Annotated in this window: 107 protein-coding genes, 1 tRNA gene, 1 other RNA gene, 1 pseudogene and 1 riboswitch (1 of these 111 cut by a window edge); of the genes and pseudogenes, 9 read left to right on the forward strand and 101 right to left on the reverse strand. The window is 46.6% G+C overall.

The annotated features are described in order from the left end of the window. Nucleotides 1-246: 246 nt before the first annotated feature. The 7 genes from IEX81_RS08760 to IEX81_RS08790 form a co-directional block, all read right to left on the reverse strand. Nucleotides 247-543: a PLP-dependent transferase gene (locus IEX81_RS08760; RefSeq protein ID WP_229727535.1), complete on the reverse strand. Its 297-nt coding sequence runs from the start codon at nt 541-543 to the stop codon at nt 247-249. Between the two features lie 798 nt (nt 544-1,341). Continuing rightward, complete coding sequence (locus IEX81_RS08765; protein ID WP_188802698.1) at nt 1,342-1,725, reverse strand: DUF956 family protein; 384 nt, start codon at nt 1,723-1,725, stop codon at nt 1,342-1,344. Between the two features lie 298 nt (nt 1,726-2,023). After that, complete coding sequence (locus IEX81_RS08770) at nt 2,024-2,935, reverse strand: PTS system mannose/fructose/sorbose family transporter subunit IID (protein WP_188802699.1); 912 nt, start codon at nt 2,933-2,935, stop codon at nt 2,024-2,026. A 19-nt stretch (nt 2,936-2,954) separates the two neighbouring features. Further along, nucleotides 2,955-3,761, reverse strand: coding sequence for a PTS mannose/fructose/sorbose transporter subunit IIC (locus IEX81_RS08775; protein WP_188802700.1), 807 nt, complete (start codon nt 3,759-3,761; stop codon nt 2,955-2,957). 29 nt (nt 3,762-3,790) lie between these two features. Continuing rightward, a complete protein-coding gene (locus IEX81_RS08780) occupies nt 3,791-4,768 on the reverse strand; it encodes a mannose/fructose/sorbose PTS transporter subunit IIA (RefSeq protein ID WP_188802701.1) in 978 nt (325 codons plus the stop codon). Nucleotides 4,769-4,959: 191 nt separating this feature from the next. After that, nucleotides 4,960-5,457 (reverse strand): PTS sugar transporter subunit IIB, encoded by a 498-nt coding sequence (locus tag IEX81_RS08785; RefSeq protein ID WP_229727536.1) that lies wholly within the window; start codon nt 5,455-5,457, stop codon nt 4,960-4,962. Nucleotides 5,458-5,736: 279 nt separating this feature from the next. Then, nucleotides 5,737-8,592: a sigma-54-dependent transcriptional regulator gene (locus tag IEX81_RS08790; RefSeq protein ID WP_188802702.1), complete on the reverse strand. Its 2,856-nt coding sequence runs from the start codon at nt 8,590-8,592 to the stop codon at nt 5,737-5,739. 356 nt (nt 8,593-8,948) lie between these two features. Here IEX81_RS08790 and IEX81_RS16970 point away from each other — a divergent pair. Then, nucleotides 8,949-9,008, forward strand: a pseudogene (locus tag IEX81_RS16970) (hypothetical protein); the annotation flags it as partial. A 334-nt stretch (nt 9,009-9,342) separates the two neighbouring features. Here IEX81_RS16970 and IEX81_RS08795 read toward each other — a convergent pair. The 10 genes from IEX81_RS08795 to IEX81_RS08835 form a co-directional block, all read right to left on the reverse strand. Further along, nucleotides 9,343-9,696: a four-helix bundle copper-binding protein gene (locus tag IEX81_RS08795; RefSeq protein WP_308424074.1), complete on the reverse strand. Its 354-nt coding sequence runs from the start codon at nt 9,694-9,696 to the stop codon at nt 9,343-9,345. A 402-nt stretch (nt 9,697-10,098) separates the two neighbouring features. Continuing rightward, nucleotides 10,099-11,652 carry a ClC family H(+)/Cl(-) exchange transporter gene (locus IEX81_RS08800; RefSeq protein ID WP_188802704.1) on the reverse strand — a complete coding sequence of 518 codons (1,554 nt, stop codon included), beginning with the start codon at nt 11,650-11,652 and terminating at the stop codon, nt 10,099-10,101. Between the two features lie 661 nt (nt 11,653-12,313). Further along, nucleotides 12,314-15,472: an FtsX-like permease family protein gene (locus tag IEX81_RS08805; protein ID WP_373292361.1), complete on the reverse strand. Its 3,159-nt coding sequence runs from the start codon at nt 15,470-15,472 to the stop codon at nt 12,314-12,316. Nucleotides 15,473-15,579: 107 nt separating this feature from the next. Continuing rightward, nucleotides 15,580-16,287, reverse strand: a complete 708-nt coding sequence (locus tag IEX81_RS08810; RefSeq protein WP_188802706.1) for an ABC transporter ATP-binding protein — start codon at nt 16,285-16,287, stop codon at nt 15,580-15,582. A 111-nt stretch (nt 16,288-16,398) separates the two neighbouring features. Next, a complete protein-coding gene (locus IEX81_RS16780) occupies nt 16,399-16,605 on the reverse strand; it encodes an ATP-binding protein (protein ID WP_308424075.1) in 207 nt (68 codons plus the stop codon). Between the two features lie 10 nt (nt 16,606-16,615). Next, nucleotides 16,616-17,716, reverse strand: a complete 1,101-nt coding sequence (locus tag IEX81_RS08815) for a sensor histidine kinase (protein WP_229727537.1) — start codon at nt 17,714-17,716, stop codon at nt 16,616-16,618. Then, entirely contained in the window at nt 17,716-18,393 is a 678-nt protein-coding gene (locus IEX81_RS08820) for a response regulator transcription factor (protein ID WP_188802814.1), read from the reverse strand. Before IEX81_RS08820 ends, IEX81_RS08815 begins: the two co-directional genes overlap by 1 nt. Nucleotides 18,394-18,489: 96 nt before the next feature. Beyond that, the gene (gene lgt, locus IEX81_RS08825) at nt 18,490-19,293 is read right to left on the reverse strand and encodes a prolipoprotein diacylglyceryl transferase (protein ID WP_188802707.1); all 804 of its coding nucleotides are present in this window, start codon (nt 19,291-19,293) and stop codon (nt 18,490-18,492) included. Nucleotides 19,294-19,387: 94 nt separating this feature from the next. Beyond that, nucleotides 19,388-19,780, reverse strand: coding sequence for a DUF1634 domain-containing protein (locus IEX81_RS08830; protein ID WP_229727538.1), 393 nt, complete (start codon nt 19,778-19,780; stop codon nt 19,388-19,390). Then, nucleotides 19,768-20,631, reverse strand: coding sequence for a sulfite exporter TauE/SafE family protein (locus IEX81_RS08835; protein WP_188802708.1), 864 nt, complete (start codon nt 20,629-20,631; stop codon nt 19,768-19,770). Before IEX81_RS08835 ends, IEX81_RS08830 begins: the two co-directional genes overlap by 13 nt. Nucleotides 20,632-20,815: 184 nt before the next feature. Between IEX81_RS08835 and IEX81_RS08840 the strand changes: the two genes are divergently transcribed. Next, a complete protein-coding gene (locus IEX81_RS08840) occupies nt 20,816-21,691 on the forward strand; it encodes a LysR substrate-binding domain-containing protein (protein WP_188802709.1) in 876 nt (291 codons plus the stop codon). Nucleotides 21,692-22,522: 831 nt separating this feature from the next. Here IEX81_RS08840 and IEX81_RS08845 read toward each other — a convergent pair. The 38 genes from IEX81_RS08845 to IEX81_RS09030 all read right to left on the reverse strand — a co-directional run bounded on the left by IEX81_RS08845 (nt 22,523) and on the right by IEX81_RS09030 (nt 61,202). Further along, nucleotides 22,523-22,756: a glutaredoxin family protein gene (locus IEX81_RS08845; RefSeq protein WP_188802710.1), complete on the reverse strand. Its 234-nt coding sequence runs from the start codon at nt 22,754-22,756 to the stop codon at nt 22,523-22,525. A gap of 421 nt (nt 22,757-23,177) precedes the next feature. After that, entirely contained in the window at nt 23,178-23,903 is a 726-nt protein-coding gene (locus IEX81_RS08850; RefSeq protein ID WP_188802711.1) for a cupredoxin domain-containing protein, read from the reverse strand. Between the two features lie 59 nt (nt 23,904-23,962). Further along, nucleotides 23,963-25,324, reverse strand: coding sequence for a sensor histidine kinase (locus IEX81_RS08855; protein ID WP_188802712.1), 1,362 nt, complete (start codon nt 25,322-25,324; stop codon nt 23,963-23,965). Further along, on the reverse strand, nt 25,321-26,007 hold the full coding sequence (locus IEX81_RS08860; RefSeq protein WP_188802713.1) for a response regulator transcription factor: 687 nt from the start codon (nt 26,005-26,007) through the stop codon (nt 25,321-25,323). Before IEX81_RS08860 ends, IEX81_RS08855 begins: the two co-directional genes overlap by 4 nt. Nucleotides 26,008-26,073: 66 nt before the next feature. Next, a complete protein-coding gene (locus IEX81_RS08865; protein WP_188802714.1) occupies nt 26,074-26,328 on the reverse strand; it encodes an SHOCT domain-containing protein in 255 nt (84 codons plus the stop codon). A gap of 35 nt (nt 26,329-26,363) precedes the next feature. After that, nucleotides 26,364-26,543, reverse strand: coding sequence for an SHOCT domain-containing protein (locus IEX81_RS08870; RefSeq protein WP_188802715.1), 180 nt, complete (start codon nt 26,541-26,543; stop codon nt 26,364-26,366). A 658-nt stretch (nt 26,544-27,201) separates the two neighbouring features. Beyond that, nucleotides 27,202-27,559, reverse strand: a transfer-messenger RNA (tmRNA) gene (gene ssrA, locus IEX81_RS08875). A gap of 92 nt (nt 27,560-27,651) precedes the next feature. Further along, the gene (smpB, locus tag IEX81_RS08880; protein ID WP_188802716.1) at nt 27,652-28,119 is read right to left on the reverse strand and encodes an SsrA-binding protein SmpB; all 468 of its coding nucleotides are present in this window, start codon (nt 28,117-28,119) and stop codon (nt 27,652-27,654) included. A gap of 285 nt (nt 28,120-28,404) precedes the next feature. Next, nucleotides 28,405-28,596 carry a hypothetical protein gene (locus tag IEX81_RS08885; protein ID WP_188802717.1) on the reverse strand — a complete coding sequence of 64 codons (192 nt, stop codon included), beginning with the start codon at nt 28,594-28,596 and terminating at the stop codon, nt 28,405-28,407. A 74-nt stretch (nt 28,597-28,670) separates the two neighbouring features. Further along, nucleotides 28,671-29,516, reverse strand: coding sequence for a Cof-type HAD-IIB family hydrolase (locus tag IEX81_RS08890; RefSeq protein WP_188802718.1), 846 nt, complete (start codon nt 29,514-29,516; stop codon nt 28,671-28,673). A gap of 52 nt (nt 29,517-29,568) precedes the next feature. Further along, entirely contained in the window at nt 29,569-30,288 is a 720-nt protein-coding gene (treR, locus tag IEX81_RS08895; protein WP_188802719.1) for a trehalose operon repressor, read from the reverse strand. A gap of 304 nt (nt 30,289-30,592) precedes the next feature. Continuing rightward, the gene (locus IEX81_RS08900) at nt 30,593-32,053 is read right to left on the reverse strand and encodes a PTS transporter subunit EIIC (RefSeq protein WP_188802720.1); all 1,461 of its coding nucleotides are present in this window, start codon (nt 32,051-32,053) and stop codon (nt 30,593-30,595) included. Between the two features lie 62 nt (nt 32,054-32,115). Then, nucleotides 32,116-32,610 carry a PTS sugar transporter subunit IIA gene (locus IEX81_RS08905; RefSeq protein ID WP_188802721.1) on the reverse strand — a complete coding sequence of 165 codons (495 nt, stop codon included), beginning with the start codon at nt 32,608-32,610 and terminating at the stop codon, nt 32,116-32,118. Next, complete coding sequence (treC, locus tag IEX81_RS08910) at nt 32,603-34,279, reverse strand: alpha,alpha-phosphotrehalase (RefSeq protein WP_188802722.1); 1,677 nt, start codon at nt 34,277-34,279, stop codon at nt 32,603-32,605. Before treC ends, IEX81_RS08905 begins: the two co-directional genes overlap by 8 nt. Before the next feature lie 365 nt (nt 34,280-34,644). After that, nucleotides 34,645-36,972 carry a ribonuclease R gene (gene rnr, locus IEX81_RS08915; protein ID WP_188802723.1) on the reverse strand — a complete coding sequence of 776 codons (2,328 nt, stop codon included), beginning with the start codon at nt 36,970-36,972 and terminating at the stop codon, nt 34,645-34,647. A 19-nt stretch (nt 36,973-36,991) separates the two neighbouring features. Next, complete coding sequence (locus IEX81_RS08920; RefSeq protein WP_188802724.1) at nt 36,992-37,741, reverse strand: alpha/beta hydrolase; 750 nt, start codon at nt 37,739-37,741, stop codon at nt 36,992-36,994. A 273-nt stretch (nt 37,742-38,014) separates the two neighbouring features. Further along, on the reverse strand, nt 38,015-38,248 hold the full coding sequence (secG, locus tag IEX81_RS08925; protein WP_188802725.1) for a preprotein translocase subunit SecG: 234 nt from the start codon (nt 38,246-38,248) through the stop codon (nt 38,015-38,017). Nucleotides 38,249-38,374: 126 nt separating this feature from the next. Continuing rightward, a complete protein-coding gene (gene tatC, locus IEX81_RS08930) occupies nt 38,375-39,109 on the reverse strand; it encodes a twin-arginine translocase subunit TatC (protein ID WP_373292349.1) in 735 nt (244 codons plus the stop codon). A gap of 36 nt (nt 39,110-39,145) precedes the next feature. Then, complete coding sequence (locus IEX81_RS08935) at nt 39,146-39,370, reverse strand: twin-arginine translocase TatA/TatE family subunit (RefSeq protein ID WP_188802726.1); 225 nt, start codon at nt 39,368-39,370, stop codon at nt 39,146-39,148. Nucleotides 39,371-39,470: 100 nt separating this feature from the next. Next, complete coding sequence (hypE, locus tag IEX81_RS08940) at nt 39,471-40,475, reverse strand: hydrogenase expression/formation protein HypE (protein WP_188802727.1); 1,005 nt, start codon at nt 40,473-40,475, stop codon at nt 39,471-39,473. A gap of 3 nt (nt 40,476-40,478) precedes the next feature. After that, nucleotides 40,479-41,588: a hydrogenase formation protein HypD gene (hypD, locus tag IEX81_RS08945; RefSeq protein ID WP_229727539.1), complete on the reverse strand. Its 1,110-nt coding sequence runs from the start codon at nt 41,586-41,588 to the stop codon at nt 40,479-40,481. Beyond that, complete coding sequence (locus tag IEX81_RS08950; protein ID WP_188802729.1) at nt 41,572-41,796, reverse strand: HypC/HybG/HupF family hydrogenase formation chaperone; 225 nt, start codon at nt 41,794-41,796, stop codon at nt 41,572-41,574. The genes hypD and IEX81_RS08950 overlap by 17 nt, the downstream gene beginning before the upstream one ends. Before the next feature lie 19 nt (nt 41,797-41,815). Further along, on the reverse strand, nt 41,816-44,182 hold the full coding sequence (gene hypF / locus IEX81_RS08955) for a carbamoyltransferase HypF (RefSeq protein ID WP_188802730.1): 2,367 nt from the start codon (nt 44,180-44,182) through the stop codon (nt 41,816-41,818). Then, nucleotides 44,167-44,826 carry a hydrogenase nickel incorporation protein HypB gene (gene hypB, locus IEX81_RS08960; RefSeq protein WP_188802817.1) on the reverse strand — a complete coding sequence of 220 codons (660 nt, stop codon included), beginning with the start codon at nt 44,824-44,826 and terminating at the stop codon, nt 44,167-44,169. The genes hypF and hypB overlap by 16 nt, the downstream gene beginning before the upstream one ends. A 7-nt stretch (nt 44,827-44,833) precedes the next feature. Beyond that, on the reverse strand, nt 44,834-45,187 hold the full coding sequence (locus IEX81_RS08965) for a hydrogenase maturation nickel metallochaperone HypA/HybF (RefSeq protein WP_188802731.1): 354 nt from the start codon (nt 45,185-45,187) through the stop codon (nt 44,834-44,836). Beyond that, complete coding sequence (locus IEX81_RS08970; RefSeq protein WP_188802732.1) at nt 45,180-45,608, reverse strand: Rieske (2Fe-2S) protein; 429 nt, start codon at nt 45,606-45,608, stop codon at nt 45,180-45,182. Before IEX81_RS08970 ends, IEX81_RS08965 begins: the two co-directional genes overlap by 8 nt. Next, complete coding sequence (gene cybH, locus IEX81_RS16785; RefSeq protein WP_188802733.1) at nt 45,605-46,909, reverse strand: Ni/Fe-hydrogenase, b-type cytochrome subunit; 1,305 nt, start codon at nt 46,907-46,909, stop codon at nt 45,605-45,607. Before cybH ends, IEX81_RS08970 begins: the two co-directional genes overlap by 4 nt. Nucleotides 46,910-47,659: 750 nt before the next feature. Next, nucleotides 47,660-49,384: a nickel-dependent hydrogenase large subunit gene (locus tag IEX81_RS08980; protein WP_188802734.1), complete on the reverse strand. Its 1,725-nt coding sequence runs from the start codon at nt 49,382-49,384 to the stop codon at nt 47,660-47,662. Next, complete coding sequence (locus IEX81_RS08985) at nt 49,377-50,468, reverse strand: hydrogenase small subunit (protein ID WP_229727540.1); 1,092 nt, start codon at nt 50,466-50,468, stop codon at nt 49,377-49,379. Before IEX81_RS08985 ends, IEX81_RS08980 begins: the two co-directional genes overlap by 8 nt. A 531-nt stretch (nt 50,469-50,999) precedes the next feature. Then, nucleotides 51,000-51,866, reverse strand: a complete 867-nt coding sequence (locus tag IEX81_RS08990; RefSeq protein WP_188802736.1) for a DUF2231 domain-containing protein — start codon at nt 51,864-51,866, stop codon at nt 51,000-51,002. A 205-nt stretch (nt 51,867-52,071) separates the two neighbouring features. Next, nucleotides 52,072-52,974, reverse strand: coding sequence for a helix-turn-helix domain-containing protein (locus IEX81_RS08995; RefSeq protein WP_188802737.1), 903 nt, complete (start codon nt 52,972-52,974; stop codon nt 52,072-52,074). A gap of 173 nt (nt 52,975-53,147) precedes the next feature. Then, nucleotides 53,148-54,437 (reverse strand): phosphopyruvate hydratase, encoded by a 1,290-nt coding sequence (eno, locus tag IEX81_RS09000; protein ID WP_188802738.1) that lies wholly within the window; start codon nt 54,435-54,437, stop codon nt 53,148-53,150. Nucleotides 54,438-54,625: 188 nt separating this feature from the next. Next, complete coding sequence (tpiA, locus tag IEX81_RS09005; RefSeq protein WP_188802739.1) at nt 54,626-55,387, reverse strand: triose-phosphate isomerase; 762 nt, start codon at nt 55,385-55,387, stop codon at nt 54,626-54,628. Nucleotides 55,388-55,435: 48 nt separating this feature from the next. Further along, a complete protein-coding gene (locus IEX81_RS09010; protein ID WP_188802740.1) occupies nt 55,436-56,623 on the reverse strand; it encodes a phosphoglycerate kinase in 1,188 nt (395 codons plus the stop codon). A gap of 177 nt (nt 56,624-56,800) precedes the next feature. Next, nucleotides 56,801-57,808, reverse strand: a complete 1,008-nt coding sequence (gene gap / locus IEX81_RS09015) for a type I glyceraldehyde-3-phosphate dehydrogenase (RefSeq protein WP_188802741.1) — start codon at nt 57,806-57,808, stop codon at nt 56,801-56,803. A 15-nt stretch (nt 57,809-57,823) separates the two neighbouring features. Further along, on the reverse strand, nt 57,824-58,858 hold the full coding sequence (locus IEX81_RS09020; protein ID WP_188802742.1) for a sugar-binding transcriptional regulator: 1,035 nt from the start codon (nt 58,856-58,858) through the stop codon (nt 57,824-57,826). 450 nt (nt 58,859-59,308) lie between these two features. Next, on the reverse strand, nt 59,309-60,616 hold the full coding sequence (rpoN, locus tag IEX81_RS09025; RefSeq protein WP_188802743.1) for an RNA polymerase factor sigma-54: 1,308 nt from the start codon (nt 60,614-60,616) through the stop codon (nt 59,309-59,311). 157 nt (nt 60,617-60,773) lie between these two features. Beyond that, complete coding sequence (locus tag IEX81_RS09030; protein WP_188802744.1) at nt 60,774-61,202, reverse strand: CotD family spore coat protein; 429 nt, start codon at nt 61,200-61,202, stop codon at nt 60,774-60,776. Between the two features lie 242 nt (nt 61,203-61,444). Here IEX81_RS09030 and IEX81_RS09035 point away from each other — a divergent pair. The 3 genes from IEX81_RS09035 to clpP all read left to right on the forward strand — a co-directional run bounded on the left by IEX81_RS09035 (nt 61,445) and on the right by clpP (nt 64,141). After that, nucleotides 61,445-61,518: transfer RNA gene (locus IEX81_RS09035), tRNA-Arg, on the forward strand. A 709-nt stretch (nt 61,519-62,227) separates the two neighbouring features. Continuing rightward, nucleotides 62,228-63,313, forward strand: coding sequence for a D-alanine--D-alanine ligase family protein (locus tag IEX81_RS09040; protein WP_188802745.1), 1,086 nt, complete (start codon nt 62,228-62,230; stop codon nt 63,311-63,313). 243 nt (nt 63,314-63,556) lie between these two features. After that, nucleotides 63,557-64,141: an ATP-dependent Clp endopeptidase proteolytic subunit ClpP gene (gene clpP / locus IEX81_RS09045; protein WP_188802746.1), complete on the forward strand. Its 585-nt coding sequence runs from the start codon at nt 63,557-63,559 to the stop codon at nt 64,139-64,141. A 79-nt stretch (nt 64,142-64,220) separates the two neighbouring features. Here the strand turns inward: clpP and IEX81_RS09050 are convergent, their stop codons facing one another. The 24 genes from IEX81_RS09050 to hpf all read right to left on the reverse strand — a co-directional run bounded on the left by IEX81_RS09050 (nt 64,221) and on the right by hpf (nt 92,580). After that, nucleotides 64,221-64,478: an HPr family phosphocarrier protein gene (locus IEX81_RS09050; RefSeq protein WP_188802747.1), complete on the reverse strand. Its 258-nt coding sequence runs from the start codon at nt 64,476-64,478 to the stop codon at nt 64,221-64,223. A gap of 47 nt (nt 64,479-64,525) precedes the next feature. Beyond that, nucleotides 64,526-65,461: a DNA-binding protein WhiA gene (whiA, locus tag IEX81_RS09055; protein WP_188802748.1), complete on the reverse strand. Its 936-nt coding sequence runs from the start codon at nt 65,459-65,461 to the stop codon at nt 64,526-64,528. A gap of 18 nt (nt 65,462-65,479) precedes the next feature. Next, nucleotides 65,480-66,442: a gluconeogenesis morphogenetic factor MgfK gene (gene mgfK / locus IEX81_RS09060; protein WP_188802749.1), complete on the reverse strand. Its 963-nt coding sequence runs from the start codon at nt 66,440-66,442 to the stop codon at nt 65,480-65,482. 6 nt (nt 66,443-66,448) lie between these two features. Next, nucleotides 66,449-67,315 (reverse strand): RNase adapter RapZ, encoded by an 867-nt coding sequence (gene rapZ, locus IEX81_RS09065; RefSeq protein WP_188802750.1) that lies wholly within the window; start codon nt 67,313-67,315, stop codon nt 66,449-66,451. Between the two features lie 501 nt (nt 67,316-67,816). After that, complete coding sequence (gene trxB, locus IEX81_RS09070) at nt 67,817-68,797, reverse strand: thioredoxin-disulfide reductase (RefSeq protein WP_188802751.1); 981 nt, start codon at nt 68,795-68,797, stop codon at nt 67,817-67,819. A gap of 90 nt (nt 68,798-68,887) precedes the next feature. After that, complete coding sequence (locus IEX81_RS09075; protein WP_188802752.1) at nt 68,888-70,402, reverse strand: tetratricopeptide repeat protein; 1,515 nt, start codon at nt 70,400-70,402, stop codon at nt 68,888-68,890. A 391-nt stretch (nt 70,403-70,793) separates the two neighbouring features. Next, nucleotides 70,794-71,339: a DoxX family membrane protein gene (locus IEX81_RS09080; RefSeq protein ID WP_188802753.1), complete on the reverse strand. Its 546-nt coding sequence runs from the start codon at nt 71,337-71,339 to the stop codon at nt 70,794-70,796. Between the two features lie 219 nt (nt 71,340-71,558). Continuing rightward, nucleotides 71,559-72,212, reverse strand: a complete 654-nt coding sequence (gene ppaX / locus IEX81_RS09085; RefSeq protein WP_188802754.1) for a pyrophosphatase PpaX — start codon at nt 72,210-72,212, stop codon at nt 71,559-71,561. A gap of 43 nt (nt 72,213-72,255) precedes the next feature. After that, nucleotides 72,256-73,062 (reverse strand): prolipoprotein diacylglyceryl transferase, encoded by an 807-nt coding sequence (lgt, locus tag IEX81_RS09090; protein ID WP_188802755.1) that lies wholly within the window; start codon nt 73,060-73,062, stop codon nt 72,256-72,258. Between the two features lie 37 nt (nt 73,063-73,099). Then, entirely contained in the window at nt 73,100-74,020 is a 921-nt protein-coding gene (hprK, locus tag IEX81_RS09095; RefSeq protein WP_188802756.1) for an HPr(Ser) kinase/phosphatase, read from the reverse strand. A gap of 344 nt (nt 74,021-74,364) precedes the next feature. Then, the gene (locus tag IEX81_RS09100; RefSeq protein WP_373292351.1) at nt 74,365-74,751 is read right to left on the reverse strand and encodes a phage holin family protein; all 387 of its coding nucleotides are present in this window, start codon (nt 74,749-74,751) and stop codon (nt 74,365-74,367) included. After that, the gene (locus IEX81_RS09105; protein ID WP_188802757.1) at nt 74,748-74,942 is read right to left on the reverse strand and encodes a PspC domain-containing protein; all 195 of its coding nucleotides are present in this window, start codon (nt 74,940-74,942) and stop codon (nt 74,748-74,750) included. The genes IEX81_RS09100 and IEX81_RS09105 overlap by 4 nt, the downstream gene beginning before the upstream one ends. A 153-nt stretch (nt 74,943-75,095) precedes the next feature. Beyond that, nucleotides 75,096-77,978 (reverse strand): excinuclease ABC subunit UvrA, encoded by a 2,883-nt coding sequence (uvrA, locus tag IEX81_RS09110; protein WP_188802758.1) that lies wholly within the window; start codon nt 77,976-77,978, stop codon nt 75,096-75,098. A gap of 7 nt (nt 77,979-77,985) precedes the next feature. After that, entirely contained in the window at nt 77,986-79,956 is a 1,971-nt protein-coding gene (gene uvrB / locus IEX81_RS09115) for an excinuclease ABC subunit UvrB (RefSeq protein WP_188802759.1), read from the reverse strand. 103 nt (nt 79,957-80,059) lie between these two features. Continuing rightward, nucleotides 80,060-80,239: a hypothetical protein gene (locus IEX81_RS09120; protein WP_188802760.1), complete on the reverse strand. Its 180-nt coding sequence runs from the start codon at nt 80,237-80,239 to the stop codon at nt 80,060-80,062. Between the two features lie 148 nt (nt 80,240-80,387). Beyond that, the gene (locus tag IEX81_RS09125; protein ID WP_188802761.1) at nt 80,388-80,684 is read right to left on the reverse strand and encodes an AbrB/MazE/SpoVT family DNA-binding domain-containing protein; all 297 of its coding nucleotides are present in this window, start codon (nt 80,682-80,684) and stop codon (nt 80,388-80,390) included. A 315-nt stretch (nt 80,685-80,999) separates the two neighbouring features. Then, the gene (locus IEX81_RS09130; protein ID WP_188802762.1) at nt 81,000-82,202 is read right to left on the reverse strand and encodes a cell division protein; all 1,203 of its coding nucleotides are present in this window, start codon (nt 82,200-82,202) and stop codon (nt 81,000-81,002) included. A gap of 315 nt (nt 82,203-82,517) precedes the next feature. Next, nucleotides 82,518-83,981, reverse strand: coding sequence for a S41 family peptidase (locus IEX81_RS09135; RefSeq protein ID WP_188802763.1), 1,464 nt, complete (start codon nt 83,979-83,981; stop codon nt 82,518-82,520). 146 nt (nt 83,982-84,127) lie between these two features. Continuing rightward, nucleotides 84,128-85,021: a permease-like cell division protein FtsX gene (ftsX, locus tag IEX81_RS09140; protein WP_188802764.1), complete on the reverse strand. Its 894-nt coding sequence runs from the start codon at nt 85,019-85,021 to the stop codon at nt 84,128-84,130. Continuing rightward, nucleotides 85,011-85,697, reverse strand: a complete 687-nt coding sequence (ftsE, locus tag IEX81_RS09145) for a cell division ATP-binding protein FtsE (protein ID WP_188802819.1) — start codon at nt 85,695-85,697, stop codon at nt 85,011-85,013. The genes ftsX and ftsE overlap by 11 nt, the downstream gene beginning before the upstream one ends. 535 nt (nt 85,698-86,232) lie before the next feature. Beyond that, nucleotides 86,233-87,129 (reverse strand): YitT family protein, encoded by an 897-nt coding sequence (locus IEX81_RS09150; RefSeq protein ID WP_188802765.1) that lies wholly within the window; start codon nt 87,127-87,129, stop codon nt 86,233-86,235. A 648-nt stretch (nt 87,130-87,777) separates the two neighbouring features. Beyond that, nucleotides 87,778-88,876 (reverse strand): peptide chain release factor 2 gene (gene prfB / locus IEX81_RS09155; RefSeq protein ID WP_229727541.1). Its coding sequence is split into 2 segments (ribosomal slippage): nt 87,778-88,812 and nt 88,814-88,876, totalling 1,098 coding nucleotides; the frame shifts between segments, so codons are not numbered across the junction. A gap of 28 nt (nt 88,877-88,904) precedes the next feature. Then, nucleotides 88,905-91,421: a preprotein translocase subunit SecA gene (gene secA / locus IEX81_RS09160; RefSeq protein ID WP_188802767.1), complete on the reverse strand. Its 2,517-nt coding sequence runs from the start codon at nt 91,419-91,421 to the stop codon at nt 88,905-88,907. Nucleotides 91,422-92,025: 604 nt separating this feature from the next. Continuing rightward, complete coding sequence (hpf, locus tag IEX81_RS09165; RefSeq protein ID WP_188802768.1) at nt 92,026-92,580, reverse strand: ribosome hibernation-promoting factor, HPF/YfiA family; 555 nt, start codon at nt 92,578-92,580, stop codon at nt 92,026-92,028. A 400-nt stretch (nt 92,581-92,980) separates the two neighbouring features. On the opposite strand from hpf, the gene IEX81_RS09170 reads away from it, so the two are divergent. Beyond that, nucleotides 92,981-93,121 carry a hypothetical protein gene (locus IEX81_RS09170; protein WP_188802769.1) on the forward strand — a complete coding sequence of 47 codons (141 nt, stop codon included), beginning with the start codon at nt 92,981-92,983 and terminating at the stop codon, nt 93,119-93,121. A gap of 99 nt (nt 93,122-93,220) precedes the next feature. On the opposite strand, the gene fliT is transcribed toward IEX81_RS09170, so the two are convergent. The 13 genes from fliT to IEX81_RS09235 all read right to left on the reverse strand — a co-directional run bounded on the left by fliT (nt 93,221) and on the right by IEX81_RS09235 (nt 105,708). Then, nucleotides 93,221-93,565, reverse strand: a complete 345-nt coding sequence (gene fliT, locus IEX81_RS09175) for a flagellar protein FliT (RefSeq protein ID WP_229727542.1) — start codon at nt 93,563-93,565, stop codon at nt 93,221-93,223. A 1-nt stretch (nt 93,566) separates the two neighbouring features. Continuing rightward, complete coding sequence (fliS, locus tag IEX81_RS09180) at nt 93,567-93,962, reverse strand: flagellar export chaperone FliS (protein ID WP_188802771.1); 396 nt, start codon at nt 93,960-93,962, stop codon at nt 93,567-93,569. A gap of 40 nt (nt 93,963-94,002) precedes the next feature. Next, the gene (gene fliD / locus IEX81_RS09185; RefSeq protein WP_188802772.1) at nt 94,003-95,652 is read right to left on the reverse strand and encodes a flagellar filament capping protein FliD; all 1,650 of its coding nucleotides are present in this window, start codon (nt 95,650-95,652) and stop codon (nt 94,003-94,005) included. 22 nt (nt 95,653-95,674) lie between these two features. Continuing rightward, complete coding sequence (locus IEX81_RS09190; protein ID WP_188802773.1) at nt 95,675-96,052, reverse strand: flagellar protein FlaG; 378 nt, start codon at nt 96,050-96,052, stop codon at nt 95,675-95,677. A 216-nt stretch (nt 96,053-96,268) separates the two neighbouring features. Next, the gene (gene pseI / locus IEX81_RS09195; RefSeq protein WP_188802774.1) at nt 96,269-97,321 is read right to left on the reverse strand and encodes a pseudaminic acid synthase; all 1,053 of its coding nucleotides are present in this window, start codon (nt 97,319-97,321) and stop codon (nt 96,269-96,271) included. Beyond that, the gene (gene pseH, locus IEX81_RS09200; protein WP_188802775.1) at nt 97,314-97,868 is read right to left on the reverse strand and encodes a UDP-4-amino-4,6-dideoxy-N-acetyl-beta-L-altrosamine N-acetyltransferase; all 555 of its coding nucleotides are present in this window, start codon (nt 97,866-97,868) and stop codon (nt 97,314-97,316) included. The genes pseI and pseH overlap by 8 nt, the downstream gene beginning before the upstream one ends. Then, entirely contained in the window at nt 97,865-98,947 is a 1,083-nt protein-coding gene (gene pseG / locus IEX81_RS09205) for a UDP-2,4-diacetamido-2,4,6-trideoxy-beta-L-altropyranose hydrolase (protein ID WP_188802776.1), read from the reverse strand. Before pseG ends, pseH begins: the two co-directional genes overlap by 4 nt. A gap of 9 nt (nt 98,948-98,956) precedes the next feature. Then, on the reverse strand, nt 98,957-99,688 hold the full coding sequence (locus IEX81_RS09210) for a cytidylyltransferase domain-containing protein (protein WP_188802777.1): 732 nt from the start codon (nt 99,686-99,688) through the stop codon (nt 98,957-98,959). Nucleotides 99,689-99,702: 14 nt separating this feature from the next. Continuing rightward, nucleotides 99,703-100,884 (reverse strand): UDP-4-amino-4,6-dideoxy-N-acetyl-beta-L-altrosamine transaminase, encoded by a 1,182-nt coding sequence (pseC, locus tag IEX81_RS09215; RefSeq protein WP_188802778.1) that lies wholly within the window; start codon nt 100,882-100,884, stop codon nt 99,703-99,705. A 21-nt stretch (nt 100,885-100,905) separates the two neighbouring features. Next, a complete protein-coding gene (gene pseB / locus IEX81_RS09220) occupies nt 100,906-101,886 on the reverse strand; it encodes a UDP-N-acetylglucosamine 4,6-dehydratase (inverting) (protein ID WP_188802779.1) in 981 nt (326 codons plus the stop codon). Then, complete coding sequence (locus tag IEX81_RS09225) at nt 101,876-103,756, reverse strand: motility associated factor glycosyltransferase family protein (RefSeq protein WP_188802780.1); 1,881 nt, start codon at nt 103,754-103,756, stop codon at nt 101,876-101,878. Before IEX81_RS09225 ends, pseB begins: the two co-directional genes overlap by 11 nt. Continuing rightward, on the reverse strand, nt 103,753-104,346 hold the full coding sequence (locus tag IEX81_RS09230) for a DUF8042 domain-containing protein (protein ID WP_188802781.1): 594 nt from the start codon (nt 104,344-104,346) through the stop codon (nt 103,753-103,755). Before IEX81_RS09230 ends, IEX81_RS09225 begins: the two co-directional genes overlap by 4 nt. Before the next feature lie 123 nt (nt 104,347-104,469). Continuing rightward, nucleotides 104,470-105,708 carry a flagellin N-terminal helical domain-containing protein gene (locus IEX81_RS09235; RefSeq protein WP_188802782.1) on the reverse strand — a complete coding sequence of 413 codons (1,239 nt, stop codon included), beginning with the start codon at nt 105,706-105,708 and terminating at the stop codon, nt 104,470-104,472. A 437-nt stretch (nt 105,709-106,145) separates the two neighbouring features. Between IEX81_RS09235 and IEX81_RS09240 the strand changes: the two genes are divergently transcribed. Together IEX81_RS09240 and IEX81_RS09245 are read left to right on the forward strand one after the other, a co-directional pair. Beyond that, complete coding sequence (locus tag IEX81_RS09240) at nt 106,146-107,129, forward strand: hypothetical protein (RefSeq protein ID WP_229727543.1); 984 nt, start codon at nt 106,146-106,148, stop codon at nt 107,127-107,129. 562 nt (nt 107,130-107,691) lie between these two features. Next, nucleotides 107,692-107,871 (forward strand): hypothetical protein, encoded by a 180-nt coding sequence (locus tag IEX81_RS09245; protein WP_188802783.1) that lies wholly within the window; start codon nt 107,692-107,694, stop codon nt 107,869-107,871. Nucleotides 107,872-107,958: 87 nt separating this feature from the next. Here the strand turns inward: IEX81_RS09245 and IEX81_RS09250 are convergent, their stop codons facing one another. From IEX81_RS09250 to IEX81_RS09290, 9 genes are all read right to left on the reverse strand, one after another. Beyond that, nucleotides 107,959-108,534 (reverse strand): PilZ domain-containing protein, encoded by a 576-nt coding sequence (locus tag IEX81_RS09250; RefSeq protein ID WP_188802784.1) that lies wholly within the window; start codon nt 108,532-108,534, stop codon nt 107,959-107,961. Nucleotides 108,535-108,544: 10 nt separating this feature from the next. After that, on the reverse strand, nt 108,545-109,174 hold the full coding sequence (locus IEX81_RS09255) for an EAL domain-containing protein (RefSeq protein ID WP_188802785.1): 630 nt from the start codon (nt 109,172-109,174) through the stop codon (nt 108,545-108,547). 250 nt (nt 109,175-109,424) lie between these two features. Continuing rightward, nucleotides 109,425-109,509, reverse strand: a riboswitch (cyclic di-GMP riboswitch). A 292-nt stretch (nt 109,510-109,801) separates the two neighbouring features. Beyond that, a complete protein-coding gene (gene csrA / locus IEX81_RS09260; protein WP_188802786.1) occupies nt 109,802-110,047 on the reverse strand; it encodes a carbon storage regulator CsrA in 246 nt (81 codons plus the stop codon). 4 nt (nt 110,048-110,051) lie between these two features. After that, the gene (gene fliW, locus IEX81_RS09265) at nt 110,052-110,495 is read right to left on the reverse strand and encodes a flagellar assembly protein FliW (RefSeq protein WP_188802787.1); all 444 of its coding nucleotides are present in this window, start codon (nt 110,493-110,495) and stop codon (nt 110,052-110,054) included. Between the two features lie 83 nt (nt 110,496-110,578). After that, entirely contained in the window at nt 110,579-111,475 is an 897-nt protein-coding gene (gene flgL / locus IEX81_RS09270) for a flagellar hook-associated protein FlgL (RefSeq protein ID WP_188802788.1), read from the reverse strand. Nucleotides 111,476-111,481: 6 nt separating this feature from the next. Next, nucleotides 111,482-112,993, reverse strand: coding sequence for a flagellar hook-associated protein FlgK (flgK, locus tag IEX81_RS09275; RefSeq protein WP_188802789.1), 1,512 nt, complete (start codon nt 112,991-112,993; stop codon nt 111,482-111,484). A gap of 15 nt (nt 112,994-113,008) precedes the next feature. After that, nucleotides 113,009-113,506: a flagellar protein FlgN gene (locus IEX81_RS09280; protein ID WP_188802790.1), complete on the reverse strand. Its 498-nt coding sequence runs from the start codon at nt 113,504-113,506 to the stop codon at nt 113,009-113,011. 52 nt (nt 113,507-113,558) lie between these two features. Then, nucleotides 113,559-113,822: a flagellar biosynthesis anti-sigma factor FlgM gene (gene flgM / locus IEX81_RS09285; protein WP_188802791.1), complete on the reverse strand. Its 264-nt coding sequence runs from the start codon at nt 113,820-113,822 to the stop codon at nt 113,559-113,561. 199 nt (nt 113,823-114,021) lie between these two features. After that, a complete protein-coding gene (locus tag IEX81_RS09290) occupies nt 114,022-114,417 on the reverse strand; it encodes a TIGR03826 family flagellar region protein (protein ID WP_188802792.1) in 396 nt (131 codons plus the stop codon). 335 nt (nt 114,418-114,752) lie between these two features. Here IEX81_RS09290 and IEX81_RS09295 point away from each other — a divergent pair, with 335 nt between their 5' ends. Beyond that, nucleotides 114,753-115,343 carry the 5' portion of a C39 family peptidase gene (locus IEX81_RS09295; protein ID WP_229727544.1) on the forward strand. 231 nt of this gene lie beyond the right edge of the window, so 591 of the gene's 822 nt are visible here — the first part of the coding sequence; its start codon is at nt 114,753-114,755; its stop codon lies beyond the right edge, outside the window.

Here is a 115,343-nt window from a genome sequence, read left to right on the forward strand (position 1 = left end):
GGCGATATTTTTCCGTGGAGGGCGATATTTTTCCGTGGAGGGCGATATTTTTCCGTGGAGGGCGATATGAACCACCCTGCACTTTAAGTGCAGGGTGGTTCATATCCATTTAGGGCTGGAACTTCAGAGTATCTCAAAGATTAACAACTATGGCAGCTGTTAAACGTATGGCTCACTTGAAAATTCCTCCTTCATTTGAAGAAGCAATGTACGTGCATATAGATGCTATGCTGCGACAACTTTATTTTAAAGCCCGGTGGCGTGAAAAGCCTGCTTCAAATCTGCAATCAGATCATTGGCGCACTCAAGCCCGACACTGAATTTGAGAAATCCGTGCAGTCTGAATTCCTCAGGGTAGAAATCAATCTGTTCATTGTCAGGACCGATAAAAACGATCAGACTTTCATCATGACCAAGAGAAACAGCTGAAATGATAATTTTCGGTGAGTTAACAAATTTATTAATCGTTTCAGAATTGCCGTCTATGCCGAATGACAGCACTCCGGAATGGGCCTGAGGCGACTCAAGATATCCTGAATTCATACTTACCTATGATCCACGGTCAGTGTAAACCATAAACCTTACTCTAAGTCAAATAAAATAATTTTTAACGTTTAATCCCCAAGAAGAAATTAATAGAACAACTACAGAAATTAAAGATTCCAAGATTTATGATGAACTGTTTTCCTCTCAATTTTTCTTTTGAAAGCTGTCTTTTGAAAGCGTATTCCCTTCTTTTTGAACTTTACTTATGAATTCCGTAACATTCCAGAACTTGCTTAGCGACTTGAAAGAGGTCATCCATCTCTGCATCGGTTGTCTCAGAGTCCCTCTGAGCTGAATTACTTGGGATAGTATCGGATGGCATCGAATTCTCCCCAAAAGAAAAAGTCCGAAAACCTTGATATAAAAGGTTTTCGGGTTCTTTTCAAATCATGCTTTTTTGGGGACTGTGGGCGTGACTCAATTCTATCAATAGAAAATGATTGCTGACGATCGTAATGTTCACAAAATAACATTGAATTTTCCGACTTTATCTTATCTCAATAATCCCAACCCGACACTCTCTTTCTGACATTCAAAGTAATTTCAACAATGATTACGTACGGGCTCGGTGTTAATAGTTTTTAAAAACAATGTTTTCTTAAAATTCACTTGATCTATGCTAGTCAATTTTGTATTAATGCTCATTTGATTATGAATACTTATTTATGTTCTTAGAAAAAAATACCAATTCAGAACAACAGCCATGAGTTTTAAAAAGTTTTTTGAAAGAAAAACTCTTGGCTAACATGATTTAAATACTAGCGAATCGACTTCACAAACGTTTGCTAAAGGATACTAATTACTTCTTTTTCGACCGAACTTGGCTTTTAGGCCGCGCTTGATAACTTGAAAGAACGTCAGCGATCTAACCATTCGTTCCGGTTTAACGTACTTACGTATCTCACGCAAAACTTTCTTCGGATGTTTAGAGGAAAAAGTGAAAGTTCCATTTTTCTTAGTTCGTATTGCATAGCGAGGAATCCACTTGCCCTTGAACATCACTGAAGCAATGACATAATCTACTTCATCCCAAGGGATTCGAAGGTATTTTTGAGCATCTCGGTCATTATAAAACTCAAATCCTTTGTCGCCAATCATGATTTTACCGTAATCAGTCAGTCCTATAAAAGACGTGGCATCGGTTACAAAATCGACTTTGGTATTAATTGATTGAACCATTTTCTTTGCTCCATTCTTTCGTTACACTTATCTATTTTTATTATACTTTTTTTCCATTGACGAAGCAATATCGCTCAGGCGTGGGCATTCCCGAGTGATCAGATAGATTAGAATAAACCAATCAAGTGTGACAGAAGAATAAAGTCTGTCCAAAATAAGAATGCCCATTCTATAGAATTCTTGAAGTAAACGAGTAATAATAAAATTTTTTGTTTACATATCATTCACCTCAAAATTGCATAAAAAGGCCCGGGCAAAATCAAATTGCTTTAAAATGCCCAGGCTAAAATCTTCGATATTACATCAAGTTGATTAAGTGAAAGACGACACCAACCACGAACAACCCAAGAATGAGAATGATTGGAGAAACTTTCCTCTTAAGCAACCACATGCAAAGAAGTGTTAACGCCAATGCAGCTAAACCAGGAATTAAGCTATCCAAGTTGTTTTGTAAAGTCGTTATTTTAGTAGCGTCTAGTGAAAGTCCAGAAGCTTGCTGTTGCAACGCAGCTTTAATCCCTTGCGCTCCGGAAGGTAAATTACCCCAATCAATATAAGCACCTTTGTCAAGTTTAACTGAAGAGACAATTGGCGTGAATTTTATAGATACCCAACGGTTAACTAATGCACCAAGGATGAACATACCAAGGATTGATGCACCTTTAGTAATATCCTGAAGTAATCCGCCGGATAAGTCGTCAGTAATTCTAGTACCCGCTTTGTAACCAAATTCTTGTGTATACCACATGAATGCCATACGAATGATATTCCATCCAACGAAGTAAATAATGGGGCCAAGTATATTACCGGTCATAGCAAGAGAAGCGGCTAACGCACCAAGGATTGGTTTAATCGTGAACCAGAAAACCGGATCCCCGATACCTGCTAAAGGCCCCATCATGCCGACTTTAACCCCTTGAATGGCTACGTCGTCAACCGGCGCACCATTTGCACGTTCTTCTTCAAGCGCTAAAGTTACACCAATAATAGGTGAAGCTACATATGGGTGAGTATTAAAGAATTCCAAGTGACGTTTTAGTGCAGCAGCACGGTCTTCCTTAGAAGTGTATAATTTTTTGATTGCGGGAATCATTGAAAATACCCAACCACCGTTTTGCATACGTTCATAGTTCCAAGAACCTTGAATGAAAGTTGAACGCCACCAAACAGAAATACGATCTTTTTTTGATAATTTCAATTTATCTGCCATTTTTATGTCCGCCTCCTTCTTAATAACTATCAATAATATCGTCTAGTGGATCACCAGTGTTTGAGTTTCCGCCATTACCTGAACCGCCCCGTTTGGAAAGCGCTAAATAGATAAGTGCAAGAGCCACACCGATAGCACCAAGACCGATAAGTGTGATTTGTGAAATAGTCGCTAATACGAAACCAATCGCGAAGAAGGGCCATACTTCTTTTGTAGCCATCATGTTAATAACCATTGCATAACCAACGGCTACGACCATTCCACCACCGATTGCCAAACCGCTTGTCAACCAAGTTGGCATAGATGCAAGCAAACTTCTAACTGGACCAGCACCAATAGCTAAAATTAATGCAGCTGGAATTGCAATACGCAACCCTTGCATGCAGATAGCGATGATGTGCCATAGTTCAACTTTTCTGAAGTTTCCTTCATTAGCTGCAGCATCCATAAAGTGTACAAATGCTGTTGCAATAGTACGGGCGATGATTGTTAATAATAAACCTGCAACTGCAAGCGGAACGGCAATCGCAATTGCAGAAGGTACACCGGCATTACCTTGTCCGCCAAGAACTAAAATAATTGCAGATGCAACTGACGCCAATGCAGCATCGGGTGCTACAGCGGCACCGATATTTGCCCAACCTAGAGCAATCATTTGAAGAGTACCACCTAGGATAAGACCAGGTATTAAATTTCCTGTCACTAAGCCGATTAACGTACATGCGATGATGGGTTGGTGGAAGTGAAATTCATCCAGGATTCCTTCCATACCAGCAAGAAATGCTACGATAACGACTAATATCATTTGAATAATATTTAAATCCATGATTCGTAATCCTCCTTTTCTCCTGATAATTAAGATTGTCTTAATTTATTTAACTCATCTTGAGCTCTCTTGATAATTTCGTCCATGTTACCTTTTGAATCGTTTGGAACTTTACGTACATCGAAATCCAAACCAGCTTCTTTTAATTTAACAAAAGTATCAATATCATCTTGGTTAAAGGCCAACACTTTGTTCGGTTGAACTTTACCAGGTGAGTGTGCCATAGAACCAACGTTGATTGTCTTCAGTGGAACGCCACCTTTAACCGCTTTAAGCGCATCTTGTGGATTTTCGAAAAGAAGTAACGCGCGCTGACCACCGAAGTGTTGATCATCTTTCGCAAGTTTGATCATTTGATCGACAGGAACAACGTGTGCTTTAACGCCCGGTGGAGCAGCTTGTGTGATCAATTTCTTACGAAGGTCATCCTTGGCCACTGCATCAGATACAACGATGATACGTGTAGGTTGTGTCGTTTTGGCCCAAGCAGTCGCTACTTGTCCGTGAAGTAAACGAGAGTCGATACGTGCTAACACGTATTTAAATTTACCAGGGGCACCTTTCTTTGATTGTTGAGCCGTTGCTGCAGCAGTTGCTTCTGCTGGCTCTAATTTTTCAGGTCTTATTTTAACCCCGTCTTTAGCTGCTCCAAAAATATGCGCAGCGATTTCATGCGCTGTGTTCATTGATGAGCGTGAAGCATACGCTTCGATCAACATCGGTAAGTTCATGCCAGCAACGATTGCCCATTTGTCTTTGTGCTCTTCAAACAAGCTGTTGGCTTGGTTGAAAGGTGTCCCGCCCCAAAGATCGACTAAGAAAAGCACTTCTTCTTGATCGTCGAAAGAGGCAATGGCTTCTTTCATTTTTGCCTTAACGTCATCAGGACCCTCGTTTGGCATTAAGGTAACAGCTTTGACATTCTCCTGCTCTCCAAAAATCATTGAGCCGGATTGGAAAATGCCTTCAGCAAAACTGCCGTGGCTTGCCAGGATAATACCAACCATTGTTTAATACCTCCTATATAAATATTTTTGCTTTAGCACATTACTAAAGCATCCAGTTCTGTTATCGCTTTCAAAAAGTTGAAACAGCATGCCGGATCAATTTGCCGTGCTGAAACGCTTCTCACCACCCTTCAATGTTGAGGGAACTACACAGTAAAGTATGGCAGGAAATTATAAAAGAATCTTTTAATCTACACCAAACCCTTTTCGGAAAGCGACTTCCAAAGATTTTTTGAACTATCATTGGAAACCTTGCGGACATCAAGCTTAATACCACGATCATGAAACCACTTGAAAGCCTCCACATCGGCCGCACTAACAGCTATCGTATCGGTAACCATTACCCGCGTATTGTCAAAACTAATAGCACCAATATTGATAGAATCAATCTTTATGCCACCTTCGACAACACATCTTGCATCAACTGGGTCCTCAACCAGAATCATAGGTTTTAAACCGTCAAAACGCGGATCATGATATATTCTTATCATTTTCTCCACCGTGATGACATTCGTTCTAATTCCAGGAGGTGCAGCTTGTACGATCAATGTCTTGCGTATCATATCGCGCGCCACACGATCTGACACCACTAAGATACGATTAACATTGATGGCTTTTGCCCAATTAGTAGTAACTTGTCCATGCAGCAAGCGACTGTCAATGCGTAATAAACGAACATCCATCGTCATGACAATCCACCATCATTTCTAGTGCGACTAAAACAACTTATATCAACCTCCATCTTTGCCGGGTAATTAACCCAACAACATTACGCGCTCGTAGTTTCTGAGTACGCATAGCGCTTTCATGATTTGGGTTTCAAACCACGAAAAGGCCAAAACTTCTCAAAGAATACTACACTTCAGTATAAGCAAATTACATGCCACTTTTTGTGTATCGCATAAAAGATCTGGTGCAACAGGCTTTCTCCACTATTAAAAAACAATTGACACACTAAAAAAAGTGTATCAATTGTTTTGTGTATCGCTTTTTTCTTTTTCTGTATTAAATAATTCGACGGTATAATACACTTCTGCATCTGAAAGATTGATATTAAGTGTTTCATGAAGAACCTCATTCGCCTGTTTAACAATAGGATACAGTTTTTCCGTTCTGACGCTGGATAGTTTTTGCTCATCGGCGCTCATTTCTGAGCGTGTCAGATAACGCTCGAGTGCGCCTGCCATATGCATGATCAAACTAATTCTGAAAGCATTTGACATTTTAGACTTACTGCGCTGCTGAATAAAATCGCAATAATTCCACAATATCTTTACAATTTTTGCAGGATTAATGAATGTAAAGTACTGTCCCAAATATTTCTGGCTCATTTCTTCCGTTAAGAACTCCGAATGTTCCAGAGTCTCTGCTTCACGTGCAGCACGATTGTTGTTTATTTCTTCGATCAGACTCACAAAACTCTCGCCTCCGCCCTGCAACAGATTTTCTAATGAAACAAATGGAGCAGCAACTTTGGGTTTCACAACACCGGTTGTGGCCACGATTTGATATTTTTGCTGGATCTTAGCAATTTGTTCTTTCATATTCACGACCGAAACTGTGATCACTGTAATATCATCGATCAGATTGTCGACTAATATCTTATCTAACAGGTCCTTAATTCTCCGAGCTGTTCCTTTACCAGTCGAACAAATCGCAATAATAGCCTTATCTCTTTGATCTGATATTTTCTGAACATCATTCTTCTTTTTCTGGACTTTTTCGATCGTTCGTGAATAACCATCAAATTCATGCAATTCCCGATATACTGTTTCAAGATCACTATCGATCAGTGCTGTTTTACGAGCTGCTTCCAACACCATCGCTGTAGTCACCATATCGATCGTTTTCACACGAATATTAGTTTTCTCTGTCAGTTTACTGCTAAATGTGCTCAGAGACCCCATATCGACCAATAGTAAAACGCCGTCGCCCTGATCGATATTTTTAACTTGTGATGCAATGCCATCCAATGCAACTTTAGGACTCATTTCAAGCGGCATATCATAGGCAGCGATATTATCGACAGACAGCAGTTGCGAAACAACTTGCACCATTGAGGATGCGGTACTGTTACCATGGGCTGCCACAACAATTCCAACTTTTCCGGTTTTAGGTTCTGATTTTAAAGATACTAAAAGGATCGCCATGTAATACACTTCAGATTCAGGAATAGGAAAACGATAATGATCCTCGATCAAATCTTTAACTCGTTCAGCAATTTTGAGTTCAGCTGGATAATCATGGACCATTGAAATCAAATCAGCCGAAATATTGCGCAACGGTTTCCCTGACTGAACCCGTTTAATAAAAGAACTGATGTGTAAACTCATGGCATAAATGAAATTATCCCTGACTGGATAATTCTCTCTTTCCTGAAGCAGCCGCTGGATCTGCTTTGTTAAATCAATAATTTCTTGATCAACGATCTCATTCAGACTGCTGACTGTTTTTTCCAACTTTCCTTGACGATAAAAAGATTTTAAATGCAGATTGATATCGGTCATAATGAAGTTATTGATCGCTGCTTGATCCAATCCTTCGTCTTTCAGCAGCGCAGCTTTGTCGCCAATGATTTCATACAAATTATAAGGCAGTTCATAGCTGTCAATGTCGGGTAGACCGCGCTTAGCATCGGGCTTGATCACCATCGTCGGTTCTAACAAACGGCTCAGATTCCCCAGTTCTTGCCGATTGTTAGCCAAGTTGGAAAGTCCATCTTTGATATTAGGCGGCAACTGGCTAAAATGCAGGGTTATTTCATTTTTATTATGCATGCTATTCAAAAAACCTTGAGCACACACTAATTGAATATTAGATTTCAACTGCCCAACATTACCGTATGTTATACTTCCCAGCAAAGCTTGAACGACATCTTCACTTAAACGAATATTTTTATGAATACGATTAGCTTCAAGCGTTAATAATTGTTCTAATAATTGCAGTTTTTCACGTGCACTTCTTTGGTTAAAGCCCGGCAGCTGAATGATGATAGGGATACGACGGACAAAAGTCTGCAGCAATGAACTTTCCGGATCTTCAGTCGTTGCGTAAACCAGTCTGACGTCCGCGTGATGAGATTTGGCAGTTTCACCTAAACGGCTGTATGTTCCATGATCCATAAAATAAAAAATCATTTCTTGCCCCTCGGGTGGCAGACGATGTACTTCATCAAGAAAAAGTATTCCGCCATCAGCTTCCTGAATCAGGCCATCTTTATCATCGTTGGCACCAGTAAAAGCCCCCTTGACGTAGCCAAACAGATGCGACATCAATAACTCCGGATTGTGTGCATAATCCGCACAATTGAATACGGTAAATCCCTTTTTGGAGATGATCTCCCTATCCAGAGCAAAATGGTACATTTTATTAGCAAAATACGTCTTACCGGATCCTGTCGGCCCAATGATCAGTGTATTCAGTCCGTGCGGCGGATAAAGCAATGCTGCTTTGGCCTGCTCGACTTGATTCTTTAGGCTACCGCGACTGCCAATCATGTTCTCAAAAACATCCACTTCGTTCTTATTTGCAGTATATTTCTCTTTAATGCTTTGATCACTGATACGAGCATCTCCTGCAAACCCGATGTTGGGTTTCTGCTCCATCTTAATTTTACGATTCCCGGCTGCATGATTCACGACATAGCGAACCGGTCGGCCATTTGTCTTCTTTATCTTTCCCTCTCTGACAAGCTGATTTAACTCCTTGCTAACATTCGGGCGAAGTACACCGATAGCCTCGGATATTTCGCTGGTTGTAACACCTTGGGCCATACTAAGTGTGCGCTTTTCCAGATATGCTAAAATTTTTTCACGCCGTGTCATTATATGCCCCTCTTTTTTAACTATATTGTGTATCGCTAGTGTATCACAAGTTAAAAAAGTAAGCGAGTTCATACAGAAAAATGATAAACTAAACATATGTATTGCAGGACAAAAAAGCAGTGATTCCAATGACTATGTCACAAAAAATAATAAATCTAAGGGAGCGTAAAGGTTGGCGTCCAAGAGAACTGGCTAAACGTACAAACTTAGATTTTAGCGTTATGAACTGTATTGAACCTATTGTGAAGCTATATGAGAGTAAACAGGATATACCGTTCTGGAAATGGATGATTCAGTCCTTAGAAAAGAGCAGTTAGGCTTTTCAGGATTGTGCGGATGTCTGTACACTAACAGCTAAGTATATCGCTCGTCATAGCTATTTTGCAAAATCCATAGCGTTATTATATGTGCAGTGATATGTGAAATTTGTGAAAAACATTGTTTAATGCACCTTGATGAAATGTCCCCAAAGATGTGATTAGATTTATCTACAGTGTGCTTAAGAACGTCGAGCCTTTGTAAACTAAAAAATTCATTGATGAGAGAGTTAAGAAGCCTAGTTTTCTTTCTTAAAGCAAATGATTAACTGATGTTAGCCTCGTTAAATTGCGTTTGTGGTCTCACCTCTTTTGTAACGAAAGTCATCATGAGTTTATTTATTTGCCTACATCCCGCTATTGACTCTGTAAAGAACTTTTGTCACAGCAAATTAATTTCCGTTTTAGATTTTCTTACATACCTTTATGTTCTTTATGAAGCCATTTTATGGCATTCATCGGAACACTTACGACAATAATCGGCACATTGCTGGCAGTGAGTGTCTTTGAACTTTATACATTCTGTCGCACAGTCATCGCAGATAGTTGCACAAAGCTGACAAAAACGTTTTGCATACATACTCCCTCGTGCCATCCATTGAGAAGCCATGGAACAAATGTCTGCACAGTCACGAAGAATATTGATACAGTGTGGTCTTGCTTGCACATCTTCCTCCTTTAAACAAGAAGAAAAACATTCTTCACATGCCTGCATACATTTGTTACAAGCATCAATACACGTTTGAAATTGTTGAACCGAAGAATCTACAGTCATTGACACAACCATTGCTCCTTTTGTATATTTTTAATGTTTTACTTGGGATATCCTTCCCAAAACCGCAAATCTTATGTAAAAGCATTCAAAAGTAACATCCTGTCTCAAGAGTATTTAATATTTATTAGGTGAAGAAAAGGGATGATGAGGAAAAGTATTGCTGCTAGGACCCCTGTCATAAGATTATATGGGATTAAGCTTGAATATATTTCATATGATCGGCTTCGGCACTTCCAAACGACATAGCTGTCATATCCGAACAGGGGAAGTCACATCACCATGGTTTCAACAGACCCGCCATACTCATCGGTACGCAAATTAGAATTAGTGTTAATCGATATATCATCCCCTCTACAACAAATAATATATATAAGCAAGAGATAGACAGTGATGGACCTAAACCGTACCGACTCATCAGGTCATTTGTGATCTGCTCATCTTTAAAATAATTTCTCTGACCACACTCATTTCGTTATGATCAATAAGCAAAATCAATGTATCTCCCGACCGGATAATCGTGTCGCCATGTGGAATAATCTCATGTTCTCCTCGACGAATGGATATAAGCAAGCTATGCTTTGGCCAATTCACATCACGAACCTGTTGTTCATCCAGATCGCTGCCAAGAAAAACAGGTATCTCCAAATGATCATTTCGTCCGCTCAGTTCATTTAGTTTCTTCCCCAAATTTAATCGAGCAAGCAGTGATGCATAAATAGGAGCCCCACCAAGGAGATCAACGACAAGATAAGCGATCAGGGAGACGAGGGCCAGAGACATTAAGTGTTCGAGCGATCCAACCATCTCAGTAATCAAGATGATTGCGGTAAATGGTGCCTTACCAATCCCTGCAAAATAACCAGCCATTGAAATAATAATTAAATTCATAATGTAGATGCTAGGAAGTAATCCTAAGTCGGACATAACTGTACCGTATATGGCACCTAGAATGGCTCCAAGAGAAAGAATGGGCAGAAAAATTCCCCCAGGTAACCCGGAACCATAAGAAATCATTGAAAAAATAAAACGAAGCACAAATAATCCTAATAAAATCGTCAATCCAGGGGTAAAATTACCCATTCCAAGAATAATGGTATTCCCTCCACCCAGGGTATGCGGCCACATTATTCCGATAGGGATTACAATTAGAAGAGGAACAAGGCCATGAAAATATCTGGGTAGTTTGAGAAACCGGGCATACCATTGCGGCATAGCAAGCAAAACTTTCTGATAAAGGAAGCCAAACAGACCGAGGACAACTCCCAGTAAAATGAGATGCCAATACAGATAAAGAGGGAAACTTCGTGGATAGCTGATATGCAAAACAGGCACTAAGCCAAAAAAGTTCGATGAGACAAAATCAGAACCAATTGCTCCGGCGAGGGAAGCCATCCAGACGAACGGTGAAAAATTATGATAGATTTCTTCAAGTACAAACAATGTGCCAGCAATCGGTGCGTTAAATGCCGCAGACAGTCCGGCAGCAGAGCCGCTGGCAATCAGAACCCGTCGTGACATTCCAGTACTTTTCAGACCTTGGGCAATGCCTTGACCTACAGCAGCACCCAACTGAATGGAAGGTCCCTCCCGTCCCAGAAAAAGACCTGCACCTATCCCCAGCACCCCAGTGATAAATTTGCGCCAAAGGATCTGCCACCAGTTCATTTCCAGATCCCCTGCTAATTGACCCTCAACCTGTGGAATCCCAGATCCCATAATATTGGGCTGAGATCTGGCGATAATGCCAATAATGAGTGCCAACAATGAGCTTATAAATATCGCCACAAAAACGGTCCATGGATGATCTGGAATGAATTGATACAATTTTGTCCATAAATGTAACGAGAACTCAATTAATATACGAAAAAGACTGACTACAAATCCCGTCAAGATGCCAACAACTAAACCCTTTAAAATAAATAATAAGCGTGTAACGTCAAATGCTGGTTTTTCACTATTTTGTTTCAACAGTCAATTTCACTCACTCTCGATTAGGCCCGTTTTGTTCTATCAGGCAACAATTGTCAAAATTTCAATTGTGATGAATTTTTATAGATTCAATACTGAAGCATTAACGACGATTAGCATTTCTTTACACGATGAAAATGAATGGTTTCTTTCCATAAACTATGATTACTATTAAATATTAATGCCAAAGATTTATTGGAACCTGTTTGTTTTTCTTTTTCATCATAGCACGAAAATAAGAGACGGGCGAAAGGCCTGAGAAATCTCTCAGGCCTTCCTGATTAAACTTTCAAAAGGAGCCTGACGTTGACAGGCTCCTCCAAAACGTTCAAAGCTATTCATCTTATTCAAGACCAAATGGAAACAAGCTTACTTGTCAAGCCCTAATTTATTAGCATAAACAAATTCACAGGGTGCTCCTCAGCTCGGGTGGTCCGGTAAACATATAGGACATTGTCAGGTTCTTGTCGCCCAGTGTGATACGGTCAGTCAGTTCAGATATCTTGACCGTCACTTTATTTGAATCGCAAGGCTCCATATACTTTGAGCGAAGTCTCAATTATTATCCGTGTTCCCATAATTTCGATATTAAAAGACTATTCATTCGGAATGCCTCCTTTTTCCATCCAGAAGGCTATAAGATGAACCATTGGACTTAGCATTACTCATTGTCTTTTAAAGCCTCAACCATATTAATTTTGCGTAGTGGGCGCATGGTCATCAGGTTGACGACCCAGGTGAAGATGAAGGTCAGCAAGGCACTGACAACAAAACTTTGCGGTAAAATTGACTTAACAAACATAACACCGTCTACTTCGATTCCACTTAAAATCTTCGCGTGCAAGAATATGCCGCCAATGAGACCGAGCACGATGCCGATTAATGTCAGGATGTAACTCTCTCGAGTGACATAGGTCGAGACTTCTCTGTCATAAAACCCAAGCACCTTGATTGTGGCGATTTCCCTGAAACGCTCACCAATATTGATTGTCGTCAACGTATAAAGGACTACAAACTCAAGAAGGATGGCTGCCAGAATAATGACCCAGACCACATCGTTGAGACTCTTAACCGTGTCCTGAAAAGTTTGTTCACTATCAGACAGGAAAGACACGTTGGCGACACCATCGACTTTCGTCAGCGATGAAGAAATGGAATTATGCGAGGCCTTCTTATTGAGATTCGTCAAGATCTGATTGACTGCTACTTGCGAAACGTATGCCTTTGAATACAAAGTGGGTGTCATGAACACATAATTCAGCAAATAATTCTCTGCAATACCCTCAACGCGAAAATGATGACTATGCGTCGCATCATCCTCAATCGAAAGGGTATCGCCCGTTTTGATGTTTAACAGCTGAGCGAGCTGTTGCGTAATGACGACACCATCATTTGACAGAGAAATCGGTGCGTCCGTTTTTGCAAAGCGCGAAGGTGCTTGTCGCAGCTTAAAATAGTTTAAAAATTGATTAGGCTGCTGCGGAACCATGAGATTCACCTGTTCGCTTTTCGAACCTGACTTCACAGTTATATTCCTGTTGGTATTTTCCATGAACGAGGATACCCCGGACGTGTCCCTGAGCAAGTGCATTATTGTGTCTGTCTGACCGGCAGTCACATTGTTTTTCAGTTGAACGGACATGTCGTATTTCATAATTTCGCCAAATTCTCTTTGAGAGACTTGAGTAGATATAGAATCCTTGAGCCCCAGACCTGTGACAAGCATCTCGCAGCAACAGGCGACGCCTAATATCGTCATCCAGAAACGCTTTTTGTATCGGAAAAGATTGCGTGCCGTTACTTTCTTACTGAAACTCAGCCGGCTCCACAGAAAATGGATTCGCTCAAGAAGAACCCGTTTTCCACTTTTTGGCGGTTCCGGTCGCATCAATGCGGAAGGCACGGAACGAAGCTCGCTGATACAGGTGAACAGCGTGGCCGCCGTGATCAGTGCTAATGAAATCACCAGTACTGTAGCGGCGATGCCGGGATAAAAACCGACACTCATGGCTGGCATCGAATACAAGATCATATAAGCCTTAAATATTACAGACGGCAATAAGATAAACCCAAGAGCCATGCCGATGATACTCCCAATTAAACTCGCCGAAGCAGAATAAAAGAGATATTTGAACGCGATGGCCCCACTACTGTAACCCAGAGCCTTAAGCGTACCAATCTGTGTACGCTGTTCCTGTACCATTCGAGTCATTGTCGTCAGGCAAACGAGAGCGGCTATTGCAAAGAAGATGACCGGGATAATAGTGGACATGCCGTTGCTGCGGTCAACGGTGCTTTGGAAACTCGAATAACCCGTATTGTCATCGCGGCTCAGTATCTTCCAACTTGGTTTCGCAATCTGGCTGATTTTTTGTTTGGCATCATGGATTTGCTGCTCAGCCTTACTCAGCTTTTTGTTCGTATCCGTTTTTTGTTTTTTCAGATTCTGCCGTGCTTGATCAATAAAACTTTTTTGCCTGTCAATCTCATGCTGCCCTTGTGTGATCTGCAGTTTCGCCTTTTTCTGCACAGCAGCAAATGAATCCTTCTGACTGTTCAGCTGTGCCGCCGAGTCGGCAAGCTGTTGTTTGCTGGAATTCAGTTGTGTTTGTGTGGCCGTAAACTTTTTCTGCTGATCCGAGAGATTGGCCTGTGCTGTTGCCCGTTGCTGTGCCAAAGTGACCAGTGTACTTTTTATTTGTTGAATCTGTGCGTTTAAACTTTCCATCTGTGCAGGTATCAGGCTTCCGTTCGTCTTACCGACAGAAAGTTCGGCTTCAAGTCCGTTAAGCTGATTTTGCAGAGATGAAATTTTTGACGAAAGAGCATTGATTTGCTTTTCGGCGGTGGCAAATTGATTTTGCGCCGCTGCCGTCGATTGTTTAAATGAGGCGGATTTTTGGTTATATATAGCCGTGCTGTCGGCAAGTTGCTTTGCTGCGGTGTCAAGTTTACCCTGTGTCTCGGAAAATTGCTGATTGGTTTGACTTTCCATCGTTTTCAAGTGATCCTGTACGACATTCAGCTTATTCTGTGAATCGTCAATTTTCTGCTGCACTTCAGCAAATGATTGATCCGCTTGTTTCTTTTTTTTGTTATATTCATTCTGCTGCTGAGTAATCCGCTTATTGCTCTTGCTGACGAGATCGTCATAGCGTGTTTTGTTCCGGCTGTCTGCCACGTGATTTAAACCATCTCTCACAGTGGAAACTTTGTTAGAATAAGCGTCGCTGAACACATCCAGACTGTTGGTATCCGCTGCGGTAGCCAGAATGGCCGTGTAGTCAGATTGCTTGAAGTTCTGCTGCGACATAAAGATCAGACCGCTTACCTTGCCATTCCCAATGGTACTCGTCCCCCGGTCTCTGGTTAAATAGGCAGGACTATCGACAGTACCTACGACCTTAAACTTCGTGTTGTGCAAGCTGTCTGATAGGTTAGCCGCCGAACCGGATGACAAAGTGACAAGGTCGCCGATCTTCGGGTTGCTCCCATTTTTTTGCTGATCCACGACGACCTCGTGGGAATTTTTCGGAAACCTTCCCTTTACAAGGGTCAACGAGTTAATCGCTTCGTTTGACCCGTTACCGTTTGGTATGGAGATTAAGTGCGCAACATTGGTCTGTTTTCCGTATGTCTGTATGGCGTCCATCATAAAAATCGGTTGTGCATTCTTGACGCCGGGCACCGTGCGTATCGCTTTTAAATCGTCCTGATTAAAACCAACAGGTGACAGGATTTGAAGATCCATGAACCGACTTTTTGAAAAGTAGTTGGCAACGGATGCAGATAAATCAGGACCGATGGAATTAAATCCGATTTAAAAAGCGACACCAAGCGTCACAATCACGAGGATTGCGAAAAAGCGGTTCAAAGAGCCCTTAATTTCACGAAATACGTCTTTAATGAGTGTTTTTTGCATCGCACTCACCACTTAATCTCTTCAACATTGACGGGGTTAGGATTGATCTCCATGTTTTCAACACGTCCATTTTTGATCTTGATCAGTCTGTCGCCCATCGGAGCAATCGCCAGATTGTGCGTGATCAGCACAACGGTCATGCCGGTTCTCCGACACGTATCCTGTAAAAGCTTTAATACGGAACGACCCGTGTTATAATCGAGAGCACCCGTCGGCTCGTCGCAAAGCAGAATCTTCGGATTTTTTGCGAGTGCGCGGGCAATGGCTACACGCTGCTGCTCACCTCCGGAAAGCTGTGTAGGAAAATTCTTCATTCGTTCTTCCAGGCCTACCTGCATCAGTACATCACGAGGCGGAAAGGGGTGATCACAAATTTCAACAGCCAGTTCCACATTTTCAAGGGCGGTCAGGTTTTGCATCAAGTTATAGAACTGAAAAACAAACCCAATTTGTTTACGACGGTACGTGATCAATTGCTTTCGTGAATAGTTGTTGATCTCCTTGCCGTCAACGGTAAAGTGTCCTTTTGTTGGGGTATCCATGCCACCAAGAATATTCAGCACAGTACTCTTTCCAGCCCCACTTGGACCCGCTACTATCGCAAATTCCCCTTTATTAACAACGAAATTCACGCCGGAAAGAGCATGAACAACCACCTCCCCCATTTTGTACTGTTTGGTTATTCCATTAAATTCAATGATGGGTTCACTCATATTCACTTCCTCCTCCCTATAAAAATAAAGAATGGGTGACCAGGGGATTACCCTATGTCATCCATCCTAACCATCAAGAATGAAATAAAAATAGAAAAAGATAAAGAAAACTTAAGAATTGACGATGGGCAGCTTTAGTTCAATACCAAAATCGTTGTTCCAAGGCTTATAGGCCCGAATCGAGCCCCCATGCTTTTCGATGATTTCCCTGCAAATAAAAAGACCGAGGCCACTGCCCCCTTTTTCACGGGATCGGGATGGTTCTCCGCGGTAAAAGCGATCAAAAAGAAACTGCAGTTTCTCCTCCGGAACCTGCATCCCGTTGTTTTCAATTTTTACTTATATCATTATGGCTTTGTGTTATATAAACATGCACAATAAGTGGCCGCGCACCGTATTTGATCGCGTTGCCCATGATATTCGCAATTAATCGGTTGATTAAGGACGCGTCAACTCGGACCGTCTGGGTATTGTCTATCTTACTGTCGTATTCAAGCTTCGCATCCACACCATCCCATTCTTCTGTATAAGGTTCCAAAACAGATTGCCAGAATTCTGAGGCAGAGACGATTTGAAAGTCTACAGGTGCATTTAAATCAGTGACAAGCGCAGCGTCCTGAAACTTATCAATCAGGTCTCTGATATCGTCCGCCTTCCGACTGATCACTTCATAATAATGCTGCTGCTTTTTCTGATCCGAAACTTTTCCGGAAGACAAGCGCTCGGTATACGTGATGATCGATGTGAGCGGTGTTTTCAGATCGTGCGAAATGGCTGCCAGCATCGTCTGTTGCTGTCTGTCGACAGTTTGTAATCGATGGATCATTTGATCAAACCTTTTTTCCAAAACACCGATCTCGTCATGCCGGTAGTCCTTTGCCCTTATTTTCATTTTCAATGGATTGTTCTCCATCCGTCTATAAAGCGCTAAAACAGGTTTTGTAATGGATAGGTGAAGAAAAAAGGCGATCAGTAAAAAAAGAGAAGTAAAGAGAAGCAAGATGATCCATAGGTACTTGATGGCGTACTCTTCAAATACCTCGGTGCGTGTCAAATTCATCCCATTTATTCGCAGGCCATATCGTACGATGCCTCGCGTAATGATATAATCTTTTGCCGATATGTTAATAATTGTTGGCGATTGACCCAACGACCACAGTACGTTTCCCTTTACATCCAGTAATTGAATTTGCATTCTATGATTCGCGTAGGGGGTCAGCAGTCCCTCTATGCTCTTCTCATCCTTGGATGCAGACGCTTTTTCAGCAAGTCTTGAAACCACATTCTGATAATACTGTTCTTCTTTTACCACATCATAGCGAAAATCATTTCTGAAGAAAAAAATAAAACTGAGCAGAAGTGTTGCGACAAACAGGAGAAACATGACAAGAAAAAACACGGAGAGCTTAAAACGAATGGATTGGTGCATCAGCCGTCACCTTCCAGCTTATAGCCGATACCCCAGATCGTTTTGATTCGGTGTCCTTCACTGCCCAGTTTGGAGCGAAGATTCTTAATATGCACGGTAATTGTATTGAGGTCTCCACCATAGCGGTCATTCCAGACAGCAGAATAGATCTGTTCACGTGTGAGTACCCTGTTCTTATTTGCAAAAAAATAACTTAGAATTTGAAACTCTTTAGTAGAAAGATCAGCAGGCACACCATTCACAGCGGCCCACCATTTCGATTGATAAAGCTCAATATTTCCTAAATGTAAAACGTCTCCTTTTCTCTCTCTTTTTTGTTCACGTCTTAAATGGGCATTGATTCGAGCAATAAGTTCATCCATTGAAAACGGCTTGGCAACATAATCATCTGCACCCATCTTCAGAGCGATGACTTTGTCAATATCACGACTCTTTGCACTGAGAATAAGCACAGGAGCGTCTGAGTCTTTTCTAATCTGGTTCAACGTCTCCAATCCGTCCATTTCCGGCATCATTATATCAAGTACAAAGATATCTATTTTTTCAGACTGCATCAGATCAAGCACCTGTGAGCCATTATATGCGCGGCTAACAAAAAAACCTTCATCCGTTAATGCATCAGATATGATCTCGACAATTTCTTTGTCGTCATCTGCGATCAGGACTCGATACGGCAACTTCATCACTCCAATGATGTGAATGAAAGTCAAAAAGATTGTTAATTAAAGTAAAAAATGTGTCGTTCCGTATTACATTGCGACGGAACAGGACGATCAGGCATCCAGATAATACGGACGCTTCTCTTTTTTCACTCTCCAGAACAGGATCAGCCCGACCCCGAAAATGATCAGTACGACTGCCAGCCATTGAGAGACACGCAGCGGTCCCAGCATCAGACTGTCTGTCCTAAGCCCTTCAATGTACGAGCGACCGAGCGAATACCAGATAACATAGGACAGAAAAAGTTCACCACGGCGCAGGCTCACCCGCCTAAGTATAAGGAGGAGGATAAAGCCGGCAAAATCCCAGACCGACTCATACAGAAAAGTCGGAATATAGTAGGTGCCGTCAATCAGCATCTGATTGACAATAAAATTTGGAAGATGCATATTCTCAAGCGCAGCTCGGGTCGTCGGACCACCATGGGCCTGCTGATCCATAAAATTACCCCAACGTCCAAGTGACTGTCCAAGAATCACACTCGGTGCAATAATATCGGCCACCTTCCAGAACGATAGATGACGCATACGACAAAATACAATCGTCGTGGCTGCTCCTCCGATCAAAGCACCATAAATGGCAATGCCACCGTTCCATACAGCAATGATTTGTGCCGGATGTTGCGAATAGAAAGACCATTCAAAAGCGACATAATAGATACGGGCACAAATAACAGCGATCGGTACAGCAAACATGATCAGGTCAATATATGTATCCTTGGGAAGACCACGCCTGTTGCCTTCGCGCATGGCAATCATCAGGCCTAGCAATGCGCCGCAAGCAATAATAATACCATACCAATAAATGTGAATAGGGCCTAGCTGAATAGCGATCGGGTTCAAAGGTTGAACAGTCAAAAGTTAACTCCTCCACTTCAGCAATTATGTTTTTGATATTTCGCTTACTTATCGAATAAATTGTATCATATTGATTTTTTTATTCTATTAAGACTTACGCCATTCTACTAATATAGAAACTAATTATCAGAATAAAAAAAACGATCAGAGTAATCACTGCATATAAATAATCTTTTTCTATGAGAAAGGCGATAATTGAAATGCCCACTCGAAAAACCGGAGTGAGCATGAGGAGGAGTAGTCCCGTCAAAATCACCCCGTATGACTTCAGTGCAAAACAACCTTGTATGATATCTTTGATATGCGTTGGATAACGATTTGCCTCATATCCCGATTGACCCTCGGCATAAAACAATATAAGTCCAAAAATAACCATTATGCTACTCATCGCTATGCCTATCCTTAATGTCCACCCAATCATTATTCCGACTGAATCAATGTTCTTCTCTCTGGTTGCCTTTGTTTGCGAATAGCTCACCACTTCCACCCCAATCCTTCGAGAATCATCTGAATAGCGATATAAGCGATCACCGGAACAAAAATAATTCGAATGGTTTTGCTTTTCATTCGCTGCATGATCTTAGTACCAATTGTTGCTCCTACGAGTACACCAATGGCAATCGGTCCGGATATTTGAGGATCAATATCACCACGAAGCAAATAAACACCGGCACTCGCTGCCGCGGTGACGCCCATCATAAAATTGCTCGTTGCACTGGAAACCTTCAACGGCAGTTTCATGAACAAGTCCATGGCCATGACCTTGAAACCGCCACTTCCAATTCCAAGCAATCCTGAAGCCACGCCAGCTCCATACATCACACCAAATCCTGCTGGCACATGAACTGCATGATAGGAGACTTCTTTTTCTAGATTTTTATCATAATAACTCCCATTCAGCTTCATTTTATTGGCTAAGGCTTTTCCCCTGTTCTGATCATATTTCTCTGCTTTCTTTTTTTGAAGCATGGCTAACGCTGAATATAATAAAAAGAGCCCGAAAATGATATAGAGCACATTTGATGAAATCAAACCCGCTAGGAAAGCTCCAGTAATAGCGCCAATGGTCGTGGCAACTTCCAAAAACATACCGATACGCAAATTGGTAATCCCGTCATTAATATAGGCAATCGCTGCACCGCTTGATGTCGCAATAACAGCAATTAGGCTGGCTCCTATCGCATGATTTATGTCAACACCTAACATCAGAGTCAATATTGGAGTGATTATCGTACCCCCACCAAGTCCAAGAACAGAGCCAAAGATTCCGGCAAACACAGCAACAAAGATGAGTTTTATTACGAGTAGCGACAAAATTCCATCTCCTGTAAGAATCATTAAGCACGACAATACTTATTCTGAAGTCTCCAATGATGCCGTGACAATCATATTAGATGCGGTACTCTTAGGTAAACCGGCATAAGTGTCTCCTACTATTTATTAATAGTATGCCTTGTTCATTGATAATAAAAATATTATTATTTTATTAATATAATAAGTAATATATTATGGAGGAAGAAAATTGACATTCAGACATCTTCAAATATTCATCACCGTATGTGATAAATTGAACATGACAGCTGCTGCCGAATCCCTTTTTTTATCTCAACCCGCAGTCAGTCAGGCCATCTCTGAACTTGAAAAGCATTTCGGTGTTCGGCTTTTTGAGAGGCTGTCCAAAAAACTTTATCTTACAAAGGCCGGGGAAAGCCTTCTTTATTATGCGCGTCACATTGTCCAAATGAATTACAAAGCAGAGAAAGAAATGCGTTCGCTAAGCAAGAGAAATTATATACGAATTGGCGCAAGTGTCACAATTGGTGCCTATATACTTCCGAAACTCATTCTAAAGTTTAAAGAATTGAGTTCAGAGAGTACGATAGAAGTTATTGAGGATAATACCACAAAAATTGAAAAACTCATCTTACGAGACCAGCTGGATTTAGCTCTTGTTGAAGGAGAGACGACTTCAACGGACCTCATCAAGAAGTCATTCATGGAAGATGAACTTGTTCTTATTTGCAGCCCTCGCCACCGTTTTGCTGCAATGACCTCTGTGAATCCGCATGAACTTGAAACGGAACCCTTCATCGTCCGTGAGGAAGAAAGCGGAACACGTAAAAAATTTGAAGAGGTTATGGCAGAAAAGGAACTGTCCTGGCATGCTTCTTGGACATGCAATAACGTCGATTCCATTAAAATGGCTGTTGCCGCGGGACTTGGTGTCTCTGTTATTTCAAAGTTTGCCGTAATAAACGAAGCTTGTTCCGGCCATTTGTGTTATAAGAAAATTGATGGTCTGCATTTCAATCGTCACTTTAAAATGATTTATCATAAGGATAAATACTTGTCCCCGACAATGCAGAGGTTTATCAAACTGTGCTACCTTCAAGATTAGTCCATTTAAGGATAAAATTGGGAAATAATTGTTAACCGAACATGCTGATTTAGCCGATCATCCCTTTTGTATCTTTGTATCTTGCTCAATCGCACACACCTATGATTCAAAAACTGGTTTTTCTTAAGCCTATGCACGATGGACAGTTTGAAGGATCAGGGCGTTCAGTTTGTTGCCTACCGGAATGCCTTGAATGCGCATCACATACTGAAAGAAGATCTATTTGCATTTGTATCTGTTGTTCCGGCAGGGTTGTTGAATTAGTAGAGAAGCAAAGCAGCGGTTATGCGTACATTAAGCCCTAAAGTGAAGAGCATTTTATGAGCGCTGGTTTAAGCGCTCAATAAAATATCTTTCACTCACTCATTGAGTTGTATTAAATGGCAGATACTTAGTTTTTCCGAAATTAGCCTAAATAAAAAGTGAGAGGAAGGGTTAAGCATATAAAAATGCGCTGAACCCTTCCCCGAAGATTAAAGAGTTATCCATTTAGAAAATAACTATGCAAAGAACGAAAAATGATTAACGGTAGATTGTGAAAAATGTTATCACCGAAAGAAGAATAGAAGTAATCAGCATGACTAGAAATGGTTTTAATGCTTTTGTTCACAAGTCATTCAGACTGACGTTCAATCCTAAGCCAATCATGGCCGTGGTCAAAATAAATGAGGAAAAGGAAGAAATACCATTCATCACATTTTCCGGTAGCGTAAACAAATGCCCCAGCACATAGCTTCCAAACAGACTCACTACAATAAATCCAACAAGAAGCTTTTCCCTTCTCTTTTGGTCAATTATTGATTTTTTCAGCTTGTTGCCGATCAGGCAAGATTATGCATGAACAAAACCCATGATCCGATCAGGATCATATCCGAGTACCCACTGACCATTTACATTTATTTGTGGTACACCCATTTGTCCGGTTGTTTCCACAAGACGTTGACCGGCAGCGGGATTTTGCTGTACATTGACTTCTTGAAATGGCAGCCCTTGTTTTTTTAGAAAATTCTTCACCATGTGACAATAAGGACAAGTATTGGTTGTGTACACAATAATTTCATTCATCGTCCATAACTCCCTTGTAAAGTTTTTTACAATCTTAGCATTTGGATTCCTTATCTCAGGCGAGCCGATAACTCAGTTTCTAACTGTTCGTTTCGACTACAATTGTAGTATATACCCGTATGGGTATTATTGAAACTGTTTTGCCCACAATTTTTTCAATCAGTCCTCGGTTCCTTGTTCTTTCGGAGGATGCCAGATCACCTTCACGTCATCAACCGTTTACCACGAAAAACAACAGAAAAACAGTCGGAAGACATATGGTAAAGTGTCTGCTTCCGGTAAAACAATCATCAAGATTCCCTATTTAGCTCTCATTATATTAATGTAACGAAGTCCACTTAGAGTGTGAAACAAAAGCAAACCGCGTGATCTTTTTGATCCTGCGATTTGCTCACTCTAGTCGATCTAATTTGTTACTTTGCTATTTAATAATCAGTTTACCGTACATGCCCTCTTGCGCATGGCCGGGATACGGACAGATATAATAGAACGTACCTGGCTGACTTGCCTGAAATGTAATCGTGGTCATTGCGTAATGGCCGCCTGAGGTTTTTGGCAATGGACGTATGACACTTCCTGAATAGATACCTCCATCCATCATGGACATATAGTCATAGGGCGGTGCTGCATCGGTGATTTCAAAGGCGTGCGGCACGTCTGCATCTTCGTTTATAAACTCTACAGTTACATCAGCACCTTTTGTCACGACCAGCTTCGGATTGATCAGGCCGTCAATGACAAATTTGCCATCGGCCTTTTCGGGACCGCCCGCAATGACAAGCTTCACACTATTGCCTGAATAGATAATGGTATTCGTTTTTTTGTCAACCTGCGCATTCTTCTGTGCGGCAGCAGTATCCTTCTGAACGGCAGATTCGGTGACACTGGCTTGGCCGCTGTAACTATCTGCTGCCCCGTTCATCATGCCGTATCCGCCACCCATCATACCATAACCATATCGGTCATATCTCGCTGCATCTGGATTGGCATTACTGTCACTGCGATCTGTTTGCGCTGCTTCAGCTTGGGTCTGTGTTTTATTCTGCACGGATACAGCAGAGACTGTTTGAATCGCACCAAAGATGATTAATCCTATTGCAAAGATGCCGACAACGGACAACGCAGCAATTGTTATTTTAATTTTCACGATCCATGCCTCCTTATAAGAATCTGCGAAATGATTATTTATCGCATTGGTATACCTCTTTAAATCGTCATCGGGATTCTAATGATAAAATTGCTTCCCTTACCGGACGCTGATGCGACACGAATCGTTCCCCCGATCTGCACCAGATTCTGCTTCACAACATACAGTCCCAATCCTTCTCCGGGAACCTCCTGAGCGTTGCTTCCCTTGTAATAGGCTTCAAATAAATGCTTCTGTTCTTTGGGCGATATACCCGCACCTGTATCCCTGATCTCGATCGTGAGCATCTTCTCATCCGCCCGGAAGAAAACCTCCACCTTACTGCCCGGTTGGGTGAATTTGTAAGCGTTGGTCAGGATGTTGTAAATGCTCTGGCTCAGTTTATACAAATCGGTCTTAATCATTACTTTCTCGTGACTCATCAAGGAAAGTGCGACTTGCTTCTGATCGAATTGAAGCTTAAGCCCGGCAATAATTCGTCGTAGTAAATGACTGAATTCGAATACTTCGATGCGGAGCGGAGATACTTTTCTTTCAGTATCCAGCAGACCGCTCATATTGGAAATGATTGAGGAAATGTTCTCGATCTGCATTTCACAGGTTTTGATTTCCTCTGGTGTCATATCGATGACCCCGTCCTGAATTCCTTCCAGATGTGTCTTCAATATTGTGAGCGGCGTCCGCGTCTGATGAACCATTTCATCAAGAAGACGCTTGCGCCCTTTTTGTTTCAGCTTTAACCGTGATTTCAATTCCTTCAGGCTTTGCTGGATAATCCGGACCTCCCGGATTTTTGAGAGCGGAATATCCGCCTGATTTCCCAAATCGATATTCAGCGCCATAGATGAGGTACTTCTTAAGTCTCTGCTCAATCTTCGGCTCACGAAGAGCCCGATCATCAGCAGCAAAGCCAGCACGGTAATGAAAGAGACCAGACTGTTGCGGATCAGCGCGGAGCGAAACATCATGGAAGTCAGAGAATCACCGATGGAACTGTAGTGCGTCACGTTTACCGTGCCGATCGAAATGCCGGATTCCTTGAGTTCCGTCCGGTCGACCTCCTGGGAAAATGTGCCCGGCGCCCTGTGCAGCATCATACCGCTCATCATATTGTTTATGCTGCTCATGTCATTACTCACATTCGCAATGACAGAGCCATCCGCTTTATAGAGTGTGATTCGGGTAACCGGATCGTTCAAATATGATGCAAGCTGCGCCTCAATCTGCCGGGTAGTCATGTTCTTTTGAGAAAGTGCTATTTTTGAAAAACTCTTGATCTGTGACAGGCTTTTATTATATTCACCGGTCGTGTAGGTCTGAAAATAGCGGTTGATGAGCGAGCTGAAGATCAGCGTATTGACAACGATCGCAAGAACGGCCGTCAGGGTCAGCATGATCAGCCACTGCCGCCGTATGGTCATTGTCTTGCACCCCCGAAAATGTAACCCGCACCATACTTTGTGACGAGAATCTTTGGATGCCTGGGATCTTTCTCGATTTTCTGACGAATACGCTTGATATAACTATCAATGTTGCGGTCATATCCCTCGTAATTGTTTCCATATGCGAGCTCAATGAGCTGCTCTCGGGTCAGCACCTGACCTTGATGCCGAAACATAACAAGAAGTAGCGCGTATTCAGCGGAAGTGACAGGAATCTCTTCCTCTCCCTTATAGAGCTTCATGCCACCGGTATGCAAGATTAACGCTTCACAATGATAAACCATTTCATCGGTTTTATGGTAAACCCGCTTTATAATTGCTCTTACGCGTTTCATAAGCTCTTTCAGGCTGAATGGTTTGACGACATAATCATCTGCGCCAGTGTCAAACCCGTGAAGCCTGTCGATTTCCTCCTGCTTCGCCGTGAGCATAATAACCGGAACGTCAGATACCTTTCGGATTTCCCGCAGCACCTCAAAGCCGTCGATTCCAGGCATCATAATATCCAGCAGAACGAGGTGAATGGTTTGGCTTCCGAAGATCTCAAGTGCTTCGAATCCATCTTTCGCGAGAAAAGGAACGTAGTCTTCGTTCTCAAGATATTTGGCTACGACATCCCGTATTTCCTTTTGATCTTCCACAATCATCACATGATAGTCCATTCCACTCAACTCGTCCCCATTTGAAAATTATGCTGCTTTGCCTGCCTCATCAAATACGTCCGCTGTTTATTTGCCCAGTACCTTCTTCATCTTTAAGTACTCCTCTTCACTTATTTCTCCCTTTGCGTAACGGAGTCTCAAAAGTTCGAGTGAACCTTCATCCTTTTTTTTAGGTGATGCCATTCTGAACAGAATCACGGCGACGATGATCACCGCAGCCAGCAGAAATACACCCGCACCGATCATCATCCCGGGCCCCCAAAAACCGTTTCCATAGCCAAAACATCCACCAAGACCATTATATCCTCTGAAGTACATCATACAAATCCTCCTTGACTGTATTTAAATATTGTCGCTTAAGACCGGATTGTTTTCAGCATACGATTGTAGGTATCTTCATCAATCTCCCCTGAGACAAAACGCTGTTTCAAGATCTCTTCTGCATTTGACGTTTTAGCCTGACTAAACCTAATACTACCTTTTTGATGGAGAAAGTAGTATCCACCAATCAGAAGCAGAATAATTAGAATAAGCATCAATCGGAGACCTCCTTTGTATGGTTTCTATTGTCATTATTGCTGAGAAATGTGGCACAATTATGATTAAATTTCATTAAGTTCCAATTTAAACTTGGCATAAAATACTTGAGAGTGCAATTTAAATACGAAACTTATTTGCCCGATGATCTCTTGTATTTTTAAACACTATCTGGGTGACATTACGTAAAAAGCGACTCAGTACTTTTTGATCATATTTATGCTGAAGTTGTTGGCCTGTTAGGTTAGTGGTGAGTGTCGTTGATTTATCTTGTCTCGCATTTCCAATTGCATATAAAACACGATGAACAAAATCCGTGCCGCTTTATCTGTCTCACTTGATCCTGTCTCGGCACCCAAATCATCTAAAACTAAAAAATCGGTAGAAGTAACTTACAGCCACGATACATTTCCCGGTACATGATCCTTTTTGGTCTTGCGCCCGGCTGCTGCTTTGGCGAAATGCTTGGTATGACTTGGAACTGCATTGACACAAAGAAACGGACAGTCAGGATCAACAAGACCTGGGACTATCACAGTACACAAACTTTCGGTACGACGTAGACATTTAATAAAAACGAAAAAGCACCAAAAACCGTTTTATATCAACGATTTTCAATGCTTTTTTAAAATCTTCAAATTCTCTTTGATGTTCCAAAAATGGAGACGGTGGGAGTCGAACCCACGTCCAGAAGCATCGTAATTTAAGTTTCTACGAGCGTAGTCGATGTATTAGCATTTCGCCCTAGCGTCGGCCCACCGACAGGCTTCCGCAGGACTATCCCGGTTAATCTCTTCCCTGGCCCTCAGGATGCGGGCTTCCGGCGTATCCCACTAGAGTGAGTCCCTGACCCTACCACATGGGCGATGGAGGGAGGGACCGCTAAAGCTGATTAGGCAGCTAAAGCGAGGTTGTTGTTAGCTTTGCCAGTTATGGCTTTGGCGTTTTTACGAGGCCGACCCCCTCGGCTCGCCGCTTAAACCCGACCTACCCCTGTCGAATCCGAAACGTCCCCGAGCAAAAAACGGGGTGATGAATCATGTTCCATAACTGATTGCTCTATTGAGCAGTTCAATAATTATAGCAGACAACATTGTAAAATGCAACTCATAATTTTTGACGCTCACGGAACGCTTTTTCAATTTCACGCTGGGCGGATTGTTTTTTCAATGTTTCCCGCTTGTCGTAACTTTTCTTGCCTCGTCCAAGTCCGACAAGTACTTTTGCGAATCCGTTTTTCACATATACTTTTAGCGGAACCAGCGCATAACCCGTTTTATCCGCAGCAGCACCCAGCTTATTGATTTCTTTCTGGTGCATGAGAAGTTTGCGCGTTCTGAGCGGGTCATGGTTATAGCGGTTGCCCTGCTCATACTGGCTGATATGCATGTTATAGAGAAAGGCTTCTCCATTCTCAATACGCGCAAAAGCGTCCTGGATGCTGACCTTTCCTCTGCGAATCGATTTAATTTCCGTTCCCTGCAAAACGATGCCAGATTCGACCGTCTCTTCGATAAAATAATCATGGTGCGCGCGGCGGTTCTGCGCAAGAACGCGGCTTTCATCTTTTGCCACTTTATTCACCTGCCTGACTTTCCTTCATTATCCCATTATATGCTAACTTGATCGGCACGGACAAGCACGCACCGAAAGGGGCTTCTAGAATATAAAACGTCTATCATGGGTTGTTATCAGTCGTCGCGGACGATTTATCGGTCGTCAGCAGCAATTTATCGGTCGTCGCAAGTGATTTATCGGTCGTCTTGAACCGGTTATCGGTCGTTATGGACAGTTTATCGGTCGTCGCCGGATATCCGTTTATTAGGCCATAACGAATTCACCGGCTAAAATGACCGGTCATTATTTGATTGTTTTCTTGGGCAAAATATCCAGAAACAGAAAAACAATGATAAAAACGACAGAAGAAAGAATCAGGTCAAGCGGTGTCTTGTTTTTGTCCGGCATGATATAGGTGAACCAAATCCATTGAGCCGCAAAGAAGGCAATAAACAGGCCCAAATAGTTGAGTGTTTTATTATCATTCAGAGTCATCCCTCTTGAGCTTCTTTCAGTATAAAAGCGGTGCGGCTCTTTAATGGTTCATCGCGATTATTCCGGATGAACGGTCATGGGTTGCCGAGCACCTGATAAATGGCGTGGGCGACCCCGTCCTCTTCGCAGCGCGTGGTGACAAGGTCGCATTTTTCCTTAATCGCGTCGTCCGCGTTGCCCATGGCGACGCTGAGTCCCGCGACATCGAACATGGAGAGGTCGTTATAATTGTCGCCGACGGCCATGACGTCGCTGAGCGGGATGCCGAGATAATGGGCCAGATGGTCGAGCGCGTTTCCTTTCGACACATTCGGGGGCATGATTTCAAAATTGCCGGTACCGCTGGTCACAATGCTGTAGTGGTGCTGCGCTTCATAAACATCGCGGGCTTTCTTGAGCTTCGCGTCGTCATAGGAAAAAACGATGACTTTATAAAAATCGGCCCCGGTTTTTTCAATTTCCCGCCAGTCACTGAAGAATCTGTAGAAATCATCGCGTGTCGCGCCCTGGAACCCGACTGACCGGTCTTCATGAATATTCAGGCGTTCCAGTTCTTCATAGAGCCATTTTGTCCCATCCTCGGGAACATAAATATTCTGTTCCGTATAAACACCCATGTAATATTTCTGTTTGGCAAGTTCGGCAACGATCTCCAGCGCCTTGGTGCGATCGAGAAAATCAGCGCCCAGCAGTTTTCCGTCGGCCGAATGAATCGTCGCCCCGTTTGTGCCGATCACATGTGTATCCATATCGACGTCTTTCATCTTGCTCTGGACGTCAAAAAACGCTCTTCCGGAAGCGATCGTGAGCGTCACGCCCTTTGAGCGGGCGAACCTCAGAGCTCTCAGATTTTCCCAGCTGATCTCTCTTTCATGATTCAAAAGTGTTCCATCCATGTCCAATGCTATCAGTTTTATCATCATTTCCTCCTGATCAATCATTATCGAAGGCATTATACCAACCAAGGCTACACTACAGATGCTCACGGCGCGCAAAGTCGACAAAACGGAATTTATCTGCGCGGTGCCTCGATTCCGTGAACTGAAACAATTGAGTGTTGTCCAGGTACACAAGGCTACGGACAACAACCACGCTGGAAACCGTTGACAAGGTTAAATACTGCCTGTCTTCTTCATTTGCTTCTTCGACCGTTATCTGTTTTTTTGCAAAGCCTATTTTCAGATTCAGTTCATTCTCAATATAATCATACAGTGAGTGCTCGCAAATGTCCGCGGTCAGCATCGGTACAGTGTCCAAAAGCAGGAAATCTTTGTCCAGAATCACCGTTTCACCGCCGACCGTGCGGGATCGGATAACTTTCCACAAATTCTGGTCTTCTTCAAGATTCATCAGCTGCTGCAGCTTTTTATCCGGTTTCATTAAAATGAGCTGACGAACCGTGGTCTTCCATTGTTCTCCGGTATGCTCGGCAAGTTCCCGAAAACTGGTTAGTCCGGAAACCGGAAAATCAAAGCGGCTGACGTCAAGCACGACCGAGCCCTTCCCCTGGATCTTCTGAATATAGCCGTTGCGTGAAAGGAGCGCGAGCGCTTTGCGTATCGTTTCACGGGAAGCCCTATACTGGTCGCCCAGCTCATTTTCCGAAGGAAGGAGCTGGCCGGCCGGTAGTATAGCCCTGCGGATTTTACTCGAAAGATCCTGGTAAATGTTTATAAATTTGTTTTCATGCATGATCGTCACGTTCCTTGTTTGCTTCAAGCCGTCCTGGAACAGAATACAGGGCAGATCGCTCCTTGCATGCCGCTCCAGTATTATTATAGCAAATCATTGCAAATGATCGCTCAGAAATCGTTCCAGTTATTTACAATGATCCGACAGTTAACTATTTACAATGGCTGCTCATTGAGCTTTCCACCAAACAATTAAACCCTTTTCGCGGTGATTACAGTCACCCTAAAAAATGAAAAACTCCAAGTGAACACCCTTGAAGTTTTCCATCACCGGTTATCTTGTCTACCTTGAGATAGGTCTGGTTTCAGACAGCCTTTGCCGGGTTTTTAGCCCGTTTTATTTCTTGTTCCTTTTGCATTTTATCGCTGTATCCCCAAATATAGGCGACAGTGAATCCAACGATCAAAGAAGCGGCACTTGCAATGACAAATCCCCAGAAGCTGGCATCAATACCCACTTTTGGATTGATGAATGACGGGAATCCAATCAATGAACCGGCAAATCCCCACATGTTGACATGCAGCAGTCCTGTGATGAAGCCGCCGACAGCACTGCCGATCAAACCTGAAATGAAGACCCGGCGGTATCTCAGGTTAACCCCATAAATAGCCGGTTCCGTGACACCGCAAAATGCCGAAATCGCAGCGCCCCAGGAGAGTTCTTTCAAGTTTGTCTTTCTGGACTTGATGGCGACGGCCAAAACCGCCGCACCTTGTGAAACCATCGTCTGGCAGAGAATCGCGTTCAGATAACTGTGCCCGGTTGTCGCAATATCGTTGGCAACAAGCGGAACAACGCCCCAGTGCAGGCCAAAAATAACGAGGATCTGATAAAAACCGCCGAGCAGCAATCCGGATACCCATCCACTTGTCTGCAAGCTCCAGGCAATACCCGAGGCAAGGCCGTCCGCCAACCAGGTAATCACCGGACCGGTGACGAGCAAAGTGACCGTACTGACAACGAGGATAACGATCAGCGGTGTAAAAATCGTCTGCAGATAGCCCGGCAGCCAGCTTTTTACCCATTTGGTCAGTTTCATAGCCATCCATGCAGCCAGGATCATTGGAAAAATAGAATACGTATAGGAAACAAACGGGAAATGCAAAGCGCCGAGTCCCATAATATTCAGTCCCTTGCCGGCCGCGGCCAGAATCGTTGGATAGGCAATGGCGCCGCCGATGACCGCCGTGACAATCGGATCACCGCCCAGGCGTTTCGCGGCCGTGTACCCGATGATGATCGGAAGGAAATAAAATGCCGAGTCGCCCATCGCATTCAGCAGCAAAAAGGTATTTCCGGTTGCCGAAAGCCAGTGAAAACCGGTAAACATGGCCAGCAATCCTTTTAAGATACCGGATGCCGCCAGGATGCCGACAACGGGAGACATGGAACCGGTAATAATACCAATGAATGCGTCGAATCCATTTTTAAACTTTTGCCCGGCACTTCGTTCGCTTTCGGCTTTCGTTTCGGCAATGGCCGCGTCGGTTGCATCAGAATCGCTGTATTCATGGCCGACTAAAGCAATAACCGCATCATAAACATCCGTTACCGCATGCCCGATAACGACCTGATATTGGCCTTGAGCTTTCAGAACATCGATGACCCCATCTTGATTTTTAATATTATCCGTTTTCGCGAGCGATTCATCCTTCAGATAAAAACGCAGACGCGTGATGCAATGAATCAAGCTCTTGATATTTTGCTTGCCGCCGACATTGGATACGATGCTTTTCGCTAATTCCGTGTAATCTTTGTTAGCCATCATCTTTCCTCCTACTTTCCTGTTATTATTGTAAACGTTTTACAAAATGTGCAAAAGCTGATTTATCTGACCGTTAAAAGTCCAACCGCTTCGCCGGCTGCCTTATTTCCCTTGCTGACATGAATCTGTTCGAGGGCGTCTTTTGAATTGGTGACAACGACGATCACGGTGCTGCCTTTGCCCTCTTTTTTTATTTCTCCGATATTCATCAATCCCAGCTTTTCACCGCCCTTGATTATATCGCCTGTTTTCACGGTCAGTGAGAAGGGGGCGCCTTTCAGTTCGACCGTATCAATACCAAGATGGATCAGAACCTCTAGGCCATTCGCCATTTTCAAGCCAATCGCGTGTTTTGTATCGGCGACCATCGTCACCTGTCCGGCAGCGGGGCTGACAAGATTTCCATCGTCGGGAACGACGCCAAATCCCTCTCCCATCATTTTCCTGGAAAATACGGGATCTTCCACTTCTGCCAGATCAATGAGTTTTCCGTTTACCGGCATGTATAACTGATCATCCGCCTCAACCTGTTTTGTCTTTTTAAACAGCTTAAACATTTTGTTCCCCACTTTCCCCATCGGTTAATAGACAGGCAATCGCCTCATATGGCCTTAAGATCATTTGTTTTTCAAAAGTTTTCCTGTCATCGTTTGAGATAAGCACCTGACTGCTGAGCCCCAGATACCTGTCGGGAATGGCAACGATCGTATTCTTTTTAAAAAAGTTGTTCAGGACCAGCAGCTTTTGATTTTTATAAGTTCTGACATAGGCAAATACATCAGGATGGTCCATTAAAAAGCTTTCGTATCCGCCATGAGAAACGATCCGATAATGTTTCCGCAACTGGATCAGTTTCTGGTAGTAATTAAAAATGCTTCCTTCTTTGAGTGCCTTTTCAACATTGATTTCTTTATAATTTGTCGGCTTCAGCCAGGGCCGGTGTTCGGAAAAACCGGCATGCTCTTTGTCAGACCACTGCATCGGCGTCCTGCTGTTGTCCCGCGCTTTGGTATGGACAATATCAAAGGCTTCCGATTCAGACAGGCCTTTCTCTAATAACATATGGTAGGCATTGGTGGCTTCTATATCGTCGTACTCGCGGATCACTTGGTAATCTGGATCGATCATCCCGATTTCTTCCCCCATGTAAATGTAGGGGGTGCCTCTTAATAAATGGATCACCGTGGCTAACATTTGAGCCGATTTTACCCGATATTCACCCGGATCCCCAAAACGATTGATTGCTCTTGGCTGGTCATGATTATTCCAGAACAAAGCATTCCAGCCATTTCCTTTTGCCATCCCTGACTGCCAGTCATCCAGAATCTGTTTAAGTTTCATAAAATCAAATTTCGTTTTTGTCCATTTTTCCCCATTTTGATAGTCAACTTTCAAGTGATGAAAATTAAACACCATCGTCAGCTCGTGATGATCAGGATTCGTATACCTGATGCTGTTTTGAATCGTTGTGGAAGACATTTCGCCTACCGTTATGGTGCCGGCTGCTTTGCCAAAACTCTCCCGGTTCATTTCTTTTAAATAGTCATGGACAACAGGTTTATCTGTGTATAAAAACTTACTCTCTTCGCCGGGCTTCGCATCGACGAGCCGTTCATCTTTCCCCGTAACATTGATGACGTCAAACCGGAATCCCTTGACGCCTTTCTCCATCCAGAAATTAATGACCTGATACAGTTCGCTTCGGACCTCCGGATTACGCCAATTCAAATCCGCCTGACTTTTATCGTATAAATGCAGATAGTATTGATCTGTATTCCCAAACTTTTCCCACGCCGGACCGCCGAATTTAGAGGTCCAGTTCGTAGGCGGATCGCCATTTGCTTTAGCGTCCCGGATAATGTAGTAATCCTGGTATTTTTTGCTGCCTTTCATAGCTTTCTGAAACCATTCATGTTTGGTCGAGGTGTGATTAAAAACCATATCGAGCATGACTTCAATTCGATGTTCTTTCAGTTTCGCCACAAGTTCCTCAAAGTCTTCCATTGTGCCGAGCCGCGGATCGATCGCCCGATAATCGGCAATATCATAGCCGTTATCTTTTTGCGGAGAAACGAAAAACGGATTAAACCAGATCATATCGATATTCAATTTCGCAAGGTAAGGTATTTTTTCGATAATGCCTCTTAAGTCGCCAATACCGTCATTATCGCTATCGTAAAATGATTTCGGATAGATTTGGTAAATCACTTTATCTCTGAAATCCAATCTCTAATTCCCCCCGGTCTCCCCTAAAAATCTTTCTTTCCACCCCGTATCGGAATCAACGGCGTACCTTCTGATGCCATACTTTAAAAAGATGAATAGGCGTGAACGGTCTGCCATTCCTTGAATAACCATTGCTTCTTTTCGGAAGAGCGCTCTTCTGTTAACGGTTACATTATAACGTTTCCTTTTATATTTGTATAGTCATGTTAACGTATTTTTTTAACTTGTATATATAAGTTATCTGCTTTGTGGCAAATATTTTACTTATAGTACAAACAAAGGGAGGCCGCGCATTTTTTAATATGCAAAGCCTCCCTAAAAAGAAAGACCCCTGAAAAATTCCCAGGGGTTCGTTTGTGAACAGATTATTTATTTCTGCCCTTGTTTTTGGCATAAGATTTTTTCTTTCCAAAACTATTATTACCGTGGCCGTTACCGCCCTTGCGGGGATCCGTTCCGCTGCCCGGTTTCCCACCGAAGTGTTTTTTTTCATCGCCTGCCGGCGTCTTTCCCTGAATAATCGTCGGGCGCGATTTCCGCTGTCTCGGCTTCTGCGGTTTCATGCCGACGACCTCGAAATCGACCGCGTGCTCGTCGAGATTAACGTCAAGAACGCGCACCTCGATTTCATCGCCGATCCGGTACAGGTGGCCGGTCCGCTCGCCGATCAGCGCCATATTTTCTTCGCTGTAGCGATAATAATCGTCGGTCAGATAACTGATATGAACCAGTCCTTCGATTGTGTTCGGAAGTTCGACGAACAGGCCGAAGTTCGTCACGCCGCTGACCACCCCTTCGAATGTCTGCCCGACTTTATCCTGCATGTATTCGGCTTTCTTAAGATCATCCGTGTCCCGTTCCGCTTCGACAGCGCGCTGCTCGCAGGCCGACGTATGTTTAGCGATTTCAGGCATCTGCTCTTTCCAGTACGCCTGCGTTTTATTATCCGTTTTCCGGTCGAACAGGTACTTGCGGATCAGCCTGTGTACCGTCAGATCGGGATAGCGGCGAATCGGCGACGTAAAGTGTGTATAGTATTCGGTTGAAAGCCCAAAGTGTCCAAGACATTTGTCATCATACTTGGCTTTGGCCATCGAGCGCAGCATCACGGTACTGATGACCGCCTCCTCCGGCTGTCCCTTGGCCTTCTCAAGCAGCGACTGAAGCGTGCGTGGATGAACATGATCCGGCGAGCCTTTAAGGACATAACCGAAATTAACCGCGAAATCGAAAAACTTCTCCAGCTTTTCCGGATTGGGCTCTTCGTGCACACGATAAATGAAGGGAAGATGCAGTTTCTCAAAATGCTCGGCAATCGTTTCATTCGCCGCGAGCATAAATGATTCGATCAACCGTTCCGCGACCGTCCGTTCACGCACAACGACATCGGTTGGTTTTCCCTGATCATCGACGATAATTTTCGCTTCCGTAAAATCAAAGTCAATCGCGCCGCGCTCATTCCGCTGTTCCTCAAGAATATGGGCGAGCTCTCCCATCAGGTCGAAGAAGGGAATGAGGTCGTGATAGCGCTCCAGCACCTCGTCGTCCTCACGCTTCAGAATCTTCCGCACATTCGTATAAGTCATCCGCTCCGTAGTCCTTATAACGCTTGGAAAAATGTCATGGCCGACAACGATTCCTTTGGGGGTGATTTCCATTTCGCAGCTGATCGCGAGACGGTCGACTTGAGGATTCAGGCTGCAGATACCGTTAGAGAGCCGATGTGGAATCATCGGGATGACGCGGTCGACCAGATAGACACTGGTGCCGCGTTCATAAGCTTCCGCGTCAAGCGAGGAGCCTTCCGTCACATAATGACTGACATCGGCAATATGTACACCCAGGCGGTAATTGCCGTTATCCAGCCGCGAGACGGTGACGGCGTCATCCAAATCTTTCGAGTCTTCGCCATCAATCGTCACAATGGTTTCATCCCGAAGATCGCGGCGGCCGATAAAATCTTCCGGCTGGATTTCATCGGGGACCGCTTCAGCCTCGGACAGCACTTCCGGAGGATATTCAAGCGGAAGGCCGTGCTTGTAGATGATCGACAGGATATCGATGCCCGGATCGTTTTTATGGCCCAGAATCTGGGTAATCATACCTTCGGCGTTTTTCCTGCCCTCAGGATATTTGGTAATCTCGGCGACAACTTTGTGTCCTTCCATCGCGCCGTGCTCCGCATTTTCCGGAATGAAAATGTCCCCGTTGATCCGGTTGTCGTCCGGAATGACAAATCCGAAATGCTTTCCGGCATTATAGGTCCCGACAACCTGCTTCACGGCGCGTTCAAGTATGCGGATGACTGTACCTTCTGGACGGTCTCCCCTGTCGCTGCTTTTCATTGAAACCCGTATAATGACCGTGTCCCCGTTCATCGCCCCGGCAAGATCATTAGGCCCGACAAACACATCGTCCAGTTTTTCGTCTTCCGGAATAATGAAAGCGAATCCCTTGGCATGGCTCTGCACCCGGCCCTTCATCAGATTCATTTTTTCCGGGAGACCGTAGCGGTCCGAGCGCGTGCGGATCACGAGCCCCTGTTCTTCCATTTCATTCATTATTTTGACAAAATCAGCAAAATCTTCCGTATGGCTTGCGCTGAAGGCTTCCTCAAGTTCCTGCAGCGTCATCGGCCGATACGTCTCTTCCCTCATATAATCCAGAATTTCCTGAATGCGTTCTTCCGCCATGTACATAAACCTCCCTGTCTTAGGAAACAGACCAATCCAGGCTTTCAAGAAACGCATAGATATCCTGGTCCAATTGCGCTTTTTCTGTTCCTAACGTGATCACGTGTGTGGACTGTTCATACCAATTCAATTGTTTTCTTTCGGACTGTATCTCATTATAAATAATATTTGCATTATCCGCATCAATCATTTCATCAAGGCGTCCCTGAACGATAAGTGAAGGCACGGTAATGCGGTGCAAATTAAGCCTGACATCGCTGATCAGGTTGCGGATAGCAGTGAGGAGTTTCGGAATCTTCTTCTTGATTGCAGACATTTCAGCAGCGATGTCCCGATCATTTTTTTCCTGATAAATCTTATAATTCTCTGCATACCTGAGAACTCCTGCATAGATTCTTTCCTGCTTCCGGCTGTCCGCCGGCGCGCACATCGGCACTAATCCCTTTACTGGAAAAGTGTATCCACATTTGAGAGAAAATACCCCGCCGATCGAAAGACCGCAGACGGCGATTTCCCGATAGCCGAGTTGATTCAGGTAACTGTATGCGGCACGGACATCCCGCCACCAATCGTCCGGCGTTGTTCTCATCAACTCTTCAGGAGGAACCCCATGCCCTTTGTAATGCGGCCCGTAACACGTATATCCGCGCTTGTACAGATAACGGCCCAACTGACGGACATCCGCAGAATTTCCGGTAAATCCGTGCAGGAGAAGAACGGCACGCGGTCCGCCTTCAAAAAGGAAAGGTTTTGGCGGCCTGACCTTCATTTTCCGTCATCTCCCCGTCAATCATTCTGCTTTAAGGCGAATAGCCCTCCTGATAAGCAGAATTCGCCCTTTTTTTCTGTTTCTTCACACTTATTATACGCTATAATGCGGGACAGGTCTAAAGAGAGCGGAAAATCATGGAAACTCATGTATAGGAGCGGCTGATCATCATATCCGGCCCCGCCCCTGTTATCCCGGCATCCGCAAAACGGTAAAACCGGAGCGGCAATCCACGTCTGATTACCTCTCCGGTTCATTGATCCCGATATCCTTTTATTTGAAGTAATAGCCGAGCAGAAATGCGGAAACAAAGAAAACGATCGCGAAAAAGATCGTCAGCCGATTCAGTCCGGCCTCGATTCCTCTCGATTTCTGTTTGCTGAATAGTTGTTCCGCCCCGCCTGTGATTGCTTCAGAAAGACCGTCTCCGCGGCTTCTCTGCATCATGACCAGAATCACCATGATCAGTGCGGAAACAAGCAGCACAACCAACAATAATGTATGCATGAACTAACGCTCCTATCTTCACGTTCAAGTAACCTTCATTTTTAATTTAACATACGAAGTGCTACGCCGCAACCGAAACGGAAAGAATAATGAATAAGGTTTCCGCAAGCGCCATCCGGCTGCCTCTCATGAAGCCGGCAGCCCTTTTTCAGCCGCTCTCATCCTTTTCTGTTTCCGGCGGTAAGCTACGGCGGAAAAAGTGACGCTGATCTCATAGAGAAGGAGGAGCGGAACAGCGACAAGTGAATGCGAGACAAAGTCCGGCGGCGAAATCATCGTTGCGAGAATAACCAGACTGAGATAGGAAGCTTTCCGCATTTTCCGCATCCGGGCAGGCGTTAAAATACCGAGATTCGTCAGGAAGACAACAACAACCGGGAGTTCGAAAAGAAACCCGAATGGCAGAACAATATTCAGTAAAAAACTGAAATACTTTTCTGTGGTAAACATAACGGTGAACATACCCGCATTCATAGCCACCAGAAAGTGAAGGATATTCGGGAAAACAACGAAATAACCGAAAAGGATGCCGCAAAAGAACAATAAAAAGATAGAAGGAATATAGGCTAGCGCGATTTTCCGCTCCTTTTCCGTCAGCGCCGGAGAGACAAACAGCCAAAGCTGCCAGGCCGCAATCGGTATCGTCACGCCGATCGCCGCGACCCCGGCAAGCATGAAATAGACCCAGATAATGTCCGTCGGTCCGAGAACCGTCAATTTTCCGCGTATATTTAGATCATTAATCAGCCAGTAATAGAGGGGGCGCACAAAAACCAGTGCGCCTGCAAAACTCAGAATAAAAGTCACCAGTACAATGATGAATCGTTTGCGCAGATCATTCAGGTGTTCCAACAATGTCATCTTTCGGCTGTCCTTCATCATTTCACCCGAATTCTCTTAATCTTTTTTTTCGCCCTCTGCGGTTTTGCTTTCAGTAATGGTCTGCTTCTGATCCTTTTTCTGCTCGTCATCCGACGTCAGCCCTTGAGTTGCGTTTTTAAACTCTTTCAGGGACTTGCCGAATGCTCTGCCGATTTCCGGAAGTTTGGACGGTCCGAAAATGATCAGCGCCACAACAAGAATTAAGATTAAACCGGGAATGCCAATGTTGCCGATACCCATTTTTACCAGCTCCTTTTATCATTTTGAAAATCATTATGACCATGTCATCTTCTTCATCGTCGAAGACAGGTAAGCCGAGCGTACGTCCTGCTGAACTGGCTCAGCAGATTCTCGGCAGCATCATCCCGGATAACCGGCGCAGGCGCCTCCTGCTGCCGAGCGGTGTTTCAAGCAGCAGCCGCCCTTCTCCCATTCCAGTAATATGGCCGATGACGGCGGCATTTCTTCCTTCGGGGAAGGCGCGAAGAACATCAAGCACCCTTTGACGGTCATTGCGGGCGACAATCAGAATCACTTTTCCTTCATTCGCCAGATAGAGCGGATCGAATCCAAGAATGTCGCATGCCCCCATGACTTCATTCCTGATCGGGAGCGCGGTCTCGCTGATTTCAATGGCGGCGCCAAAGTCTTCCGCAATTTCGACGAGAGTTGTCGCCACACCTCCCCGCGTCGGATCGCGCATCATCCGGACATGGGCCCCGCTTTCCAGCACCTTGTCAATCATGTGGTTCAGCGGCGTGCAATCGCTCTGAAGATCGGTCATCAATCCGAGTTCTCCGCGGGCAGCCAGAATCGCGATCCCGTGATCGCCAACCGTCCCGCTGATAATCACATCGTCGCCTTCCTGCATCTCGCCGGGTCGAATGGCATGTTCCGCGCGCTGCACGCCGATCCCTGTCGTATTGATATAAAGGCCGTCGGCGCCGCCTTTTTCGACCACCTTCGTGTCGCCGGCAACGATGCGGACGCCCGCCGCACTCGCCTCCTCGGCAAGCGAGCGGACAATTTTCCTGAGATCCTCAAGCGGGAACCCTTCTTCGATGATAAACCCGGCTGTCAGATACAGCGGAATACTGCCGGCCACGCTCAGATCGTTGACTGTGCCGGCAACGGCGATTTTTCCGATATTGCCTCCAGGGAAGAACAGCGGATTGACAACGAAACTATCGGTCGTCACCGCAATTTTTCCGCTTTCCAGTGATAGAAAGGCAGAATCGAAGCGGGAGGCATCCTGATTCTGAAAAGCGGAAACAAAGACTTGCTGAATCAGTTTGTGCGCGAGTTCTCCGCCGTCTCCGCAGGCAAGTGTGACTTTGCGCTCCATCGGTTATCCGTCCTTTCTCATGTAAGCGTAGTGTGCCGCGCAGCTGCCTTCGGTCGACACCATGCACGGCCCGATCGGATGCAGCGGTGTACAGGCCTTCCCGAAAAGGATACATTCCTCCGGGGAAGCGATTCCGCAAATCATGTCCCCGCAGCGGCAAAGCGTTTTCTTCGGTTCGCCGACTTCGACATTGAATTTCTTTTTCGCATTGAACCGGCTGTATTTCCCGCGGACATCCAGCCCGCTTTGGGGAATCACGCCCATACCGCGCCACGCTTCATCACACGGTTCAAAAAACTCATACATGATTTTCTGCGCGGCCTGATTGCCTTCCGGCCGGACAACACTTTTATAGTTATTGACAATGGCCGGCCGGTTATCAGTGATGATCTCCAGCAGTTTATAAATTGCGCTCAGCATCTCGACAGGCTCAAAACCGCTGATCACACCCGGCATACGGAATTCATCGATCAAGAACCGGTACGCTTTTTCCCCGAGAACGATCGAAACATGTCCCGGAAGCAGAAATCCGTTTATTTTTACTTTCTTGACGGTCAGCAGCTCCCTGAGCACCGGCTGAACCAGTTTAGTCGTCGCCCACATGGAAAAGTTGCCGACATTTTTCTTCGCGGCAAGCTGGATGGCAGCAGCCAGCACCGGCACCGTCGTCTCAAATCCGACGCCAAGGAAAATCACTTCTTTATCCGGATTTTCCTCGGCAATTCTTACGGCGTCCAGCGGTGAATAGACGATGCGCACATCACGCCCGTCCGTTTTCGCGCTGAGCAGGCTTCGCTTTGATCCGGGAACACGCATCATATCACCGAACGTACAGACAATCCGGTTCTCGGACTCGGCGACTTCAATCATGGCGTCGATCTGTTTCTGATCGGTGACGCAGACCGGGCAGCCCGGTCCCGAGACCAGCCGCACATGCCCCTGAAGAATCTGTTTGATGCCTGTTCTGGCAAGGGCCATCGTGTGCGAACCGCAGACTTCCATAAAGGCAGGCGTGATCCCCGTTCTTTCTTTGTACCTGTCGGCAAGCTGAATCACTTTCCGGGCCAGTTCCTTTGCGACTCCGGGATCAACGGGTTCAAATAATGCCGGCACGGGCCATCTTCCCCCACTCATTCAAGCTTTCGCGCGCGAAAACCTGATCGATAATCGACATCCCCTGTCCGGCGTGAACGATCACATATTCACCGACTTCCACTTCCGGTACAAAGAGAATGCCGACCTCCATCTTCGTTCCCATCACATCAACCAGAGCCGTATATTCTTTCTTTTCAATCACTTTTGCAGGTACGCCTACACACATGCTGCTCATCCTCCCCAAGTTAATACTTCTTAATTTCATTTCCGCCGGAACTTGAAATAGGCCGTGTATCCGACCGATCATCATCGCAAGCTATAGAAACACCGCTTTTCGCTGCTGCAATCATCAGCTGGCCGAGGCACAGCCCACCGTCGCCGCTCGGGAGCAGATGATGTGTATAGACCGAAAATCCACGCGCTTCCAGGCTTTCGGAGAGCCGGAGTGAAAGAAACGGATTATTCATGCTTCCGCCCGACAGCACCACCCGGTGGCCGAATCCGGGATTTTCCTCGGCAATACTTTCTACCAGACTACAGCAAGCGGAGATAATCGTTTCATGAAAACGGCGGATGAGCGGTTCCGGCGGAACGCCTTTCAACCGTTCATCGGTAATCTGTTCAATCATCGGCTTGAAGTCAAGCTCCTTTAAGCCGGATTTTTCAGTAACGACAAAGGGATAAGGCGGCGCATTCACGTTCCCGGGTCCGAGATGTTCCGAAAGCCGGATTGCCGCTTCGCCGTCATAGGTCGATTCGGTACAGATACCCAGTATCGCGCTGACCGCATCAAAGAGCCGGCCGCAAGTCCCCGCAAGCGGACTGTTCAGTTTCATCGAGACCATGCGCGAGATCACGGCAATGGAGGATTCCTTGTCTGGAAAAAGACGTCCGGCCAGGCGGCGTCCCCGCTCGCCAAGAAGCCCGATCAGCATCCCCGCCGCATTGCGCCACGGCTCAAGGACAGCCCTGTCTCCGCCCGGAAGCGGCGTGTAGCGGAGATGAGCCAGCCTCCGATAACCGGATGCATCGCCGTACAGCACCTCAAATCCCCAAATATTGCCGTCCTCTCCGTAACCGGTACCATCAAGAATGACTCCGAAAACAGGGCCCTCAAGCTTGTTTTCTTCCATGCAGGAAGCGAGATGCGCGTGATGATGCTGCACCGGAACGACAGGCTTATTCATTTTTTCGGCGACTGATCGAGTACTGTAAAACGGATGCATATCTACGGCAACAGTTTTTACTTCAATCCCCATCCACTTCATCAGATGCGACAGCGTCTTTTCATAATGCTCCACACTTTCCACGGCAGATAAGTCGCCGAGATGGGGACCGATGAAAATCTGCCGGCGCCGGCCGAGCGCAAAGGTATTCTTCATCTGGCCGCCAAGCGCAACCACTCCGTCAACATTTGTTCGCGCTGGCAGAGGATCGGGCACGTACCCTCTGGAACGCCTGAGGAAAAAGGGGGCCCGTTCGCTCATACGGACAACCGAATCATCGATCGCATGGAGAATCGGCCGGTTGTGTGTTAAAATCCGGTCGGCAATCCCGTCAAGATAAGCCCGCGCCGGTGCATCTTCGTATAGAATCGGGAGCCCGGACGGATTGGCGCTGGTCATGACCAAATAAGAAAACTTTCCGTCATCAAAGAGCAGATGGTGCAGCGGCGTGTAGGGCAGCATCACGCCGATGGTCCGGATTCCCGGGGCCAGCGCTTCAGGAAGCGTTCGGGCATAAGCGGCGCTCTTCTCAAGCAGAACGATCGGCGCTTCGGGCGAGCGAAGCAGACTTTCCTCGCGATCTGACATCACAGCGATCCGCTTCGCTGCGTCAACGGATGCCGCCATGATAGCCAGGGGCCTCTCCGGCCTGTTCTTGCGCTGCCGGAGTTTTTCAACCGACGCGCGATTGGCCGCATCGCAGGCCAGGTGGTAGCCGCCGATGCCTTTGATCGCCATAATCATGCCGGATTCAAGCGACCGGACCGCAAGGCGGACGGCTTCATCGCGCTGCCCAAGAACGGTGCCGTCCATCTCTATAAGTGATACATGAGGTCCGCAGGCGTCGCAGGCAATCGGCTGCGCGTGATGGCGCCGGTTGTGCGGATCTCTATATTCCTCCCCGCATTTGCCGCACATCGGAAAATCTTTCATCGATGTGTATGGCCGGTCGTAAGGAAGCGCGTCGATAATCGAGTAGCGCGGACCGCACTGCGTACAGTTGATGAATGGGTAGCGGTAGCGGAAATTGCCCGGATCGCGCATTTCGTGCAGACAATCGCCACAGACGGCTGAATCCACCGGGATCACGAGCGACGACTTTCCATCCCTGTCGCTTTCCAGGATCGTAAAATCGGTCAAACCTGCCGTTTCGGCACGTTCATAGGTCACCTCGTCAATTCGCGACAGTCTCGGCCTTTCCGAGACCAGCCTTTTCATCGCCGAGCGGATCGTTTCAGGACTCCCCTCCCAGACAATGCGGACACCGTCCATATTGTTTTGAACCGTTCCCTTTAAGCCTGTCTCCTGAGCGAGACGGAAGACAAACGGCCGGAAACCGACCCCCTGCACCCTGCCCCTGACAAGAATTTTTACGGCTTCGTGCACGTCTCATACGCTTTCCTGAGCCAGGTCAACCAGTTGTCGAACCCTTCGCCGCTGACCGCCGAAATCGGCATGATCTGAGAATCCGGATTGATTCCGCGCAGATCCTCTCTGGCTTTATCCATGTCGAAAGCGACATACGGAAGCAGGTCGATTTTATTAATCAGCGCAAGCTCCGTCACATGGAACATCAGCGGATATTTAGGAATCTTGTCGTTTCCCTCAGGCGTGCTGAGGACAACAATTCGGTGATTCTGGCCAAGGTCGAATTCCGATGGGCAGACAAGATTGCCGACATTTTCAATAAACAAAATGTCAATTGAATCAAGATCAAGATCCGGGAGCACTTTGGCAACCATCCGGGGATCGAGATGGCACTCCCCTTCGGTCGCGATCTGAACGGCCCTGACACCTTTCTTTCGTATACGGTCGGCGTCACGTTCTGTGGCGATGTCGCCTTCAATGACACCGATTCTAAATTCATCCGAGAGGGCTGAAATCGTTTTTTCGAGTATCGTCGTTTTTCCCGCGCCCGGCGAACTCATGATATTGATCACTAGTGTACGTGTCTTGCCAAAAAGCCGGCGATTGAATTCAGCGGCGCGATCGTTATTCTCCATCACGTTTTTTTCCAGCGTAATCTTCACCACTATCTCAGCTCCCTTCATATGATTCTATTTTAAACGTTTCTCCGGCAAGAAGCACCCCGAAGGGCAGGCCGCAATCGGGGCAAGTCGCGAGCAGCTGCCGCGGCTCATATTCCGTGCCGCAGGCCGAACATCTGGCGAGTCCCCTTTCCCGGATGATTTCCAGTGTCGCATCGTTTTTCAAAAAAGGGATTTCACCAGACATCCGGAAAGCGTCAAAGGCAAAGCACAGCGCATCGGGCAGGACGTTGCTTAAGTCGCCGACAATCATCGATATCTTCTCCACAGAGCGGATCCCGTGTTTTTCAGCGTCTTCTGAAACCATTCTCAGTGCGTCTTCCATCAGCCCCATCTCATGCATCGGACAGGACTCCTTTATCGGGCAGGCCGACCCACCATTTCTGCCGCTCATTTTTCACGGAATAGGCCAGAAGGTTCAGTGAACCCTTTTCTTCCTGAAACGAAAAAGACTTTTCACAGATGGGACAGGTCAGACGATGATCGTAAGCAATCCAGTGCGCCATTTCATGGCAATCCGGACATTCTTTGCTGCAGGCCGTTAACCTTTTTCCGTCAAAGAGAAAACAGATCAGCCTTCCATTAATCATCTGCTCGCCGTAGCCCATGTTCAGATGGTCAACCGGGTACCAGCTGATCCCTTGCAGAAGGTCTGCCGCTCGTTCTATTTTTTCGATATCATCCTCAAACAGCGGATAGATAACTTCTTTGCCTGTTTCCGTCAGACTGCGTGCCAATTCTTTAAAGAAGGAACGCCGGTTCATTTTGCATCACGCCATTTGCCGATCTGATGCTTCACCTGTTCGATCAGATCCGGAATGGCCTTTTCGGCCGTCTCGGTAAGACTCACGCCAAGTTCCAAAGATGCCGGCTGAATCCCGAACATCACCATTTTTTCCGGAAGTCGGTCACGAAGCTGTGCGGCGGAGATGACTTCCTGAAAACCGATCTGATGGACCGACATCTTGACACCGTTAAAGGCAGGAATCTGTTCTTTTTCAAGTTTAATAATTTCCCCCGGCTGCTTCCCCGCGTTAATGGCATCAATAATGATCAGGGCATCCGTCGCTTCCACAGGGCCGAGAAGCTGCATGCCTTCCGTCGTCCCGTCAATAAATTCAACGTTCCCGGCACCCTCAAGAGCCTTGACGAGACGGGGAAGGACCTGAACACCAAGCCCTTCATCGGAATAAAGCGAATTTCCGATGCCGAGAATCGTGATCTTTTTCGCCTGGTCCGCTGTGACAGTCGCCCCGTCGGTCTGCAAATCTCCGGTAAAAACACCGCCGCGTTCTTCGGCGCGGTGCAGCGGTTCGAATTTATATCCGGTAAATATCGATGACATCGTCCCGTTTTTGCTCATCCAGTCTTCGCGAAAAGACATATAGACATGGATGACGACGAAAAGCATGAAGCCCCAGGCGACCAGGTGGTGCCAGGAACGCACGGTAAAATCAGAGCCGCCGAAGATAAAGGGCACCCATGCGAAAGCCTTGCCGAAAACCGTGTCCGGCTGGGGCTGGAACAGCAAATAATAACCGGTGAACGCCATGATCACCGAGCCGAGACCGATAAAGATCCAGTAACTGAGCTGGGCAAGCGGATTGTGTCCGATATAATGCGGCTTGTGATTTGGGATGAACAGGTAGCCCTTAACGATCTCGATCAGGCCGAGCCAAAAATCTTTCTGGAGAATTTGCGATTTGGCATAATGGTTGCCCTTAAAAGCCCAATACGCCCGGAAGATCAGGTTAATCGTGAAAATGAAAGCCGTAAAGAAGTGAATGTCCCGCACCCAGCCCATCGTGAAGCTGTAATACGCGTCGCCGTTCGTACTCTGTTCTATAAATGGATGACCGATATAGATTCCGGTAATCATCAGAATCATGATGGCCGATGCATTGACCCAGTGGAAAATACGGATCGGCAGTTCCCAGACATACACGGAGTTTGTCTCGCGCGCGTTTACGGCGAGGCGGTCCGCCCTGCTCGTTTTTTGATTTTCCAGAGCGTTTTCCGACAATTTCCGTCTGATAGCCGGCTTCACCTCCGTCAGCGTTTTCATCAGTTATCCCCCCTTAGAGGCCGCTAAAGCGTCCGTTTAGCTGACCCATGTTATTCAAGATTTGTCCGCTCTGCTGAATGCAGCCAAGCAGATACAGCGATAAATTGGCGAAGGCCGATAAACTTGAGATGATGACTGATAAATCAAGCATAACGACCGATTAACTTGTGTCAACGACTGATAAAGCGAGCATAACGACCGATTAACTTATGTCAACGACCGATAAAAGCATAACGACTGATTAACTTGCGTCAACGACTGATAAATCAAGCCAAACGACTGATTAACTTGTGTCAACGACTGATAAAGCGAGCATAACGACCGATTAACTTGTGTCAACGACCGATAAATCAAGCCAAACGACCGATTAACTTGTGTCAACGACTGATAAAGCGAGCATAACGACTGATTAACTTGTGTCAACGACCGATAAAAGCATAACGACCGATTAACTTGTGTCAACGACTGATAAAGCGAGCATAACGACCGATTAACTTGTGTCAACGACCGATAAAAGCATAACGACCGATTAACTTGCGTCAACGACCGATAAATCAAGCCAAGCGACCGATTAACTTGTGTCAACGACCGATAAAAGCATAACGACCGATAAATTGAATTGAAAGAGGAGAATGCGGGAAGTACCGCCCTCGCCATAACCGAAAATGTCCGGAGCGGCGCATCACCCTTTCACTGTGGAGTCACCCACTCGATTCGATACGTCGTTTTCATAGAACTTTTGACATTGCCTCATTCCACCTGAACCGATGTCAGCTGGCTGTTTTCCAGATCCGTCAGATGCACGGCGCAGGCGAGACAGGGATCAAAAGAGTGAACCACGCGCAGGATCTCAAGCGGCTGATTCATGTCGGCGACCGGAACATTTTTCAGCGAGGATTCGTAGGCTCCGATGCCGCCATTATTGTCGCGTGGCGAGGCGTTCCACGTCGTCGGGACAACCGCCTGATAGTTCTTAGTCTTGCCGTTCTCTATCTCAATCCAGTGCCCAAGGGCGCCACGGGGAGCTTCGACAGTGCCGACACCGAAAGCATGGGCGGGCCACGTACTCGGTTCCCATTTCGAGTTGTCGAAAGTCGTTAGATCGCCATTCTTTAAATTGCCGATCAGGGTGTTGAAATCATCCCGCAGCCAGCCGACAATCATCTGCGCGTCGAGTCCGCGCGCAACCGTCCGTCCGAGCGCGGAGTGCATCGCGGCAAGCGGTAGGCCAAGCTTCTTCAGCGTATCATTGACAATCGCGCGGTAATCGCCTTTGTCCGCGGCATAGCCGACCATAATTCTGGCAAGCGGGCCGGTTTCCATCGGATGGTCCTTCCAGCGCGGAGATTTTATCCAGCTGTACTTTTCATTGGTGTTCAAGTTCTGATAGGGCGGCTGCGGACCGGTATAATTCATTGCCGTTTCTCCCTTCCACGGATGGCGTCCGCCTGTTCCGCTGCCACCATACGTATACCAGGAATGGTCAATCTGCTCGCTTACCTGATTTGGATCGCGCGGATCCACGTCCAGAATCTCATTCATATTTCCGCCAAGAATGATTCCTCTCGGCGCACGGTAGAGTTTCGTATCGCGAATGTCTTTTGTCGAAAAGTCTCCATAGACAAGATAATTGTTCAGACCCCCGCCGATTTCACTGCTTCCCCAATCCGTGTAGTAGGAACCGATCGCAAGCAGATCTGGGAGATAAACCTGGTTGATAAAATCATTGGCCTGAGAAATCAGCTGATCAATCAGATCCAGTTTTTCCGAGTGGATGCCGTTGTCCATATTGATATCCAGCGGTGTTGCCATGCCGCCGACAAGATAATGCGGATGCGGATTTTTACCGCCAAAAATCGTATGAATTTTTACGATCTCTTTTTGCCAGTCCAAAGCTTCGAGGTAGTGAGCGACGGCAAGCAGATTGACTTCCGGCGGCAGCTTATACGCTGAATGGCCCCAATAGCCGTTTGCAAATATACCCAGCTGCCCGCTGTCTGCCACCTTCTGAATCTTCTGCTGGACACTTTTGAAGTAGCCCGGCGAGGAGTTCGGCCATGGTGAAATGGATTGCGCAATTCTGCTTGTTTCATTTGGATCGGCTTTCAGAATGCTGAGCGCGTCAACCCAGTCGAAGGCGTGCAGATGATAAAAATGAACCACATGATCGTGAAGAATAACCGTCTCGTTCATCATATTGCGGATCAGGTTAGCATTCGGAGGCACATGAATACCGAGTGCGTCTTCCACTGAACGGATGCTGGCCAGCGCGTGCGTGGTTGTACAGACACCGCAGATACGCTGGGCGTAGGCCCACACATCGCGGGGATCCCTGTCTTTTACGACCAGTTCAATGCCGCGGATCGCTGTACCCGAGCTGAAGGCATCCGTTATTTTCCCATTCTGAACATCCGCCTCAATTCTCAGATGTCCCTCTATCCTTGTCACCGGATCGACAACTACGCGTTTACTCATTCTGATCACCCTTATCCTGCTGCTTGTCTTTGTGATGCTTGACAGCGGCTGTTATCCCTGCGTGCGCGCCGACCCCGACAAGCGCGGCTCCGGCAGCTGCCGCCCCCCATTTTTCCGGATCGATGGTTGTCTGCGTCAGCGGCAGTTTTGCATAATGTGTATAAAAAGGCCCGTTATCCCAAAAGTCCGCTTCGGAACAGCCGATGCACGGATTTCCCGACTGGATCGGGTAGCTGATTCCGCCGTTCCAGCGCATCTCCGCGCAGGAATTGTACGTTGTCGGCCCTTTGCAGCCGACTTTATAGAGACAGTAACCGGCCTTCAGATTCGGATCATCAAAAGACTCCGCAAATAATCCGGCGTCGAAATAGGCTCTCCGGTTGCACTTATCGTGGATACGGTGCCGGTAAAAGGCTTTCGGGCGGCCGAGCATGTCTGTCTCAGGGAGCTGGTCGAAAGTGACAATATGAGCCAGAACACCGGTCATTACTTCCGCGATTGGCGGACAGCCGGGAACGCGGATAACGGGAATCCCCTGAAGCATCGCCGCTGCCGGCTGCGCACCGGTTGGGTTCGGATTCGCCTTGGCAATTCCTCCCCATGAGGAGCATGTGCCGAAGGTCAGCACAGCCTTGGCGCCCGCAGCCGCCTCGCGCAGAAGGTCTGCGCCCGATCGGCCGCCAATAGTCAGATAACCGGCTGCCTGAGGCACACTGCCCTCCACCACGAGGACATATTCGCCCTTATACTTTTTCAACACATTCTGTTCTGAAGTTTCCGCCTGAAAGCCGGCTGCGGCCGTCAAAACTTCCATATATTCGAGAGAGATCATGTTGAATATGACACTTTCTACTTTAGGATAAGAAGAACGGATAAAAGATTCCGAGCAGCCCGTGCAATCCTGCATCTGTAGCCAGATAACCGGAATGCGTTTTTTCGTTTCCATGGCATGGGCAACCTGACCGGTCTGTGAAAAATCAAGCCCCATCGTAGCAGCCAGAGTCGCACACATCTTTAAAAAAGTTCTTCTTGAAAAACCTCTGGATAAAACGCTTTCATATATTGTCGGCTCTTCACCTTTCAAGTCAATCTCTCCCTCCGGTTTCTTTCGATGTTCAAAAAAATTAGAAAGCATTGAATCTTTTTCGACTTCTTAGCTAGAGACAAAGACGTGCTGAGGTAATTTTTCAAAGATACGTCATCGGGCGCGGCAAAAGCTCCTGATTGTTCATCATTTCATCATCAATGGTTCAAGCCGTGTGTTTGCTTGCACACTGATTTTTACTTTTTTTGGGTTACTAATTAATTTTATGATAGTGAACTGCAATTTCAATGAATATGACATTCATCACATACTTAAATTAATTTTTATATTATGATTAAATGTTTGACTTTATCGAGGTATCAGACGAACATCGATCCGTTCAGCTGCCCATAGGTAAACGGGCATCCTTTTTCAACGACTAACAGTACAGCTTGCTCTATTCTGAGTGAATCGTTCATCGGCTTTACCAATCTGCCGCAAAACAACCCAAGATCGTTTGAACATAGCCATAGAAAAAAAGAAAGCCCGGATCCCGGACTCTCTCAGGACGTATTTGTCTCTTTAACATCATTATTTGCCGAACAGTTCAGGGAACAGGGCAACTGTTCCGCCAAAGTGCGAAGCCACTGAGATCAAAGCAAAGCAGACAACGGCACCGACAATGTAAACGGCTTTGCCCTTGAGCAGATCCTTCGCTTCAAACTGAAAATGGAAGTAAGAGCGGACAACACTGATAATAATATAGGCGATCATTGTAATTACGCCTAATACTTCATGAAGATGAAGTGCGGCCGGATCGTACTTCACAGGTTGCGCAGCATGAGCGAGGGCAGGCATTTCTGCGGCTCTCGTGTAACCTGTGATGACCGTTGCGATGATGGCAACCGTACCAAGAATCAGAAATGTGTAGCCGATTTCCTGAAGGCTTTTGGCCCAGCTCTTCGCTCTCCAAATAATCGCGGAGAGATCTGCAAGGAAGCCAATGAAGATCAGCGGAACCGTGAACTGAAGAACTCCCCAGTGCGGATAGCGGTATACTTTAAAGAGTGTGAAAGCGAGAATCGCGCCAATCAGAGAAAAAACCAGATAAAAGAGATTATCCCCAATATCGATTTTCTTTGCTTTTGCGAATGCGAGTCTCACAATAGCCAGAAGAGTAACATAAATGGTGAACTCAATACCCTTTGTTGCATGCCCGCCAATTGTACCGAGCAGATTCAAAGATATTGCGGCTACAAGGCCCGCCAGGCACGTAACGATGCCCATCACTGCACAGGACACCAAAGTAATGAACCCTGCTTTTTTTAGAATACCGTTCCATTTCGATTTTTTCATAAACGAAGCAATCAGGTCACAGAGAAAGCTTACCACGATTAAGGCAATCGGAAAATGAAGAACCGTGAAATGAAACGTATTAAATAAATTAGGACTAACCACTTTCTTCCCCCTCTTTCTTATTAATTGCTAACAAGAAGTAACTTATTATTCTTGCATACTTAATGATAAAAAAAGCTCCCTGACAAGGCTTTGCAAATCTGCCGTTCTGTCTGGCAAATCGGCCATATTTCAGGGTTGTAATTGGCAATACAATGTATGTTGAGAACAGTTATCACTCATTGAAAGGTTTTTATATTAAGCGTTTTCATTGTGCGGAGTGAGGGAAATGCCGCTTTCTGTACTCGATCGGTGAAATGCCTTCGCTATGTTTGAACGTTTTGTCAAAATTACTGACATCATCGAAACCAACCTCCTGAGCGATCGAAATGATCGTCATGCTTGTTGTTTCGAGAAGTTCCCTGGCAGCGTTCATTCGCAAGCTGTTGCGGTATTCAATAAAAGTCATCCCCGTCTGCTCTTTAAAGCTGGCTGTAAATGCAGACCGGCTCATATCGCAAAGGCGGCTGATCTGCTGCAGACTGATTTTGTGTGCGTAATGTTTCCTGATAAAGTGACAGATCTGCTCAATGACCCCTTTCTCTCTCTCCGCAGTAAGAGGGCTATCGCTGCTTTTTTCGTACCATCTGGAGAGATAAATGAACGTTTCGATCAACATCGCTTTAATCAGATATCGGTAGCCCGTTTGCTTCAGAAGATATTCTTGATTCATTCGATCAAAAAGAAGTGTCAGCTGAATTTGTTCAGAAGTCTGCAGTGACAGTCGCGATTGAAAATGGGTATCTTCACGGAAAAAAGGTTCAACGAAAAAGAAATCAATGAATTGAGTTGTTTTCGCCAGTAATTGCAGTTCTCTTCTCAAAAAGCGGGGCTGAAACATAATAATATAGATCTGCAGATGTGAATCGGGGTCGGCGTTGTAAGCATGGGGCGCGCCTGATTGAATGATGAATACGTCGCCTTTTTTTATTTTATAGCTGCTTTGTTGATAGAAATGATTTCCCTTTCCTGCAGCAACATAGATGAGTTCGATAAATTCATGAACGTGCGGCTCGCAAGGATCCCCTGGTTGTATTTCTTTAGAAGTTATATAAAAAGGGAATTCCCGGCTTTCCAGAAAATCTTCTTCTTCATACCGCTTCACCGTCATCAGCCGCCCTTCACCAGATCTTTGCCCGGCAGGTTTTCAAGGGAAAAGCCGAAAAAACGCGCCGACTTTTTACGGGCAGAAAAAGTGGACAATTCCATATTAATTCCTTAATGACCTTAAAACAACAAAAAGCCCTCCATTTAGCGGAGGGCTTTTTGTTACTTCGGATTGAATTATTTGTTTGACAGATTGTAAAATGATGCGTCGCCGAGGTATTCAGCGGAAGCATCAAGATCATCTTCAATTCTGATCAATTGGTTATATTTTGCAATCCGGTCAGTTCTTGCCAAAGATCCGGTCTTGATTTCGCCTGCGTTCGTTGCAACAACGATATCGGCGATTGACGTATCTTCCGTTTCACCTGAACGGTGTGAAACGACAGCTGTGTAGCCGGCTTTCTGAGCCATTTCAATAGCGTTCAGAGTTTCAGTCAGCGTACCGATCTGGTTAACTTTGATAAGGATCGCATTTGCAACGCCCATGTCAATACCTTTTTTCAGGTAATCCGTGTTGGTAACGAACAGATCGTCACCGACCAGCTGAACACGGTCGCCGAGTGCCTTAGTCAGCTTGGCCCAGCCTTCCCAGTCGTTTTCATCAAGACCGTCTTCAATCGAGATGATCGGGAATTCGTCAACGAGTTTTGTATAGTATTCAATCATTTCGTCAGTTGTTCTGACAACGCCTTCGCCTTTGAAGTTGTACTTGCCGTTTTCATACAATTCGGAAGAAGCCGGGTCAATTGCCAGTTTCACATCGACGCCCGGTTTGTAGCCGGCTTTTTCAATCGCTTCAACGATCGTCTGAAGCACTTCTTCATTGTTCTTAAGGTTAGGCGCGAAACCACCTTCGTCGCCGACAGCGGTCAGATGGCCTTTAGCAGCGAGTACTGATTTCAGAGCGTGGTAAACTTCAGCGCCGATGCGAACCGCTTCAGCAAGAGATTCAGCACCAACAGGCATAATCATGAATTCCTGGAAGTCAACGCTGTTATCCGCATGCTTTCCGCCGTTCAGAATGTTCATCATCGGTGTAGGAAGAACTTTGCTGTTAACGCCGCCCAAGTAGCGGTAAAGCGGGATGTCGAGTTCATCGGCAGCAGCGTTGGCGGCGGCCAGTGAAACACCGAGGATGGCGTTGGCGCCCAGCTTGCCTTTGTTTTCCGTACCATCGAGATCAATCATCGCCGTGTCAAGCGCAACCTGATCCAGCACTTCCATGCCGACAACTTCAGGAGCGATAATTTCATTAACATTTTTGACGGCCTTGAGAACACCCTTGCCGCCGTAACGGCTCTTGTCGCCATCACGCAATTCGACTGCTTCGTGTTCGCCGGTTGAAGCGCCGCTTGGAACAAGCGCGCGGCCCTTGCCGCCGGCCTCTGTATAAACTTCAACTTCAACAGTTGGATTGCCGCGCGAATCCAGTACTTCGCGTCCGTAAACTTCAACGATTTGAGACATACTTTATCTCTCCTTATTCGTCATTAATTTTTATTTCCGGAAATTCTCGACCGGAAAGCGGTCAATGTCCGGACAGAGAACCGCTCCCGGCGATTCATTCTTAGCTTCATTCCGGACCCTTCGTTTCAGAAAACGAAACCTTCAACTCCAGAAACCCTTCTGCCGCAAAGGATTATTTCCAGCGGAAATCAGGCTTTTGCACCTTCCAGTAAAGCTAGGAAAGATTCAGGCTGCAGGCTGGCGCCGCCGACCAAGGCACCGTCGATATCCGACTGTGCAAGGAAGTCGGCGATGTTGGCAGGTTTCACGCTGCCGCCGTACTGAATGCGTACTTTTTCAGCAGTTTCTTTGCCATAAATTCCGGCAACTGTCTCACGGATGAATGCACAAACTTCATTGGCGTCATCCGAAGAAGCGGATTTTCCTGTACCGATTGCCCAGATGGGTTCATAAGCAATGACAACGTCCGTTGCCTGATCACTCGGAACACCTGCAAAGGCTTTAGTGACCTGGTTTTTAACAACGGCCTGCCACCTTCCGCCTTCCCGTTCGTCAAGTGTTTCACCGACACAGACGATTGGAAGCAGGTGATGAGCGAAAGAAGCGAGGACTTTTTTGTTGACCGTATCATCGGTTTCAGCAAACATCGCTCTTCTTTCCGAGTGGCCGATGATGACATAATTTACACCCAGATCTTCCAGCATAACCGGGCTGACTTCTCCGGTGAAAGCCCCGGAATTTTCAAAGTGAACATTCTCAGCGCCGATCTTCAAATCGGACCCCTTTGCATCGGCAACGATGCGGTCAAGAGCGAGAAAAGGAGCGGCAACAACCGAATCAACAACGTCCGGTGAAGGAACTTTGTCCTTGACCGCTTCGACGAATTCGTGTGCTTCTCTGACCGTCTTATTCATTTTCCAGTTGCCGGCAATAATCGGTTTGCGTGACATATGTGACACCTTCCCTTTCTTGCAGTTACAGTCTTTGTTTACTTTCCGTTATTCTGCGTCGTCAAGCGCAGCAACACCAGGCAGTACCTTGCCTTCCATCAGTTCAAGCGAAGCGCCGCCGCCCGTCGAGATGTGGCTCATCTTGTCCGCGAGATGGAACTTTTCAACGGCCGCAGCAGAATCGCCGCCGCCGATGATCGTCGTGGCATCGGTCGCTTCGGCAAGAGCCTCGGCTACTTCAGCGGTACCCTTGGCGTAAGCATCCATTTCAAAAACGCCCATCGGTCCGTTCCATACAACAAGCTTGGATTTTTTGATTGCATCGGCGAACAATTCCACTGTTTTCGGTCCGATATCAAGACCCATCCAGCCGTCAGGAATCTGGTCGATATCAACCGTCTTCTTGTTGGCTGTTTCGGAAAATTCATCAGCAACAACGGCGTCAACAGGTGTCAGGAAGTTCACGCCTTTTTCTTTCGCCTGTTCCATGAATTTCTTGGCCAGATCCAATTTATCGGCGTCAAGAAGAGACTTGCCGATGCCGTAGCCCTTCGCCTTGATGAATGTGTAAGAAAGCCCGCCGCCGACAATCAGGTTGTCCACTTTGTCAAGCAGGTTTTCAATCACGCCGATTTTATCGGTGACTTTTGCTCCGCCGATAATCGCCGTAAACGGATGTTTTGGATTGTCAAGCGATGCCGCCATGACGGTCAGTTCCTTTTCCATCAGGAAGCCGGCAACGGCAGGAAGATAGTTTGCGATGCCTTCCGTTGACGCGTGAGCGCGGTGAGCGGAGCCGAATGCATCATTCACGTACACGTCTGCAAGTGAAGCAAATGCCTTGGCAAGTTCAGGATCGTTCTTCTTTTCGCCTTTTTCAAAACGAACGTTCTCGAGAAGGAGCACGTCGCCGTCCTGGAGCTTAGCGACAGCGGCTTCAACTTCAGGGCCGACGACTTCATCGGTCTTGGCGACCGGTTTGCCGAGCAATTCGCTCAGACGTTCAGCCACCGGATTCATCCGGAGCGATTCCTTGTTGTCCGCCGTCGGACGGCCGAGGTGAGAAGCAAGAATGACTTTAGCGCCATTTTCAATTAAGTATTTGATGGTCGGAATTGCAGCGCGGATACGTGTATCATCCGTAACCGTCGTGCCGTCAAGCGGAACATTGAAGTCAACGCGGCAAAAAACTCTTTTTCCCTTAACGTCAATGTCGCGAACGGTTTTCTTTGCCATGCCAAAACCCTCTTTCCACTTTTAATTCATAAGAAAAACCGGGAAAAACCGGCCGGTGTACCGGCCGCCCAGGATTTCTTTATGCTGATGTCCTTTTTCAAAGGAAGCATCAGTATAAAATAGCGGAAACAGTACTGTTTCCGCTATTCAGGTTCTATTCAAAAATTTCTTGCTAAATTATTTTGCGAGCTTAGCGAAGTATTCAAGCGTTCTGACCAGCTGAGAAGTGTAGGACATTTCGTTGTCGTACCATGAAACGGTCTGAACCAGCTGCTTGCCGTCGACTTCGAGGATTTTTGTCTGAGTTGCGTCAAACAATGAGCCGTATGTCATGCCGATGATGTCGGAAGAAACGATCGGGTCTTCATTGTAGCCGAAAGATTCGTTAGCTGCAGCTTTCATGGCTTCGTTAACTTCTTCAACCGTTACGTTCTTCTTGAGTGTAGAGTAAAGCAGAGTCGTGGAACCGGATTTTACAGGAACACGCTGAGCGGAACCGTCGAGTTTGCCTTTCAGATCAGGGATAACGAGAGCGATTGCTTTAGCGGCACCCGTAGAAGCCGGAACGATGTTTTCTGCGGCAGCGCGGGCACGGCGCAGGTCGCCGCCTCTATGCGGGCCGTCAAGAGTCATCTGGTCGCCTGTGTAAGCGTGGATCGTCGTCATCAGGCCTTTTTCAATGCCGAATTTATCGTTAAGAACTTTCGCCATAGGAGCCAGGCAGTTGGTTGTACATGAAGCGCCTGAAATAACTGTTTCAGTGCCGTCAAGCGTATCATTGTTTGTATTGAAAACGATCGTCTTCAGGTCGCCCTTTGCCGGAGCAGAGATAACGACTTTCTTAGCGCCTGCCTTGATGTGCGCTTCAGCCTTATCTTTTGCAGTGAAGAAGCCTGTGCATTCAAGGACGATATCAACGCCAAGTTCGCCCCAAGGAAGTTCTTCAGGATTTCTGTTTGCGAGAACCTGAACTTTTTTGCCGTTAACTACGAAGTAGCCTTCTTCAACCTTGACTTCGCCGTTGAAGCGTCCCTGAGTTGTATCGTATTTCAGCAGGTTTGCAAGCATTGCCGGATCTGTCAGGTCGTTAACCGCAACAACTTCCAATTCCGGAACGTCCTGAATTCTTCTGAAAGCCAGACGACCGATACGACCGAAACCGTTAATACCAACTTTAACTGTCATAACAATAATGACCTCCTAAATGGTTTGAAAATTTTTTAAAATCTCTTGTGCAGCGCCTTCATCCGTGATCAGCACGGAATCAGGGCCTTTCTTGAAGTAAGCCTCGATTGCCTCAGCCTTAGACTTGCCCCCGGCTACGGCAATGACTGCCCGCGCCCCGAAAAGATCCTCCCATTGCAGTCCAATCGTCTGGACCTTATGGATGACACGGCCGGTTCGATCAAAGAAATAGCCAAAAGCCTCGGCCACAGCATGTTCCGTATCGACCCGCTTAAGAAACTCTTCACCGGAATGACGGCGGATAGCCATCGTTTTTGCGCTGCCTATGCCATGAACGACAATCGTCGCACCATGAACGAGCTGCAAAACCCTGTGAATGCTGGGCTCTTCAATCAGACTGTGATAGGATTCATCACTGAGCTGATCCGGAACGTGGAGCAGATGATAGCGACCTTCAGCCTTTTCGGCCATCTTAGCGCAGATCGTATTCGCCTGATTTTCGACCTTCACGCCCAGGCCGCCTCTCGCCGACACAAACAGCAGATCCTGATGTGCCTTCTTCAGCGGATGCATCATTTCCGCGGCTGCCGCAAGTGTCGAACCTCCGGTAACCGCTATGATGTTCTTTGCGCCGAGACAGCGCTCGATTTCCCGGACGCAGGCCAGCCCAAGCTCATTCTTGACCAGCGCGTACTGATCGCTGTCGCCGGAAACAACAACTGCCTTGGATACGCCGAGCACGTCTTCCAACTTCTTTTCCATGTCCTTCAATCCGGAGATATCCTTCATCACTTTTCCCAGTGACTTTACAATGGCCTCTCCGTCATTCGTCAAACACATGCCGCTTGAAGCCATATGGATGAGGCCTTGCTGGCTGAGAAACGTGACTTCGCCGCGCAGCACGCGTTCCGTCATCCCAAGGTGGGAAGACAGGCTTCGTCTGCCTATAGGCTGAAGAATATGCAGCGACTGAAGAATACGGTAGCGGCCGGACATTATGTCTAAGACATCAGGGATGAGCTTTTTCTGAAGATCAAGCAAGCGTTCCACAGCGTCCCCCTCAATCGACCGCGAACGGCCTTGAAATGTCCCACATAGTCATTTTATGTCCCATCTGCTCCATGACCATAATAACAACTTTCAACAGCGTTTACAAGTAAAAACATGTAAAACTTTTATGTGATCTTTTTAATGACGCAAAAATGTCACATATGAAAAGAAAGCTGTTACTACGCGGAATTAGAGGACTTTTAACTATCTGCGAATTTCGAAAAATGTCACTTTTTCATTCTGTTTCTGCCTACTCCCGACTCTTCAGACGCATCCGTCGTCCAAGTTGAGTATTCCCCTGATTCGACACATTAAAACACTGAAAACGTTATATTCATTTCGATAAGTGTAATTAAAGGGACTCTACTTGTCCCAATAGAAACATGTATCTGCTTCCGCAATTGACAATCGGCCTGCTCGTTTTTGCGATCTACAAAGCGTGGATTGATTTTATTTGGATACCCTTCGCTGGACGGTTGAACCGATACCGCAAGCCCGGCGGTACTTGGTCACGGCTCTTCTGGAGCAGTGAAGCCCCTCTTCAGCCAGCAGACCGGCCAGGCGCTGATCGGAAAGAGGGCTTCTCCTGTCCTCCCGGTCAATCAGGTGCCTGATCCGTGACTGAATGTGAAACACCGAAGCGCCGCCCTTATCTGTTTTTAGACCCCTGACAAAAAATTTTTTCAGGGGGAAAAGCCCGTACGGGGTCTGTACATATTTGTTTGCTACTGCCCGGCTGACTGTCGATTCGTGAACGGACAGTTTCTCCGCCGCGTTTTTCATTGTAAAGGGTTGAAGTTGATCATTTTCCCCGGTCATAAAATAGAGTTTTTGCTTATCGGCAAGCATTTCGGCCAGCGACATGATGGTCTGTTTTCTTCTCGAAACACCAGCCAGCAGCCAGTCCGCCTCTTCGATCTTTTCACGGAGATACCGTTTCGTCTCTTCGTCCGCTGTTTTCAGATACTGCTGATAATCCTGGCGGTCAATAGTTATCTTCGGCAGAAAGCCATCCTCAAGTTCGCACACGAGCCCGCCGTCACGCTCAGCAATGGTCACGTCCGGTACCACATAATGGGGTTTCTCAGCCTGAATAGTATTCACCGGCACCGGTGCCAGTGACCGGATCGCCGCCACCGCATCAAGAACCGACTCTTCCGTTGTTCCGAGAATTTCGGCCAGCCCGGTCCAATCCCCGGTCAGAAAGCAGTCGCAGTAATCGGACAGGATCGACTCGGCGAGCGGCAGACGCGGTGTTTTTCTCCTCAGCTGGAGCAGCAGACACTCGGGAAGGGACCTTGCGCCGACTCCGGCCGGCTCAAGCGACTGAACCAGCGCCAGCGCTTCTTCGACCTCCGGAAGATCCAGCTCAAATCGGCTGAGCAAATCTTCCGGATCTTCATCCAGATAGCCATTGTCGTTTAAACAGTCGATCAAAGCGTCTGCAGCAGCCATGCTTTTTTTGCTCAGCCGAAGCTGATGGAGATCCTGATGGAGCAATTCGCGAAAGTCGCTCGTCCCCGCTATTGTCTCCTCGATCACGTCCGTTGTACTCTTTATCCCGTCCCCGGTCGGATAGGAAAGATAATCCGTCTGAAAGCCGGATTCTTCGACGTGCAAAAGGGGATTTTCGAGTGCCTTTTCATGAATATACTGGGAGAGTTCTTCATTGTTAAACTGCAGCAGCGTCACCGACTGATACAATGCCGGCGCCATCTTAAGCTTCAGCGATTGTTTCTGAACCAGTGCAAGGCCCATTCCGCTCACCTCTTTGTCTTTATTATACCAATGAGTTTGCAAGCCGGCTACGCTTTCATTTGAAAAATGAGCGTCCGGCCAGCCTCTTCAGCATGCTGAACACGGGGAGATAAAAATAAAAAGGACCTTCCGCTTTAACACGGAAAGCCCGGAGTAATCAGCAATGCGGTTTCGGAAAGCAGGGACGCCCGCACTGCACGTCATAATGGCACTCATCGCACGTCTGGGACAGCGTGTGCGGATAATAATGCTGATGTTCATAGATAAAGTGGGTCATAATCTGAGTATGCATCGGATGAATGTGCTGAACGATCACCGGTTTATAAACATGTTCAACATTCACACTCTCCGGATCGTAGATTGAACCTGCCTGCTTCGGCGGACAGTGGAGTTCGTTGACCGGGCACGCCGCAGGTAACCCGGCCGGTTTTGCTCCGTACGGACCCATCATTCCCTTGGTGCCTTTCACATGTTCTGGCGCAACCAGGGGATTGGCAACAGGCAGATTCGGTTCCGGTTTGATCGCCGGCATCTTGGCATAGGGATTTGCCGGCATCGGTTTAATTGGATAAGGTGAAACCTCCATAATTTTTGTTCCTCCTCGTCATTTAAAGTACACTAATAACCTATGTTCTGGGGATTAGCCTCGCCCTAATGAGAACACCTAATTTTACGGGCTCCGCCGAAATTGGGCAGTTTGCGGAGGCAACTCAGAAAATCAGCCGGTCAATCATTAAAAAACCAGCGAATTTAGTAAAAGGTCTTGCAAAATCTGAGACAATCGCTTAATATAGATAAATGTCAGTGAAATAAATCTTTTACGGTTTTGCGCTCGTAGCTCAGGTGGATAGAGCAATGGTTTCCGGTACCATGTGTCGGGGGTTCGAATCCTCTCGAGCGCATTTTTAAGAAAGTAGCAATGTTTGTATTTGCGGCACCTCTGAGTGGACACTCAGAGGTGCCGCTTTTTTATTTATGTCATGCGGCCATAAAATGATTGCTGATTGTGCCGTCTCCTCATACTGGATCTCAGTTAGATTGAACAAACCAATGAAAATGGGGCGGATTTTCTTCATACGGTGACCATTGAAGCCATTTAATCATCATCCTCACAGTCGGAAGCCGTTTTCCATCTGTTCACAGGCACACGCCACAGGACAATCGGCAGTAAAGAGCGGAGAATCTACAGTAATGCTTAAAGAATCAACAGTAAAGAGCAGATAATCTACAGTAATGCTTAAAGAATCAACAGTAAACGGCCTGCAATCAACAAGTGTGAATAGTCAGATTTCACTTTGGGCTTTTAAATGGCTACTACCTGTTAAAATTCAGAGGGAGCAGAACGATAATTTTAGTTTTAATAATTGAAGACGTGTTGCCGACTTCAATGGGCAAGTGGGATAATCATAGAACTATTTTTATGAAATTTGTATTTAAACAATAAGCAAAGTTTAAGAAATACTTAAGAAAAAAAGATGAAAATAGCCGTATGATTAACCAATAAGTCCCGCAGCAAAGATGATTATTTTTCTGTCAAATCAAAAAGTCCGAAAGTTATGCTTCGTTTGGACGTGAATGAAAACAAATATCCAGTTGAAAAGGAGTCACACATTGAAAAAGGTGACAGTAGGCATTCTATTTGGAGGGAACTCAGCAGAATATAAGGTCTCCTTAAAATCTGCTTATTCGATCATCACCAACCTTGATCCTGCAAAATATGAGTTAATACTGATTGGTATTACGAAGGACGGCGTATGGAAGCGATATGATGGTCCATTTGAAGCCATTCCGCAGGATACGTGGAGCGATTCGGACTGCACGCCGGTTGCAATATTGCCAGACCCCGGTCTTCATGGCATTTTAATGAAATCCGAGGGCATGTTCACGCGTACACATTTAGATGTCGTTTTTCCGGTATTGCACGGAAAAAACGGTGAGGACGGGACGATCCAAAGCCTCTTGCAACTGGCGGACATCCCCTGCGTTGGCTGTGGCGTTTTAAGTTCTGCCATGTGCATGGACAAGGATATTTCACACCGTATTGTAAAGGATGCAGGTATTCGTGTCCCTGAGACTGTAGTACTCACAGGATCCGTTTCAAAAGAACAATTGGATGAACTCATCACGGGTTTCCGTTATCCAGTCTTCGTTAAACCCGCGAATGGAGGCTCTTCGTTCGGCGTCAATAAAGTTGTGGATTCTTCCGGACTTCTGGAAGCAGTTATTGAAGCACAGAATTATGACAGTAAGGTCTGTATCGAAGAAGCAATCGATGGCTGCGAGGTCGGATGCGCCATTCTTGGAAATGTGGATGACCTGACTGTTGGCGAAGTGGATCAAATTGTACTGTCTCACGGCTTTTTCCGTATTCATCAGGAATCTCAACCTGAAAAAGAATCCGAGAATTCAACGATTCGTGTGCCAGCCGAGATTCCGCAGGAAGTACAAGCGCAAATTAAACAAACGGCCAGAGATATTTTCCGTGCACTTGGATGTGCAGGGTTGGCGCGTGTAGACATGTTCCTTACGCTTGATCACGAAGTGGTCTTTAATGAAGTGAATACAATGCCGGGATTCACCAATTACAGCCGTTACCCGCGAATGATGAAGGCAGCCGGCATCAGCATTGCCCAAATTGCAGACAGAGCCATTCAATTAGCGCTCCTAAACTGCAGAACGGCCGGTCGGGCCGAGTGAAATTAATAGTTTTGCAAGCGCAGGATGTTGGAAAAAGAACTCTTGTTTTAGTGAATTCTGCTCATGATAGAAAAAAGCAATAATAAGAAAAGGTGGGATAGTTAATCTTTTTAATAAAAGACCAGCATGACAGCTGATCTTTTATTTTTCGGTTCAAAAATTTGACCTATATTGACCTTTAGGGTATGATAAGTTTTGGTTACAGTAAAGCATCATACTTCAATTAAAAAGGGGGTTCGTTCAATGCCTTTAATTCCTACAGTCATTGAGCAGACAAACCGCGGTGAACGCGCGTATGACATTTATTCCCGCTTGCTGAAGGACCGTATCATCATGCTTGGCACAGCAATTGACGATAATGTGGCCAATGCCGTTGTCGCCCAATTGCTTTTCCTCGCAGCGGAAGATTCGGAAAAAGATATCTCGCTTTATATCAACAGTCCCGGCGGGTCGATAACTGCCGGCATGGCGATTTACGATACGATGCAGTACATCAAGCCTAAAGTGTCGACCATCTGTATCGGCATGGCTGCATCCATGGGCAGCTTCCTGCTGACCGCCGGAGAAATCGGCAAACGCTATGCCCTTCCGAACAGTGAAATCATGATTCACCAGCCGCTCGGCGGGATGCAGGGACAAGCTTCAGATATGGAAATTCACGCCAAACGAATTCTCAAGATTCGTGAGAAACTGAACCATATCTATGCGGAAAGAACGGGTCAGCCGTACGAAGTTATTTCGCGTGATACCGACCGTGACAACTTCATGTCCGCTGAAGATGCCAAAAAATACGGTCTGATTGATGAAATACTGACAACGGCAAAATAAACGCCGGATTTCAGAATCATTGCTTCGATCAGCCGGAATTAAAAAGCTCCGTTTTCGATACAGGAAAACGGAGCTTTTTTTAGTGATTATTTTCAATAAACGATGCCAGTCTCGCAACCGCCTCCTGCTCATCGGGGCCATCCGCCCTTATGACGACCACTTCCCCGAATGCCGGCGCGATGCTCATGACACCCATAATGCTTTTTACATTGACCACTTTGCCGTCGTTTTTAAGTGTTACATGAGCATGAAAGCGGTTAGCTTCCTGGACAAACAAAGCGGCGGGGCGCGCCTGAAGTCCCTCCCTCAGCTGCACAGTGACTGTTTTTTCTACCACTTGATCCCCCCCTTTCCGATATCGCCTCTTCCGTTCGTTGACTAATTTTATTGCTCGCTTTTCCGGATACTGCTGGCAATTGCGTTAATTTTTCGAAAGCGGTGATTGATTCCCGATTTGCTGATCGGCTCACCATTGACGAGTTCGCCAAGTTCCTTCAAGGTCACATCGGGATGCCTAAGCCTGAGTTCGGCAATCTCTCTCAGTTTGTCCGGAAGTTCTTCAAGGCCGATACTTTTTTCAATCAGGCGTATGTTTTCCATCTGTTTCATCGCGGCACTGACCGTCTTGTTCAGATTCGCTGTCTCGCAGTTGACGAGCCGGTTCACCGAGTTGCGCATGTCCTTGACGATACGTATATCTTCAAAGTAGAACAGAGCCTTGTTCGCTCCGATAATACTGAGAAAATCGGTGATTTTTTCCCCTTCTTTCATGTAGATAATAAAACCGTTTTTTCTGGCGAGTACCTTAACATTCAGATCAAAGGTATTCATCAGTTTTGCCAAAGAATACGTATGTTCTTCATAGTTTGAAAAAATCTCAAGATGGTAGGAAGACTCAGGGTGATTGAGCGATCCTCCGGCAAGGAATGCTCCGCGAAGGTAGGATCGCAGGCAGCATTCCTTTTCGACAAGTTCCGGGGCGATCTCCCGTGTAAACTGCCCGTTATCATCAATAATTTTCAGGTCCCGGAGAAACGGCCTCGCCGGCTCTTTCAGCCGGACGATATAAACATTATTTTTTTTCAGACGCATCTTCCTGCGGACAAGAATCTCAATCTGATAGTTGTAGGCCTGCTTGATCAGCCGGTAAATCCTCCGTGAAATCGCCGCGTTTTCCGTCGCAATGTCAAGTTCAACATGCTTGTTCCGAATCGATACGAATCCATTCATTCGGGTCAGCGCGGCCAGTTCCGCCCGTGCGCAGCAGTCGTCAACTTCCAGCATGGTTAATTCTTTTTTCGTATCTGCTGCAAAAGACATCGCAAGACCTCCAGACCTTCACACTTTTTTCTCGGAAAACAGGGTCATCAGAAGGCTGGCGATTGCCGCCTCATTGTGGCGGATCACGCCCCCCGCCGTCTTAATCAGAGGTGCGCTGATCACATCAATTCCCTGTGCCTCGAGTTTTTCTCTATCTACAGAAACCGGTTCAGCCTCTTCGATGGCATAACGCTTCAGAATGTCCGGTGCAATAGGTTTATTATTGACGATGATCGTGTCGATAAACGGCTTCCTGACGTGCCGGTTAATCACGGCAATATGATCGGATGCGGAAAAGCCGTCCGTTTCTCCTTTCTGGGTCATAACATTGCAGACATAGACTTTCCGTGCTCCCGATTGGTTAATCTCATCGGCAAGCTCCGGCACAAGCAGGTTTGGAATGACGCTCGTATACAGACTTCCCGGTCCGAGCGTGATCACATCCGCCTCTCTGATTGCTTTCACGCTTTCAGGCAGCGGCTGGATATCATCCGGTTTCAGAAAAACATGTTTGATTTTCTTATTCGCTTTGGGGATGCGAGATTCCCCCTCGACAATGCTTCCGTCACTCATCACTGCGCCGAGAACGATACTTTGATCGGCGGCGGGAAGTACTTCCCCGTGAACATTTAGAATGTGGCTCATTTCACGAACACCTTTGACAAAATCACCGGTGATCGATGTGAGAGCGGCAATCAGCAGATTCCCCAGAGAATGCCCATTCAGACCACTGTCGGTCCTGAAACGATGCTGAAGGAGCTTTTCAAACACTGGTTCAATATCGGATAATGAAACAAGTACGTTCCGGATATCTCCCGGAGGAGGAATCTGCAGCTCATTTCTGAGCATGCCGCTGCTCCCCCCGTCATCAGCCACGGTAACGATCGCTGTAATATCGACGGGGTACTTTTTCAGACCGCGGAGTACTGCCGGCAGTCCTGTTCCACCGCCGATCGCGACGACTTTTTTTCGATTGGCCATTTTTGTTTATTTCCCTTTCTCAATGTCCCGGTGCGATACATTGGTCGGATAATTTTCAGACAGCTTTTTACAAATCCACTCGGCAAGAGCGACAGAGCGGTGCTTTCCTCCCGTGCACCCGATGGCAATCACCAGCTGCCCCTTGCCTTCACGTTTATATTGCGGCAGCATGAAGGAAAGCAGATCCATCAGTTTTCCGAGAAATTGATGTGTTTCCGTCCACTTCAGCACATACTCGGAGACATCCTGATCCAGCCCGGTCCTCGCGCGCATATGCTGCACATAGTAGGGGTTGGGCAGAAAACGGACGTCAAAAACGAGATCGGCGTCAATCGGAAGCCCGTACTTGAAACCGAACGACAGCAGATTGACGCGGAATGTCTCGCTCTCACTGCCAAATTCACTGATGATCCGATCGCGCAGCTGACGCGGGCTCATATCCGTCGTATCAATATAATACTGGGCGAGACCCTTCACTTCTTCGAGCTTTTTCCGTTCAAGCCGGATACCTTCGATCGGGCGCCCCATCTGCGATAGAGGATGTGAACGGCGAGTTTCTTTGTATCTTCGGACGAGCGTCTGATCCTTTGCATCCAGAAACAATATTTTTGGTCTGATTTTTTCAGCCTTGCTGAAGGCATCGAGTGAGGAAAAGAGTGAGTCGAAAAATTCACGGCCGCGCAAATCCATCACTAATGCCACTTTATTCAATTTGTCCGAATCGGAATCTTCAATCAGATCGATGAACTTAGGCATCAAGGTCGGCGGAAGATTATCAATGCAGAAATATCCCAGATCCTCAAAAATCCGTGTCGCCACCGTCTTTCCGGCACCCGACATTCCGGTAATAATCACCACTTGAATGTCCTTCATCCTTCATCCGTCCCGTCAACAGTAAATTCATTAAAAAAGCGCAGTCATGATCCGGCTCAAAAAAATCGGTTCAGCCGGTTTTGAAAATGAATCGCTTTGTTTACAGTATACTCGAAAATCGAGGGTTCAGAAAGTGAAAGAATGCCCTCCTGAACCCTCGCACTCTATGTCGGCCCCCGTTGGAAGAAGAATGCTGTTTAAATACAGGTCAAAAATCCGCGAGTCCTTTTTGAATTTTTTCTTATACTAAATTCCGCTGATCTTTTCATACTTCCTTATTTGTACAAAAAAAACGACACGTGCTCATCGACGTGTCAGCTAATATTAACTTATATAAAAAGGGGGTCAATTTCTATTTTATATTAATCCTTTTACATTTCAGAACCATTACATGCAGATTAAAGAGTGATGAAAAGGCCTGCTCATTCCGCCGAATCGGCCGGTACTAGGGACACGGCGGAACGGATAGCCGGATTATCCCCTATTTTTCTCCTGCGACGTTCAGCCTACTGCGGAGGCATCCTTCATCTTTTCCACATATTTCTGCGCGTTATCTGCTGCGATGCTGCCGTCTCCCGTCGCGGTGACGATCTGACGAAGCTCTTTCTGGCGGACATCTCCTGCCGCAAAAATACCCGGGATACTTGTTTCCATCTTCTCGTTGGTCATGATATAGCCTTGTTCATCGGTAATACCGAGATTTTCAACTGCTTTCGAAAGTGGATCCATTCCGACGTAGATAAAAACGCCATCTACCGGATATTCCGATTCTTCACCGGTTTTCGTATTACGAAGCGCCAGGCCGGAAACTTTTCCGTCTTTGCCGTTGATTTTTGTGCAGACCGTATCCCAGATAAAGTCCACTTTTTCATTGTTGAACGCGCGATTCTGCAAAATCTTCTGCGCGCGCAGCTTATCACGGCGATGGATAATCGTTACCCCGGAAGCAAAGCGAGTCAGATAGGTCCCTTCTTCGACTGCGGAATCACCGCCCCCGATTACGGCCAGCTTCTTTTCCTTGAAAAAAGCCCCGTCACAGACCGCACAATAGGAAACGCCGCGACCCGCAAACTCCTTCTCTCCGGGAACGCCCAGTTTTCGGTATTCCGCTCCCGTCGTCACGATCACTGTAACCGCTTTGTATTCTTTATTACCGCAGACAACCGTTTTATAGTCTTTTCCGTCTTTGATTTCCCTGATGTCGCCATAGGCATATTCGGCACCGAATTTTTTGGCGTGCTCGAACATTTTATTCGAAAGATCCGGTCCGAGAATCGATTCAAAGCCCGGATAATTTTCCACCGCTTCGGTGTTTGCCATCTGACCGCCGGGTATTCCCCTTTCGATCATTAGAGTCGACATATTTGAACGAGCAGCGTATACGGCGGCCGTCATGCCGGCGGGACCCGCTCCTGCAATAATTACGTCATAAATCTTTTCTTCTTCCGCCAATTTGATCCCGTCCTTTCTCAGATTGATCATTATATCTTAATATCATCTGCCGGTTTGATAATTCCATGCTAAAGAATACAGGATGCAAAGTCCAGAATATTGCTCAAATGTGCGAGCCGCTCAGAGCCAGACCATACCGTCTTCCCACTGTTTATCCAAGGCCGCCGCCAGTTCGCCGACATGCTTGCGCAGCCGGTATACCGTCGTACCGAGCTCGTCTGCAATTTCTTTCTGTGACGTGCGCTCCCCGAATTCCTTTTTCCATAAATAAAGGAGCGCCGCCGCCCATCCGCTGCAGTCTGTATTTCCGGACGGACCGATGACCGAGTCGACCACCGACCAAAAGCTGTACAGTTCAGGATTCTTCAGTGCCTCTTTTTTCCCGCCGACGCGGATTTCCACCTGACGCATGATCTGAAGCCGCATATCGGGTTTTTCCGCCCGGCGTTCCTCGAGCAGTCTCCGGGCGGTTCCTTTAACAACAAAATCCGTTCCTTTGTCGGCAACTTCCGCAAGCGTTGCTTCATCACCCTTGCTGGCGAGATAAAACAGTGAAAAGAGCTGGTAGGCACGATTGCCTTCCCACACTTCTTTTTTGATCAGATCCATCACCATGAAATTATCCTGTGCGTCCGGTTCAAACATCATATTCTGAATTTTACTGTATTTGAACGGATGGAACGGTTTGCCGCTGAAGTAGTCCACCTGTCTCCAATTGCGTTCTGCCAGTTCCTGATCGCCTGTATGGTAGGCGGCGAGCGCCATCCAGAAACAGAAAACCTGGTCGCAACGCGCTCCCTTTCGTTCAGCGGTCTTCAGCCAGCGGGAGGCCTTTTCATAATCACCGACATAGAGATACGTCGACCCCAGTTTCCCGCAATGCTCCGGAAGCAGCGGGTACAGACGGTCAAGCCTGTGCATCACTTTTGTCAAATTATCACTGTCATCCAGCTGATAGAAAAAAGTAGCCAAGTTGCATAATGCGTGAATATTGCCCGGATCCTTTTCCAGCACCCATTCAGCCGCTTTCAGTGCCATTCCCGTCACGCCCATCGAAAAATAGGCGATTGCCAGATTGTTCTGAGCGGCAAGAAAATTGGGTTCATCTTTAATCACTTTCTTGAAAAGACTGACTGCTTCTTCGAAATGCCCGCGTTCAAGCGCAAGCCTGCCCCGCTCATGAATGCTGATATAAGCCGATTCCTCAGTGTCGATGTCTTCTATTTCTTCGGCCAGCATCCGGTACAGTTCCAGAGCCTCCTGTTTGAACGCACCGTCCGGTTCCACCGCCAGATAGGTGCTGACCTCATCCAGAGCCTCCTGAAAATCTCCGAGATAGGCATAATTATTCGCCAGAAAAAAATAGCATTCCGTCAATTTATCATCAAGTTCATAAACCACTTTTTTCAGCAGATTTATTGATGTTTCATATTCTTCCAGCTCAGAAAGGATGGCCGCCTGTTGGCAGAGATATTCCACTTCATTCGGTTTAAATTTAAGCGCGCGATTGAGATACTTGCTTGCACGCTCCAGATCGCCTTTTTGGTAGCAGACCATTCCCTTTTGGTAGAAAAATTCGCCGTCATGGTGAAATGAAATGACACGCGCCTTTTTCCGTTGGTTTACCTCTTTCATCGATTCATGATCCCCCGTAAAACACAATTATTATACTAGAACCAGTATAGCATATTTGAAATCGCCAATGGCAAAATCCTTAGGGGAGGAACGATGGAAAGTGCAGCTGACCCCTTCCGAACTGTCGAAAGACCGAACATTAACGGTATGGCTGCCGCCCATGCCGGGCGCATGCGAAAAAAGACCGTAGCACGCTGCGGTCTTTCATTTGTACTATAAGAAAGTATAAAACTTCTTAAAGGCTATAGTATAAGCGTAACTAAGGCAACGCCTGCGCCAAAGGCCTGGCGAAGCCAAGTTTTCTAATAAGTTTTCTAATAAGTTTTCTAATATGTTTCTAGAAGAGCACTTCGGCAGCCGGCAAAACCGATCATCCGCTTCTTTCCTTACTTTAAGACGCTGCCTTTGCTTTAGTCTTTGTATTCAGATCCGTTGGCTCCGGTTTATGAAACCATCCGCCAACCGTTCTGCGGATCCACGGGATTACCCAATAGTCGCCGCCCAATTTACCTGCATTGAAGCCAGCGACGACAATAAACATACCGATCAGGATATCAAGAGGGTTACTCGAAACGGTTCCGGCAAAAAGAAAGGTAAAATTCATGAGCAACGCGAAAAACGCCGCGGCCGTAGTCAGTGTTCCAAGAAGCAGCCCCAGTCCGATCAGCAGCTCGCCCCACTTCACGATGAAGCTGAAAAAGCCCGCTCCCGGAAGTGCCACGTGGCTCAGGAATGCGTTAAACGGACCGTACAATATATTTCCTCCAGGTCCGGTCACCGGATGAGAGGCCGCATTCTTCAAATAGCCGGCAGCACTGAACGGCGGTGTCCCGAATACTTTTTCCACTCCGCCGGAGAACCATGACCAGCCTAACCAGAGACGTAAAAAAAGTAAAATGACTGAAGACGTTTTGCTCGTACGCAACCAATTCACCATTTTCTTTTCCCCCTTTCCCAAATGATGACGCTTACATTTTATAGTGCGTCAGCAGGTGTCTTGCGATCACCCACTTACTTTATACAACTTTCGGTCAGTAAATAATGTGATATTAGTCACATCCGAGCCGGTATTTTACACCCTTGAACCTGTATTAATAAAGTTTGTTCACTTATAAATCCTTCAGCTGATCCTGGATTCCAACTTTTTAAAAATGAGTCACAGTGACCGGCTGCCTGCCTTATGAATAAGGCCCAGAAGATCGCTCATCTTATCCAGCAGAAAATCTGGCCGCATATTTTCCAAAACCGCGCGGCCTTTCATCGACCAGCCCACACCGGCCGTACGGACATGCGCTCTTTGCCCCGCCTGGATATCAGAAGGACTGTCTCCGACCATCAGTGTCACTTCCGGCTCTGCCGCCAGATTCTTCATGGCTTTTTCAACAGGTTCAGGATCGGGCTTGAGACGCGTCACATCGTCGCTCGTTACGACCGTATCAAAATAATCGGCAATCTGTGCGAATTCAAGTCCTTTGTTCACCATATCCCGTTTCTTTGTCGTGACGACTCCCAAAGCGCAGCCTTGATCACGGAGTTGTCCCAGCGTCTCTCGCACGTACGGGAACTCACTTACCATCTGATCGTGAAAATGGCTGTTGTGCTTTCTGTAGATCGCAATCATCTCATCGGTTTGACGGGCATCTATATGATTAAAACTGACTTCAAGCGGTTCACCGATAAATGGAATCAAGTCTTTGCGCGTATATCTTCCCGGGAAAAAGCGCTCCAAGGTATACTGAAAAGAGGCAAGAATCAATTCGTTTGTATTAATCAGCGTGCCGTCCAGATCAAATAATACGGTTTGTATCAATGTGAAACACTCCTGTTCATTTTAAGCCGGTCTTCTAAACTACTCAGTCCAGATAACGCGGGCGTTTTTCTTTCCTGAGCCGCCAGTAAAGAATGAGGCCCGTTCCGACAATAATCAGTACCCAAGCGAGCCATTGGGATACACGAAGCGGTCCCAGCATCAGACTGTCTGTGCGCAGTCCCTCAATATAGCTTCTGCCGATGGCGTACCAGATGACATAGGACATGAACAGTTCTCCCCGCTGAAGGTTCACGCGTCTTAAAATAAGCAGGAGGATAAATCCAATAAAATCCCAGACCGATTCATAAAGAAAAGTCGGTATGTAGTAAGTGCCGTTGATATACATTTGATTAATGATAAAGGTAGGTAAATGCATGTTTTCCAGCGCGGCGCGAGTGGTCGGTCCGCCATGGGCCTCCTGGTTCATAAAATTGCCCCAGCGTCCGATCGCCTGTCCAAGAATGACGCTCGGCGCCGCGATATCGGCCACTTTCCAGAAGGAGAGCCCCCGCACTGCACAAAAAACTACCGTCGTCGCAACTGCACCGATCAGCGCGCCGTAGATGGCGATTCCTCCGTTCCAGATCGCAATGATTTGAGCAGGATGCTGAGCATAATAGGACCATTCAAAGACCACATAATAAATGCGCGCGCAAACGATCGCAATCGGTGCCGCAACTAAAATCAAATCAATGAATGTATTTCCGGGGAGACCCCGTTTTCGCTCTTCTCTCATGGCCAGAAGCAGCCCGAGCAGCGCGCCCGTTGCGATAATAATTCCGTACCAGTAAATGTGGATCGGCCCCAGCTGAACAGCAACCCGATTTAAAGGTTCAATTGTCTGTCCCATCTCTTTTTTCACCTCAAAGTTGTAGATTCATGGGTGCTCATCGCTCGTGCAGCGTGTCATTTAACCGGTCCGAAAATTGCTGTGCTGCATGGTAGCCCATATTTTTCAAACGATAGTTCATTGCTGCAACTTCGATGATTACGGCTAGATTTCGTCCGGGACGGACAGGCAGCACGAGTCTCGGAACCTCCGTGTCAATGAGTCTGATCTTTTCTTCGTCAAGCCCCAGCCGGTCATAGACTTTGGCCTGATCCCAGAGTTCAAGATGGATCACAAGGGAAACCCGTTTATAGTTCCGGACCGCACCTGCCCCGAACAGTGTCATCACATTGATGATGCCGAGTCCGCGTATTTCCAGAAGATGCTGAATCAGCTCCGGCGCGTTTCCGACCAGTTCGGACTCTCCCTCCTGGCGGATTTCGACAGAATCATCGGCGACAAGCCGGTGACCCCTTTTCACAAGCTCCAGGGCGGTTTCACTTTTCCCGACGCCGCTCTCACCGGTTATGAGCACACCGACACCATAGACATCCACAAGAACGCCGTGAACGGCCGTCATCGGCGCCAAGCGAGATTCCAAATAATTGGTAATCATGCTGCTCAGCCGTGTTGTTTTCATTTTCGACTGCAGAATAGGAACGTTCCGTTTGTTCGATGAAATGATAAACTCCTGCGGCACTTCGATACCGCGCGAGATGACGATACATGGAGTCTGCGACGTACAGATCTGGGAGGTGCGTCTGTAGCGTTCATCCACACTCAGCTCGTTGAAAAACGAGAGCTCGGTTCGGCCAAGAAGCTGCAGGCGGCGCCTCGGATAATAGGTAAAATAACCCGCTATCTCAAGACCTGGCCGCGAGATATCACTGACAATAATCTCGCGTTCGATACCCTTTTCACCGCTGACCAGTTTAAGATCAAAATGTTCAATCAGTTCACTGACGCGCACTTTATTCATAAGCGATATCTGCTGCCGGACCCATTGAGCCCGCTTCTTTCTTCATTGTGCACCTGAGCGATATGTGGATGTTCCGGTCAGGCCGGCCTGCACTCCGAAAGCGTGAATTCCGCCGCAGCAAAAGCGTACATACCGGCGGGAGTTTTTCCCCTTCCTTTCCATATTGCGCCGAGCTGCCCGACCCGGCGTTCCCGCAGGTTTCCCGTCTATTCCCATGCATCGCTTCATTCAGCATCAAAACATTGCAGTATCGGGTTCTCAAACCACAGCTGAATGAAGAGTGTAACATTTTTCATTTTACCATAGATGGTTCTTGGAGGTGTCTTCTTGTGCCTGCTTCATCATTAACCACGCCGCAGCGGTTTAATAATAAAAGTCTGAATGATCAGCTGGCAGATGGCCATGATAATCGCTACAATTAGCGCACTTCCAAATCCGTCAATCTGAAAGCCGGGGCCGATAATCACCGAGGTCAGATAAAGCATCAGGGCATTGATGATGAAAATAAAAAAGCCCAGGGTCACAATGGTGGCCGGAAGTGAAAAAAGAATCAGCACCGGGCGTACAAACACGTTCAGAAAAGAAAGAATGACGCTGGCCGCAAACGCCGTGCCAATGCCTGAAAGGTGGACCATCGTATGTAGATAGCCTGCAAGCGTCATCAGGATAATCATATTGATGATGATATTGAGCAAGGTATTGGCAAACCACTTTTTCAACAATACATTCACACTTTCTGTTCCGGAATAATAAAATAGGCGAGAAAATAACCAATGAGGCAAGGAAAAACAGCTGTCACCAAAGCCAGGATGAGAAAACCGATCCGGATCACTGTAGGGTCAATATTAAAATATTCACCAATGCCGCCGAGAACTCCCCCGACGATCCGATTGTTTTCCGAACGATATAATCTCTTCTGCATACGCGCTTCCCCCTTATCGTCTTCTGCCACAATTTAACTATAACCTCACGGAATAGAGAATAACAAGCCGGAATTTTATTATTTAAAAAAAACTTTAATCTTCCAAAATCAATCGGCTGATCCGCATTTTAGAAGGACAGCTGCGGTTCGTTTTCACTGTGCCTTCTCCGCCGTGCGCTCCCGCTGTTTCACGCGGCCGCCCATCCGTTTCCGATCTCTTTCAAGAATCGGTTTCAGATATTTACCCGTATACGATTCCGGAATTTCGGCCACTTCCTCCGGCGTACCGGTTGCCACGATCGTACCTCCGCCGTCGCCGCCTTCAGGACCAAGATCGATCAGATAATCCGCAGACTTTATCACATCGAGATTATGCTCGATGATCAAAACGCTGTCGCCGCTGTCGACCAGCGCCTGAAGCACAATGAGCAGACGGGCTATATCGTCGGTATGCAGTCCGGTCGTCGGCTCATCCAAAATGTAGAGGGCCCGGCCTTTCGTCCGCCTGTAAAGCTGGGACGCCAGTTTGACACGCTGTGCCTCGCCGCCCGACAAGGTTGTCGCGGGCTGACCAAGTCTGATATAGCCGAGGCCGACTTCAAAAAGCGGTTCCAGACGGCGTTTGATCCGCGGCACATTTTTGAAAAATTCAAGACCTTCCTCAACGGTCATGTCAAGCACGTCGGCGATTGTTTTCCCTTTATAGGTTACGTCAAGCGTCTCGCGATTATAACGCTTGCCGTGGCACACTTCGCAAGGGACGTAAACATCGGGCAGAAAATGCATCTCAATCTTGATAATCCCATCTCCGGTACATGCTTCGCAGCGCCCGCCTTTTACGTTGAAGCTGAAACGCCCTTTCTTGTAGCCGCGTACTTTTGCCTCATTCGTGGCAGCAAACACTTCGCGGATCATGTCAAATACACCCGTGTAAGTTGCCGGGTTGGAACGCGGCGTGCGGCCAATCGGCGTCTGATCAATCTGAATGACCCGGTCAAGCTCCTTGATTCCCCGCAGCTGCTTAAATTCGCCGGGCGCTTCGCGGCGGCCGTGAAGCTTCTGGGCAAGCGCTCTGAACAGCACTTCATTGACAAGGGTGCTTTTCCCGGAACCGGATACGCCGGTGACCACGGTCATGACGCCAAGCGGAAAACTGACAGTGACATTTTTCAGGTTATTGGCTTTTGCGCCTTCAACCTTGAGCACGCGTTTGGTGATTTTTCTCCGTTTCTGTGGTATCGGAATGAACTTCTTTCCCGAAAGGTACTGCCCGGTCAGCGAGTGTTCATTCTCCATAATTTCTTTCGGGGAGCCCTGCGCCGTAATCCGTCCGCCATGCTCTCCTGCGCCCGGGCCGACATCGATAATGTAATCCGAAGCCAGCATGGTGTCCTCGTCATGTTCGACAATAATCAGCGTGTTGCCCAGATCGCGCATATTGAGCAGCGTCCGGATCAGCCGGTCGTTGTCGCGTTGATGCAGACCGATTGACGGCTCGTCCAGAATATAGAGCACGCCCATCAGCTGTGAGCCGATCTGCGTCGCCAGCCGGATGCGCTGCGCTTCGCCGCCGGAAAGCGTCCCCGCCGCCCGGCTCAGTGTCAGGTAGTCCAGTCCGACATCGATCAGGAACCGGGTACGCTGCTTGATCTCACGGAGAATCAGGCGTGCGATCGACTGCTCCTTTGGCGTCAGATCCAGCGAATCGAAAAATTTAAGCGACTCCCTGATCGGCAGCTCCGTGACTTCGCTGATGTGCCTGCCGCCGATTTTCACGGCGAGTGCCTCAGGACGGAGACGGTAGCCGTGGCAGGTTGGACACGGCTTCTGCGTCATATATTCCGACATTTGCTCGCGGATGAAATCAGAGGTTGTTTCCCGATAACGGCGGCTGATATTCGGAATGACGCCCTCAAAATACATCTCCTTGTCTCTGACATCGCCAAACTCGTTTTCATAATGAAAATGAATACGCTCCATCCCCGCTCCAAAGAGCACGACGTTTAACTGGTCCTTAGGGAGATCGCGAACCGGCACATTCATGTCGATGCCGAAATGCGCACAGGCGGCCTGCAGCAGCTGCGGATAATACTGTGAACTTGTCGGTTCCCACGCCGCAATGGCGCCGTCCGTCAGCGACTTTGCCGCATCCGGTATAACCAGATCGGGGTCAACTTCCATCCTTGACCCGAGACCGTCGCAATCGGGGCATGCCCCAAACGGACTGTTGAACGAAAACAGTCTCGGCTCCATCTCGCCGATGGAGAAGCCGCAGTATGGACAGGAATGCTGTTCGGAAAAAAGCAGTTCCTCGCCGCCGATGATGTCGACGACAACACGGCCCTCAGCCAGTCCCGCTGCCGCCTCAAGCGAATCGGACAGCCGTCCTTCGATACCTGGTTTAAGAATAATTCGGTCAATCACGACGTCAATGCTGTGTTTCTTGTTTTTCTCCAGTTTTATTTCCTCAGCCAGTTCACGCATCTCGCCGTCCACACGGACACGGACGTAGCCCTTTTTCTTAATCTCATCGAAAACCTTGGCCTGGGTGCCCTTCCTTCCGGATACGATCGGCGCGAGAATCTGCAGCTTTGTCCGTTCCGGATACGCGAGCACGCGGTCCGCCATCTGTTCAATCGTCTGCGATGTGATTTCAATCCCATGATTCGGGCAAAAAGGATGTCCGATCCGTGCGAACAACAGGCGCAGATAATCATAAATTTCCGTTACCGTTCCGACCGTCGACCGCGGATTGTGGCTGGTCGTCTTCTGATCAATCGAAATAGCCGGCGACAGTCCTTCAATCGCATCAACGTCCGGCTTGTTTGTCTGGCCAAGGAACTGGCGGGCATATGCGGACAGCGATTCAACGTAGCGCCGCTGGCCTTCGGCATAGATCGTGTCGAAGGCGAGGGACGATTTTCCGGAACCGGACAGTCCAGTAACAACAACCATCTTATCCCGCGGAATCGTCACATTGACGTTTTTCAAATTGTGTTCGCGTGCACCTTTAACGACGATATTTTCCAGTACCATAAGCCTGTTATCCCTCCGCCTTCAGTTCGTAGATAATATCCCTCAGTTCGGCAGCCCGCTCGAAGTCGAGCGTTTTTGCCGCCTCTTTCATTTCCTTTTCCATGCTGATGATGGTTTTCTTTCGTTCGGACTTCGTCATCTTCTGTTTCTTTTTCTTGCCGAAGCTGTCCCCGCTCTCGACGGAATAGGTTGCCTGTATCAATTCCGGTATCGCCTTTTTAATGGTTTGAGGGATGACATGATGGGCTTCGTTAAACGCCGTTTGAATATTGCGCCGGCGCGCGGTTTCATCCATCGCCGTCCGCATCGAATCGGTCATGCGGTCCGCATAGAGGATTACCTTACCTTCCGCGTTTCGAGCGGCGCGCCCGATCGTCTGAATAAGCGAGCGCTCGGACCGCAGGAACCCTTCCTTATCCGCATCGAGTATCGCGACAAGCGACACCTCGGGAATATCCAGTCCCTCGCGCAGCAGGTTGATACCAACAAGTACGTCGAACTCGCCGCGGCGCAGATTGCGGATGATCTCGATCCGTTCAAGTGTCTTGACTTCCGAATGCAGGTAGCGCACCTTGACGCCCATCCCTTTTAGATAATCGGTCAGATTTTCAGCCATCTTTTTCGTCAGTGTCGTGACCAGCACACGCTCTTCACGCTTTACGCGAAGATTGATTTCATCGAACAGGTCGTCAATCTGCCCCTTGATCGGCCGAACTTCAATTTTCGGATCAAGCAGCCCGGTCGGACGGATAATCTGTTCAATCGGTTTTCCGGAATGTTCCAGCTCATAATCTGCCGGCGTCGCTGAAACATAAACGATCTGATGAACCTTCTCTTCGAATTCCTCGAATTTTAACGGACGGTTGTCCTTTGCCGAAGGAAGCCTGAATCCGTGATCCACAAGCACATTTTTCCGCGCCTGATCCCCGTTGTACATTGCCCTGATCTGGGGCAGTGTCGCATGGGACTCATCCACCATAATAAGAAAATCTTCCGGAAAATAATCCATCAGCGTATAAGGCGACTCGCCCGCTTTTCTGAATGTAAGATGACGGGAATAGTTTTCAATGCCGGAACAAAATCCGACTTCCTCCATCATCTCCAGATCGTAGCGTGTCCGCTGCTCAAGGCGCTGCGCTTCCAACAGTTTCCCATTGTCCCGGAGCACCTTCAGCCTCTCCTCCAGCTCATTCTGGATGTTTACAATCGCACGTTTCATTTTCTCCTGTCCGGTCACAAAGTGGGATGCCGGATAGATAGCGACATGATCCCGTTCCCCGACAATTTCCCCCGTCATTGGATCCATTTCCGTCAGGCGCTCGATCTCGTCACCGAAAAATTCAACGCGGATACAGTGATCGTCCCGCGAAGCCGGAAAAATCTCGACGACATCCCCATGCACACGGAATGTCCCGCGGGTAAAATTGATGTCATTGCGCGTGTACTGGATATCGACCAGCTCGCGCAGCATCGCATCGCGGTCTTTTTCCATCCCGGGCCTCAGCGAAACAACGAGCGATTTGTATTCTTCAGGAGAACCCAGTCCGTAAATACATGAGACGCTGGCCACGATAATGACATCGCGCCGCTCGAACAGCGAGCTGGTGGCCGAGTGCCGCAGTTTGTCTATTTCATCATTGATGCTTGAATCCTTTTCAATATAGGTATCCGTCTGCGGAATATACGCCTCCGGCTGATAATAGTCGTAATAGCTGACAAAATACCCGACCGCATTATTCGGAAAAAACTCTTTGAATTCGCTGTAAAGTTGGCCGGCAAGCGTCTTATTGTGCGCAATAACCAGCGTCGGCTTCTTTACCTGGGCAATCACATTCGACATAGTAAACGTCTTGCCTGTGCCGGTCGCCCCGAGCAGGGTCTGATGCTTTTTCCCATGTTCGATTCCTTCTACCAGCTCGCGAATCGCCTCAGGCTGATCCCCCTGTGGTTTGTAATTTGATACAAGCTGAAAATCCATTCATCTGCCCTCCAATTGGCATGAATCATTAATAGAAGTATACCACAGGACACTTTATAATAGGCAAATAATACGAACAGATATTCTAAAAAAATATCTTTCATTACATGTTGGTACCCCTTGCACTATTTGCAGCCGACAGGATCGGTCTATCGGTCGTCTCAAGGAGTTTATCAGTCGTTGCGCGCTGTTTATCGGTCGTCTCAAGGGGTTTATCAGTCGTCGCGCTCTGTTTATCGGTCGTCTCAAGGAATTTATCGGTCGTTGCGTGTTGTTCGGCCATTATGAACATGTGTATCTGCCGTAACGCATTCGCTAACTGTCCAGACGTACATAGATGAGCTATCAGAAGTATCAATTTTTTTTATTTTAATAAAGAAAAACGTCTCCACACATTGATATGGAAACGTTTTATCGACTGGTAATAAAAATCAGGAGTTTGAGTTTGCGTCCGCACCGATATATTTTTCAATTTCCTGGACAACTGCCTTGGCAGCCTTGCGGCTCAGGATCAGTTTGCCATTCGCAAGAACCAGATTGTCTGGCGATACCTCATTCGTAATCTGGCAGGCCATGCTCGGAACGTACTTTTTAAAAATAATGCGATCCTCTTCCGTAAATATTTCCAGCGGATCGCCTTCTTTGATATTCATCGTTCTTCTCAGTTCGATCGGTATCACGACACGACCCAGCTCGTCAACTTTTCGCACAATTCCGGTTGATTTCATATGTTATATTTTGGCTCCTCTCTCTCGATTTAGTAAGTTACTTAAAACAAGAATAGCACAATAAAAAAAAATCCATAAATAATAACTCTTTTTTTTGTAGGCTGAATTCTTTTTACAGCGCCTTCAATCTGACAGTAACATTGATGGAACATCCGGGTAACGGAATAGCCGCCTCGGACCTCGCTTTCAGAACCTGCGGGCAGCGCACCTCTCAAAGCTGAATTCCATCCTTTACCTGTACCTGAAAAGCTGGAAATCGATACGGACGACCCCCGCTGCCGGATCCTGTTCCGAAAATAGTATTCGATGCTCCGATCACGCTTTTGTCTTTCGATCATTTTCCCATTTAGCGGCTTCAAGAAAAAGCAGTCCGATTCTGTGCCCGTCATCTTGATGGATCGGCCCCTTCGCGAAACGCGGTTCCCCGAAGCGGTCGATCACTTCAAGCTTGCAGTAGGCGGCGCGCTTCTGCAGCGCCTCATAAAAATCGTATTCACTGGTGACCTCCTGATCATTCGCCCGAAGAATCTCTTCTCCCATCCTGATTCCCATCCGGTCGCCGAGAGTGTGCGGTATGACTCCGACGACTCGAATGCCTTTGGTTGGCCTGATAAAGTAAAGCGGCCGCTTCTCCCGCAGATAGTGATGATACCAGACCAGCCCGAACCGGCTGATCAGAGCCAGAGCTCCTCCTATGACAGCTAGAACCGGAAGATGAAGCGGATAGGAAAGACCAACAAACAAGCCTGTCAGAAGAACGTTCGCGAGAAGCCAGTGACCGGTGGCACGTACGGCCCGCCTTGGGAGCGTATGCGTGATCAGCTGAGCGATTCCGACACCAAGCGGAAAAAGCGCAAAACCGAACGAATGGCCCGCACCGGATACAAATGGCCATAGTCCGATTGATCCAACCGGACCCGCGGAAGGGACGAGGAAAAACAGCGGAACAATCCAAAGCGCGCTCGCTTCGTGGGCGCCAACCTTGCTCCCGCGCCGACTGTCAATCAGGCGCGGCGAAGTCTGCCGCGCGCCCCAGCCGTACACAAGCAGACACTCGATCAAGAGTCCTGTGACAAGAAAAACGCCAAGGGAAAAGAAGTTGACCCCGCGGATCCCTTCGATCCACTGGTTAACAAGCGGATAGGGGGTTTTAATATCGGGAAGCAAATAAGCCGCGACAATCGTCAGCCCCCCTGCAATCGCCGGCGAAAGAAAACGGAGCTGAGTGGTCAGCATAATAAGCAGATAGGCACACGACAGCAGCACGATCACACCCGCCGGCAGCGCGGTACCGGACAGGAGCAGCAGCGCCGAACCGATAGCCCCCGTGATCAGGCTTGGCGCCGTACTCGAAAAAATGGTGTTGAACATACCGTAAGCCTTGACGTGGAACGAAAGCCTTTCCCGTTTCACCCGCTGCATGCTGAACAAGAACAGTCCCAAAATCAGCAAATAAAGTACAGGATTATAGAAAAACGAAGCAATTCCCAAAAATACCGAACGTACCATGTCACCCATCCGCAATTCCCCCAAAATCGATCAAATAAAAATTTCCGATAAGTTAAGAATACAGCAATTACGCATGATCTGCGAACTATATTCCTGTATTTTGGAAATAATTTCATAGATCGACGGCCCGGTCTTTTTTCGCGCCGAGTAAAATAAAAAGACAAAAAGATCTTTTAAACTTTTTCCTGTTTGTTTGAGGAGACCAATACCTGCTCTTCTAAAAAATGAAAAATGGAACATTCACAAATCGTGAGCGTTCCGTTTTTGTCCTTCGTTTTATTCGTATCTTTCCGGAATTCGATGCGCCGTGTTCCAGTCCTTGAATCACTTGACAGCCTTTTCGATTTCCTGAATCGCCGCGTTCAACTGGAGATCATTTTTCGGGTTCGCAATCGCGGCGAGTGTCTTAGCCTGCAGCGCATCCGCGGTCTTCTGGTCGATCGCACCCGTGACCGGGAGCCCTGCCGATTGCTGGAAGGCTTTCACTTCCAGTTGCGTATTCAGACTGAAATAGCCGTCCGTACGTTTCGGATCGAAGCCGGAGGCGACCAGCATTTGCTGGGCGTCGGCAATTATCGTTCCCGTCTGGTCATATTTCAGCGCTTCGCCGTTTTTTAATGTCAGCGGGCTGGAAAAGAAATAGGCCGGCTGCTGAACCGCAACGGTCGGCTGGATACCCTTTTTATGAATCCAGTTTCCGTCCGGAGTCAGCCATTTATCCGTTGTCAGCTTCAACTCGCTGTTATCGGACAGGGCGATACCTTGCTGAACCGTCCCCTTGCCGAACGATTTGACACCGATAAGCGGATAACCTGCCGCCTCATGAAGCGCCCCGGCCAGAATTTCTGAGGCTGAGGCACTTCCCCCGTCGATCAGACAGACAACCGGATAACTCTTTTTCGTCTTGAGTGTTGAGTAGAACGGCTGTTTTTTGCCTTGCCGGTCTTCGATCTGAACAATCGGCTTGTTATCCGGCACAAGCAGATTGGCGATTTTTTCCACAGCCTGCAGATAACCGCCCGGATTACCGCGGACGTCAATGATCAGCCCCTTCATTTTCTGGTTCTGAAGCGACGTCAGCGCATTTGAAAATTCCTTATCTGTGTTCTCGTTAAATTGAGTGATCGCGATATATCCTAATGGCTGGCCGCCCTGCTCGATCATTCGGCTGTCAACCGTTTGGATCGGAATAACGTCGCGCTTAATCGAAAACATCAATTCATTGCTGACGCCGGCGCGCCTGATGCCGATCTTGACCGTCGTTCCTTTTTTCCCGCGGATTTTGGAGACCGCCTGATTAACATCCAGTCCGTCGGTAGACTGCCCGTTAATCGAGACAATCTGGTCGTTCGGCCTGAGTCCGGCTTTTTCCGCCGGAGAGCCCTTTATCGGCGATACAATGCTGATCTTGGTGCCGACCAACTGAACCTCGGCGCCGATACCCTGGAATGAGGAAGACAGAGACTGGTTGAAGTCGGAAGCCGTCTGCGCGCTCATATAACTCGAAAAAGGATCGCCAAGCGCCTGAATCATGCCGTTGATCGCGCCGTCGTACAGTTTCTGGCTGTCTATTTTTTGAAAATAGTCCTTTTCAATCAGATCGTGAATCATTTGGATTTTAGACACCGCACTGTTTGCTGTAGTGGAACCGGCCACGACGGACGACGCGGGAACGGAAACGGAATTGCTGTTTCTGACAAAGCTAAACACCGCATAGGATCCCGCGGCCCCGACGATCAGCGAGATCGCCATCAGCAGTGCGACGACTTTGCCGCTGAATTTTTTCATGAAAAACTGCCCCCTCCAAGTCAATCACCAAGTATGCCCGAACGATTTCCGGCATTATATTACGTAACTTGAGTGACTATGATCATACAGCAACAGCGGCCCTTTGTCACAAAAAGAACATCGGCGGCTTCTGAAAACCGCCTGCTTCAGATTTTCAGGAATTTGCGGACCGAGTTCAGACTGCCCCAGACGCCGATAATCGCGCCGATCCCGATGAGCAGCAGGCTGAGATTGGCCGTCATCGTCTGATAAGGAATCAGTCTGATGAACATTTGAGATAAATTGCCGCTAAGATTATAATAGGCAAAATGATAAACAATCATAACAAGAAATACCGGAATGACCGAGCCAAGTATTCCCATAAACAGACCCTCGATAAAATAGGGCCAACGGACGAAGGCATTGGTCGCACCGACAAGCTTCATGATTTCAATTTCGCGCCGCCTCGCCACGATTGTCAGTTTGATCGTGTTGGCAATCAGGAAAACGGATGTGAACAAAAGTCCGATAATCAGCACAATCCCGACATTTCTCGCGATGTTGACAAACTGAAACATTTTTTCAACCGTACCTTTGCCATAACGCACATCGGAAACGTACGGTAAACTTTTGACTTGCTGTGCCACCTGAACCGTCTGCTCCGGGCGGCTTGTTTTCAGGATAAACACGTTAGGCAGCGGATTCTGTTTTTGCAGATCCTGAAATGTCGATTTGTCGCTGCCCATACTTTGCAGCAGGTTGTTCAGCCCCTGCTGTTTTGACTGGAAAGTGACCGACTGAACATTCTTGACCTGCTTAAGATTGCTTTCAAGCTGATTCTGCTGCACACTTGTCGCGGACTGATCGATGTAGACGCGCACCTGCACGTCGTTCTCGATATCGCCTGCAATTTTATTCAGATTAAACATGACCATGAGAAACAATCCGACAAGAACGAGCGATACCGTCACCGCACTTACTGATGCAAAAGTCATCCAGCCGTTGCGGGCAAGGCTCTTGAAACTTTCATTGAGGTGCCGTTTCAATGTTCTAAGCTTCATAGCCGTATTCACCTTCCTGTTCATCTCGGACTACCATGCCGCCCTCAAGCGCAATGACTCTGTGCCTGATCCGGTTCACGATGTCCTTGTTGTGCGTAGCCATAACGACCGTTGTCCCCTGCTCATTAATCCGTGTGAAAACGTCCATAATCTGCCACGATGTCTCCGGATCAAGATTTCCCGTCGGTTCATCGGCGATCAGAACCGGCGGTCTGTTGCAGATCGAGCGGGCAATCGACACCCGCTGCTGTTCGCCTCCGGACAATTGATCGGGAAAAGAGCGCAGTTTGTGCTTCAGTCCAACAAGATCAAGCACTTCCATGACCCGCTTTTTAATCGCCTTTGGATTTTCTTCAATGACTTCAAGAGCAAACGCCACATTTTCATAGACTGTCAGTTTCGGAAGCAGCCGGAAATCCTGAAAAACGACGCCGATTTTCCGTCTGAAATAAGGCACCTGCCGCTCCCTGAGCGTGGCAATGTTTTTATGGTTAATGAAGATCTTCCCTCTTGTTGGTTTCAATTCTCTGAATATCATTTTAATAAAAGTAGATTTTCCAGCCCCGCTCGGACCGACAATATAGACAAATTCCCCCTGTTTAACAGACAGATCGATGCCGTTCAGCGCCATAACGCCGTTTGAATAAGCCTTCCAGACATTCTGCATCAAAATCATGTCGTCCATTTTGCTGCTTCCCCCGCAATCTTTTTGATTGATTTTAATTGATTTTGACTGAAAAAGTGATTACTGTCCGAACCATTTCCATAAAGATAGCATTCGCACTCGTATGAAAATTGAGTCGGTCCATCTCCGGGAAAGAGTGGTGCGGAGCGTGCACCAAAAAATACGGTCACAAAAAGCCACGGACCGTTTGATGCATGATACATCAGATTATGTATGAATGACCAATGGCTTTCATTTGAATCATTTTTCATTATACCATTCAAATCCGACGTATTCCCTATGAAAATTATTACATTTAAATTTCAAATAAACGGCTCTATCAATAAAGGAATGGAAGAAAATTAAAGACCGGCAATCAGGAGTGATAACAAAAATATGAAGATGATGACCGAAGAAACCATTCTTTTTATCAACCCGGCCTTTTAAAAACCAGAAAAATTAAGGGCAGAGGTTTCTTTACTCATTTCCTGAATCCCGTAAAACAAAGCCACTTTCCTGAACCGGATTCCATTGTTTCCGCTCTGACTCATCGACGCCGATAAAATCCTTTTCCGAAGACTTCCGTCGCGTTTGAGATGATAAAAAATGACTCGGGATCAACCGAATGAACGAGCTGTTTGAGATGCGTCAGCTCATTCTGCGACACCACGGTCATCAGCATCGGACGATCATCTCCAGTAAATCCTCCCTGACTGATGATTCGGGTCACACCACGGTCGATTTCGTTCAGAATGCTGCGGCGCAGTTCATCTTCCTTATTCGAAATAATCAATGCCATCTTTTCCGTGTTGAACCCGATCTGCACGACATCAATCAATTTGGCTTGCAGATAGATGCTGATCAGAGCATACAAAGCCGCCTCGAGCGAGATGAGAAAAGCGGACGACAGGACGATCAACCCGTCAATAATTGAGACGCAAAGACCGATCGAAAGCCCCGTAAAACGCTGGATCACCTGGCCTGCAAGAGCCGTGCCGCCGGTTGAACCTCGGCCGCGGAAAACGATGCCGAGACCAAGTCCGACACCGATTCCTCCGAACAGCGCACCGAGCAGCGGGTTGTTCGTTGCCGCCGGCCAGCCTGACGTCAGAAAAACGGATAGCGGCAGAAAAAGTGTGCCCAGCAATGTCTTCAGCGCATAATCGAGATAACCGAAACTTTTGCCGAGTATGAGCACACCGCTGACGTACAGTGGTATATTGACTGCCCAAAGTACAAAAGACGGCTCCCAGCCGAGCGTCCAGTGCAAAATAATGCTGATGCCGCTCACACCGCCGGCCGCGATCCGATTCGGCAGCTGAAAAACATTAAACGAAATCCCAATGATTGCCGAACCGATCAGGACATATAAATAATCCATCAAAACTGCCATCCGTCCGCGGGGGATGGCTAAATGCTTGTCTCTTTTCCATAAAAAAGCCATAATCAGTCTCCTTTGTTTTACCCCGTTAATCAAACTTTCACTGCAAAACGCATCGTTCTATTTACACGCGGTGCTTAACTCTAACCTTGCAGTGAACATCACCGCTGTTACATTCATTGATATTAAAAAAAATAATTTTCTGATCGCCGCAACAGAACTGAGGCAGTGTCTTTTGATCAAAAAGTCCAGATTGTATTCTGATTATTCACACTTATTGATTCTACAACGTTTACTGTCGATTCTTTTCCGCTTACTGGTGATTTCTAAGCATTTACTGTTGATACTGTTCCGTTTACTGTTGATTCCGTGCTTTTTACTGTTGATTCTCGGCGGTATGCCAGCGATCTTCCGAGAATAAAAGCCAACTCTCCTCGGTCTGCTAACGATTTCTCAGTTCTAAAACCGATTCTCGCCGGTTCCCTAACGATTTCCCGAGATTAAAGCCGATTCTCCACGAATGATTGATTCTCTTTTACTAACCGGTCGCCTTCGTACTCTTGCACACCCCAATAAGCTTTTTTGGCCAGCGATCTTCCCAATTCGGCAAAAAGATCAACGCATTCAAGTTTTGCGTAAAAAAGAGGCCGTCCGAGTCAACGAATCACTCATCAGACAGCCTCTTTTGCTTTACTTATTTTCCCGCGCGATTCAGAGATGCAGCCTCAGGTAAGCATCAATGAACGGATCCAGATCACCGTCCATGACGCGGTTGACGTCGCCGATTTCCACGTTTGTCCGGTGGTCTTTGACCATGGAATACGGATGGAAGACGTAGGAGCGGATCTGGCTACCCCATCCGATCTCTTTCTGCTCGCCATGAAGCGCGGCTTTTTCTGCTTCACGTTTTTCCTCTTCCAGCTGATACAGCCGCGCTTTCAGCATTTTCATCGCTTGATCGCGGTTCTGAAATTGCGACCGTTCAGACTGGCAGCTAACGACGATACCGGTCGGAAGGTGCGTCATGCGAACGGCGGACGAGGTCTTGTTGATGTGCTGTCCGCCGGCGCCGCTTGATCGGAAAACATCGACGCGGAGGTCTTCGGGCCTGACTTCGATATCGATATCCTCATCGAGCTCAGGTATGACTTCGCAAGAAACGAACGATGTATGGCGACGGCCCGCGGCGTCGAACGGCGAGATACGGACCAGACGGTGAATGCCCTTCTCCGCCTTCAAATAACCGTAGGCATCCGTTCCTTTAATCAAAAGCGTCACACTTTTCACGCCCGCTTCATCGCCCGGAAGATAGTCCAGAGTCTCGACAGCAAAACCTTTGTTTTCCGCCCAGCGGGTGTACATGCGCAGCAACATCGACGCCCAGTCCTGGGCTTCCGTGCCGCCGGCGCCCGGATGCAGTTCGAGAATCGCATTGTTTTTGTCGTGCGGCCCGCTCAAGAGCAGCCGGGTTTCATAGCGGTTGAACGCTCCGCGCGCTTCCGACAGTGACTGTTCCAGTTCATCCTTGAGGTCGGCGTCCTCCTCTTCCTTGACGAGTTCGTACGCGACCTGCAGATCTTCAAATTTCGATTCCAATTCGCCAAGACTGTCAACTTTGCCCTTCAGATCATTCGATTCATCGATCACTTTCTGAGCTTTTTCATTGTCGTCCCAGAAACCCGGCATGGTCATTTTTTCTTCAAGTTCAGCTATTCGGGCCTTTTTGCTGTCTAAGTCAAAGAGACCCCCTAAATTCTTTGAGACGGCCTTCCATCTCGTCGATTTCGTGTTTCATTTCCGGTAAATCCATGGTTCATCCTGCTTTCTCTATGTCCGACTCATTTGCCGTGACAGTTTTTATATTTTTTCCCGCTGCCGCATGGGCAAGGGTCGTTACGCCCGACATGCATCTTGCTGACAATAGGCTGCTTTTTCTTCGGTTCATCGTCCATGCCGCCGGAGATGACACGCAGACCGTTAGCCACCCGTTCACGCTGAACAGGCTGTTCCTGAATCTCGGCCTTCATCAGGATGTTGACCGTTTCTTCCCCGATGCCGGCCACCATTTCCTCGAACATTTTAAACCCTTCAATCTGGTAAGCCCGGTAGGGATCGACCTGTCCATACGCACGCAAATGAATGCCCTCGCGCAGCTGTTCCATCGCGTCGATATGATCCATCCATTTCGTGTCGACCGTCCGCAGCATGACCACACGTTCAAACTCGCGCATCCGCTCGGTCGTGAAGCTTTCCTCTTTTTCGTCATAACGGGCAATCGCCTTTTCGTACAGATCTTCAATCATTTCCTCCGGATCCTTGCCCTCCAGATCCTTGACTGAAAGCACGCCTTCATCAAACAGTTTGGCGTTCAGATAATCGATGATTCCATCCAGATCCCAGTCTTCCGGCACCTCATGATCCGGCGTGTGGGCATGAACAAGATTGTCGATCACCGATTTTATCATATTCTCGATGTCCGGCCTGAGATTCTCAGATTCCATAACTTCCATGCGCTGTTTGTAAATAATTTCACGCTGCTGCCGCATGACATCATCGAATTTCAGCAATTGCTTGCGGGCATCGAAGTTATTGCCTTCAACGCGTTTCTGTGCGGCTTCAACCGATTTGCTGACAATCTTGCTTTCAATCGGCTGATCGTCATCCATACCGAGTCTTTCCATCATACCTTTCATCCGGTCGGATCCGAACCGGCGCATCAGATCGTCTTCGAGCGAGAGGTAGAAGCGCGATATACCCGGATCACCCTGGCGTCCGGAACGTCCGCGCAGCTGGTTATCGATACGCCGCGACTCGTGGCGTTCCGTGCCCAGAATAAAAAGCCCGCCAAGTTTGGTTACACCTTCACCGAGCTTAATGTCAGTTCCGCGCCCAGCCATGTTCGTTGCGATCGTCACGGCTCCGACCTGTCCGGCATTTTCAATGATTTCCGCCTCACGCGCATGATTCTTCGCGTTCAGCACATTGTGCGGAATACCGTGCCTTTTCAGCATCTTCGAAATCAGTTCGGATGTCTCCACGGCAACCGTACCGACCAGTACAGGCTGGCCGCGATGGTAGAGCGTCGAGATTTCATCGACAACTGCCTTGAACTTTCCTTTTTGCGTTTTATAGATCAAGTCCGGTTTGTCATCGCGGATAACCGGTTTATTAGTTGGAATCACGATAACATCCATGTTGTAAATGCTCTGGAATTCTTCCTCTTCCGTCTTAGCCGTACCGGTCATACCCGCGAGCTTGCCGTACATCCGGAAGTAGTTCTGCAAAGTGATCGTCGCGAGCGTCTTGCTCTCGCTCTGAATTTCCAGACCTTCCTTGGCTTCGATCGCCTGGTGAAGGCCTTCGCTGTAGCGTCGTCCCTGCATGAGCCGTCCGGTAAACGGATCGACAATAATGATCTCGCCGTCCTGAACGACGTAATCCGTGTCGCGATGCATGATCGCGTGGGCCTTCAGCGCCTCGTTCACATGATGGTTGATCAGCACATTCGAGTAATCATACAGGTTCTTGATATGGAAAAAGTTTTCCGCCTTTGTCATGCCTTCTTCAGTCAGCTGAACCGACTTCGTCTTCAGATCGACGGTATAATCCTGCTTCTCGGTTAAAAGCCGGGCAAACTGATTAGCCCGCACGTAAAGGTCCGTCGATTTCTCGGCGTTGCCGGAAATAATCAGCGGTGTCCGTGCCTCATCGATTAAGATAGAGTCCACTTCATCGACGATCGCATAATTCAGCGGGCGCTGAACCATTTCTTCCTTATAAATCACCATGTTGTCGCGCAGATAGTCGAACCCGAATTCATTGTTTGTCCCGTAAGTAATGTCCGCCGCGTAAGCCTTTCTCTTTTCCTCCGGCGACAAACCTGCCGAGTTTAAGCCGACAGACAGGCCGAGGAAATTATACAGAAGGCCGAGCTGCTTCGCATCACGAGAAGCCAGATAATCGTTGACCGTGACCAGATGTGCACCCTTGCCGGACAATGCGTTCAGATACAGCGGCATCGTTGCGACAAGCGTTTTACCTTCACCGGTTTTCATCTCGGCGATATTGCCCTCGTGCAGTGCGATCGCGCCAATCAACTGAACGTAATAAGGCGTCAGCCCGAGAATACGCGTCGAGGCCTCCCGGACAACCGCGAAGGCTTCCGGCATAATATCGCCGAGTGTCTCGCCGTTTGCCAGCCTTTCCTTGAATTCCGGGGTTTTCGCCTGAAGCTCGTCATCGGTCAGCGCCTTCATCTCATCTGCCATACCGTCGATCACATGGGCCATTTTTTCCATTTTTCCAAGCTTGCGAAGGCTTGTGTCACCCAAAACTTTTTTGAGCATTCCTATCATGCCTGTATACACCTCATTTTAGGCGTTTGAAATCGCGCCGCGCTCCGGCACTTCCAAATGCCATTAGGATCTCGCTTTTCGTCTGGAGTTATGAACCCGACTCTTCCAGCATTTTCAAAATCTTTGTGCCTTGACTTTCATCGGCTCAGTATCTTTTTTATTTTAGCAATGTCAGTGCTCCGTGACAATAACTCCGTCCGTACACCGCCCCTTCAGAAAGACCGCCTGTCCTCATTCCTTCAATGTCTCACTCTGAACAACCTATTCCATCAAAAACCTTTCGTCCGGCAGAGAAATTTTACGACGTGTCTTCGCCTTCCAAGTTCGCTCGGGCATTCGAAAATTTTTTTCTTCCACAGTGGATTTAAAACGTAGAAAGGCAATTAACTTTAAGTATACGCTAAAATCACGGGCTTGAAAACAGATTGGCAGAATTTCGTGTACCGCAGATTTTATGTTTCATGGAAGCAGACTGCTCATGTTTTTTTGAAGGAATAAAGAAGGAATTTGTTCATCCGCCGCCTGACGGATTTCAGCGCCGGCATTGAAAAGGAGACTCACAGATTGTGAATCTCCCGGGTCTTTCATTTTGAACTCTTATTGTCTATTCCTGGTCGATCAGCCCGTAGCGTCCGTCCCTGCGGCGATAAACTACATTCGTTGCACCGCTGTCCGCATTGTTGAACACGAAGAACGAGTGTCCCAGCATATCCATCTGCAGGATTGCTTCTTCAACCGTCATCGGCTTAAACACAAACCGTTTTCTCCGGACCACGTCCTGAGATTCTTCCGGCGTCTCTGCCTCAATCGTTTTTGTCACTACCGTACCGCCCGACTCCTGACGGACCTGGCGGATATCCTGGCGGCTCTTGCGGTTCACCTTGGTTTTATATTTCTTGATCTGGCGCTCCAGCTTGGAAACCACCATATCAATTGCAGTATACATATCTTCCTGCCCAACTTCTGCTCTCAAGAGAAGCCCCTGCATCGGAATGGTGACCTCAATCACCTGTTCCTTATTGTGAACACGCATGTTCACACGCGCATCTGTTGCCAGCGGCAGGCTGAAGTACTTTTCAAGCTTGCCGATTCTCTTCTCTGCGTAATCCTGCAGAGATGTTGTCATCGCAATGTTTTCTCCACGAATGTTGATATTCATAAGAAAGCCTCCCTTCGATACTATATATTTTCGTCATTCCCGTCCTTATTCCTTCCTAAACTTTAAAATAATTTAACAAAAAACGCTTTCATTGACACATTTTCGACACAATCAGGCATAATTTAGTGCCTCTTAAATTCATGCAAAAAAAGCACTGATTCCATGCAATAATACAATTGAAAGAAAGGCAATGAAAGCGCTGTTTTGTATTGACGTGCCATCGAATTCCTCATATAATAAATTACGCAATAGGGGTTAATCTTTTTAAGTGATAAGTTTCACAGGCAATCTTAGTCGATCGATGGTATGATTAAAGTTTTTAAATGGTATCTTCTTTGTGATTAATTTCTCAAAGTTTGCATTGAGACGGTGACTACATCTCAAAAAAGGGGTTTTTACAATGGCTGTTAAAAAAGAAGAAATTATTGAACTTTTCGAAAGGCTCAACGAAGACGAAAAAGAATCCACTTACAACTACTTGCAGTTCCTCGCAAGTCTTAATACAGAAGAAGCTGTAAACGAAGCCGTTGCAGCAGAATAAAAAAAGATAAACCATAATGAAAGGCCCATCCGGTTGAACGGGTGGGCTGTTTTTATTTTGTTGAAGAAAAAATTCTGACTTTGATCGTAATGACGCAATTCATTCCCTCTTATCGAGAAACATCCCGTCTTTTGTCGGCCCTTGGAAGGGATTTTGGTAGCGGCTGACCGAATGTTTATGGTGCCGGAATTGATTCATGTCATTCACGATGCTCTGCTTGACTCCCTGCATCGCCGTATTAATCCCATGATTCATATCCGCGACTTCCCTGATAAGTTCCTTATCCTCATCGCTGGTTACCCCGGGCAAATGCTTTAGAATTTCGCCACGCTTATCGAACATCCGCTGCAATTTTTTAATCAATCTTTCGCGATCAGTTTGATCAGCCTGATCAAGCAGCTTTTTAATGGCCAGCGTCTGATCATAAAGTTCACGGAACATCATCTCAGGCACGGTCCCGTTTCGGCTGATTTTTCTGCGTGATCTCGATGACTTGTTTCCACGTATCCCGGAACATGGTCACATGTTTTTCCGCTTCATCAAGGAGCGCCGGATCGTTTTTCACATTCGCCTCAATCAGACAGCGGTGGATGTAGTCATAGAGCGCCGCGATATGTCCTGCCTCAGGATGTCTTTGATCCACGGTTACGATCAGTTCACTGATGATCGCCTGTGCTTTTTTAAGAAAAATGTTTTTTCCGTCAATATCTTTATTATTCATCGCAATCCGCGCCTGCCTGATAAACTTAATGCAGCCATTATACAGCATTAAGGTCAGCTCACCTTGCGTTGCTGTCAGTACGGAGTTCCGCTGATAAGCGTTATACGCATTCGTCGGCATTTTTTTAACCCTTCCCCCAATACTCTTACTAAAAAAATCATCAGTGCATTAAACTGGAAATATACGAAGACTGCTGGTTCGACAGAAGGATAGCCTGTTCCATTGCATTAAATTGGTTGTAGTACTGATTCTCGACAGCTGTCAGTCTCGTCTGTTCAGTGCTGATCTGAGTATTCAGAGTGTCAATGTTCTGTCCGATAAAATATTGATTATCAGCCATACTGGTGTTCCCGGCTTTTTGTTCAATCTGATTGATCGTGTTCGTAATGGTCGAATTCAGCCTTTGCATGACTCCCTGCTTCGTTGGATCCGTTCCCTGATTATTTGGCAAGCTCGTTCCCATATTCGTGAACAGCTGCATCACGGCTTGTGGGTTTGTGCTGATCGCCTGATTCAGAGCAGCCGGATCACTGATAACCAGTTTGCCGTGATCCCTATAGTTTGTGCTGGTTGTTATACCTATTGCCGAAAGTGAATTCAGGGTCGAACTACTTGTCCCGCTTACCATGTTCGAAAGATCAAGCCGCATTTGGCTGAGTCCGCTGCTCAGAATGCTGTCATTCCACAACATACCTGCCTGTGCCTTCGTTGTCCACGCCGTAATATCCGCAGCGGTCATACTCTGCTTTTGCGTCGCGCTCAGCGGCTGATAGCTGGGGTTCGGCGCCTGAGAAATCATGTCATTAATGCCCTGGATCGTCGTGTTATACGTATTTATAAAATTGTTGATCGAATTGTAAACCGTAGTAGTGTCTGTGTTAACAGTAAGAGTTGAGCTGCCGGAACCTTGCAGAGTAAAATTTACACCATTAACTGAGAATGTATTGGAATGACGAGTAGTCTGCAACCCATTGAGTGTGAAGGAGGCGTCGCTCCCTTTTGTCTCATTGCTTTGAGTCATTTGCAGTGTATTTGTTAAAAAAGTAATGTTGTTACCACCGCTGTTATCAAAAAAAATGCCATAACCACTTGTTTTCGTTCCGCCAAGATTACCCGTGGCTGACCGAGTCATAGATACTTCCTGCTTAACCGGATCGTAGAATGCGTTAATCCCAAGGTTTGATTGAGATATCGTTGAAAGAACATCATTCAATGAGCTTTTAGTAGGATCAAAACTAAATTGTTGAGAAAGAAAGTTTCCGTTCTGATCATAAGATGAAAGTGTAAACGTAATATTTCCGCTGCTAGGAATTCCTGTCGAATCTTTCAAGTTGCCTGACTGGCTTGCCAAACTTTGGCTTGGATCAAAATTACTGTTCGCAGCGATTGGACCGCCGACATTAAAAGCGGAAGTCGCCAGACTGCCGACCGACAAAGAATACGTCGCATTCCCGGCCGTTGCACCGGCTGTTGCCGAAGCAACCGAGGGACTGCTGGATGAGACCGTATTAACCAGATACGACGATTGAAGGCTCATTGTCTGTACGTTCGTCTGCAGCGTGGTGAGCAGTGTATTCATGGATCGGTAATCGTCCCGCTGCCATTCCAGCTTCTGCAGATTCTTCTGCATTTGAGCAAGAGGCTGACTTGCCGAAACCATCATTTGCGCGACAATGCTATCCACGTTTATGCCGCTGACCAGTCCGCTGACCCTATTATTGTTTGACGTCGAATTCAGCATACTGTTAATTGAATTAATAGAAATACCGCTTGAACTGCTTGAACTGTTTGTCGATGATGTTGAAGACAACTTTTCCGCCCTCCCTTTGTTTTTAGATCCGGTGATTGACGATTAACCCCAGCTTTTCTGCGATAGCGGCAGCGAAATCCAGCATTTTCTTCGGCGGAATTTCCTGAATCACCTCATGTGTCACCGCATTCTCAATCCGAACGTAATACGTATTCAGCTTATCATAAAAGACGTAATGCAGATTCGTGGGTACCGGAAGAAGTAGCCGATTTGCATCACTGACAAGTTTGCTGACTTGTTTTTTTGAACGATCTGATGGCAGCACTGGGTCGCTTTGTGCCGCTGCACGGTGCTGATCCGCTGTTTGATTCGTTTGAAAACTGCCATGCACCCCTGATGGCTGAATTTGGATGGTTTGATTTTGATCGATTGTGACATCTATAAGTGCACTCACAGACATAACCGACTCCTCCTCAACCCGTCATCTTAATTCTTCTAAAATTAATATCGGCGGAGCAGAAGAAAAGTTTAAATCTATTGTTTGATAATAAAGGTTTCAAACAGACTGGCGAATCATTTTGGATGATATAAAAAAACTTCAACTATGCTCTTTAAATTCCAGATGAGTCATGTTCACTATTTTTAAAACGCTTTGATGTAAAATGATGATCGCCGATTACCTAATCCACTCAAAAGAAAGTGGTGTCCCCTTTTCAATGTCTTTGGTTACCTGCTTACCCAGAACCATCTCGAAATATTTCGGCTCCAATCCAAAGCCAGGTCTCACAATCCTGATATTTTCGGCTGTTAACCGATCACCGGCATGAATATTCTCTGAGGCATAAATGGAGCGGCGGAATTTCATCGAAGCTTTTTCCGCCTCGGTGGGTCCGTATGCAATTCTCCCCAACGACCGCCATGCTCTTTCCGCTTCTTGTACAAGCATCGAAAATTCCTGCGGCTCCATCGAAAATTCAGAATCTACTCCGCCGTCTTTTCTATTTAATGTCATATGTTTTTCGATTACCATTGCCCCAAGTGCGACGCTAGCGACGGCAACGCCAATTCCGGGTGTGTGATCAGACAAGCCGACCCGACAATTAAATAATTTTTGCAAGTGCGGGATCGTCAGCAAATTTGTATCCTCTGCCGCTGCCGGATAGGTGCTTGTACATTTCAACAAGGTGAGGTCGGTGCATCCGGCTTCTCTTGCTGTTCGAACCGTTTCATCCAGCTCGGCTATGCTAGCCATACCGGTTGAGATAATCAGAGGCTTTTTTGTCGAGGCGGCTTTTCTGATTAAAGGAAGATCGTTGTTTTCAAAAGATGCGATTTTATACATCGGAACGTCAAGTTCTTCGAGAAAGTCAATGGCTGTTTCATCGAATGGCGTGCTGAAAGCGATCAAACCGAGTTCACGTGCTCTTTCAAAAATCGGTTTGTGCCATTCCCATGGCGTGTACGCCTTTTTATATAAATTATAAAGCGTATTTCCTCGCCAAAGGCTTTCGCTGTCGTCTATTTTAAAATCCGGTTTGTCAACGTCCAATGTTAACGTATCAGCCGTATAAGTTTGCAGTTTAATAGCATCCGCACCTGCCGCTGCCGCTTTTTCAACAATTTTGAGCGCGCGATCAAGCGAGTGATTATGATTACCTGACATTTCGGCAATAATTAAGGGCCTGCCTGTCCAATTAACATTCTTGCTTCTTTTCAGCGCGTCATTCATTGTTAAGTCCCCCAATGTACTGCTCTACCGTTCTCCTATTGCGCCGCCAGCTTTCTTTCGTCAAACACATCTGAATCACGTCTGCCTCCTTATCCCTTTCCGGTACTTCTCGGATCTGCAAGCCGTTCTTACAAAAGCCCAGTTTTTCATGATACGCGATACTTCTCTTGTTAAAGCTGACAACCTCAGCATAAATTTTATTCAACAACAGATGTTCAAATATGTACCTGATGGTCAAATAGCCCATGATGGTTCCCGCACCCCTGGGAGCCTGTTGGTTGCCAATGTACAAGCCCCATTCGCAGTCGTGATCGGAGAGCCTGTTGATTTGGACAAAACCACTTGGACAATCATTCAGATAAAATATCTTAACCCACTTAAATGGATTAAGAGTCATTTGATGAAACCATCGGAGATGCTCTTCCATCGCAATCCTTTCATTGTGAAACATATATTTTCGAATACACTCCTGATTTCTCCAATTTAAAACCATTTCCAGGTGTGACTCTTTGATATCTTCAAGTCGGGTATTTGAATGAAGGATCATTTTATGACTCCCAGAATCGTTCTGACGACAGGAAACGATTTGATTTTATCCTTATTAAAAATGTTTGAGCCGCATCGTGACAAGCTCTGAACACGATCAGCATGATTTAATAAATAGTGTACCGATTCTTTGATTTGTTCCGATGAAACAGCCCGGCTTTCGCCCAAGTAGATAATTGCCCCGAGTTTCCGGACCTCCTCGGCAATTCTGATTTGATTATCGGCAATTGCCATTACAATAGAGGGAAGTCCCAAAAAACATCTTTCCCACATGCTGATTCCGCCCGCACCAATGGCTATATCTGCTTGGTTAATCAAGGGGACCATATCACTTACTTGGCAAAAATAGTAAAAATTTTCAAACTGGGAACAAAAGTGTTGAATCTCATGCCTAAATTTGTTCGATTGTCCAACAACAACATTGACAGTAACCTTTTGATTTAAGGAGGACAAAAGCTTTACCACTCTTAATGTTTCGTTCTGTGGGTCGGTACCTCCAAAGGAAACAAGGATATTGGCAATCGCTCCTGTTCTTTCCTTCCTTACAGAATGAATAAATTCGTCCCTGAAAAGAATATAGTCTGGGCCAAGAAGTTTTTGACAAGAATCAGGTACGAGATCATCGTATCTTTTTAAGAAATCTTCCAATACGTTCTGATCGAGCAATATGCTGCAGCGATGTTTTCGATTGGCCAAGTCGTCGATAACCATTATCCGATTAGAATGTTCGCATAACACCGTTTCCCATTTTTCGTCAAGACCATAGTGATCGACAATCAGAAGATCAGGCAGCAATTTTTCGTCCCTAAAAAGATTCAGCAGCTCACGTGCATCCTCAAACCAATTTTCATCGTACCATTGCCAGATATTTGACTCCTCGGCTTCCCCGATACTCCGCAATTCAACTATTTTAAAACCATTTTGCCTTACCAGTGTATTAAGGTTGCCCTTTAATTCACGGCAAAAGAAAACAACATTTATCTCTGCCCTTTTTAACTGATTTGCCAAGGTCAAACATCTCATGATGTGTCCGGAACCTATACATACGGACGCGTCCACTCTTATTCCAATGTTTTTCATTCTTACAACCTACACCGTTTTTTGTCTGACGCCGCGATTAATCGAAACCAGCCGAGGATTTTTTTTACAGACTTTCAAAACGTCTTTCCATGAGAAACTGTCATTCTCATTATAAAGCTCTTCTAATATTTTTTTTATCAACTCAAAGTCTTCTTCAGTATCCACAGTCCATCTGTATTCGCTTTCGTTCGTATGATTTCCGTAATTAAACAGTCGGTATTTTTCAGGATGCTGGTAAACATACAGCGTGACATGCTCTCTGTATGGCTTTTTATCGGCAGAATGGAATGCTTCTTCAAGAACACGAAAAGGGAGGACCTCCGTATCTAAACCACGTGGATAGGTCCTTTGCAGCGTATTCGACACATAATCGTATTGATCACTGTTTGTCAGAAAGGTTCCCGTAACTTTATCGATCACTTCCGGATCGATCAGCGGACAGTCGGAGGTCAGCCGGACAACGACATCGGCATGATACAACGTTGCCGCTTCATAATACCGGGAAAGGACATCTTCTTCTGAGCCGCGATATACCGGCACAGACAAACGTTCGCAAAGCTCAGCAATCGGATTATCCTTTTCATTATCAGTCGTGGCGACAACCGTTTCATCGATGGTGGACGCTCTTCCGACACGCTCCAGCTGGTATTCCAGCAATGTCTTTCCCAGAACCTTCTTAAGCACTTTGCCGGGCAATCGCGTGGAACCCATTCGGGCCTGAATAATCGCTGCAACTCGCATTCTATCCCACCCTCTTATTTTGCAAGATACGAAATCGTTCCAGTTACCGCCTGAATAACGTCCCTGACATCCTGCTCTGTCATCTTGGGAAAAAGCGGCAGAGTAATGATCTCGTCATAATGTTTTTCCGCATTCGGGCACAGTCCCCGCTCGTACCCCAGTTCCCGGTAATAGGGGTGTAAATATACCGGAAGATAATGAACGTTCACGCCAATATTCTGCGCCCGCAGCGCTTCAAAAATCTCACGACGATCCGCATTAATCTTGTCCGTTTTGAGACGGAGGATATACAGATGCCAGCTGGAATCCGTATCCGGATGCTGGTAAGGAACTGTCAATTCCGGAATGGCTTGAAAGGCTTCATTATATCGTTCGACAATTTGCTTCCTCGCGTCAATGAACTTCTCGATTTTGCTTAGCTGGCTTATCCCGAGAACCGCCTGAATATCCGTCATGCGATAATTATAACCGAGAAACTGCATTTCATAGTACCAGGGGCCATCGCACTTTTCCAGGTATTTTGCGTCACGGGTTATGCCGTGTGAACGAAACTGCAGAAGCTTTTCATAGTAAGCTTCCTCGTTTGTGGTTATCATACCGCCTTCCCCGCTTGTGATCTGTTTGACAGGATGGAAGCTGAACATGGTCATATCACTGATGGAGCCGACTTTCTTTCCTTTATAATGTGAACCGAGTGAATGGGCGCCATCTTCGATCACTGTCAGGTGATGCTTCCGTGCGAGTGCCATTATTTCATCGAGCTGCGCAGGCTGTCCGGTATAATCAACCGGTATAATCGCCTTTGTCCGAGCCGTAATCTTTTTTTCAATCTCTGCAGGATCCATGTTGTACGTCCGACTGTCGATGTCGGCAAAAACGGGATTTCCACCACAATAAAGCACACAATTGGAACTGGCGGCAAAAGTCATCGGTGTGCAGATGACTTCATCGCCTTTATGAATCCCCGCAGCAAAACATGCACCATGAAGCGCTGCAGTTCCGTTCGCAAATGAAACAGCATACTTCGCCCCGACAAACTGAGCGATCGCTTGCTCAAATTCCTTAATTTTAGGTCCGGTTGTCAGATAGTCGCTTTGCAGGACATCTGTAACCGCCTGAATATCCGCATCATCAATCCATTGACGCGCGTAAGGCAAAAAGGTATTGCGAATCGGTTTCCATTGTACTTTTTGCATCCACTGTCACTCCTAAAAATTTCAGAGTTGTTCAACAAGGTCACGCAGATCCTCAACCGTCAGCCACTGTGTATTAGTATTGCTCGTATAGTTAAAACCTTCCGGCAGGCGGTTCACCCGATTCTCACCGCTCATATGCCACCATGAAAATTCCGGCTGGATAATATAATAATTGTCGCACTCCACCGTATGGCGAGCATCATCCTCCGTGATCATCGATTCATGCAGCTTTTCTCCTGGACGGATACCGACAATCTCAATCTCACATTCCGGAGCGATCGCTCTTGCCAAATCAACCACCTTCATACTTGGAATCTTCGGCACGAATAACTCACCGCCCTGCATTCTGCCCAGACTGTCAATGACAAACTGAACACCCTGATCAAGGGTAATCCAGAAACGTGTCATGCGTTCATCCGTCACAGGAACCTTACCGGTTTTCCTCATCTTTTGGAAAAAGGGTACTACACTCCCCCGGCTGCCAACCACATTTCCGTACCGAACAATGGCAAATCGCGTCTTTTTGTCACCAACATAGGCGTTAGCGGCAACGAACAGCTTGTCCGAAGCAAGCTTTGTAGCGCCATATAGATTAATCGGACTGCAGGCCTTGTCAGTGCTCAGAGCGATGACCTTTTCAATACCCCGGTCAATGGCGGCTTCAATAATGTTTTCGGCACCGCCGATATTGGTCTTAATCGCTTCAAATGGATTGTATTCGCAAGCCGGCACTTGTTTCAATGCGGCTGCATGAACAACAATATCGACACCGTCAAACGCACGATACAAACGCTCTTTATCGCGAACGTCCCCAATGAAGAAACGCATACGTGAGTCCGTATACTGCTGAGCCATCTCATATTGTTTGAGCTCATCACGACTGAAAACAATGACTTTCTTAACCGGATCATTCAAAATTCTTTTAATGAATTTTTTCCCAAAGGAGCCGGTTCCCCCTGTAACCAGCACCGTTTTACCTTCGAATAGATTGTCAACTGCCATGATGATCGCTCCCTAAACTGCATATCTGATTCACTTTCTCCACAAGTTCCTTAAAGCAAGGCGCCATGATACTTTCGTTAAAAGCACACTCGTTGGCGTAAATCTCAAATTCCTTGATCAGCATTTCCGCCTTCGTTCTGACATTCTTTTCAAACCGGATCTTAGGACTCACTTGTTTCAAATAATCCTCACGAATCCTCATCATAGGTGCAATGAACGTCTTATAATACTTGTTCCTTTGCAGCTTATGAAGAACTTTGTCAAACTTATCAATGCCCGCGGTCAATTGTTCATCTGATCCCGGGTTCATCATTGCTTTCACTTGTTCCATAGCTTTAAAAAACTGCTTGAGGAGATGATTAAACTCATGAGCCTGCTTTGTCATGCCCTGCACCTTAAGTTCAGTTCTTTTTTTATCATAGTGATTCTCACCATGACTCCACCCTGGAACAACTACAGATTCAGTCAATCTCTGATCAATGACCTGATCAAGAGGAATAAACTCTGTTCCATCAATTGCAGCCCCGCCTTTGGTCGTGTTAATCACTTCAACGTTTGGACAATCACTTATATACAATTCCAATTGCTTGCGCATACTGTCAAACGATTCACTTGTCGGAACACTGTCTCCATTGACACCTTTTACCGTTAATCTGCTTTTTTGCTCTTCTTCCTTTAACGTACTTGGTCTATTTTCATAGGAGATTCCCGTTGCATAAAATTGATTATTAAGATACGCGAGATTCTGTCCGACTAAAATAACTGTCCCGAATTCGAGTTTACTAAGCAACTCAAACGTAACAACTGCAATCGACGGGGCATCACTCAGCGTTTCAATCAAAGAATGATCGGTCGTTCGCAGGAATTGCGGCGCCACCGTATCCTGATTGATAACCATATGGAGCATTGGACCTTCATAGCCCTCAAGCGTTTCAAATCCGACGGTACTGCCAAAAATGAGAGGGATCGTTTTAATCTTTCTATCGTTTATAATCTGAATGACACGATAGTTATGTCCCTGAGGATCATAGGTACAGGCCGCATCCGGATAGATGTCGTGTTTGATCAAGGCATTAATCGCCGAACCAACGGAAAAAATGTAAGCAAGTCCGTCTTCTTTGATCCGTCTTAAATTGTCCCATTCTTCGTTCAGGGACGGGCCGGCCGATACAAGAACTGCAGGCTTACCTTTAAAATAGGATTTATATACATCATGGAGGATGTTTGGCGTCCGTAAAATTTCAGGGAAGTTTTTAACGGCATTAATGATCCATCTTTTTTGAAAGGATACATTCGTTGCCATACTGTCTTTTTTCGAACGAAGCATATTTTTAAATTGATCAAGCAGGAGATCGATATTTTCCTTATATATTTTTTCATAGGCAGGTAAAACAAAAAAATAGAACCTTTCTCCGAGCTGATCCATGTATTTTTGAACACGTGCCGTCACTTCTTGCTCACTGCTTGTAATAAACGACAATTGTTCGGACCAGTCGTTCAAATTCTGATTAGACAAAAACAGCTGTAAAACCTGTTGATCGGGTTCATAGATTGAGAATGCGGTATTGGGATATGCCGAAGAAAAAGCCTTGATCGCATAGCCTAGCCCCGAACCTATGAACAAAACATGGTCATACTGTTCCATGGATGATAAACTGTCGATTAGCCGTCCGGCTTCCCGTTCCGGATCATACTTGCTATGTATATATTGGTATGTGCCGTCCACATTCAATTTCAAGGTCGGCAGCCCATTTCTTGCCGTCTCCAGGATCACTTTTCCATTGTCAGCTTGTTCACTTGGCCGAGTCAGCTCTTCCAATAATGGTCTGTTACGGAAGCGCAGGTAGTTTCGATTTTCGATTAAGATCATGTTTCAGACTGCTCCTTCACTCCCAATGTCCTCTTAATTTCATCGGAAAGCCGTTTCAATAAAGGCTCAATTTCATAAAGAACGAGGTCCGCGATCAAAACCGTATCTCCAGACTGAAGCGCTTCTTCCACATTTTTCAATACTTTTTGCAACGAAGAAAAAATTGCCGTATATTGTCCCCAATTTTCCGGATGCTTGTTTGTCCGATCAATAGCGGTCAACATCTTTTCCAGCCACTGCACGCCATCAAGCAGCTCCTCAAATGCGAGCCAATCCTCTTTGGACGGGTTTTTGTAGAATCGATCCGTCAAGTGGATGACACGGGGGATCGCCCGATCCAGATAGTCTTTCGCCAGCAGCAAATTATCATGAATGAATTCCATCAGCGTCTTCGTTTTCACTTCAAGAGTTTGGATGTCTGCAAGGTGACCTGCTAAATACGTTGCGCAGTCATCATAGATTTCCACTCCATCCGCGATCATGTGACTATAATAGTTATCCTGATTCAGGAGATTGTTGATCGAATCCACCACTTGATTCACCGATGGGTGAAGAAGTGTTATCTGTTGATCATTGATCATTAAATCCATGACTATACCTCCACTATTGCCTATCATATACCCTTCATCTATTATATCGGATTAATGAGCAAAATTTAGAGGAAAAAATAAAAAACAGGCCCCTTATAAAGGAGCCTGTTCTTAGATCGATAATTATCTGAGCAACTGAAGCACGCCTTGAGGCAGCTGGTTTGCTTGATAGAGCATTGACTGAGCAGCCTGGCTAAGAATATTATTCTTTGTGAAGTTTGACATCTCTTGAGCCATGTTTACATCAGTAATTCGCGATGAAGCAGAAGTCAGATTTTGTGAAGACGTAGTCAAGTTATTTACTGTATATTGAAGGGCGTTTTCGGATGCACCCATTTTGGAACGTGCAGCCGACACTTTCTGGATCGCGTTATCAATAGCTTTAATCGCAACATTTGCAGAACCTTGACTAGTAACCTGCAATCCATTAACTCCTAAAGCAGCCGTGCTCATATTTTCAATCGATATCGTCAGATTCTGCCCCGTATTTGCTCCAATTTGGAATGTTGCCGAACCATCAGCACGCTTATTAGCAGCGGCTGTTGTTTCTGTAAAGGAAGATAAAGCATTTGATGCAGCATTTCGCACAGCGCCTGATGAGGAGGTAACTGTGATCGAAATACCATTGATCGCACCAGTGTATCCTGAAGTTTTAGCGGTTTCTACTAGAGCACCACTTCCATTAACTGTCAGAGTACCACTAGTTATTTTGCCTCCGAGTGTAGTTAATGTATCACCAGAAGCTACGGTAAAAGTATTTGTCGTTGTTTTTCCGTTAACAATATATGAAACCGAGATTGTGTCGTTCTTGGCAATACCTAAGCTGTTTCCATTAGAATCTTTCAACCCGCTTAATGTAGTAGTTGCAGACGCTTTACCAGCGCCAGAGTTCAATGAAACACTCGTATTGACGTTTTGAACCGCATTTGCAACCCCTGCACCCATCGAACCGTCAAGGAGATTTTTCGTGTTGAATTGTGTCGTACTGGCGATGTTATCAATCGTTTTGGTAAGGCTGTTCATTTCGTCCTGAATATTTTGGCGGTCCTGGGCTGTGTTCGTGTCATTTGCAGACTGGACAGCCAGCTCACGCATACGCTGCAGGATATCTTGCGTTTGGGCCAGCGCACCTTCACCCGTCTGAAGCAAGTTGGAAGCATCTTGCGCATTGTTGCTTGCCTGGTTTAACCCGCGAATCTGGCCTTGCATTTTCTGAGAAATCGCGAGACCCGCAGCATCGTCAGCCGCGCTGTTAATGCGGAGACCCGATGACAGTTTCTGCAAAGATTGTTGTGTGGCGTTCTGGTTTTTCGTCAACTGATTCAACGTGTTTAACGCCGCAATATTGTGGTTGATAATCATATTCATTTTCCTCCCTGAGTAGTGAATGCCCACGTCCGTGTGGAATAATGTCTGACATTAAGGAAGGCGCCTTCCTTAACCGCCCTTTCAGTGTATATATCGTCAAAGGAGGAAAGATGTTTAGAAAAAAATTGGATATTTTATTTATTTACGAGATTTTTAGTCCAGGTTATTAGATATCTCGTTTCTTCACCATGCACAAAAACTCTGTGATCGTCGTGATTTTGCTTAGTTTATTCATACAGGTTTTTATCGGCTTTGTTTGGTTACAAAGTTTTGCTGTATACAATGTGGGGATTATTTCAATGAACTGACCGTTCAATAAATGGAAACAATGACAGTGATAGATCATGAACAATCTCAGATTTTTTGCCATTCCTTTTAAGCCACTTGACGTTTTCATAGGAAATGTGCAACGATTCGGTTAAGGTGATTCCATGTCAGACCATTTTAAAAAAATCGGCGGCTTTTTTTCACTGGAGCTGCCCAAGCGAACCGAATATCATTCCCGGGCGTTACGTCTGAACAGCGCCCGCTACTGTCTTGAATATATACTGCGCGTCAGAAACTATAAGAAAATTTATCTGCCTGCCTATATCTGCGACAGCGTGCTTCAGCCGGTGAAGCGTCTGAACGTTAATTACCACTTTTATCGAATTGGAGAAGATTTCGCACCTGTGTTGGGCAGAGAACCGGAGGAAGATGCCTGCTTTCTCTATGTCAACTATTTCGGTTTGAATGGTCAAAATGTCCGAAAGATCTGTTGCACTCAGAAGAATGTCATCATCGACAATACGCAGGCTTTTTTTGACCGGCCGCCGGCGCACATCGATACCCTTTACTCGCCGCGGAAGTTCTTCGGCGTTCCGGACGGTGGCTATTTGTATACTGACGCTGAAAGTCGGCTCAATCTGAAACAGGATCCGTCTTATTATCGATTCGATGCCCTGCTGAAACAGATTGACCTCGGCACTGCGGCAGCCGCTCCGCTTTTTAAAGAAAACGAAGCCTATCTCGACCGGTGCGGTATGCAGGCGATGTCCCGCCTGACGCAGCGACTGCTGATGAGTATTGATTATCAGCAAGCCCTTACAAAAAGAAATGAAAATTTCCGCTTTTTAAACGGACTGTTGCGTCCATGCAATCGGCTAAAAGCGGCTTTCAACGATTTAGATGGACCGATGTGTTATCCGCTATTGATAGAGCGTGGCGAGCAATTAAAAGAATTTTTGATCGAACGCAACATCTACGTCAATGATTACTGGGAGGAAGTGATGGCACGTGTTCCGACCGGCAGTTTTGAGTACCGCCTGGCAAGGGACCTCGTTCCGCTGCCGGTCGATCAGCACTGCAACATGGCGAACATGCATGCCATCGTGGAGGCTGTTCTCGATTTTTTGAGATTCACACGCGATATTTGATTTTAGAAAAAGAGAAGATTGAGGAACGTTCTTATGATTGAGTCAACGGCTTCGCGAACGATTGTACTCCCCACCCATGAACTGTCTCTACCCGCAGGCATGAGTCGCGATAATCATCAAGACACTTAAGCGTGACAAGCGATCCAGTAAATAGACTAATAATATTAGTGCCGTTTTTATCCTGGCTTCAAACTTATTGCTGCCGATTATTTGAATAAGTTCTTTTTTTTCTGATTCAATTTTTATGCGTCATCTTCACTTTATTTTTATCCTTGATTTCTATCTACTTTCATAATACGTTTTGTCCTGTTTGCTACATTATTTTTTGAATACTGATTATCCCGTTAGCTCATGATCAGACACTGTCTCTCGCGTTGCACAGCTGTAAGCAGGTGATGGAAAAGTTTCCAATCCACCTTTAATGCAGAGGTTATCGCCCTAAACTTGAGGACAATCACCCTAAAAGGTCAAAGAATCGCCCCAGACTCGAGGACAATCGCCCTGAAATGCAGAAGAATCGCCTTTTAGAAATAAAGCATTCTTCAGCCCATCGAAAAAAATTGTGATTGAGCAGGATAAGCAGTATCGCAACACTGTTCTCTGCGTTGAAGGCGATCAGCCGTTTGCCTGTATCGAACCATGGACAGCCCGGACAAATGCATTCAATGAAGACAGCCTGCTGCTGGTGAAATCCGGAGAACCATTGAAACTGAATCTTTCTTTCTATCTTGAAGATCGCTAAACCACTCTTAAAGCTCAGGATGATCGCCCATCCTGAGCTTTTTGCATGCGTTCTAAAATTTTTAAGTTTGGGATCTGGCTTTTGTAATCACGACGTTACCTTGAATTCACCAGACTGAGTTTTCTTTTGGCCAGTTCTTTCTGATTGATAAAATTCTGGATCGCGGTTTCTTCTTTTGCCGTAAGGTTGCAGAATTGCACACCGTAAAAAAAAATTTGACCGTCCGTGCTTCAATTCCTTCCTGACCACCGTGCCGACCAAATAGATCGGTGTTTTATCTTCCGCCTGGAATGAAATGTTGATCAACACGTTCTCAATAATGGGGAAGTCCAGCCTGCATGAAAACTTGAGACCGCCGAGGCTGATGTCGATCATGTCGGCGCTGATTGTTTTATTATTCAGGGTCTGAAGCAATGGGTCTCCGAAATCGACGATCCGAATGGTGCACTTTTCATGAGCCAGCGAAATTCTGTGATGCCTTCTCTTTTCAAACCTGAAGTTATAGGGTCGATGTTTTTTAGTCGACCGACTCCTTAGTTTGGCTATGACTTTTCTCTCCCGTTCTACGACTCTCCGATAATGGAAGCGGAATATCAGATAGACGGTCAATGTCATGATGATTTCCATTCCGATAAATCCTACAACACCCAAGTTTATAAGCATTGGGTACACCTCACAATATAAGGGCAAGGGGTTCGGGTTTACCAAGAGCAAAACCTTGGGCATATTGAATGCCTAGTGACCTGGCGACATCAATATCACGGGCTGTTTCCAAGCCTTCAAGGATTAGTTTCAGTTTAAATTGTGAGCAATATTGGACGAGAAATTTAACATAGGCCTGTTTTCTTTTTGACGCGAACAAAGAGGAGGTAAAATATCTGTCCAGCTTGATGTAGTCCGCATCAAGCTCGATCGTCCTGTTGATATCATCGATGCCCTTGACAAAATCGTCGATCGCCATGCCCAATCCGTGCTTCTTCAACTCTCTTACAGCATTTTCTATTTCATCGAAATCTCTGATTTTTTCATTTTCCACAAATTCCAAAATAATAGATTGACTAGAGGCTGGAAAACGATCAATAACGGTATCGATAAGGGGAATAAAATTACTGTTCAGTACCGTTGAGGGATATACATTTATAAATAATTTTTTCCCTTTTTCCAAATAACCTGTTTTAAAGTAAGTGTAGACAGCTTTACGAAGAGACCGCGAATCTAATTCGTAAAGTTGCCCTCTTTTTATTGCAAGATTGAAAGCCTGTTCAGGATTTGTAAAGAGCTGGGAGCGAAAGAGCGCTTTCATGGCCTTTGACCGTGTGATCGGTCAGATCAACGATGGACTGAAAGTGATGTTCAAACACCTCATTTTTTATAAAGTTACTTACTTTGGTACACATTTGCTCATCTCCTTAATTGCTAGTGAATCGCAGTCTCCTCAAAAAAGCGGGTTTTGTTGAAGTATGCAGGCTTTTATCCCTATGAGATTTTTATCTCTCATGAGACAAAAAACAGGCTGCGCCGAATAACCGACGAGCCTCCTGAACTCAACTTTTTTCGGCAACCCGGCTGCCCTAGCGATCCCGCCTTAGGCCCGTGGCTTTGCGACCTTATCTTTCGATAAGTGTGCCATTTCGCAAATATTTTTCCATTGTGAATATATTAACATAAATAGTTGTTAATTCCAATGTATATGTACCTATTTTATGGATTTTTCAGTCGAATTTACTAATAATTTCTTTTTTTGTAACTCAACTTGTCGAACTAAACCCAAATTTCACTAGATATGATCGATCAAGTCTAGTAACTTTTATCGTTATTCATATACACAATGTTTTCAACTTATTCCCAAGTGAATTTCACATTTTTATGCATCCAGTCTGCTGAGGAGAAATTTAAAACGAGTAATGAACAAAAAGGTGCATCACTCGTTTTATGTATCCTTTTTCTCTTTTTTCATGTCCTTCATAGCTTGGAGTACGTCATCAGGCAGCTGGCCGGTTGCGGCCTGACTGTTTTCTTGCTGAATCGCCTCGTAGATTTCCTGGCGGTAGATATCGATCTCTCGGGGAGCACTGATACCGAGTTTTATTTGATCACCGTCGACAGCGACGATTTTTATCTCAATAGTGTCTCCGATCCGGATCGACTCTCCTTTTTTACGTGTCAATATCAGCACAACCTCACGCCCTTTTCTGCGGGGTTTCCGTTTCGGGTGTCAGCCGCTCCCTTACGGAATAGGAAGACTGCTCCGGAATATACTGTTTGCCGATCCTTTCCCGGGTGTTAATGATCACCGGGGCTTTCAAATTAGCCGTCGACTCGGAAAAACGCGGCTGAACACTGACAATCACTTGAACCGCCACGTCTTTTTCGGACTGTACGGCAAGCTGCCTGACGAAATGATCCGGCAGATCCACACTGTATTCTTTAAAGAAAAGGAACGGTGAGGTCGTAATAAAAGCAACCTCCGCATGATCGGTTGACTGCAGGATGGAAAAGACCTCACCGAACGGCTGGAAGATAAAGCGCCTTTCATCGGCGAATCCGGGCAACCCCGCAGGGAACGTCACGATCTCTGTCTCATCAATTTCCTGTTCTCCGAAATACTTCGTCAAAATTTTCATGATCCGCTTTTATCCCTTCTCTTCAACATGATTCAGACGCCAAGTACAAAGTTTATATTCATTATGTACCCCGAACAGAACGACTATTTTAAAAAGTCGACAAGCGATTGCTGGATGATCTTGGCACCGACCGCCAGCGAGGCATTGTAGACATTTTGCTGCTGATTCATATTGACGACGGTCGCCGCGAAATCCGCGTCTTCGTTGTTTGACATGATTTGAGTCGCCATCGTGTTTTGTGAATCGAGCTGACTGCTGATCATGTTGATGCGGCTCTGCTTGGCACCGACGTCCGCCTGTGCGCTCGATGTATCATTCAGATGTGTGTCGATTTTATCCAGAAAACTTCCGATCTGCTGTCCGGTGGACGACGGATTGTTCAATGCGTTCTTTAAATCATTCAGATCGCTGAACAGGCTGCTTGTGAAAACCTGATTCGGATTCACGTTCACAGGCATAGAAATGCCGTCACTCACGCTGATCGTCAGGTCGGGATTGGCGAGCGCTTTCTGATTAATCGATACCGCCCCTGAACTGTCCTGAGTCAGCAGCGGATTCTGCGTGTCTTCCCCGCTGAAAATATACTGCCCGCCAACCTGCGTGTTGCCGATCGTCACGAGCTGCTGGGTTAACTGACCGACCTGGCCGGCGATCGCCTGGCGCTGATCCGACGTATAGGTATCATTGCTCGCCTGGACCGTCAGCTCGCGTATGCTGTTCAGCACGTCATTGACTTGGGACAAGCCACTGTCCGAGCTTTGCAGCCACTTATCAGCCGTTGTCGCGTTTTTCTGGTACTGGGTGATATGATTGACGTCTGTACGATAGGCAATGCCCATAGAAGCAACAACCGGATTCTGGGACGGACGGGTGATTTTCTTGCCGGTTGCTAGCTGATTCTGATAATCTGCCAGCTTTCCGTAGCCCATCGACATATTCTGCAGAATATTATTGGTCATCATGCCTTGTGTAATCCGCATTTTTTATCACCCCATCTGGTTAATCAATGTGTCAAGCATCGTATTCAAAGTATTGACGACTTTGGCTGCCGCGCTGTAGGATTGCTGAAACTGGATCAGGTTGGTCATCTCTTCGTCCATAGACACCCCGCTGACCGACGACTGCTGGTTCTGCGCCGCCTGCAGCATCGTCTGCGTGTTATTTACAAACTGTCCGGCTGACTGGGCATTGACGCCGATTTGGCCGATCAGTCCCTCCAGATAGTTCTTCAAGGTCGTGGATGAACCCGAACCGTCTACATTATAAGTATTGACCGCAATGACGTTGGCCATCGCTGTCGCGCTTGAATTATCACCGCTCGGCGCCCCAGACGCGGCGGAGGTTACGTCGCTTCCCTGCAGGCCGCCGTTGACATGAATGTTCCTCGCAGTGACTGTGCCGGGGCTGGTTCCCGATCCTGTTCCGAGAAAAAAGGTCCCTTTAGCCGGGTTGTATCCGGCGCTCCCCTCATAAGCCGCGTTAAACGCAGTCGCAAGTGTGCTTGCCATATTATCGAGACTCTTCAGCACGCTCGGGTAATCGACCGTATAGCTGTCAATGATACCCTGCAGCTTGCCGGACATATTGGTCAGTGTTCCGGATCCAGACGGTGTCCCGTCCAGGTTGACCAGCGTTGTTTGGACACTGGGAGCCGAGGTACCCGACCCGGTTATCTGCGTCTGAAGGTGCGTATTGGTCAGTGCCGTCCCGTCGACAAGTGTGGCCGGGGGATTAAATGAATTTCCGTTCTTATCAACGATTTCAATCGTATATTTTCCATCCGCGAGCGGTGACGGATTGCCTCCGCTTTTGACCGTTGAAACCTTGACATTAACAAGCTGAGCCAGTTTGCCAACGAGAGCATCCCTCTGATCGTATAGGTCGTTTGTAATTAACCCGTTCGCTTCCTGGGTGCTGATTTCCTTGTTCAGGGCATTGATCTGATCTGAATAGCCGTTGATCAGATTAGTATTGGCGGTAATCTGCTGACTGAAGTTGTTCTGAACCTGGCCGAGCGACCGGGCGATGTTGTTAAAGGTGTCAGCCACTTCCTTCCCATTCTGGAGAACAACGGTTCCGGTACCGCTCGTACCCGAGTTGCCCGCCAGATCCTGCAGAGACTGCCAGAATCCATCAAGTACAGATGAAATGCCCGTATTGGTTGGTTCATTGATGATACCCTGCATCTGGGTGTACGCGTCGTTTACTGCCGACCAGTATCCGTTCTGATTCGAATTGTCGCGAACCTGCTGGTCGACAAACTGATCACGGATACGAATAATCGAATCGGCATTGACACCGGTGCCAATCTGACCCGCGCCGCCGGCGGCATTGATCCCGATTCCGGGATAAGGCAGCCAGGTAGCCATGTTGACCCGCTGGCGCGAGTACCCGTCCGTGTTGGCGTTGGAGATATTATGTCCGGTCGTTTGAATGGCTTCCTGCTGTACAGCGAGCGTCCGCTGCATCATGTTCAAGGTGGAAAAAATAGGAATCATCCTGTGAAACCTCCATTAAGCGCGGGAATCAATCCGTCCGCTGAAGACAGACGGAGAAGCCTGTCCCGCTTTCAGATTCCCGTAGTTTACTGACGTGATCTGCGGATACAGCAGATTAATGTTTAACCGGATCCATTGCAGAGACTGCCTGAGCAGATCTTGGTTCAGCTGGTTGGCCTGTTTCAGCGTGAAAACCGAATGGGCAAGCTCCCGAAAAAGAGCCTGCCATTCAGGCCGTTCACCGGCAGGCACAATGGAAGTTTCCCATTCGCTGAACGTCGGCGTCTTAACGTCTTTCCCTGCATTCCTGACGTCCTGCGCGGCAACTTCAGCTCTTTTCCTCTCGGCTTCCCTAAGCTCTTCGACAAGCGGCTTTTCCAGTTCAACAAGGCGGCCGACTTCCTGAATATCGCCATTTTTGATGGCATCCGTCTTTTTCAAAGCGAACTCATATAAATTCGCCTGAATGTCAATTAATTGTCTGATGACGCCCTTCATTGTATCCACCGGCATCTTTCACACTCCCCGCCGGAAAATAAGCCTGCCCTTCCGCCGGCTCTATTCCTCATTTTTGATTCCAGTAAGCATACATTTTCTTTGCAACGTCTTCAGAACCTACATGATAGGTTCCGGCATCTACCTGAGCTTTAATCTGATCCACTTTTTGCCGGCGTCCTTCTTCCAGCCTTTGAGAACCTTGAAGCCGCTTGGCTTCAGGAGAAATCTCAATTTTGTCATTTCCCCCGGCGGGAGCGGACGGCTGTTCTGCCGGCTTCCCGGGTTTAAAATTGGTATATGGCTGAATTGGCTGATAATGGTTGATTTTCATATTGATCACCTCATTTTAGAGGAAATGGATAAAACATCTTCACACAAGCTTCTGCGTTTTTTCGTTCACTTGTTTGAGAAAGCATGTCGACAATCATGTCACCGTATGTCTTTACATGTTTTTTATCGGCTAGAAAGGAACCAATGTTTAATTGGGTTCGGGATAGCCGGGTTATCAGGGCGACAGTCTGTCGGCACGTTTATCTTGTATGATATGTTTTTCGTATTTTCATCTCATCCTGCTTTTTCTGCCGTATGTTTTCCTGACCGATTTCCTTCTCAAGCCGGCTGCGGCAGTTATGGCACAGAACGCCTTCCTTAATGATTGATCCGCACGACCGGCACGGGTAGCCGATGTTCGGGAACATGGCCGGTACCAGCCTGCCTTCCCGGACCCACTGATAGATCAAATCGGTTTCAACACCGGTCGCTTCGTGAACCTGAGGCACAGTGGCCGTTCGGTTCTCCTGACGGGTAATATAATGGTAGACGACGTCAAACTGGCGATCCTGTTCTTTCAGGCATTCCGGACAGAGCCGGGAAGCCACTTTCACAAAAAGTCTGCCGCAGTTCGCGCAATTGGCAAGTTCCGCCAAAGCAAACCCTCCTTTGAGAACTCTTCTTATATTATAATCGAAATGATTCTCAGCTTACACTCTGTAAGACTATCGGACGCATCCTTCAAAAGTTTTAGATACTTGCCACAAACGTGCTCGCATTTTTTACACCTGCGGCCGTGTTCATGTTAAAATTTGTATTGAATATGTTTATCGGAAGAACAAACGGTCCGCTGCATTGCAAAAAGACCTTTTCAGCATTCACAAAGCTGATCGGACGGAACGGTTACGGAAAAAAAGCCCTCTTTTTTCAAATTGCACGGCTTATCTCAATATAAATTTTTATTGTCACGGCTATGATAGAAGGTGTATTCGTGCGTTTTACAAAAAAAAATTGGTTTGTCTGGTTTGTCCTTTTCGATCTCATGCTGGCCCTGATTATCGTAAATATAGAACTGCCCGCAAGCTCCGGTGCTGCAAAGCAGCAGCCGTTCTCACTATTCGATTCTATCGGCCGTTTTTTTGCCGGGGCGGGTGCGGCAATTGAAAAAGTGACGCAAGGTACGGCTGAAGCCGTCTCCGGCGGGCATTCGGAAGCATCTCATGTTCTGATCGATGTCCCTGAAATTCGCCAATATCCTGAATTACCCCGCGGCTGCGAAGTCACATCGCTCGCCATGCTGCTGGAGCAGGCCGGTGTCAATGTTAGCAAAATGGAGCTCGCGCGCCAGGTTAAAACAGAACCCTATTACCAAAACGGACAGTTCGGCAACCCGGATCACGGTTTTGTCGGAAGCATGACTGATCTGAGCCAGCCCGGCTATGGCGTATACCATGAACCGCTCGCCAGCCTCGCACGCGACTATCTTCCCTACCAGATCGTCGACTTGAGCGGCAAGCCGTTCGATGCTGTACTCGAACGGCTTCGCGCTGGCTTTCCGGTCGTTGTGATAACCAACGTCACG

This window comes from Sporolactobacillus putidus (assembly GCF_014647035.1).
GTDB classification, from domain to species: Bacteria; Bacillota; Bacilli; order Bacillales; family Sporolactobacillaceae; genus Sporolactobacillus; species Sporolactobacillus putidus.

Bases quoted from the DNA above. Each gene is read 5' to 3' on its own strand.
- IEX81_RS08790 (WP_188802702.1), bottom strand. From the start codon at position 8,592: ATGACACGGCGTGAAAAAATTTTAGCATATCTGGAAAAGCGCACACTT.
- IEX81_RS08870 (WP_188802715.1), bottom strand. From the start codon at position 26,543: ATGCTTATTCTAATTATTCTGCTTCTGATTGGTGGATACTACTTTCTC.
- IEX81_RS08905 (WP_188802721.1), bottom strand. From the start codon at position 32,610: ATGTTTAAGCTGTTTAAAAAGACAAAACAGGTTGAGGCGGATGATCAG.
- secA (WP_188802767.1), bottom strand. From the start codon at position 91,421: ATGATAGGAATGCTCAAAAAAGTTTTGGGTGACACAAGCCTTCGCAAG.
- IEX81_RS08780 (WP_188802701.1), bottom strand. From the start codon at position 4,768: ATGGTTGGTATTATCCTGGCAAGCCACGGCAGTTTTGCTGAAGGCATT.
- IEX81_RS09125 (WP_188802761.1), bottom strand. From the start codon at position 80,684: ATGAAATCAACCGGAATTGTGCGAAAAGTTGACGAGCTGGGTCGTGTC.
- fliT (WP_229727542.1), bottom strand. From the start codon at position 93,565: ATGATGTTCCGTGAACTTTATGATCAGACGCTGGCCATTAAAAAGCTG.
- IEX81_RS08935 (WP_188802726.1), bottom strand. From the start codon at position 39,370: ATGGGTATCGGCAACATTGGCATTCCCGGTTTAATCTTAATTCTTGTT.
- IEX81_RS09225 (WP_188802780.1), bottom strand. From the start codon at position 103,756: ATGATCTTAATCGAAAATCGAAACTACCTGCGCTTCCGTAACAGACCA.
- IEX81_RS09190 (WP_188802773.1), bottom strand. From the start codon at position 96,052: ATGTCTGTGAGTGCACTTATAGATGTCACAATCGATCAAAATCAAACC.
- IEX81_RS09010 (WP_188802740.1), bottom strand. From the start codon at position 56,623: ATGGCAAAGAAAACCGTTCGCGACATTGACGTTAAGGGAAAAAGAGTT.
- IEX81_RS08785 (WP_229727536.1), bottom strand. From the start codon at position 5,457: ATGACGATGGATGTTCGTTTATTACGCATTGACAGTCGCTTGCTGCAT.
- IEX81_RS08860 (WP_188802713.1), bottom strand. From the start codon at position 26,007: ATGGACTATCATGTGATGATTGTGGAAGATCAAAAGGAAATACGGGAT.
- rapZ (WP_188802750.1), bottom strand. From the start codon at position 67,315: ATGAAGGACATTCAAGTGGTGATTATTACCGGAATGTCGGGTGCCGGA.
- IEX81_RS08920 (WP_188802724.1), bottom strand. From the start codon at position 37,741: ATGAAGGTCAGGCCGCCAAAACCTTTCCTTTTTGAAGGCGGACCGCGT.
- IEX81_RS08855 (WP_188802712.1), bottom strand. From the start codon at position 25,324: ATGACCATACGGCGGCAGTGGCTGATCATGCTGACCCTGACGGCCGTT.
- IEX81_RS09075 (WP_188802752.1), bottom strand. From the start codon at position 70,402: ATGAAAGAGGTAAACCAACGGAAAAAGGCGCGTGTCATTTCATTTCAC.
- rpoN (WP_188802743.1), bottom strand. From the start codon at position 60,616: ATGGGCCTTGCACTGGTTCAGAAACAATCGCTGAAGCTTAAGATGGCG.
- gap (WP_188802741.1), bottom strand. From the start codon at position 57,808: ATGACAGTTAAAGTTGGTATTAACGGTTTCGGTCGTATCGGTCGTCTG.
- clpP (WP_188802746.1), top strand. From the start codon at position 63,557: ATGCCTTTAATTCCTACAGTCATTGAGCAGACAAACCGCGGTGAACGC.
- tpiA (WP_188802739.1), bottom strand. From the start codon at position 55,387: ATGTCACGCAAACCGATTATTGCCGGCAACTGGAAAATGAATAAGACG.
- IEX81_RS08970 (WP_188802732.1), bottom strand. From the start codon at position 45,608: ATGAACCGGCGTTCCTTCTTTAAAGAATTGGCACGCAGTCTGACGGAA.
- pseB (WP_188802779.1), bottom strand. From the start codon at position 101,886: ATGGCAGTTGACAATCTATTCGAAGGTAAAACGGTGCTGGTTACAGGG.
- IEX81_RS08760 (WP_229727535.1), bottom strand. From the start codon at position 543: ATGAATTCAGGATATCTTGAGTCGCCTCAGGCCCATTCCGGAGTGCTG.
- IEX81_RS09250 (WP_188802784.1), bottom strand. From the start codon at position 108,534: ATGCTTATAAACTTGGGTGTTGTAGGATTTATCGGAATGGAAATCATC.
- IEX81_RS09240 (WP_229727543.1), top strand. From the start codon at position 106,146: ATGTCAGACCATTTTAAAAAAATCGGCGGCTTTTTTTCACTGGAGCTG.
- IEX81_RS09170 (WP_188802769.1), top strand. From the start codon at position 92,981: ATGGCTGTTAAAAAAGAAGAAATTATTGAACTTTTCGAAAGGCTCAAC.
- IEX81_RS09255 (WP_188802785.1), bottom strand. From the start codon at position 109,174: ATGAAAGCGCTCTTTCGCTCCCAGCTCTTTACAAATCCTGAACAGGCT.
- hypE (WP_188802727.1), bottom strand. From the start codon at position 40,475: ATGGAGCGCAAAGTCACACTTGCCTGCGGAGACGGCGGAGAACTCGCG.
- ftsX (WP_188802764.1), bottom strand. From the start codon at position 85,021: ATGAAGCTTAGAACATTGAAACGGCACCTCAATGAAAGTTTCAAGAGC.
- IEX81_RS08885 (WP_188802717.1), bottom strand. From the start codon at position 28,596: ATGACTCTGAATGATAATAAAACACTCAACTATTTGGGCCTGTTTATT.
- hpf (WP_188802768.1), bottom strand. From the start codon at position 92,580: ATGAATATCAACATTCGTGGAGAAAACATTGCGATGACAACATCTCTG.
- uvrA (WP_188802758.1), bottom strand. From the start codon at position 77,978: ATGGTACTGGAAAATATCGTCGTTAAAGGTGCACGCGAACACAATTTG.
- IEX81_RS08765 (WP_188802698.1), bottom strand. From the start codon at position 1,725: ATGGTTCAATCAATTAATACCAAAGTCGATTTTGTAACCGATGCCACG.
- IEX81_RS09135 (WP_188802763.1), bottom strand. From the start codon at position 83,981: ATGAAAAAATTCAGCGGCAAAGTCGTCGCACTGCTGATGGCGATCTCG.
- IEX81_RS09030 (WP_188802744.1), bottom strand. From the start codon at position 61,202: ATGGAGGTTTCACCTTATCCAATTAAACCGATGCCGGCAAATCCCTAT.
- IEX81_RS09150 (WP_188802765.1), bottom strand. From the start codon at position 87,129: ATGGCTTTTTTATGGAAAAGAGACAAGCATTTAGCCATCCCCCGCGGA.
- cybH (WP_188802733.1), bottom strand. From the start codon at position 46,909: ATGAAAACGCTGACGGAGGTGAAGCCGGCTATCAGACGGAAATTGTCG.
- IEX81_RS08900 (WP_188802720.1), bottom strand. From the start codon at position 32,053: ATGGCTAACAAAGATTACACGGAATTAGCGAAAAGCATCGTATCCAAT.
- IEX81_RS08980 (WP_188802734.1), bottom strand. From the start codon at position 49,384: ATGAGTAAACGCGTAGTTGTCGATCCGGTGACAAGGATAGAGGGACAT.
- pseH (WP_188802775.1), bottom strand. From the start codon at position 97,868: ATGATCCTTCATTCAAATACCCGACTTGAAGATATCAAAGAGTCACAC.
- IEX81_RS08775 (WP_188802700.1), bottom strand. From the start codon at position 3,761: ATGGATTTAAATATTATTCAAATGATATTAGTCGTTATCGTAGCATTT.
- IEX81_RS08950 (WP_188802729.1), bottom strand. From the start codon at position 41,796: ATGTGTGTAGGCGTACCTGCAAAAGTGATTGAAAAGAAAGAATATACG.
- IEX81_RS16780 (WP_308424075.1), bottom strand. From the start codon at position 16,605: ATGCAGGTTCCGGAGGAGAAACTGCAGTTTCTTTTTGATCGCTTTTAC.
- pseG (WP_188802776.1), bottom strand. From the start codon at position 98,947: ATGAAAAACATTGGAATAAGAGTGGACGCGTCCGTATGTATAGGTTCC.
- IEX81_RS08995 (WP_188802737.1), bottom strand. From the start codon at position 52,974: ATGACGGTGAAGCGGTATGAAGAAGAAGATTTTCTGGAAAGCCGGGAA.
- IEX81_RS09210 (WP_188802777.1), bottom strand. From the start codon at position 99,688: ATGCGAGTTGCAGCGATTATTCAGGCCCGAATGGGTTCCACGCGATTG.
- flgK (WP_188802789.1), bottom strand. From the start codon at position 112,993: ATGATTCCTATTTTTTCCACCTTGAACATGATGCAGCGGACGCTCGCT.
- IEX81_RS09235 (WP_188802782.1), bottom strand. From the start codon at position 105,708: ATGATTATCAACCACAATATTGCGGCGTTAAACACGTTGAATCAGTTG.
- IEX81_RS08815 (WP_229727537.1), bottom strand. From the start codon at position 17,716: ATGCACCAATCCATTCGTTTTAAGCTCTCCGTGTTTTTTCTTGTCATG.
- trxB (WP_188802751.1), bottom strand. From the start codon at position 68,797: ATGATCAATCTGAGAAAGGACGGGATCAAATTGGCGGAAGAAGAAAAG.
- pseI (WP_188802774.1), bottom strand. From the start codon at position 97,321: ATGAATGACGCGCTGAAAAGAAGCAAGAATGTTAATTGGACAGGCAGG.
- lgt (WP_188802755.1), bottom strand. From the start codon at position 73,062: ATGGGACAGACAATTGAACCTTTAAATCGGGTTGCTGTTCAGCTGGGG.
- IEX81_RS08845 (WP_188802710.1), bottom strand. From the start codon at position 22,756: ATGAATGAAATTATTGTGTACACAACCAATACTTGTCCTTATTGTCAC.
- hprK (WP_188802756.1), bottom strand. From the start codon at position 74,020: ATGAATAAAGTGCGCGTCAGTGAACTGATTGAACATTTTGATCTTAAA.
- fliS (WP_188802771.1), bottom strand. From the start codon at position 93,962: ATGCCGACGAATGCGTATAACGCTTATCAGCGGAACTCCGTACTGACA.
- treR (WP_188802719.1), bottom strand. From the start codon at position 30,288: ATGCATGAAAACAAATTTATAAACATTTACCAGGATCTTTCGAGTAAA.
- IEX81_RS09230 (WP_188802781.1), bottom strand. From the start codon at position 104,346: ATGGATTTAATGATCAATGATCAACAGATAACACTTCTTCACCCATCG.
- IEX81_RS09280 (WP_188802790.1), bottom strand. From the start codon at position 113,506: ATGCCGGTGGATACAATGAAGGGCGTCATCAGACAATTAATTGACATT.
- secG (WP_188802725.1), bottom strand. From the start codon at position 38,248: ATGCATACATTATTGTTGGTTGTGCTGCTTGTTTCCGCACTGATCATG.
- IEX81_RS09130 (WP_188802762.1), bottom strand. From the start codon at position 82,202: ATGGGTGACATGGTACGTTCGGTATTTTTGGGAATTGCTTCGTTTTTC.
- IEX81_RS08865 (WP_188802714.1), bottom strand. From the start codon at position 26,328: ATGATGTACTTCAGAGGATATAATGGTCTTGGTGGATGTTTTGGCTAT.
- IEX81_RS08965 (WP_188802731.1), bottom strand. From the start codon at position 45,187: ATGCATGAGATGGGGCTGATGGAAGACGCACTGAGAATGGTTTCAGAA.
- fliW (WP_188802787.1), bottom strand. From the start codon at position 110,495: ATGAAAATTTTGACGAAGTATTTCGGAGAACAGGAAATTGATGAGACA.
- IEX81_RS08810 (WP_188802706.1), bottom strand. From the start codon at position 16,287: ATGAGTGAACCCATCATTGAATTTAATGGAATAACCAAACAGTACAAA.
- mgfK (WP_188802749.1), bottom strand. From the start codon at position 66,442: ATGGCCAATCGAAAAAAAGTCGTCGCGATCGGCGGTGGAACAGGACTG.
- uvrB (WP_188802759.1), bottom strand. From the start codon at position 79,956: ATGGATTTTCAGCTTGTATCAAATTACAAACCACAGGGGGATCAGCCT.
- tatC (WP_373292349.1), bottom strand. From the start codon at position 39,109: ATGACATTGTTGGAACACCTGAATGATCTGCGCAAACGATTCATCATT.
- whiA (WP_188802748.1), bottom strand. From the start codon at position 65,461: ATGTCTTTTGCAGCAGATACGAAAAAAGAATTAACCATGCTGGAAGTT.
- rnr (WP_188802723.1), bottom strand. From the start codon at position 36,972: ATGGCGGAAGAACGCATTCAGGAAATTCTGGATTATATGAGGGAAGAG.
- IEX81_RS08890 (WP_188802718.1), bottom strand. From the start codon at position 29,516: ATGATAAAACTGATAGCATTGGACATGGATGGAACACTTTTGAATCAT.
- ftsE (WP_188802819.1), bottom strand. From the start codon at position 85,697: ATGATTTTGATGCAGAATGTCTGGAAGGCTTATTCAAACGGCGTTATG.
- IEX81_RS09080 (WP_188802753.1), bottom strand. From the start codon at position 71,339: ATGGTGAATTGGTTGCGTACGAGCAAAACGTCTTCAGTCATTTTACTT.
- pseC (WP_188802778.1), bottom strand. From the start codon at position 100,884: ATGCAAAAAGTACAATGGAAACCGATTCGCAATACCTTTTTGCCTTAC.
- IEX81_RS08795 (WP_308424074.1), bottom strand. From the start codon at position 9,696: ATGGTTGTGTCAATGACTGTAGATTCTTCGGTTCAACAATTTCAAACG.
- eno (WP_188802738.1), bottom strand. From the start codon at position 54,437: ATGTCTCAAATCGTTGAAGTTTACGGACGCGAAGTACTGGATTCGCGC.
- IEX81_RS09120 (WP_188802760.1), bottom strand. From the start codon at position 80,239: ATGGCCGAACAACACGCAACGACCGATAAATTCCTTGAGACGACCGAT.
- IEX81_RS08835 (WP_188802708.1), bottom strand. From the start codon at position 20,631: ATGATTCTTACAGGAGATGGAATTTTGTCGCTACTCGTAATAAAACTC.
- flgL (WP_188802788.1), bottom strand. From the start codon at position 111,475: ATGCGGATTACACAAGGCATGATGACCAATAATATTCTGCAGAATATG.
- flgM (WP_188802791.1), bottom strand. From the start codon at position 113,822: ATGAAAATCAACCATTATCAGCCAATTCAGCCATATACCAATTTTAAA.
- IEX81_RS08770 (WP_188802699.1), bottom strand. From the start codon at position 2,935: ATGGCAGATAAATTGAAATTATCAAAAAAAGATCGTATTTCTGTTTGG.
- IEX81_RS09105 (WP_188802757.1), bottom strand. From the start codon at position 74,942: ATGCAGAAGAGATTATATCGTTCGGAAAACAATCGGATCGTCGGGGGA.